The sequence below is a fragment of the Metapseudomonas otitidis genome, from assembly GCF_900111835.1.
Taxonomy (GTDB): domain Bacteria; phylum Pseudomonadota; class Gammaproteobacteria; order Pseudomonadales; family Pseudomonadaceae; genus Metapseudomonas; species Metapseudomonas otitidis.
The window spans coordinates 1-113,528 of record NZ_FOJP01000005.1 but is presented as its reverse complement, the minus strand read 5'-3'; the positions used below and the strand labels follow the sequence as shown (position 1 = coordinate 113,528).

The 113,528-nt window shown below is 66.9% G+C and carries 100 protein-coding genes and 2 tRNA genes (1 of these 102 running past the window's edge); 56 read left to right on the top strand and 46 right to left on the bottom strand.

Annotated elements, in window-relative coordinates; genetic code table 11:
- The 8 genes from BM198_RS07740 to BM198_RS07710 form a co-directional block, all read right to left on the bottom strand.
- A protein-coding gene (locus BM198_RS07740) for a methyl-accepting chemotaxis protein (protein ID WP_074969025.1) crosses the window boundary here: on the bottom strand, positions 1–980 show its 5' portion. 376 nt of this gene lie to the left of the window's left edge; 980 of the gene's 1,356 nt are visible here — the first part of the coding sequence; its start codon is at positions 978–980; its stop codon lies off the left edge, out of view.
- 25 nt (positions 981–1,005) lie between these two features.
- Entirely contained in the window at positions 1,006–1,920 is a 915-nt protein-coding gene (locus BM198_RS07735) for a LysR family transcriptional regulator (protein ID WP_074969023.1), read from the bottom strand.
- A 752-nt stretch (positions 1,921–2,672) separates the two neighbouring features.
- Complete coding sequence (locus BM198_RS07730; RefSeq protein WP_074969021.1) at positions 2,673–4,373, bottom strand: sulfate adenylyltransferase; 1,701 nt, start codon at positions 4,371–4,373, stop codon at positions 2,673–2,675.
- Positions 4,374–4,695: 322 nt separating this feature from the next.
- The gene (locus BM198_RS30435; RefSeq protein ID WP_244165680.1) at positions 4,696–4,989 is read right to left on the bottom strand and encodes a BRO-N domain-containing protein; all 294 of its coding nucleotides are present in this window, start codon (positions 4,987–4,989) and stop codon (positions 4,696–4,698) included.
- A gap of 917 nt (positions 4,990–5,906) precedes the next feature.
- Positions 5,907–6,440: an REP-associated tyrosine transposase gene (locus BM198_RS07720; RefSeq protein ID WP_074969017.1), complete on the bottom strand. Its 534-nt coding sequence runs from the start codon at positions 6,438–6,440 to the stop codon at positions 5,907–5,909.
- Between the two features lie 348 nt (positions 6,441–6,788).
- Positions 6,789–7,577 (bottom strand): hypothetical protein, encoded by a 789-nt coding sequence (locus BM198_RS29545; protein ID WP_139233582.1) that lies wholly within the window; start codon positions 7,575–7,577, stop codon positions 6,789–6,791.
- 117 nt (positions 7,578–7,694) lie between these two features.
- Entirely contained in the window at positions 7,695–8,939 is a 1,245-nt protein-coding gene (locus tag BM198_RS07715) for a ribonucleotide-diphosphate reductase subunit beta (RefSeq protein ID WP_044407281.1), read from the bottom strand.
- 315 nt (positions 8,940–9,254) lie between these two features.
- Positions 9,255–12,149, bottom strand: coding sequence for a ribonucleoside-diphosphate reductase subunit alpha (locus tag BM198_RS07710; RefSeq protein WP_074969015.1), 2,895 nt, complete (start codon positions 12,147–12,149; stop codon positions 9,255–9,257).
- Positions 12,150–12,858: 709 nt separating this feature from the next.
- Here BM198_RS07710 and BM198_RS07705 point away from each other — a divergent pair.
- Both BM198_RS07705 and BM198_RS07700 read left to right on the top strand, forming a co-directional pair.
- Positions 12,859–13,581: a response regulator gene (locus BM198_RS07705; protein WP_044407386.1), complete on the top strand. Its 723-nt coding sequence runs from the start codon at positions 12,859–12,861 to the stop codon at positions 13,579–13,581.
- Between the two features lie 37 nt (positions 13,582–13,618).
- Entirely contained in the window at positions 13,619–15,235 is a 1,617-nt protein-coding gene (locus tag BM198_RS07700) for an ATP-binding protein (RefSeq protein ID WP_074969013.1), read from the top strand.
- 1 nt (position 15,236) lies between these two features.
- On the opposite strand, the gene BM198_RS07695 is transcribed toward BM198_RS07700, so the two are convergent.
- The 6 genes from BM198_RS07695 to BM198_RS07670 all read right to left on the bottom strand — a co-directional run bounded on the left by BM198_RS07695 (position 15,237) and on the right by BM198_RS07670 (position 21,634).
- Positions 15,237–15,950: a 4'-phosphopantetheinyl transferase family protein gene (locus BM198_RS07695; RefSeq protein WP_208275367.1), complete on the bottom strand. Its 714-nt coding sequence runs from the start codon at positions 15,948–15,950 to the stop codon at positions 15,237–15,239.
- A 318-nt stretch (positions 15,951–16,268) separates the two neighbouring features.
- The gene (locus BM198_RS07690) at positions 16,269–17,297 is read right to left on the bottom strand and encodes an AbrB family transcriptional regulator (protein WP_074969009.1); all 1,029 of its coding nucleotides are present in this window, start codon (positions 17,295–17,297) and stop codon (positions 16,269–16,271) included.
- Positions 17,290–18,801 (bottom strand): tripartite tricarboxylate transporter permease, encoded by a 1,512-nt coding sequence (locus tag BM198_RS07685; RefSeq protein ID WP_044407265.1) that lies wholly within the window; start codon positions 18,799–18,801, stop codon positions 17,290–17,292. Before BM198_RS07685 ends, BM198_RS07690 begins: the two co-directional genes overlap by 8 nt.
- Positions 18,802–18,805: 4 nt before the next feature.
- Positions 18,806–19,261, bottom strand: a complete 456-nt coding sequence (locus tag BM198_RS07680; protein ID WP_074969007.1) for a tripartite tricarboxylate transporter TctB family protein — start codon at positions 19,259–19,261, stop codon at positions 18,806–18,808.
- A 99-nt stretch (positions 19,262–19,360) separates the two neighbouring features.
- Positions 19,361–20,338: a Bug family tripartite tricarboxylate transporter substrate binding protein gene (locus BM198_RS07675; protein WP_074969005.1), complete on the bottom strand. Its 978-nt coding sequence runs from the start codon at positions 20,336–20,338 to the stop codon at positions 19,361–19,363.
- Positions 20,339–20,368: 30 nt separating this feature from the next.
- Positions 20,369–21,634 carry an OprD family porin gene (locus BM198_RS07670; RefSeq protein WP_074969003.1) on the bottom strand — a complete coding sequence of 422 codons (1,266 nt, stop codon included), beginning with the start codon at positions 21,632–21,634 and terminating at the stop codon, positions 20,369–20,371.
- Between the two features lie 200 nt (positions 21,635–21,834).
- On the opposite strand from BM198_RS07670, the gene BM198_RS07665 reads away from it, so the two are divergent.
- On the top strand, positions 21,835–22,506 hold the full coding sequence (locus BM198_RS07665; RefSeq protein ID WP_044407382.1) for a response regulator: 672 nt from the start codon (positions 21,835–21,837) through the stop codon (positions 22,504–22,506).
- Positions 22,499–23,884, top strand: coding sequence for a sensor histidine kinase (locus BM198_RS07660; RefSeq protein WP_044407252.1), 1,386 nt, complete (start codon positions 22,499–22,501; stop codon positions 23,882–23,884). The genes BM198_RS07665 and BM198_RS07660 overlap by 8 nt, the downstream gene beginning before the upstream one ends.
- A gap of 11 nt (positions 23,885–23,895) precedes the next feature.
- On the opposite strand, the gene BM198_RS07655 is transcribed toward BM198_RS07660, so the two are convergent.
- From BM198_RS07655 to ygfZ, 3 genes are all read right to left on the bottom strand, one after another.
- Positions 23,896–24,651, bottom strand: coding sequence for a substrate-binding periplasmic protein (locus BM198_RS07655; protein ID WP_074969001.1), 756 nt, complete (start codon positions 24,649–24,651; stop codon positions 23,896–23,898).
- A 61-nt stretch (positions 24,652–24,712) separates the two neighbouring features.
- Positions 24,713–25,549 (bottom strand): HDOD domain-containing protein, encoded by an 837-nt coding sequence (locus BM198_RS07650; protein WP_044407245.1) that lies wholly within the window; start codon positions 25,547–25,549, stop codon positions 24,713–24,715.
- A gap of 38 nt (positions 25,550–25,587) precedes the next feature.
- Positions 25,588–26,529 carry a CAF17-like 4Fe-4S cluster assembly/insertion protein YgfZ gene (ygfZ, locus tag BM198_RS07645; protein WP_074968999.1) on the bottom strand — a complete coding sequence of 314 codons (942 nt, stop codon included), beginning with the start codon at positions 26,527–26,529 and terminating at the stop codon, positions 25,588–25,590.
- Positions 26,530–26,649: 120 nt separating this feature from the next.
- On the opposite strand from ygfZ, the gene BM198_RS07640 reads away from it, so the two are divergent.
- Both BM198_RS07640 and BM198_RS07635 read left to right on the top strand, forming a co-directional pair.
- The gene (locus tag BM198_RS07640; protein ID WP_044407239.1) at positions 26,650–26,904 is read left to right on the top strand and encodes an FAD assembly factor SdhE; all 255 of its coding nucleotides are present in this window, start codon (positions 26,650–26,652) and stop codon (positions 26,902–26,904) included.
- Positions 26,888–27,340, top strand: a complete 453-nt coding sequence (locus BM198_RS07635; RefSeq protein ID WP_074968996.1) for a protein YgfX — start codon at positions 26,888–26,890, stop codon at positions 27,338–27,340. The genes BM198_RS07640 and BM198_RS07635 overlap by 17 nt, the downstream gene beginning before the upstream one ends.
- Here the strand turns inward: BM198_RS07635 and nadB are convergent.
- Positions 27,309–28,925: an L-aspartate oxidase gene (gene nadB / locus BM198_RS07630; protein WP_074968994.1), complete on the bottom strand. Its 1,617-nt coding sequence runs from the start codon at positions 28,923–28,925 to the stop codon at positions 27,309–27,311. The genes BM198_RS07635 and nadB overlap by 32 nt on opposite strands.
- A gap of 374 nt (positions 28,926–29,299) precedes the next feature.
- Between nadB and rpoE the strand changes: the two genes are divergently transcribed.
- From rpoE to pdxJ, 11 genes are all read left to right on the top strand, one after another.
- Positions 29,300–29,881, top strand: coding sequence for an RNA polymerase sigma factor RpoE/AlgU (rpoE, locus tag BM198_RS07625; RefSeq protein ID WP_044407234.1), 582 nt, complete (start codon positions 29,300–29,302; stop codon positions 29,879–29,881).
- Positions 29,882–29,913: 32 nt separating this feature from the next.
- The gene (locus tag BM198_RS07620) at positions 29,914–30,495 is read left to right on the top strand and encodes an RseA family anti-sigma factor (RefSeq protein WP_044407232.1); all 582 of its coding nucleotides are present in this window, start codon (positions 29,914–29,916) and stop codon (positions 30,493–30,495) included.
- 9 nt (positions 30,496–30,504) lie between these two features.
- Entirely contained in the window at positions 30,505–31,461 is a 957-nt protein-coding gene (locus BM198_RS07615; protein ID WP_074968992.1) for a MucB/RseB C-terminal domain-containing protein, read from the top strand.
- 202 nt (positions 31,462–31,663) lie between these two features.
- The gene (locus BM198_RS07610) at positions 31,664–33,088 is read left to right on the top strand and encodes a DegQ family serine endoprotease (RefSeq protein WP_074968990.1); all 1,425 of its coding nucleotides are present in this window, start codon (positions 31,664–31,666) and stop codon (positions 33,086–33,088) included.
- 151 nt (positions 33,089–33,239) lie between these two features.
- The gene (gene lepA / locus BM198_RS07605; RefSeq protein ID WP_044407226.1) at positions 33,240–35,039 is read left to right on the top strand and encodes a translation elongation factor 4; all 1,800 of its coding nucleotides are present in this window, start codon (positions 33,240–33,242) and stop codon (positions 35,037–35,039) included.
- Between the two features lie 5 nt (positions 35,040–35,044).
- Positions 35,045–35,899: a signal peptidase I gene (gene lepB / locus BM198_RS07600; protein ID WP_044407223.1), complete on the top strand. Its 855-nt coding sequence runs from the start codon at positions 35,045–35,047 to the stop codon at positions 35,897–35,899.
- Positions 35,900–36,007: 108 nt separating this feature from the next.
- Complete coding sequence (locus BM198_RS07595; RefSeq protein ID WP_074968987.1) at positions 36,008–36,385, top strand: DUF4845 domain-containing protein; 378 nt, start codon at positions 36,008–36,010, stop codon at positions 36,383–36,385.
- A complete protein-coding gene (gene rnc / locus BM198_RS07590) occupies positions 36,382–37,071 on the top strand; it encodes a ribonuclease III (protein ID WP_044407219.1) in 690 nt (229 codons plus the stop codon). The genes BM198_RS07595 and rnc overlap by 4 nt, the downstream gene beginning before the upstream one ends.
- Complete coding sequence (gene era / locus BM198_RS07585; RefSeq protein WP_074968985.1) at positions 37,064–37,966, top strand: GTPase Era; 903 nt, start codon at positions 37,064–37,066, stop codon at positions 37,964–37,966. Before rnc ends, era begins: the two co-directional genes overlap by 8 nt.
- Before the next feature lie 6 nt (positions 37,967–37,972).
- Positions 37,973–38,677, top strand: coding sequence for a DNA repair protein RecO (gene recO / locus BM198_RS07580; protein ID WP_074968983.1), 705 nt, complete (start codon positions 37,973–37,975; stop codon positions 38,675–38,677).
- A complete protein-coding gene (gene pdxJ / locus BM198_RS07575; protein ID WP_074968981.1) occupies positions 38,670–39,419 on the top strand; it encodes a pyridoxine 5'-phosphate synthase in 750 nt (249 codons plus the stop codon). Before recO ends, pdxJ begins: the two co-directional genes overlap by 8 nt.
- A 114-nt stretch (positions 39,420–39,533) precedes the next feature.
- Here the strand turns inward: pdxJ and cmoB are convergent, their stop codons facing one another.
- The 5 genes from cmoB to lon all read right to left on the bottom strand — a co-directional run bounded on the left by cmoB (position 39,534) and on the right by lon (position 44,921).
- Positions 39,534–40,502 (bottom strand): tRNA 5-methoxyuridine(34)/uridine 5-oxyacetic acid(34) synthase CmoB, encoded by a 969-nt coding sequence (cmoB, locus tag BM198_RS07570; RefSeq protein ID WP_074968979.1) that lies wholly within the window; start codon positions 40,500–40,502, stop codon positions 39,534–39,536.
- On the bottom strand, positions 40,499–41,242 hold the full coding sequence (gene cmoA / locus BM198_RS07565) for a carboxy-S-adenosyl-L-methionine synthase CmoA (protein WP_074968977.1): 744 nt from the start codon (positions 41,240–41,242) through the stop codon (positions 40,499–40,501). Before cmoA ends, cmoB begins: the two co-directional genes overlap by 4 nt.
- A 65-nt stretch (positions 41,243–41,307) precedes the next feature.
- Positions 41,308–41,961, bottom strand: a complete 654-nt coding sequence (locus BM198_RS07560) for a lysoplasmalogenase (RefSeq protein ID WP_074968975.1) — start codon at positions 41,959–41,961, stop codon at positions 41,308–41,310.
- Between the two features lie 94 nt (positions 41,962–42,055).
- Entirely contained in the window at positions 42,056–42,448 is a 393-nt protein-coding gene (locus BM198_RS07555) for a protease inhibitor I42 family protein (RefSeq protein WP_394328340.1), read from the bottom strand.
- 76 nt (positions 42,449–42,524) lie between these two features.
- Positions 42,525–44,921 carry an endopeptidase La gene (lon, locus tag BM198_RS07550; RefSeq protein WP_074968971.1) on the bottom strand — a complete coding sequence of 799 codons (2,397 nt, stop codon included), beginning with the start codon at positions 44,919–44,921 and terminating at the stop codon, positions 42,525–42,527.
- A gap of 163 nt (positions 44,922–45,084) precedes the next feature.
- On the opposite strand from lon, the gene BM198_RS07545 reads away from it, so the two are divergent.
- The 3 genes from BM198_RS07545 to putP all read left to right on the top strand — a co-directional run bounded on the left by BM198_RS07545 (position 45,085) and on the right by putP (position 50,128).
- The gene (locus tag BM198_RS07545; protein ID WP_044407205.1) at positions 45,085–45,837 is read left to right on the top strand and encodes an AraC family transcriptional regulator; all 753 of its coding nucleotides are present in this window, start codon (positions 45,085–45,087) and stop codon (positions 45,835–45,837) included.
- Positions 45,838–46,018: 181 nt separating this feature from the next.
- Positions 46,019–48,058 (top strand): TonB-dependent receptor, encoded by a 2,040-nt coding sequence (locus tag BM198_RS07540; RefSeq protein ID WP_074968969.1) that lies wholly within the window; start codon positions 46,019–46,021, stop codon positions 48,056–48,058.
- Positions 48,059–48,634: 576 nt separating this feature from the next.
- Positions 48,635–50,128 carry a sodium/proline symporter PutP gene (gene putP, locus BM198_RS07535; RefSeq protein WP_044407203.1) on the top strand — a complete coding sequence of 498 codons (1,494 nt, stop codon included), beginning with the start codon at positions 48,635–48,637 and terminating at the stop codon, positions 50,126–50,128.
- 113 nt (positions 50,129–50,241) lie between these two features.
- Here putP and BM198_RS07530 read toward each other — a convergent pair whose 3' ends face one another.
- Complete coding sequence (locus BM198_RS07530) at positions 50,242–51,141, bottom strand: LysR substrate-binding domain-containing protein (protein ID WP_074968967.1); 900 nt, start codon at positions 51,139–51,141, stop codon at positions 50,242–50,244.
- Between the two features lie 137 nt (positions 51,142–51,278).
- On the opposite strand from BM198_RS07530, the gene BM198_RS07525 reads away from it, so the two are divergent.
- Both BM198_RS07525 and BM198_RS07520 read left to right on the top strand, forming a co-directional pair.
- A complete protein-coding gene (locus tag BM198_RS07525; protein WP_074968965.1) occupies positions 51,279–51,917 on the top strand; it encodes an FMN-dependent NADH-azoreductase in 639 nt (212 codons plus the stop codon).
- Positions 51,918–51,927: 10 nt separating this feature from the next.
- Positions 51,928–52,245, top strand: a complete 318-nt coding sequence (locus BM198_RS07520) for a DMT family transporter (protein ID WP_044407199.1) — start codon at positions 51,928–51,930, stop codon at positions 52,243–52,245.
- 11 nt (positions 52,246–52,256) lie between these two features.
- On the opposite strand, the gene BM198_RS07515 is transcribed toward BM198_RS07520, so the two are convergent.
- Positions 52,257–53,168: an alpha/beta fold hydrolase gene (locus BM198_RS07515; RefSeq protein ID WP_074968963.1), complete on the bottom strand. Its 912-nt coding sequence runs from the start codon at positions 53,166–53,168 to the stop codon at positions 52,257–52,259.
- 267 nt (positions 53,169–53,435) lie between these two features.
- On the opposite strand from BM198_RS07515, the gene BM198_RS07510 reads away from it, so the two are divergent.
- Positions 53,436–54,251 (top strand): MerR family transcriptional regulator, encoded by an 816-nt coding sequence (locus tag BM198_RS07510; RefSeq protein ID WP_074968961.1) that lies wholly within the window; start codon positions 53,436–53,438, stop codon positions 54,249–54,251.
- Here the strand turns inward: BM198_RS07510 and BM198_RS07505 are convergent.
- Complete coding sequence (locus tag BM198_RS07505; RefSeq protein ID WP_074968959.1) at positions 54,248–55,447, bottom strand: GGDEF domain-containing protein; 1,200 nt, start codon at positions 55,445–55,447, stop codon at positions 54,248–54,250. The two genes, BM198_RS07510 and BM198_RS07505, sit on opposite strands and share 4 nt — an antisense overlap.
- Before the next feature lie 86 nt (positions 55,448–55,533).
- A complete protein-coding gene (locus BM198_RS07500) occupies positions 55,534–59,010 on the bottom strand; it encodes a hybrid sensor histidine kinase/response regulator (RefSeq protein ID WP_074968957.1) in 3,477 nt (1,158 codons plus the stop codon).
- A gap of 237 nt (positions 59,011–59,247) precedes the next feature.
- Between BM198_RS07500 and BM198_RS07495 the strand changes: the two genes are divergently transcribed.
- The 5 genes from BM198_RS07495 to BM198_RS07475 all read left to right on the top strand — a co-directional run bounded on the left by BM198_RS07495 (position 59,248) and on the right by BM198_RS07475 (position 63,740).
- Complete coding sequence (locus tag BM198_RS07495; RefSeq protein WP_074968955.1) at positions 59,248–59,817, top strand: GNAT family N-acetyltransferase; 570 nt, start codon at positions 59,248–59,250, stop codon at positions 59,815–59,817.
- Positions 59,814–60,656, top strand: a complete 843-nt coding sequence (locus BM198_RS07490; RefSeq protein WP_074968953.1) for a helix-turn-helix transcriptional regulator — start codon at positions 59,814–59,816, stop codon at positions 60,654–60,656. Before BM198_RS07495 ends, BM198_RS07490 begins: the two co-directional genes overlap by 4 nt.
- Positions 60,657–60,693: 37 nt before the next feature.
- Positions 60,694–61,407 (top strand): AzlC family ABC transporter permease, encoded by a 714-nt coding sequence (locus tag BM198_RS07485; protein WP_074968951.1) that lies wholly within the window; start codon positions 60,694–60,696, stop codon positions 61,405–61,407.
- Complete coding sequence (locus BM198_RS07480) at positions 61,407–61,736, top strand: AzlD domain-containing protein (RefSeq protein ID WP_074968949.1); 330 nt, start codon at positions 61,407–61,409, stop codon at positions 61,734–61,736. Before BM198_RS07485 ends, BM198_RS07480 begins: the two co-directional genes overlap by 1 nt.
- 129 nt (positions 61,737–61,865) lie before the next feature.
- Complete coding sequence (locus BM198_RS07475) at positions 61,866–63,740, top strand: MFS transporter (protein WP_074968947.1); 1,875 nt, start codon at positions 61,866–61,868, stop codon at positions 63,738–63,740.
- Positions 63,741–63,794: 54 nt separating this feature from the next.
- On the opposite strand, the gene sugE is transcribed toward BM198_RS07475, so the two are convergent.
- The 3 genes from sugE to rdgC all read right to left on the bottom strand — a co-directional run bounded on the left by sugE (position 63,795) and on the right by rdgC (position 66,204).
- Positions 63,795–64,109, bottom strand: a complete 315-nt coding sequence (gene sugE / locus BM198_RS07470; protein WP_044406178.1) for a quaternary ammonium compound efflux SMR transporter SugE — start codon at positions 64,107–64,109, stop codon at positions 63,795–63,797.
- A 163-nt stretch (positions 64,110–64,272) separates the two neighbouring features.
- Entirely contained in the window at positions 64,273–65,226 is a 954-nt protein-coding gene (locus BM198_RS07465; protein WP_074968945.1) for a bile acid:sodium symporter family protein, read from the bottom strand.
- Positions 65,227–65,283: 57 nt separating this feature from the next.
- The gene (gene rdgC / locus BM198_RS07460; RefSeq protein ID WP_044406173.1) at positions 65,284–66,204 is read right to left on the bottom strand and encodes a recombination-associated protein RdgC; all 921 of its coding nucleotides are present in this window, start codon (positions 66,202–66,204) and stop codon (positions 65,284–65,286) included.
- A gap of 157 nt (positions 66,205–66,361) precedes the next feature.
- Here rdgC and BM198_RS07455 point away from each other — a divergent pair.
- The 7 genes from BM198_RS07455 to BM198_RS07425 all read left to right on the top strand — a co-directional run bounded on the left by BM198_RS07455 (position 66,362) and on the right by BM198_RS07425 (position 69,600).
- Positions 66,362–66,437 (top strand) — tRNA-Val (locus BM198_RS07455).
- Positions 66,438–66,452: 15 nt separating this feature from the next.
- Positions 66,453–66,529 (top strand) — tRNA-Asp (locus BM198_RS07450).
- 231 nt (positions 66,530–66,760) lie between these two features.
- Positions 66,761–67,486: a BamJ family beta-barrel-assembly machinery protein gene (locus BM198_RS07445; protein ID WP_044406170.1), complete on the top strand. Its 726-nt coding sequence runs from the start codon at positions 66,761–66,763 to the stop codon at positions 67,484–67,486.
- A gap of 402 nt (positions 67,487–67,888) precedes the next feature.
- Positions 67,889–68,332 (top strand): YkvA family protein, encoded by a 444-nt coding sequence (locus BM198_RS07440; RefSeq protein ID WP_074968943.1) that lies wholly within the window; start codon positions 67,889–67,891, stop codon positions 68,330–68,332.
- 127 nt (positions 68,333–68,459) lie between these two features.
- Entirely contained in the window at positions 68,460–68,768 is a 309-nt protein-coding gene (locus tag BM198_RS07435; protein WP_069560867.1) for a helix-turn-helix domain-containing protein, read from the top strand.
- Complete coding sequence (locus tag BM198_RS07430; protein ID WP_044406163.1) at positions 68,765–69,130, top strand: hypothetical protein; 366 nt, start codon at positions 68,765–68,767, stop codon at positions 69,128–69,130. Before BM198_RS07435 ends, BM198_RS07430 begins: the two co-directional genes overlap by 4 nt.
- On the top strand, positions 69,130–69,600 hold the full coding sequence (locus BM198_RS07425; RefSeq protein ID WP_074968941.1) for an SEL1-like repeat protein: 471 nt from the start codon (positions 69,130–69,132) through the stop codon (positions 69,598–69,600). Before BM198_RS07430 ends, BM198_RS07425 begins: the two co-directional genes overlap by 1 nt.
- A 166-nt stretch (positions 69,601–69,766) precedes the next feature.
- Here the strand turns inward: BM198_RS07425 and BM198_RS07415 are convergent, their stop codons facing one another.
- Positions 69,767–71,515 (bottom strand): bifunctional diguanylate cyclase/phosphodiesterase, encoded by a 1,749-nt coding sequence (locus BM198_RS07415; RefSeq protein WP_044406157.1) that lies wholly within the window; start codon positions 71,513–71,515, stop codon positions 69,767–69,769.
- Between the two features lie 90 nt (positions 71,516–71,605).
- Positions 71,606–73,687, bottom strand: coding sequence for a carboxy terminal-processing peptidase (locus tag BM198_RS07410; protein ID WP_074968939.1), 2,082 nt, complete (start codon positions 73,685–73,687; stop codon positions 71,606–71,608).
- A 127-nt stretch (positions 73,688–73,814) separates the two neighbouring features.
- Between BM198_RS07410 and BM198_RS07405 the strand changes: the two genes are divergently transcribed.
- The 4 genes from BM198_RS07405 to BM198_RS07390 all read left to right on the top strand — a co-directional run bounded on the left by BM198_RS07405 (position 73,815) and on the right by BM198_RS07390 (position 77,924).
- Positions 73,815–74,777 (top strand): NAD(P)H-quinone oxidoreductase, encoded by a 963-nt coding sequence (locus BM198_RS07405; protein ID WP_074968937.1) that lies wholly within the window; start codon positions 73,815–73,817, stop codon positions 74,775–74,777.
- Between the two features lie 224 nt (positions 74,778–75,001).
- Positions 75,002–75,565 carry an alkyl hydroperoxide reductase subunit C gene (gene ahpC / locus BM198_RS07400; protein WP_044406148.1) on the top strand — a complete coding sequence of 188 codons (564 nt, stop codon included), beginning with the start codon at positions 75,002–75,004 and terminating at the stop codon, positions 75,563–75,565.
- Between the two features lie 138 nt (positions 75,566–75,703).
- Entirely contained in the window at positions 75,704–77,257 is a 1,554-nt protein-coding gene (ahpF, locus tag BM198_RS07395; protein ID WP_074968935.1) for an alkyl hydroperoxide reductase subunit F, read from the top strand.
- 178 nt (positions 77,258–77,435) lie between these two features.
- Positions 77,436–77,924: a GNAT family N-acetyltransferase gene (locus BM198_RS07390; protein ID WP_074968933.1), complete on the top strand. Its 489-nt coding sequence runs from the start codon at positions 77,436–77,438 to the stop codon at positions 77,922–77,924.
- Positions 77,925–77,941: 17 nt separating this feature from the next.
- Here the strand turns inward: BM198_RS07390 and BM198_RS07385 are convergent, their stop codons facing one another.
- The gene (locus tag BM198_RS07385; protein WP_074968931.1) at positions 77,942–78,538 is read right to left on the bottom strand and encodes an NADPH:quinone oxidoreductase MdaB; all 597 of its coding nucleotides are present in this window, start codon (positions 78,536–78,538) and stop codon (positions 77,942–77,944) included.
- A 161-nt stretch (positions 78,539–78,699) separates the two neighbouring features.
- On the opposite strand from BM198_RS07385, the gene BM198_RS07380 reads away from it, so the two are divergent.
- Positions 78,700–79,017 (top strand): putative quinol monooxygenase, encoded by a 318-nt coding sequence (locus tag BM198_RS07380; RefSeq protein WP_074968929.1) that lies wholly within the window; start codon positions 78,700–78,702, stop codon positions 79,015–79,017.
- A 115-nt stretch (positions 79,018–79,132) separates the two neighbouring features.
- Here BM198_RS07380 and BM198_RS07375 read toward each other — a convergent pair whose 3' ends face one another.
- Positions 79,133–80,131, bottom strand: coding sequence for an AraC family transcriptional regulator (locus BM198_RS07375; protein ID WP_044406132.1), 999 nt, complete (start codon positions 80,129–80,131; stop codon positions 79,133–79,135).
- Between the two features lie 322 nt (positions 80,132–80,453).
- On the opposite strand from BM198_RS07375, the gene BM198_RS07370 reads away from it, so the two are divergent.
- From BM198_RS07370 to BM198_RS07350, 5 genes are all read left to right on the top strand, one after another.
- A complete protein-coding gene (locus tag BM198_RS07370; protein WP_074968927.1) occupies positions 80,454–81,758 on the top strand; it encodes a dicarboxylate/amino acid:cation symporter in 1,305 nt (434 codons plus the stop codon).
- A 198-nt stretch (positions 81,759–81,956) separates the two neighbouring features.
- Positions 81,957–83,096, top strand: coding sequence for an acyl-CoA dehydrogenase family protein (locus BM198_RS07365; protein WP_044406126.1), 1,140 nt, complete (start codon positions 81,957–81,959; stop codon positions 83,094–83,096).
- 50 nt (positions 83,097–83,146) lie between these two features.
- Positions 83,147–83,983, top strand: coding sequence for an amidohydrolase family protein (locus BM198_RS07360; RefSeq protein ID WP_074968925.1), 837 nt, complete (start codon positions 83,147–83,149; stop codon positions 83,981–83,983).
- A 66-nt stretch (positions 83,984–84,049) separates the two neighbouring features.
- Positions 84,050–85,687, top strand: coding sequence for an AMP-binding protein (locus BM198_RS07355; protein WP_074968924.1), 1,638 nt, complete (start codon positions 84,050–84,052; stop codon positions 85,685–85,687).
- A gap of 19 nt (positions 85,688–85,706) precedes the next feature.
- Positions 85,707–86,900: a CaiB/BaiF CoA transferase family protein gene (locus BM198_RS07350; RefSeq protein WP_074968922.1), complete on the top strand. Its 1,194-nt coding sequence runs from the start codon at positions 85,707–85,709 to the stop codon at positions 86,898–86,900.
- Positions 86,901–86,921: 21 nt separating this feature from the next.
- On the opposite strand, the gene BM198_RS07345 is transcribed toward BM198_RS07350, so the two are convergent.
- A complete protein-coding gene (locus tag BM198_RS07345; RefSeq protein ID WP_044406120.1) occupies positions 86,922–87,836 on the bottom strand; it encodes a DUF6685 family protein in 915 nt (304 codons plus the stop codon).
- Between the two features lie 153 nt (positions 87,837–87,989).
- Here BM198_RS07345 and BM198_RS29540 point away from each other — a divergent pair, with 153 nt between their 5' ends.
- Together BM198_RS29540 and BM198_RS07340 are read left to right on the top strand one after the other, a co-directional pair.
- Positions 87,990–88,214: a DUF2835 domain-containing protein gene (locus BM198_RS29540; RefSeq protein WP_044406117.1), complete on the top strand. Its 225-nt coding sequence runs from the start codon at positions 87,990–87,992 to the stop codon at positions 88,212–88,214.
- A gap of 54 nt (positions 88,215–88,268) precedes the next feature.
- Positions 88,269–89,306: a quinone-dependent dihydroorotate dehydrogenase gene (locus tag BM198_RS07340; RefSeq protein ID WP_139233581.1), complete on the top strand. Its 1,038-nt coding sequence runs from the start codon at positions 88,269–88,271 to the stop codon at positions 89,304–89,306.
- 89 nt (positions 89,307–89,395) lie between these two features.
- Here BM198_RS07340 and rmf read toward each other — a convergent pair whose 3' ends face one another.
- Positions 89,396–89,611, bottom strand: coding sequence for a ribosome modulation factor (gene rmf, locus BM198_RS07335; protein WP_074968920.1), 216 nt, complete (start codon positions 89,609–89,611; stop codon positions 89,396–89,398).
- A 430-nt stretch (positions 89,612–90,041) separates the two neighbouring features.
- Between rmf and rlmKL the strand changes: the two genes are divergently transcribed.
- Together rlmKL and BM198_RS07325 are read left to right on the top strand one after the other, a co-directional pair.
- Positions 90,042–92,228 carry a bifunctional 23S rRNA (guanine(2069)-N(7))-methyltransferase RlmK/23S rRNA (guanine(2445)-N(2))-methyltransferase RlmL gene (rlmKL, locus tag BM198_RS07330; RefSeq protein ID WP_074968918.1) on the top strand — a complete coding sequence of 729 codons (2,187 nt, stop codon included), beginning with the start codon at positions 90,042–90,044 and terminating at the stop codon, positions 92,226–92,228.
- A 126-nt stretch (positions 92,229–92,354) separates the two neighbouring features.
- Positions 92,355–95,114: a diguanylate cyclase gene (locus BM198_RS07325; RefSeq protein WP_074968916.1), complete on the top strand. Its 2,760-nt coding sequence runs from the start codon at positions 92,355–92,357 to the stop codon at positions 95,112–95,114.
- Between the two features lie 31 nt (positions 95,115–95,145).
- On the opposite strand, the gene dacB is transcribed toward BM198_RS07325, so the two are convergent.
- Positions 95,146–96,594 (bottom strand): D-alanyl-D-alanine carboxypeptidase/D-alanyl-D-alanine endopeptidase, encoded by a 1,449-nt coding sequence (gene dacB / locus BM198_RS07320; RefSeq protein WP_074969251.1) that lies wholly within the window; start codon positions 96,592–96,594, stop codon positions 95,146–95,148.
- 193 nt (positions 96,595–96,787) lie between these two features.
- On the opposite strand from dacB, the gene BM198_RS07315 reads away from it, so the two are divergent.
- Positions 96,788–97,129: a YggL 50S ribosome-binding family protein gene (locus tag BM198_RS07315; RefSeq protein WP_044406107.1), complete on the top strand. Its 342-nt coding sequence runs from the start codon at positions 96,788–96,790 to the stop codon at positions 97,127–97,129.
- 71 nt (positions 97,130–97,200) lie between these two features.
- Here the strand turns inward: BM198_RS07315 and BM198_RS07310 are convergent, their stop codons facing one another.
- On the bottom strand, positions 97,201–100,164 hold the full coding sequence (locus BM198_RS07310) for an HD domain-containing phosphohydrolase (RefSeq protein WP_074968914.1): 2,964 nt from the start codon (positions 100,162–100,164) through the stop codon (positions 97,201–97,203).
- A 396-nt stretch (positions 100,165–100,560) separates the two neighbouring features.
- On the opposite strand from BM198_RS07310, the gene BM198_RS07305 reads away from it, so the two are divergent.
- Positions 100,561–101,202 carry a response regulator transcription factor gene (locus BM198_RS07305; RefSeq protein WP_044406209.1) on the top strand — a complete coding sequence of 214 codons (642 nt, stop codon included), beginning with the start codon at positions 100,561–100,563 and terminating at the stop codon, positions 101,200–101,202.
- Positions 101,203–101,248: 46 nt separating this feature from the next.
- On the opposite strand, the gene BM198_RS07300 is transcribed toward BM198_RS07305, so the two are convergent.
- From BM198_RS07300 to BM198_RS07275, 6 genes are all read right to left on the bottom strand, one after another.
- Positions 101,249–102,373 (bottom strand): FUSC family protein, encoded by a 1,125-nt coding sequence (locus BM198_RS07300; protein ID WP_074968912.1) that lies wholly within the window; start codon positions 102,371–102,373, stop codon positions 101,249–101,251.
- A 9-nt stretch (positions 102,374–102,382) separates the two neighbouring features.
- On the bottom strand, positions 102,383–103,714 hold the full coding sequence (locus BM198_RS07295) for a deoxyguanosinetriphosphate triphosphohydrolase (protein WP_074968910.1): 1,332 nt from the start codon (positions 103,712–103,714) through the stop codon (positions 102,383–102,385).
- Between the two features lie 103 nt (positions 103,715–103,817).
- A complete protein-coding gene (locus tag BM198_RS07290; RefSeq protein WP_074968908.1) occupies positions 103,818–104,981 on the bottom strand; it encodes an EAL domain-containing protein in 1,164 nt (387 codons plus the stop codon).
- 109 nt (positions 104,982–105,090) lie between these two features.
- Positions 105,091–105,426, bottom strand: coding sequence for a hypothetical protein (locus BM198_RS30120; protein ID WP_044406092.1), 336 nt, complete (start codon positions 105,424–105,426; stop codon positions 105,091–105,093).
- Positions 105,423–105,812 (bottom strand): phage holin family protein, encoded by a 390-nt coding sequence (locus tag BM198_RS07280; RefSeq protein ID WP_044406089.1) that lies wholly within the window; start codon positions 105,810–105,812, stop codon positions 105,423–105,425. Before BM198_RS07280 ends, BM198_RS30120 begins: the two co-directional genes overlap by 4 nt.
- 1 nt (position 105,813) lies before the next feature.
- Complete coding sequence (locus BM198_RS07275; RefSeq protein ID WP_044406086.1) at positions 105,814–106,128, bottom strand: ElaB/YgaM/YqjD family protein; 315 nt, start codon at positions 106,126–106,128, stop codon at positions 105,814–105,816.
- Between the two features lie 369 nt (positions 106,129–106,497).
- Between BM198_RS07275 and BM198_RS07270 the strand changes: the two genes are divergently transcribed.
- Entirely contained in the window at positions 106,498–107,706 is a 1,209-nt protein-coding gene (locus BM198_RS07270) for an ammonium transporter (RefSeq protein WP_074968907.1), read from the top strand.
- A 498-nt stretch (positions 107,707–108,204) separates the two neighbouring features.
- On the opposite strand, the gene BM198_RS07265 is transcribed toward BM198_RS07270, so the two are convergent.
- On the bottom strand, positions 108,205–108,891 hold the full coding sequence (locus BM198_RS07265; RefSeq protein ID WP_074968905.1) for a pentapeptide repeat-containing protein: 687 nt from the start codon (positions 108,889–108,891) through the stop codon (positions 108,205–108,207).
- A gap of 53 nt (positions 108,892–108,944) precedes the next feature.
- Positions 108,945–110,810 (bottom strand): quinoprotein ethanol dehydrogenase, encoded by a 1,866-nt coding sequence (gene exaA / locus BM198_RS07260; RefSeq protein WP_044406077.1) that lies wholly within the window; start codon positions 110,808–110,810, stop codon positions 108,945–108,947.
- Between the two features lie 308 nt (positions 110,811–111,118).
- Between exaA and pedF the strand changes: the two genes are divergently transcribed.
- The 4 genes from pedF to BM198_RS30430 form a co-directional block, all read left to right on the top strand.
- Positions 111,119–111,559: a cytochrome c-550 PedF gene (pedF, locus tag BM198_RS07255; protein ID WP_044406073.1), complete on the top strand. Its 441-nt coding sequence runs from the start codon at positions 111,119–111,121 to the stop codon at positions 111,557–111,559.
- A gap of 3 nt (positions 111,560–111,562) precedes the next feature.
- Positions 111,563–112,312, top strand: a complete 750-nt coding sequence (locus BM198_RS07250) for a quinoprotein dehydrogenase-associated SoxYZ-like carrier (protein ID WP_083422351.1) — start codon at positions 111,563–111,565, stop codon at positions 112,310–112,312.
- Positions 112,313–112,392: 80 nt separating this feature from the next.
- On the top strand, positions 112,393–113,325 hold the full coding sequence (locus BM198_RS07245; RefSeq protein ID WP_074969247.1) for a quinoprotein relay system zinc metallohydrolase 1: 933 nt from the start codon (positions 112,393–112,395) through the stop codon (positions 113,323–113,325).
- A gap of 109 nt (positions 113,326–113,434) precedes the next feature.
- Positions 113,435–113,528: hypothetical protein (locus BM198_RS30430; RefSeq protein WP_244165684.1), on the top strand; the 94-nt coding region annotated here is incomplete at its 3' end.

Below are 113,528 nucleotides of genomic sequence, written 5' to 3'. Positions count from 1 at the left end.
GTGTTGACGATGGCGGTGATGCGCTCCGAGCGGGAGCCCAGTTGCTCGACGATGGTGGTGGAGACGTTCACATCCTCGGCGATGCCTCGCATCTCCCGCGCGGCGCTGTGGATGATCTCCGAGCCGTTTTCGGCCACCCGCTCGGTCTCCACCGAGATGTGGTAGGCGGTACTCGCACTGCGGGAGTCCTGCTCGTACTTCTCCACCCGCTCGGTGATGTCGGCGGCGAACTTCACCACCTTCACCAGTTCACCTTCGGCGTTGAATACGGGGTTGTAGGTGGCTTCCAGCCACACGCTCGAACCGTTCTTGCGCAGGCGCTTGTACTGCCCCGCCAGGTACTGGCCCTGGTTCAACTGTGACCACAACTGGCTGTACTCCGCGCTCTGCACATAGTCCGCCGGGCAGAACACCCGGTGGCTCTTGCCGCGGACCTCCTGCAGCGAATAGCCCATGGTGAGGAGGAACTTCTGGTTGGCATCGAGCACGTTGCCGGTCGGCGTGAACTCCACGATGGCCATCGAGCGATTCAACGCCTTCAGCCGTGAGTGGACGTCCGCGTCCTGCTCCATTCGCGCGGTGATGTCGTAGGCGAGCTTGAGGATGCGGGTCACCTTGCCCTTGCTGAAGACCGGGCTGTAGCAGGCCTCCAGCCAGACGGCGCGGCCTCGGCTGTCCTGGCGATGGAACACCCCCTTCACCACCTGCCCACTGCGCAGGGTCGTCCAGAGCTGTTCGTACTCGGGGGTACGCGTGAGGGCGGGCGGGCAGAACACCCTGTGGTGTTTGCCCATGACCTGTTCAAGGGAGTAGTGGAACAGGGTGAGGAAATTGCTGTTGACGCCGATGACCGTGCCGTCCGGCAGGAACTCGATCATGCCCGTGGCGCGATCGATGGCCGACAGGTTGTCCTCCGACCGTTCGAGTGTGGCGAGCAGCTCTGCAAGGACCTTTTTTCCAGGCGTGGTGAAACTGAACATGGCATGACTCCCTGGGCGCAGGGCCTCAGTGATTGCTGGAGGGTGCTGACTGGGTCGCTTCCCGCTGGAGTGGCAAGGCAAGGGCAAGCGTCTTGTCGAGGACGGCCCGCGCGCAGGCGGAAAGTGAACGGGAGCTGAGGTAGGAGACATAGACCGGTCGGCCCGCCATCGACAGTTCGGGCAACACCCGGATCAGCGCGCCGCTTTCCAGGTGGCGCTGCGCCAACCTCATGGGTAACAAGCCCACGCCCATGCCACTGAGCGTGGCCTGCAGCAGCATCATGCTGGAGCGGGTCAGCAGCCTTTCATGGTGTCGCACCTGCACGGGTGGGCCGTTCTGGTTATGCATGAGGCAGTCCTTCTGGCTGCTGTCATGCAGCACCTCGTGTTCAACCAGGCGATCAGCCGTGTCAGGCCGGACGGTTCGATCAAGGTAGCTGGGCGCTGCAAACAGGCCGAGTTCCGTATCGAAGAGTTTCTTGGTGACACAAGCCGTATTCTTCAATTCGCCAACATGAATCAGCAGATCAATGCCTTCGAGTATGAGATCGGGCTCCTGGTCATTAATCAGGAGTTCGAGACGAATACCGGGATAGGTATCCAGTAGATCAAGTATGGAATGACTTTCACTGCAGTCGACGAAACTGCTGGGTAATTGAATGCGGACTTTTCCAATGAGTTCCACCCTTTCCTTTTTCATGGAGGCCAGTGCGATATTCAACTGATCAACGCTGTCCTTGCAGAGGGCATAAAGGGACTCGCCCTCGCAGGTGCATCGAAGTGCCTTGGTTGATCTGAAGAACAACGTCGTGCCCAGCCGCTTCTCGAATGCCTGGAGGCGTCTACTCAGCGTACTTGGGGGCATCCCCAGTAGTTTTCCCGCTTTTGCAAGGCTGCCTGTGCGAACCAGTGTTACAAAAATATCGACTTCACTTAGCATGACTGTATACACAAGGCTGTTTGTTTTTTTATATCCCGCGACAACGGAATGTTTAGTGTCGGCTCCTGTTTTTTTATAATTCTCCAGTGTTGCGGTGAAGCGTTGTTAGGGGTCTCAGAGTCTCCTGGATGTGACCGTGGACGGTATTGCTAATTGAACTTGAAGGTGAATGTGGAGATGCGCATTGTGTGTGCGTTTATCGCCCGGTTTGCTCCGTTTGTCGGGGCGTGATTCCAATCTAGCAATAGCGGCATAGGGGTGGAACCGTAAAAAACGGCAAACACTCTTTCATTTTTGCAAGAGCGGATTCACCCGCACTTCAATACCCTTACTTGTTATCCGTTCATTGATAAATGGAGGGATGATTCGTGCGGGTTTATCAATCCCTCTTTCCTGGATGGTTACTCGGTATTCCCTCCGATCCCCGGTCGGTTTCCCTGATCCCGGAGGTGTGGAGGGTGGGATGTTATACAGTAACAATTGGCGGCGGGAGCCCTGCAAACACCATGGACGTGCCTTTCAGACGGGCTGCATCTACACCGATCGGCCCTGCCGGGTCATTGCGTGAGGGAGGGGATGGGGTGGCCTCAGCCGACCACCACCGGTAGCGCCAGGTAATTGCCCTGGTGATCCCAGGCGGAGAGTGGATCGCGCTTCATCGATCCGCTGCGTCGTCGCTGACTGGTGGAGGGAAAGGGACGCTGAACCTATGCCCACGGCAGCCCATGCAGGCGCTGCCGTGGGGTGTGGGGTCAGGCGTCGTCGGCGCCGCGGTAGCGGGGGTAGGGCAGGCTGTTCCAGGCGCGGTTGGCGAGGCGGGTGGCGTCCATCGCTGCGGGGATGTCGTCAAGCAGCGTGCGGGCGGCGCTCAGTTCCCGCTGCACTTCCGCCTGGTCCTGGTACATGAACTCGTCGGAGGCCTGTTCCGGTGCCTGCCTGAATTTCTCGTCCAGGTCATCCAGCAGGCGCCGCTGCTGCCGGTGCAGGGCGTCGCGTGCGTCGTCCACCCAGGCCGGTTGCAGGCTGCGGTTGTGGTCCAGCAGGGCGGTGTATTCGCGGTAGACGCCGTCGTAGACATCGCCGGTGTGGGTACGCGCCTCGTGGCAGGCCAGTTCCAGGTCGCGCACGGTGAGGGCCTCCGCTTCCAGGGGCTGCTGGCGCGGTGCGCCGCCCAGGCGGGTGAAGCGGGTGTAGAAGGGGAACAGGCTCTGGATCACCTTGGCCACCGGCAGGGTGCCTTCGCCGTCGTCCCCCAGGCCCTTGGGCTGGATGCCCTGCATGGCCGCCAGGGCCGACTCCGGGCGTACCACCTCCTTGGGCGGCACCAGGCCGTGACGCAGCATCTCGCGGATGCCGGTGCCGGAGATGTTCAGCCGGTAGCGCTCGTCGTGGGGGCAGGTTTCGGTCGTGGCGTGGCTGGCGCAGCGCACGCAGTAGAACACCTCGTGGAACAGGCGCACCTCGATGCCCAGCTCGTCCGGGGTGAACTGGTCGAAGATGCTGTGGCTGGCGTACTTGTCGTAGTAGCTGCCGATCCCCGCGTGGTCGCGGCCGATCAGCGCATGGGTGCAGCCGTAGTTCTTCATGATCAGGGCGTGCAACACCGTCTCCCGGGGGCCGGCGAAGATGTAGGTGACCCGCAGCGGCGAGAGCATGGCGCGGTCCTTGGGGTAGTAGGTCTCCAGCACGTTGCGGTAGGCCTGCATGCGGTACTCGTGGCGCACGTATTCACGCTTGGCCATTTCCACCAGCGGCTGCAGCAGCAGGCCGTCGATGCCTTCCAGGGCGTTGCGGTGGATGTATTCGTGGCCCCGGTGCAGCGGGTTGGCGCCGGTGATGAAGCCGGCCACGGAGCGGAAGCCGCGCTCCTCGTAGAAGCGCTTCCAGGTGTCCCGGGGTTCCAGACGCAACGACTCGAAGGGGCCCCAGTCGACCCGTTGCAGCAACTGCAGCGTGCCGCCCAGGGCCACATCGCCCATGCGCCGGTGGATGGCGTCCACCCCCGGGTGGTTGCGGTCGGTGGTGCCGAACAGCTGGCGGGCGCGCTCTTCCTTGTCGTAATCGAAGATGTCCTCGATGGCGAGGATGGCCACCGGCTCGTTGCGGTTGTCGATCAGGGCCACTTCATCGCCCACCGCCAGGGCGGCGATCACCTCGCGGTTACGCTCGCCCACCGGTGCGAAGCTCAGCGGCACCGGCCACACCACGCCGTTGGCCAGCCGGCCGCTGCCCAGCACGGACAGGTAGTCGGCCTGGTTCATGAAGCCCTTGTTGGGCGAGAGCACGCCGGTGGTGATCATCTCGATGGTGATCACCGCCTCCAGGTCGATGCGGATCGACGGCATGGCGCGTGCCCGCGCGATTTCTGCCTGGACCCGGTCGGCGGGCACCACCTGGTTAACCAGGGTTCCACCGTGGGGTTGCTGGGGGTAGCGATCGAAGGCGAGTTCCATGTTTCCTCCTGCTCGGCTCTGGCCCCGCTCGCTGGTCGCCTGAGCGGCGAACGGGTCGCACTGTGCCGTTTTGTTATGGGTAGGACATGGCCGGTCACGGCCGTCCGGCCTGCCTGTGGGCGCACCGGACTGGCTGAACGGTAGGGGCCGGGGGCCGGGGCGGACAAGGACGTTGCCCTGTGGGGAAAGTCTGGAAGTTACCGGCGGAGCGTCTGCCGGGCGGGTTGGGTGTGGAGCGGGGGTGTGCAAACGGGCGTTGGCCGTTTGCCAGGCGCACCCTGCGACGGATCGGCTGCAGGGGCTTTGCGTGGGGCGCGGCGGCTTAGCCGATCACCCGTGCCGGTCGCTGCAGCAGGCGGTGGCATTCGCTGGCATCCAGCCAGGTGCGGCCCTGCCAGTGCAGCACCTCCAGCGGGCGTTCCTGCCAGTGCACCACGTCGCGGTAGGGGCGCAGGGCGTTCGGGTGGCGCTCTTCGCGCAGGCGGGGGATCACCTCGCGGCTGATCCAGCGGCGGATGCCGCCGTTCTCCGGGTGGTAGTAGAAGATCAGCAGCGCGTAGACGCCGCAGTCGCTGACCAGCAGCTCGCGCTTATATTCGCCCCTGCTGTCGCGCACCCAGGCGGGCTGCAGTTGGTCCGGGTCCAGGTTCCGGGGCGCGCGTTCGTCGAGCGGGACGCGGTTGATCAGCCGCGCCAGGTCGTTGAGGACGAACCAGGGCTCGTCGTCCAGCAGCAGTGCGCGGAGCTGGCGGCGGTGGCGGGTGAACAGGGTGGGGATGAGGATCTCGTCGTGGAGCTAGGGTGAATCGGGCATGTCCATTACCTCTGCTAGGTCTTACAGCTTTCTCAGGGCTGTTGGCGTCGGGAGTTAAGAAACCCCACCTAGAGGGCCGGACGTATTCCCCTTTCGGGTCTTGTATTAGCCCACTCCCGACATACAGAGGTTTTGAGCGTGCGCGAGTGTGCCGCATGCACAAAAAAGCCGCTGAACTTTCGGGAGCGGTCAGGCCGCTAGGTGAGTAAGCGTTTCTTAGGCGCCGGGGACGGAGGCTATGGGCGCACCCGGAAGGTGGCAATGCAGTTACCGCGTGGGAAATGGCTGATCGGTCAGGCGGAAGCGGGAGGGCGGGATCGGGTGGATTGCGCCTCATCGATCCACCGGTGTGCCGCGCTCGACGCCGGATGGTGGATGGGAAGAACGCCATCCACCCTACGCCCGGCATGGATTACGGCGCTTGGCCGGTGGGCCGGGCTTCACCGGTCCATCATCACGCCTCGCCCTACTCCTGGCGCATGGCCCGTAGGGTGGATCGCGCTTTATCGATCCACCGTTGTGCCGCGCTCGACGGCGGTTGGTGGATGGGAAGAGCGCCATCCACCCTACGCCCCGAATGGCTTTTGGCGCTTGGCCGGTGGGCCGGGCTTCCGCGATCCCTCATCACGCCTCGCCCGACTTCTGGCGCTTGGCCCGTAGGGTGGATCGCGCTTTATCGATCCACCGCTGTGCCGCGCTCGGCTCGCCCGGCGCAGGCCTCACTCGCCCCACTGCGCTCCGTCGGTATCAACCCCGTTCCCTGCCCAATCCGCCGGGTAGATGCCATCCCGCACCGCTCGGTGAAAGCTGGAATACGGCCAATCCCGAACCTGTTGGACGTGCCCGTGTTTCATCGGGTTGATGTGGATGTAATCGAAATGCCGCTGGTAATCGAGGTCGTCGCGGATCAGATGTTCCCAATAGCGGCGTTGCCAGATGCCGCGCTCCTTTCGCGTCCGTTGCCGTTCGGTACGGGGTTCGGTGTCGGGCAGGCGTTTGGAGAAGGCGAATTTGATGGCCTTCCAGCGTTCGGCAAAGGCGTGGTCGCCGGGTGGCAGCGTCCAGAGGCAATGCATGTGTTCGGGGAGCACCACCCAGGCATCGATGTGGAAGGGCAGGCGCGCCTTCACCAAGCCCACCGTCTGGCGCAGCAGGTGAATCTCGCGCACCAGCAGGTCGCTGCTCCGGTCACGCAGGTTGACGGTAAAGAAGTAGGTGCCGCCCGGCATTCGTGCGCGGCGGTAGTTGGACATGACCCCTCCTTGAGTCAGTGGCGGTGCGGGTGAACGGGAAGATCGTTTCCACCTTCCCCGGCACCCGACGTTCAGGCCCCGGTAGGGTGGATCGCGCTTTACCGATCCACCGTTGTGCCGCATTCAACGCCGGTTGGTGGATGGAAAGAGCGCCATCCACCCTACGCCCCGAGTTGGCCGTGGTGCGGGCGGAGGGTAGGTGAACGGGAAGCTCGTTTCCACCTTCCCCGGCACCCGACGTTCAGGCTTCGGTAGGGTGGATCGCGTTTCACCGATCCACCGTTGTGCCGCATTCAACGCCGGCTGGTGGATGGGAAGAGTGTCATCCACCCTACGCACTAAATCGGATTAGTTCTTTTGAGTACCAAGTTTTTGCTGTTCAAGGCGCTTGGTCAGATTGCGCTTGATATTAACTAAATGCTGACTTTTGCAACCGGATTCCTCTGCTTGGCTTAGATGCTGAAGTGCATCTTTGGTTTCTAGGTTTTTTTCATAACGGGCAACAATGAAGTGCGCCTCCGCAGTGAACTGGGCGAGGCTTAGTTTTGGAGCGGCGAGTGCTGCCGTCATTTCTTCCAATGTGGGGTTTTCGCCGAGCGAAGGTAGATCTTCACATTCAGGTCGCTGGAAGGCCTGGATTGGGTAAAACCTGGAATAAGGGTCGGCGCTTGATAGGCCGGTGGCTATATCGTGTGTCGCTTTCTGTTGTGCCTCAATGATTTTCATAATGTTCCTTGATTCGGAACATGAAGTTCTTTTGGCTAGGCTGGAGGCGAGTAGGCCCTGGTGAGATGCGAGTTCAAGTAGTTCGCAAATTCTTTTTTCGTTTTTTGGTTTTTCAAATGTGAGGGTATAGGCAAGAAGGTGTTGCGCTGGTGCGAAGCCAAGTTTTGCAGAGGTCTCCAGGTTATCTTTATATGTTGCAGTGCTCTTGAGGATAGCTTCTCTCAGTTGTTCTTTCCTGGCTGACTCTTCTTTTTCTATTGGGTGGCTTTTTTCCTCTAGCAAAATTTCCTGTAGTTGGGACGAGGCTAAAATTGCTTTGTCATACTCTTCTTCGCCTTTCAGCAAGTCAGCATGACTGTAGTTATTGGCCAGGAAGGAAAGCAGTAACAGAAAAGTATGTGATTTGCGCATAACTGACCTTGGGAAAATAAAAACCCCGCACAAGGCGGGGTTTCGTCTTTCTTCGCTACCCCGAAAATCCATATCAGGTTGAAGCGTTTTAAGTAGTCCTAATGGTTTGACCCGGAATCAATCCCAGCTCAGCGCACCACCAGTCTGATACTCGATCACACGGGTCTCGAAGAAGTTCTTCTCTTTCTTCAGGTCCATGATCTCGCTCATCCAGGGGAACGGGTTGGTGGTGCCCGGGTATTCCTCTTTCAGGCCGATCTGGGTCAGGCGGCGGTTGGCGATGAACTTGAGGTAGTCCTCCATCATCGCGGCGTTCATGCCCAGTACGCCGCGCGGCATGGTGTCGCGTGCGTATTCGATCTCGAGCTGGGTGCCCTGGAGGATCATCTGGGTGGCTTCGTCCTTCATCTGGGCATCCCACAGGTGCGGGTTTTCGATCTTGATCTGGTTGATCACGTCGATGCCGAAGTTCAGGTGCATGGATTCGTCGCGCAGGATGTACTGGAACTGCTCGGCGGTGCCGGTCATCTTGTTGCGGCGGCCCATGGAGAGGATCTGGGTGAAGCCGCAGTAGAAGAAGATGCCTTCCAGTACGCAGTAGTAGGCGATCAGGTTGCGCAGGAACTGGCGGTCGGTTTCCGGGGTGCCGGTGTTGAACTGCGGATCGGAGATGGAGCGGGTGTACTTGAGGCCCCAGGAGGCCTTTTTCGCGACGCTCGGAATCTCGTGGTACATGTTGAAGATCTCGCCTTCATCCATGCCCAGGGACTCGATGCAGTACTGGTAGGCGTGGGTGTGGATCGCCTCTTCGAAGGCCTGGCGCAGGATGTACTGGCGGCATTCGGGGTTGGTGATCAGGCGGTACACGGCCAGTACCAGGTTGTTGGCAACCAGGGAGTCGGCGGTGGAGAAGAAGCCGAGGTTGCGCATGACGATGCGGCGCTCGTCTTCGCTGAGGCCGTCCTTGCTCTTCCACAGGGCAATGTCGGCGTTCATGTTCACTTCCTGGGGCATCCAGTGGTTGGCGCAGCCATCCAGGTACTTCTGCCAGGCCCAGTCGTACTTGAAGGGTACGAGCTGGTTGAGGTCGGCACGGGCGTTGATCATCTGCTTGTCGCCGACCTGTACGCGTGCGGAGGCGCCTTCGAGGTCGTCCAGGCCTTCCTGGATGTCGAGGGCGTCGAGGGCCTTCTTGGCGCGGGCGACGGCGTCGGAGTCGTCAGCCGATACGGCGCGGGCGTCCTGCACGGAGCCGGCGGCTTCGTCGTCGAGCTTGTCGGCGTTCTGCGCGGCCTGGGCAACGGCGGGCGCGGCCTTGGCTTCGGTGGGGTCTTCTTTGTCGAATTCGTCCCAGCTGAGCATGTTTCCTCTCCTGGTGTCTGGATGCGTGAAAGTGGGTTGCACGCTAAAGCGATCATCTGGCCGGCGGTGCTTTGCCTGGCCTGCACGCCCGGTTTGTGGACGTGCTGTTCGGATTCGGTACTGCTTGAGGTTTCCCTCTTTACCCATCCCTCTCTCCCGCTGGCGGGAGAGGGGAGGGCTGGCTGCGGCCGCGCCGCAGTTTCCGGCGTGAGTCAGCGCTAGGCGGGCACTTGGCCGGAGCCCCTGAGCGTACGTCCGTACGTGATGGGGTCCGGCCGAGTGGCCAACAACGCGATGGCCGCGCCGGGGACTGCGTTACTGGCAGGCTTCGCAGTCGGGGTTGTCGATGGAGCAAGCCTTCGGCACCGGCGCCGGCTGCGGCGCGGCGGCCGGGGCAGCCTGCAGGCCTTCGTCGATCACCGAGCTGACGGCGTTGAGCTTGCCGGTGTTGATGGTGGACTTCTCGGTGCTGGTGGCGGCCAGGGCACGGAGGTAGTAGGTGGTCTTCAGGCCACGGTACCAAGCCATGCGGTAGGTCACGTCCAGCTTCTTGCCGGAGGCGCCGGCGATGTAGAGGTTCAGGGACTGGGCCTGATCGATCCACTTCTGGCGGCGGCTGGCGGCGTCGACGATCCACTTGGTCTCGACTTCGAAGGCGGTGGCGTACAGGTCTTTCAGGTCTTGCGGGATGCGCTCGATCTGCTGCACGGAGCCGTCGTAGTACTTCAGGTCGTTGACCATGACCGGGTCCCACAGGCCGCGGGCCTTGAGGTCGCGTACCAGGTAGGGGTTGATCACGGTGAACTCGCCGGAGAGGTTCGATTTCACGTACAGGTTCTGGTAGGTCGGCTCGATGGACTGCGATACGCCGGTGATGTTGGCGATGGTCGCGGTCGGCGCGATGGCCATGATGTTCGAGTTGCGGATGCCTTTCTTGACGCGCTCGCGCACCGGGGCCCAGTCGAGGGACTCGGTCAGGTCGACGTCGATGTACTTCTGGCCACGGGCTTCGATGAGGATCTGCTGGGAGTCCAGCGGCAGGATGCCCTTGGACCACAGGGAGCCGTCGAAGGTCTCGTAGGCGCCGCGCTCGTCGGCCAGGTCACAGGAGGCCTGGATGGCGAAGTAGCTCACCGCTTCCATGGACTTGTCGGCGAACTCGATGGCCGCGTCGGAGCCGTAGGCGATGTGCTGCAGGTACAGGGCGTCCTGGAAGCCCATGATGCCGAGGCCTACCGGGCGGTGCTTGAGGTTCGAGTTGCGAGCCTGCGGGACCGAGTAGTAGTTGATGTCGATGACGTTATCGAGCATGCGCACGGCGGTCTTCACGGTCTTCTGCAGCTTGGCGGTGTCCAGCTTGCCGTCGACGATGTGGTTGACCAGGTTGATCGAGCCCAGGTTGCAGACGGCGATCTCGTCGGCATTGGTGTTCAGGGTGATCTCGGTGCACAGGTTCGAGCTGTGGACGACGCCCACGTGCTGCTGCGGGCTGCGCAGGTTGCACGGGTCCTTGAAGGTCAGCCACGGGTGGCCGGTCTCGAACAGCATGGAGAGCATCTTGCGCCACAGGTCCTTGGCCTGGACGACCTTGAACACCTTGATCTTGTTGTACTCGGTCAGGGCTTCGTAATACTCGTAGCGCTCTTCGAAGGCCTTGCCGGTCAGGTCGTGCAGGTCCGGCACTTCGGACGGGGAGAACAGCGTCCACTTGCCGTCGTCGAAGACGCGCTTCATGAACAGGTCCGGAATCCAGTTCGCGGTGTTCATGTCGTGGGTGCGGCGACGGTCGTCACCGGTGTTCTTGCGCAGTTCGAGGAATTCCTCGATGTCCAGGTGCCAGGTTTCCAGGTAGGCGCAGACGGCGCCCTTGCGCTTGCCGCCCTGGTTCACGGCCACGGCGGTGTCGTTGACCACTTTCAGGAAGGGGACGACGCCCTGGGACTTGCCGTTGGTGCCCTTGATGTAGGAGCCCAGCGCGCGCACCGGGGTCCAGTCGTTGCCCAGGCCACCGGCGAATTTCGACAGCATGGCGTTGTCGTGGATCGCGTTGTAGATGCCCGACAGGTCGTCCGGCACGGTGGTCAGGTAGCAGGAGGACAGCTGCGGACGCAGGGTGCCGGCGTTGAACAGGGTCGGGGTCGACGACATGTAGTCGAACGAGGAGAGCAGGTTGTAGAACTCGATGGCGCGGGCTTCACGGTCCTTCTCTTCGATGGCCAGGCCCATGGCCACGCGCATGAAGAAGACCTGCGGCAGTTCGAAGCGGATGCCGTCCTTGTGGATGAAGTAGCGGTCGTACAGGGTCTGCAGGCCGAGGTAGGTGAACTGCTGGTCACGCTCGTGGTTCAGCGCGGCGCCCAGCTTGGCCAGGTCGAATTCCTTGAGCTTGGGGTCGATCAGCTCGAACTCGGCACCCTTCTCCACATAGGCCGCCAGGGCCTTGGTGTAGAGGTTGGCCATTTCGTGGTGGGTGGCGCTTTCGGCCACGCCGAGGAAGCCCAGGGCTTCGGCGCGCAGGGTGTCCATCAGCAGGCGGGCGGTGACGTAGGAGTAGTTCGGCTCACGTTCCACCAGGGTGCGGGCGGTCATCACCAGGGCGGTGTTGACGTCCTTCTCGGCCACGCCGTCGTACAGGTTCTTCAGGGTTTCGCGCTCGATCAGGGCGCCGTCCACCTCGGCCAGGCCTTCGCAGGCTTCGCGGATGATGGTCTGCAGGCGGCCCATGTCCAGCGGCTGGACGCTGCCGTCGGCCTTGGTGATGCGGATGCTCGGGTGCGGCACGGCAACGTCGCTGGCGGCGGCGCCACGCTTGGCGCGCTCCTGGGCGCGGGCTTCGCGGTAGAGCACGTAGTCGCGGGCGACCTTCTGCTCGCCAGCGCGCATCAGGCTCAGTTCGACCTGGTCCTGGATTTCTTCGATGTGGATGGTGCCGCCGGAGGGCATGCGACGCTTGAAGGTCGCGGTGACCTGCTCGGTCAGGCGGGCAACGGTTTCATGGATGCGGGAAGAAGCAGCGGCAGTACCGCCTTCCACGGCGAGGAACGCCTTGGTGATGGCAACGGTGATCTTGTCATCGGTGTAGGGGACGACGGTGCCGTTGCGTTTGATCACGCGCAGCTGGCCGGGAGCGGTGGCGGCCAGGTCCTGGGCGGAGTCGGCTGCCAGCGGCGCGTTGGCCTGCGGGTTCTCGCGAGTGGTGTCGGTCTGCATGGGGGTCTCCATGTTCGTATAGGTCTGGTTGGGCGCCGGGGCACCCGTTATTCCGTTACAAAGCTCGCCGCGCCGGCCAGGGCCGGGCGGTAGGTACTACAAGGCAGAGAGGTCGGACTCAGGTGCCTCCCTGGCCCTACAAAGTCTAGGGTCGCCGTGTTAAGGCACGACGACTGAAACACAATACCTAGTGGTGCGGCCTGCTCCGGCTGCGCACCGCTTCCGGTGGCGGTCACGTCTTGCGCGTCTCGCCCCGGCACCGTCTGCCGGGGCAGCGCGGTGGGTTGGACTCTCGATGGATCACCGGGTTCGAATGCACGGAAAAGGCTCTTCGGGACTTGATTCTGGTTGTGCCTGGTGATCTAGCAAAACCCCAATATGTAGGGGTGCTGCGCGATGGGGGTACAAGATAATGCGCTGTCTGGGCTATTGCAAGGCGAGGGGTACTGAACAAGCTGTGGATAAGTTGTGGGTGCTCTGTGCGCGGCGGCCGGCGGGCGCCGGGTAGGCCTTGGGCGGCGTGGGGTACGCCGTTCGTCGTCACTTCACAGGCCTTTTCAGGGGCGATCCGAGGATGCCGACGGGTGCGCAAGCTAACACAATATGTAGTGTTTTTCCGCTGTTCTGGCATGCGCTGTGCAGAACGGCCGGCATTGCTACAATCCGCGCGTTTTTCCTGGCCCTCGCGGCGCTGGAGTGGGAGTAGGTGGTGGAACAAGAAGCCTGGCGCATCCTCATTGTCGAAGACGACCAGCGACTGGCCGAGCTGACCCGTGAATACCTGGAAGGCAACGGCCTGCGGGTGTCCATCGAGTCGGACGGCGGCCAGGCGGTGGCGCGCATCCTGGCGGAACGCCCGGACCTGGTGATCCTGGACCTGATGCTGCCGGGTGAGGATGGCCTGTCCATCTGCCGCAAGGTACGGGGGCGCTACGACGGCCCGATCCTGATGCTCACCGCGCGTACCGACGACATGGACCAGGTGCTGGGCCTGGAGATGGGCGCCGACGACTACGTGTGCAAGCCGGTGCGCCCGCGCGTGCTGCTGGCGCGCATCCGTGCCCTGCTGCGGCGCAGCGAGGGCGTGACCGACAGCGTGGAAGACACCCCGCGGCGCCTGGAATTCGGCAGCCTGGTGATCGACAACGCCATGCGCGAGGCCTGGCTCAGCGAGCGCAGCATCGAGCTGACCAGCGCCGAGTTCGACCTGCTCTGGCTGCTGGCGGTGAACGCCGGGCGCATCCTCTCCCGCGAGGAGATCTTCAATGCCCTGCGCGGCATCGAGTACGACGGCCAGGACCGCTCCATCGACGTGCGCATCTCGCGCATCCGCCCCAAGATCGGCGACGACCCGATGCACCCGCGCCTGATCAAGACGGTGCGCAGCAAGGGCTACCTGTTCGTCGGCGAGGCGGCCGACGGCCAGCCATGACTCGCGCCGCCCGCTCGGCCGTGGCCTGGGGGCGGCCATGAACTCCATCTTCCTGCGCATCTACGGCGGCCTGCTGGCCACCCTGGTGCTGGTGGCCCTGCTGGGGGTGTTCACCCTGCACCAGGTCAACGAGGTGCGCGCCGACCGCTACCGGGAAAGCCTGGCGCGCGGCACCTTCCGCCTGATGTCCGACAACCTCGAACCCATGACCCAGGTGGAACGCCGCCGCGCCCTGGTGCTGTGGGGCCGCCTGCTGGGCATCCCCCTGGCGCTGCAGGACCTGGACGAGGACCGCCTCGACAGCGGCGTGCGCTCCCGCGTGCTGCGCCGCCAGGTGATGGTGGAACAGACCGGCCCCCACGCCGCCAAGGTCTACAGCCTGGTGAGCGAAAAGGACCACCTGGTGCTCACCGGCGAGGTGCAGCAGATCAGCGAGCAGTTGGCCCGGGCCACCGTCTACCTGCTGATCGACGAGCTGGTGCGCTACCCGGTCAACGAACAGCCGCAGCGCTTGGCGACCCTGAAGGAGAGCAAGCAGTTCGGCTTCGACCTGCACCTGGTGACCCTGGAGAACGCCGACCTCGACGAAGACCAGCGGCGCCGGGTGGACGAGGGCGACACGGTGATGGCCCTGGGCAAGGGCGGCGACTCCATCCGCATCTTCGCCGGCATCGTCGACACGCCCTGGGTGCTGGAGATCGGCCCGCTGGTGCTGATGAACCCTTACCCGCCGGAGCTGCTGATCCTCATCGGCGTGCTCGGGCTGAGCCTGATCGGCCTCACCATCTACCTGCTGGTGCGCCAGCTGGAGCGGCGCCTGCTGGGGCTGGAAGCGGCGGCCACGCGCATCGCCCACGGCAAGCTGGACGCCCGCGTACCGGCCCGTGGCGCGGACTCGGTGGGGCGCCTGGCGGCCGCCTTCAACGGCATGGCCGAGCAGTTGCAACAGTTGCTCTCGGTGCAGCGCGAGCTGGTGCGGGCGGTGTCCCACGAGCTGCGCACGCCGGTGGCGCGGCTGCGCTTCGGCCTGGAGATGATCGCCGACGCCGAGACCGACACCGCGCGGCGTAAGTACATGGAAGGCATGGATGGCGACATCCAGGAACTCGACAAGCTGGTGGACGAGATGCTGACCTACGCCCGCCTGGAGCAGGGCACGCCGGCGCTGAACTTCCAGCGGGTCGACCTGGATGCGCTGATGGAGCAGGTGATCGCCGAGCTGGCGCCGCTGCGCCCGGCCATCCGCGTCGAGCGCGGCCATGCCTTCGGCCGTGTCGAGGAGGGCGCCTGGGTGGAGGCCGAGCCGCGCTACCTGCACCGGGCCCTGCAGAACCTGGTGAGCAATGCCATGCGCCACGCCGAGTCGCGGGTGCGCCTGAGCTTCCAGATCGGCGAAGCGCTGTGCCGCATCGACGTGGAGGACGACGGCCCCGGCGTGCCGGAAAGCGCCTGGGAACGCATCTTCACCCCTTTCCTGCGGCTGGACGACAGCCGCACCCGCGCCTCCGGCGGGCATGGCCTGGGCCTGTCCATCGTCCGGCGCATCATCTATTGGCACAGCGGGCGTGCGCAGATCGGCCGCAGCGAGGCCCTGGGTGGCGCGCAGTTCAGCCTGGTCTGGCCGTGCCGGCAGGGCGAACGCCTGCCTTCCTGAGTCAGCGCACCGCCACCAGGGTCAGCAGGCGGTCCGGGTAGTGGCGCACCTGCCCCTGCAGCTCGCGGCCCTGGTGCCATTCGGCGGACAGGTCGATCAACAGGCGCAGTTGCACGCGGTGGTCGTCCACCGCCAGCACTTCCGCATCATGGAAATAGAAGCGCACCCCCACCAGCGGGTAGAGCGCCTTGAACAGGCTCTCCTTGATGGAGAAGGTCAGGGTCACCCGCTCGGCCCTGGCCTCCAGCGGCAGGGCGTCGAGCCGTTGCAGCTCGGCCTCGGTGAGGATCTCCCCGGCCAGGCGCAGGGCGCGCTCGGGCTCCAGGCGCTGCTCCAGGTCCAGCCCCAGGCCGCGCCATGCTTCGGCACGGGCCACCACGCTGGCCGCCTGGCCGGTGCCATGGGTGATGGAGCCGACGACGCCGGCCGGCCACACCGGCGCCCGGTCCTCGCCGGTGGCGGGCACCTCGGCCTGCCCGGTGAGCGCCTGCAAGGCCGCACGCGCGCAGAGCCGCCCGGCCAGGTACTCCGCACGGCGCTTGGCCACCGAGCGCTGGATGCTCGGCGTGGTGGGGATGTTGCAGCGGGCGAAGTCGCCATCGTCGAGGGCCGCCGGGTCGAAGCGGCAGCTGTGGAAACCCACGCCCTCCAGCGCCTCGGCGAAGGGCCAGGCGGCATCGGGCTGGGTGCAGAAAGGGGGCAGGGTCAGGTTCATGGCGCGCATTCTGCCGCGCCGGTGGGGCGGCCGACCAGACGCTGGCTCGGTTACATATGTTTGCAATCGGGTTACCAAAGCTAAACGGATCGTCCAGTCGGCTTTTGCCAGACTAGCTGTGCGTTTCTTCTGGAACGCAGGTGAGGTTGTAGCCTGGGGCCGTTATCGGCCCCGGCGTTTTCTCTGAATCGAGAACGGGAGCCCTGTGGCTCCCGTTTTTTTTGCTTTGGATTCTGCCCTTGGAAGCAGCCTGATGGCGGGGGCGATGGGGTTCGTGGCCTCACCCCCTCCTGCGAAGCGGTCGCACGCTGGGGATTGTCAGTGCGCCAGGCGCTGCCAGCGCCGGAACACCGGCTCGGCCAGGAACAGCACCAGCAGCAGCCGGGCCACCTGCAGGGCAGTGACCAGCGGGACGGAGAGCTGCAGGGTCTCGGCGGTGAGGCTCATCTCGGCGATGCCGCCGGGCATCATCCCCAGGGTCAGGGAGCGCAGGTCCAGGGCGCTGGCCCAGGCGATGCCGAAGGCGCAGAGGCTGGCGAAGCCGATCATCAGTGCGGTGCCCAGCAGGGTGCGGGCGAGGAAGGCTGGGGCGCGGCGGAAGAAGGGGCGGTCGAAGTGGCAGCCCAGGCCGCTGCCGATCAGCAACTGGCCCACCTGGCTGGCCCCCGGGGGGAGGCCGATGTGCAGGTCCCAGGCGACGCTGGCGCAGGCGCTGACCAGCAGCGGGCCGAACAACCAGGGGTTGGGTTGGCGCAGGCGTTGCCAGAGCAGCGCCACCAGGCCGCCGGCCGGCACCAGCACGGCCAGCCAGGCCCAGTCCACCGGGGCGCTGGTGTGCAGGGCGGGGCCGTCGCCCAGCAGCAGTTTGAACAGCGCCGGTATGCACAGCACCACGGCCACCACCCGCAGGCTCTGGGCCGCGGCCACGCGGCTGGTGCTGGCGCCGTTGCGCTGGCCGAGGTTGACCATCTCCCCCGAGCCGCCGGGCATGCAGGCGAAGAAGGCGGTGGCGCGGTCCTCGCCGCTGCGGCGCAACAGCCCGATGGCGAGGACGCTGGAGAGGCTGGTGAACAGGGCACCGAAGAGCACCAGCGCCCAGTGGGCGGTGACCTGCTCCAGCACCTGGGGGGTGAAGTGCAGGCCGATGCCGATGCCGATGATCCATTGCCCGGTCTTGCGCCCGCCCGGCAGGTCGCGGATCTGCCAGGGCGTGGCGCAGCGGAACAGGATGACCGCCACCAGGGCGCCGATCATCCACGGCAGCGGCCAGTGGGCGAGGCTGGCGAGCAGGCCGCCCGCCGCGCCCACCAGGGGTGTCGCCCACCAGCTGCGCCAGCCATCACGCATCCGCCAGGGCCTCCCGGCGGGCGCGGCGGCGCCAGATGCGCACCAGCGGCAGGGCCAGCATCACCGCTACCAGCACCCAGGTGCCGATGGCGATGGGGCTGGACCAGAGGATGCCCAGCTCGCCGTTGGAGATGGACAGCGCGCGGCGCAGGTTCTGCTCCATCAGCCCGCCGAGGATGAAGCCCAGCAGCAGCGGCGAGAGGGGGAAGTCCAGCTTGCGCAGGATGTAGCCGAAGATGCCGATGGCGACCATCAGGAACAGGTCGAAGGTGGTGGCGTGCACGGCATAGACGCCGATGGAGGTGATGATGGCGATCACCGGCACCAGGGCCCAGTTGGGCACGGCGAGGATGCGGGTGAATATCCGGATCATCGGGATGTTGAGGATCACCAGCATGACGTTGGCGATGAACAGCGAGGCGATCAGGCCCCAGACGATGTCCGGCTGCTGCTGGAACAGCATCGGGCCGGGGGTGATGTTGTACAGCGTCAGTGCGCCGATCATCACCGCCGTGGTGCCGGAGCCGGGAACGCCCAGGGTCAGCATCGGCACCATGGCGCCGCAGGCGGAGGCGCCGATGGCGGTTTCCGGGGCGGCCAGTCCGCGCATGTCGCCTTTGCCGAACCTGCCGGAGTCGCCGGCGAGCTTCTTCTCGGTCATGTAGGCCACGGCGCTGGCCAGGGTGGCGCCGGCGCCCGGCAGCACGCCGAGGATGAAGCCCATCACCCCGCAACGCAGGTTGACCACGGCGACCGACGCGGCTTCCTTGAGGTTGAACAGCATGCGCCCGGTGGCTTTCACCGCAACGTGGCCGTGGTGGGTCTTCTCCAGCAGCAGGAGGATCTCGCTCACCGAGAACAGGCCCAGCACCAGCACGACGAACTGGATGCCGTCGGCGACATGGATGCTGTCGAAGGTGAAGCGGTACACGCCGCTGTTGGCGTCGATGCCGATGGTGGAGAGGAACAGGCCGAGCAGGGCGGCGATGAAGGTCTTCAGCGGCCGGTCGCCGGCCATGCCGCCGAGGGCGACGATGGCGAACACCATCAGCACGAAGTACTCCGCCGGGCCGAAGGCGATGGCCCATTTGGCCAGCAGCGGGGCGAACAGCACCATGCCGCAGGTGGCGATGAAGGCGCCGATGAAGGAGCTCCAGGCCGACAGCGACAGGGCGACGCCGGCCAGACCCTGGCGGGCCATGGGGTAGCCGTCGAGGGTGGTCATCACGGTGGAGGCTTCGCCGGGGATATTCAGCAGGATGGAGCTGATGCGCCCGCCGTATTCGCAGCCCAGGTACACGGCGGCCAGCAGGATCAGCGCCGACTCCGGCGGCAGGCCGAGGGCGAAGGCCACCGGGATCAGCAGGGCCACGCCGTTTATCGGGCCGAGGCCCGGCAGCAGGCCCACCACGGTGCCGATCAGGGTGCCCACCAGGGCGGTGACCAGGTTGTAGGGGGAGAGGGCCACGCCGAAGCCCTGGCCGAGGTAGCTCAAGGTATCCATGTCGTCACTCCAGGAAGTCGAGGAGGCCCAGCGGCAGGGGCACGTCCAGGGTCTTGTCGAACAGCAGGTAGAGGCCAACGCTGATGGCCAGCGCGGCGATGGCGCTGGGTAGCCAGCGGCCGCCGTACAGGCGGGCCATCAGCAGGCCGGCGAGGGTGCTGGAGAGGATGAAGCCCAGCGGCTCGAAGAGCCCGGCGTAGACCAGCAGCAGGGCGATGCAGGCGATCACCTTGCGCAGGGTGGGGGCGTCCAGCGGGGTGTCGTCGTGCTTGTGCAGCAGGGCACCGGGGCGCAGCACCTGCCACAGCAGTGCAGCGGCCATCAGCCCGAGGGTGAGCAGGGGGAAGGCGCGGGGGCCGACCGGCTCATAGGAGAAGGCGGCGTGGTAGTCCCAGGCGAGCGCGGCAAAAAACAGGCATGCGACCAGCCAGCCCAGACTGAACAGGCGTTGAAAAAGCATGGGGGATTCCTCGCGGAATGGGGGCGCGGAGGGCCGGCTGGCGGGGGCGCTCAGCCGGCTGTTCAGGGCCTTAGCGTCTGTTCACGCTCTTGTGAGCGCTTACTGAGTGAGGCCGAACTCCTTGGCCATGTCCTTGTACTGGGCGACGCGCTGCTTCACGTAGGCGTCCAGTTCCGGGCCGGTCATGGCGAAGGGGAACAGCTCGCGCTGGTCGCGCAGCTTGGCGAAGTCCTCGGAGGCCAGCAGCTGGTCGAAGGCGGCCTTCCACCAGGCGTAGTCCTCGTCGCTCACCTTCGGGCCGAGGTAGAAGCCACGCACCACCGGCCAGGTGATGTCGTAGCCCTGTTCCTTGGCGGTGGGGATGTTGGCCTTGTCCTCACCCGGCAAGCGCTCTTCGGAGAGCACGGCGAGGATGCGCATGTTGCCGGCGAGGATGTGCGGCATGGAGTCGGAGATGTCGGTACTGCCCACCTGGATGTGCCCGCCGAGCAGGGCGGTGGCGATCTCGCCGCCGCCTTCCAGGGCCACGTAGCGCAGGTTGCGCGGGTCGATTCCGGCGGCCTTGGCCAGCAGGGCGGTCTGCATCCAGTCCTGGCTGCCGACGGTGCCGGAGGAGCCGATCACCACCTTGCCCGGGTCGGCCTTGAGGGCTTTGACCAGGTCGTCGAGGGTCTTGTAGGGGGAGTCGTTGCGCACGGCGATGGCGCCGTAGCTGGTGCCGATGCCGGCGAGCCAGCGCACGGCGTTCTCGTCGAAGCGGCCGAACTTGCCCTGGGCCAGGTTGAGCAGCGAGCCGCTGGACCAGGCGGTGATGGTGCCGGCGTCACCGGGGCGCTGGGCGACCACGGCGTTGTAGGCCACGGCACCCACGCCACCGGGCATGTAGGTGACGCGCATGGGCTTGCTGAGCAGCTTGGCGTCCATCAGGGCGCTCTGGGCCAGCTTGCAGGTGAGGTCGAAGCCGCCGCCGGGGGCGGCCGGGGCGATGCACTCGGGGCGCTTGGGCTCGGCCATCAGCTGGGTGGAGAGCAGCAGGCCGGTGGCGAGCAGGGCAAGGCGGGAGAGGGCGGTCTTCATCGGTTGTCTCCTGTGGAGTCTTATTGTGGATCACCAGATGGCGAGGGCGTAGCTGACGATCAGGCGCAGTTCGTCGGCATCCCGGGCGAAGTTGGAGCGGAAGCCGGCGTGGCGGGCGCGGAAGGTGAGGTCCTTGAGGGCGCCGCTCTGGACGACGTACTTGAACTCCACGTCGCGTTCCCATTCGCGGCCTTCCTGGTCGCTTCCGGTGACCTGGGCGTTGTCGCTGGTGATGTAGCGGGTCATGAAGCTCAGGCCGGGGACGCCGAGGCTGGCGAAGTCCAGGTCGTAGCGGGCCTGCCAGGAGCGCTGGTCGGCGTTGGCGAAGTCGTTGATCTGCACGAAGTTGACCAGGAACGGGTCGCTGCCGTCGATGTAGGCGTAGCCGGTGTCGCCGCTCATGCGCTGGTAGCCGAGGCCGACCTTGTGGGCGCCCTGGCCGTAGCTGACCATGCCGTTGAGCGCGCGGTTGTCCACCTTGCCGGCTGCGGCGCGGCCGGTGTCGGCGCTGATGGCGTAGCGCAGGTCGGCGCTGAGGGTACCGCTGCCCAGGGGCTGGGTGGCGAGCAGGCCGAAGAAGTGCTGGCGGTAGACGTCGTCCAGCTCGGCGAAGTAGTAGCGCCCGGTGAGCTGCTTGCTGAACACGTAGTCGGCGCCGGCCAGGTCGTAGTGGTCGCCGCTGGCGCCACTGGCGAATCGCCGGTTCTTGTTGTTCAGGGCCAGGTCTTCGGAGTGGGTGGAGGCGCGGTCCTTCACTTCGCGCAGGCGGCCGCCGGTGAAGGTGAGGCCTTCGATCTCCTTGGAGGTGAGCAGGCCGCCTTCGAACACCTGGGGCAGGATGCGGCTGTCGCTGGCCTTGACCACCGGCAGCTCGGGAATGTGGCTGCCGATGCGCAGTTCACTCCTGGAGAAGCGCACCTTGCCGGTCAGGCCCAGCTTGCCGTAGGTGTCCGGGGTGCCGCCGTCGTCCTGCACCGGCAGCAGGTCGGTGCCGCTGCGGCCTTTGCCGGAGTCGAGCTTGACGCCGACCATGCCGAGGGCGTCCACGCCGAAGCCGACGGTGCCTTCGGTGAAGCCGGATTCGATGTTGAGGATGAAACCCTGGGCCCATTCGTCGCGCTTGGACTGGCCGGTGCCTTCGCGGAAGTCGCGGTTCAGGTAGATGTTGCGGGCTTCGAGGGTGGCCGAGCTGTCCTTGATGAAGTCAGCCTGGGCGAACGGGGCGAGGGTGCAGCCGGCGATGGCCAGGCTGACGATGCGTGCAGGCGGCAACGCCTGCCGGGAGGCAGTGTGCATCGGTGGTCTCCGTTGTTGTTCTTGTAAAGCCGGCTCAACCAGGGCCGGCTATTGATGGGTGGTTTTGTCCACCCTGTGGCGATCCTAGGGGGCGAAGCTTTCGCCAGGCTTTCAGCGTGAAAGAATTCGGCAGGCCGGTTTTTTGCCGGTGGTTGGCCGTTACACTGCGGGCCGTTTCCTACAGCCTGGAGGACTCCACCGTGCGAATCCTGCTCGTCGAAGACCATCTGCAATTGGCCGATAGCGTGGCCCAGGCGCTGCGCGCGGCGGGCTGGACGGTGGACGTGCTGCACGATGGCGTGGCGGCGGACCTGGCGCTGTCCAGCGAGGAGTACGCCCTGGCGGTGCTGGATGTGGGGCTGCCGCGCCTGGATGGCTTCGAGGTGCTGTCGCGCCTGCGTGGGCGGGGCAAGACGCTGCCGGTGCTGATGCTCACCGCGCGGGGCGAGGTGAAGGACCGGGTGCTGGGCCTGAACCTGGGGGCCGACGATTACCTGGCCAAGCCCTTCGAGCTGTCGGAGCTGGAAGCACGGGTGAAGGCGCTGTTGCGGCGCACGGTGCTGGGCGGCGAGCAGCAGCAGCGCTGTGGGCCGCTGCTCTATGACCTGGGCACCCGGCGCTTCAGCCTGGACGGCCAGCCGCTGACCCTGACCTCGCGGGAGCAGGCGGTGCTGGAGGTGCTGATCGCGCGCCCCGGCCGGGTGATGAGCAAGGACCAGTTGGCCGCCCAGGTGTTCGGCCTGGACGAGGAGGCCAGTCCGGACGCCATCGAGATCTACATCCACCGCCTGCGCAAGAAGCTGGAGGGCAGCACGGCGCGCATCGTCACCTTCCGCGGCCTGGGCTACCTGCTGGAGCACCAGGATGCGTGAGTCGGGAAGCCTGCGCGGGCGGCTGCTGCGGCGGCTGGCGCTGCTGCTGGCGGTGCTGCTGGTGCTCGGCAGCCTGAGTGCCTACTTCAATGCCCGCCAGGCGGCGGACACCGCCTATGACCGCACCCTGCTGGCGTCGGCCCGGGCCATTTCCGCCGGGCTCTACGAGGCCGACGGCCGGCTCAAGGCCGATGTGCCCTATGTGGCGCTGGACACCTTCGCCTACGACAGCGCGGGGCGGATCTTCTACCAGGTGACCGACATCGAGGGGAAGCTGGTCTCCGGCTACGAGAACCTGCCCGGCCCGCCGCCGGGCACACCGCGCACCGATGACTACCCGGCCCTGGCGCGCTTCTACGACGCCAACTACGGCGGGGTGGACGTGCGGGTGGTGAGCCTGCTGCGCCCGGTGAGCGAGGCGAGCATCAACGGCATGGCGGAAATCCGCGTGGCGGAGACCGAGGAGGCCCGCGAGCGCCTGGCCCGGGGGCTGCTGGTGGATACGCTGTGGCGCCTGGCGCTGATGTCCCTGGCGGCGTTGGGGCTGGTGTGGCTGGCGGTGAGTGCGGCGATGCGCCCGCTCAACCAGCTGCGTTCGGCGGTGGAGGAGCGCCAGCCGGACGACATGCGCCCGTTGCCGGTGGTGGTGGTGCAGAGCGAGCTCAAGCCGCTGGTGGATGCGCTCAACCGGTTCACCGAGCGCCTGCGCGGGCTGTTCCAGCGCCAGGCGGACTTCATCGCTGACGCCTCCCACGAGTTGCGCACGCCCCTGGCGGCCCTGAAGGCGCGGATCGAGCTGGGCCTGCGCGAGCAGGACCCGGCCGCCTGGCGCCGGACCCTGGAGGAAAGCGCGGCGAACACCGACCGGCTGACCCACCTGGCCAACCAGTTGCTCTCCCTGGCCCGCATCGAGAGCGGGGCGCGGGCGATTGCCGAGGGCGGTGCCGAGCGCATCGAGCTGGGTGCCCTGGCCCGTGAGCTGGGGATGGCCCTGGCGCCCCTGGCTCACGCGCGGGGCATCGCCCTGGCGCTGGAGGCCGAGGACAGCGCCTGGGTGATGGGCGAGCCGACGCTGCTCAACGAGCTGCTCAGCAACCTGGTGGACAACGCCCTGGCCCATACGCCCAAGGGCGCCAGCGTGACCCTGCGGGTGATGGCGCCGGCGGTGCTGGAGGTGGAGGACGAGGGCAGCGGCATTCCGCCGGAAGAGCGCGAGCGGGTGTTCGAGCGTTTCTACCGGCGTACGGCCCAGGCCAGCGGGGCCGGGCTGGGCCTGGCCATCGTCGGCGAGATCTGCCGGGCGCACATGGCCGAGATCAGCCTGCACGACGGCGGCGCGGGTGGGTTGCGGGTGCGGGTGAGCTTTCCGCCGGCCTGAACGGCCTGCCATCAGTGCAGGGCGCTCAGCGGCTGTTCGGCTTCGAGCAGGTAGCGGGCGACCTTGCCGCTTTCGCGCAGTTGCGCCAGGCCCTGGTTGAAGCGCGCCATGAGCTGTTCGTTGCCGGGCACCGAGCGGGACAGCAGCAGGTGCATGGTGTCGCTGCGCAGGGGCCGGGGGTGGAAGGTGAGGCGGCTGCGTTCCTCGCGGCTGAAGCCTTGCTGCAGGTTGGCGATGCCGACCACCTTGTCCATGGGGAACACGTCGATGCGGCCGGCCAGGAGCATGCGCAGGCCCTGTTCCTCGGCGGCCAGGCGCTGCACGCGCAGGCGGCCGTCCTGCTCGGCACGCTGGAAGGCCTCGCCGTAGTCGTAGCCGATGGTGGCGCCCAGGCGGTGCTGCCGGAGGTCCTCCACGCTCTGCCAGTCGAGGGCGGTGTCCTTGCGGTGGAACAGCACGTAGCCGCTCTCGATCACCGGATCACTGACGTAGAAATCCCGCTCGCGGTCGGCCGTGCGCAGCCAGATGGCGGTGCCGTGGCGCTCGCCTTTCTCGGCCAGGCGCAGGGCGCGGGCCCAGGGGTAGAACTCCCAGTGGACGGTGACGCCCTCCAGGGCGAAGGCTTCGGCGACGATGCGCGAGGCCACGCCCTGGTGCGGCAGCGTGGCGCCGAGGTAGGGCGCCCATTCACCGTTGGTGAGGCGCACGTCTTCAGCGGCGGCGAGGCTGCCGAAGGCGAGGGCGAAGAGAAGGAAGAGGGCGCGCATCCGTCGGGTCCGGTACTCCATGTATGCAGGGAGTCTAGACAGGGATGGCGCGCCCGTTAGATCACTGCAGCATGCTCATGGCCGCTTCCATGGCGGCGGAGAGGTCCTCGTCGGCCTGCATGTCGACCTGCGGGTCGAGGCCGAGCTTGGCGAAGGCGGGGACCTGGCTCCAGTCGAGCTGGGTGTAGGGGTGCTCGCTGCCCAGGTAGCTCTGCAGGGTGGCGACCTGGACGATGTCCACGTAGTCGACCTTGGGGGAGTTGCGGGTGAAATCCAGGTACTGGCTGGGGATCTGCGCGATCGGGGCGGGGAATTCCCAGGCCTTGAGGATGCGGTCGCCGATGATCGGGTGGATGCGCTCGATCACGTGGTTGAGGCTGATGGAGTCGGCCAGCAGTTCGTAGTGTTCTTCGGCGTAGGTGAGGATCGGCAGCACGCCGATCTGGTGCACCAGGCCGGCGAGGGTGGCCTGGTCCGGCGCGAGGCGGGTGTAGTGGCGGCAGAGGACGTGGCAGATGCCGGCGATCTCGGTGCTCTTGTTCCAGACTTCGCGCATCTTGCGGTCGACCACGTCGGAGGTGGCCTGGAACATCTGTTCCATGGCCAGGCCCGTGGCGAGGTTGCAGGTGTAGTTGATGCCGAGGCGGCTGATGGCCATCTGCAGGTCGGTGATTTCCTTGTTGGTGCGCAGCAGCGGGCTGTTCACCACCTTGATGATGCGGGCGGTGAGGGCGGCGTCGTTGCCGATCACCTTGGACAGGGCGGGAATGCTCACGTCGGGGTCTTCCGCGGCTTCGCGCACCTTCAGCGCCACTTCGGGCAGGGTGGGCAGCACCAGCTCATCGTTGTCGATGGCGCGGATCAGGTCTTCCTGGACTTTCTCGGCAAGCTTGCTCATGGGGGCTCTCTAGGCGTTGTAGGCGGTTGGACCGGCCCTCAGCGCTGGATCTCGCGGTCGGCGTCCAGCGTGTAGGGGAGGTCGAGCAGGTTCAGCACGGGGCCGTCGATGGCGCCCAGGTGGATCCGTCCGTCGTTGACCGCGTCTTCCTGGAGCACGGCGAGGAGTTCGTAGCCCTGTTCCGCCGGGGCGGCCAGCACCACTTCGCCGACGCTGCTCTGGTGAACGGGGGAACAGAGTTCGAGGCCGGGGGCCGGGCGTTCGCCTTCGGGCAGGGCCAGGCGCTGCAGGCGGCGCTTGAGTTTGCCCAGGTACTGCATGCGGGCGACGATCTCCTGCCCGGTATAGCACCCTTTCTTGAAGCTGACGCCGCCGACTGCCTGGAGGTTGATCATCTGCGGGATGAACAGCTCGCGGGTGGCGGCGAAGACCTGGCCGACCCCGGCGCGCACCTGGGCCAGCAGCCAGGCATCGAGCGGGGCCTCTGGCAGGTGGGCGGCGAGGTGGGCGCGCAGGCTGTCGGCTTCGCCAGCCGCTGCCCAGAGTTCGGCGCGGCCGTCGGAGAGGCGCAGGGCGATGCGGCCCTCGGCGCGTACGACGGTGCCGGCTTCGGCTGGCAGGTCAAGGCCCAGTGCGGCCAGCACGGCGTCGCCTTGGGCCAGGCCGAAGCGCACCCAGGTGGCGCTCTCGTCGGCCAGGGTGGCCTTGGAGAACACGGCGTATTTCTTCAGGTCGGCGAGTTGCACGTCCAGCAGCTGGGCGTCGAGGGCGAGCAGGTAGCCGTCGCCTTCGGGCAGGATGCGGAAGCTGGAGACCATGCGCCCCTTGGGGGTGCAGCGGGCGCCGAGGCTGGTGGTGGTGTCGTTGAGGTAGGCGAGGTTGCAGGTGACCTGGCCCTGGAGGAACTTGGCGGCGTCCACGCCACGGACGGCGATGATGCCTTCGTGGGTGAGCGGGCAGAAGAATGCGGTTTCAGCCATGGGATATCGCTGGAAAGGGTGTCCGGGGCGTCATCATAGAGCCCGGTCGGCGGCTTGTCAGCGGGTGCCGGCCGGCGTCCGTGCCGTTATACTGCGCGCCTGTTTACTGGAGGCACCCCGATGGCCGACGCAACTGAACTGAACCGACTCTTCTGGCACAGCCGCCGCGGCATGCTGGAGCTGGATGTGCTGCTGGTCCCCTTCGTGCAGGAGGCGTACCCGCACCTCGACGAGGCCGACCAGGCCCGTTACCGCAAGCTGCTGGAATGTGAGGACCAGGACATGTTCGGTTGGTTCATGCAGCGCGGCGAGCCGGAAGATGCGGACCTGCGGCGCATCGTGAAAATGATCCTGGACCGTGTCCAGCCCAAGTAGTCCCTTCGAATGTCACTGGCGCCCGTCGCGGCGCCTGCTGGCGATCTACCTCTTCCTTCTAGTGCTGTGCCTGGTGGCGCTGGCGACGGCCGAGTGTCCGGCCTGGGTGCGCCTGCTCGGTGTGCTGCTGTGCGCTGGCCATGCGGCCTGGTTGCTGCCCCGGCGCATTCTGCTGACGGCGCCTTCGGCGATCCTCGGGTTGCGCCTGTCTGCGGATGGGCTGGCGTTGCTGCGCCGGGATGGCGAATGGCTGCCTGTGCAACTGTCGCCGGACAGCCTGGCGCTACCCCTGGCGGTGCTGCTGGTCTATCGCCAGCCGGGTCGCCCCTGGGCCCAGGGGCTCTGCGTGCCGGCCGATGCGATGGACGCCGATTGGCATCGGCGCCTGCGGGTGCAGCTGCGTTTCAGTCGCCAAAGGTGGGCGGCGCCAGAATAGTGTCGTGGGCTTCGGGCAGGGTGTCGGGGTAGTCCAGGGTGTAGTGCAGGCCCCGGGATTCCTTGCGCTGCATGGCCGAGCGGATGATCAGGTCCGCTACCTGGGCCAGGTTGCGCAGCTCGATGAGGTCACGGCTGACCTTGTAGTTGGAGTAGAACTCGTCGATCTCGCTGAGCAGCAGGCGCACCCGGTGCTGGGCGCGCTGCAGGCGCTTGTTGGTGCGCACGATGCCGACGTAGTCCCACATGAATCGCCGCAGTTCGTCCCAGTTGTGCGCGATGATCACGTCCTCGTCCGAGTCGGTGACCTGGCTGGCGTCCCAGGTGGGCAGGCTTTCGGGAACGGGTATCTGCTCCATCTGGCCGAGCATGTCCTCGGCGGCGGAGCGGGCGTAGACGAAGCACTCCAGCAGGGAGTTGCTGGCCATGCGGTTGGCGCCGTGCAGGCCGGTGAAGCTGGTCTCGCCGATGGCGTAGAGGCCGGGGACATCGGTGTGGCCGTGGCGGTCCACCACCACGCCGCCGCAGGTGTAATGGGCGGCGGGTACCACGGGGATGGGCTGGCGGGTGATGTCGATGCCGAAGCCCAGGCAGCGCTCGTAGACCGTGGGGAAGTGGCTCTTCACGAACTCGGCGGGCTTGTGGCTGATGTCCAGGTAGACGCAGTCGATGCCCAGGCGCTTCATCTCGTGGTCGATGGCGCGGGCGACGATGTCGCGCGGGGCCAGTTCGGCACGCTGGTCGAAGCGCTGCATGAAGCGCTCGCCGCTGGGCAGGCGCAGCAGGCCGCCTTCGCCGCGCACCGCTTCGGTGATCAGGAAGCTCTTGGCCTGCGGGTGGTAGAGGCAGGTGGGGTGGAACTGGTTGAACTCCAGGTTGCCCACCCGGCAGCCGGCCCGCCAGGCCATGGCGATGCCATCACCGCAGGCACCGTCGGGGTTGCTGGTGTAGAGGTAGACCTTGGCTGCGCCGCCGGAGGCGAGCACGGTGAAGCGCGCGCCGTAGGTGTCGACCTCGCCGCTGCTGCGGTTCAGCACGTAGGCACCGAGGCAGCGCTGGCCGGGCAGGCCGAGCTTGCGTTCGGTGATCAGGTCGACGGCGACATGCTGCTCCAGCAGTTCGATGTTGGGGCATTGCCGGGCGCGCGCCAGCAGGGTGTTGAAGATGGCGGCACCGGTGGCGTCGGCGGCATGGATGATGCGCCGGTGGCTGTGCCCGCCCTCGCGGGTGAGGTGGAACTGGAAGCCGCCGTCTTCGCGGGCGCTCTCGTCCTCGCGGGTGAAGGGCACGCCCTGGTCGATCAGCCACTGGATGGCCTGGCGACTGTGCTCGACGGTGAAGCGGACGGCATCCTCGCGGCAGAGCCCGGCCCCGGCGATGAGGGTGTCCTCGACATGGGAATCGACGGTGTCGGTGTCGTCCAGGACGGCAGCGACGCCCCCCTGGGCCCAGAAGGTCGAGCCCTGGGACAGGTCGCCCTTGCTGAGGACGGCGATGCGCAGGTGGGAGGGCAGTGTCAGCGCAAGGGTGAGGCCGGCGGCGCCGCTGCCGATCACCAGTACATCGTGCTGGAAGTGTTGGCTCATGTCGGGGATCCCGCGGGAAGGCGGCCCCTAGTATATAGAGGGGGTGGTCGGCACAATAGCGCGTTCATGGTCGCCGAATAAATCGTGGGAACTTTCCATTGCCCCCCGCTTTCTTAGGTGTGTCGCACATGAAGTGACGTGCTTGGCGAGTTGTGCCGCGAGGGGCTTCCTGCTCCTCTGGCTGCGGCAAATCAGGCGAATAAATTATCCGCGCAGCAGCGGTTGAACCCTGCTGCGTGATTCCGTGCAAGAAGGAAACGGTCTTGCAGGAAGCTTGCTTGGAGGGGAGAACTTTTGCGTAACGCCCGAGTCTATCTTGGCAAGCCGGTCCACTGGGCGGCGCGGTACCCCTCGAGCTCCAACGAGGAGTATCCATGCTAACCCAGGAACAGGATCAGCAACTGGTCGAGCGGGTGCAGCGAGGCGATAAGAGGGCTTTCGATCTCTTGGTGCTGAAGTATCAGCACAAGATCCTCGGGTTGATCGTGCGGTTCGTGCACGACACCCAGGAAGCCCAGGATGTCGCTCAGGAAGCCTTCATCAAGGCGTATCGTGCGCTCGGTAATTTCCGCGGTGACAGTGCTTTCTATACCTGGCTGTACCGCATCGCCATCAACACGGCGAAGAACCATCTGGTGGCGCGTGGTCGGCGTCCTCCGGATAGTGATGTGAGTGCGGAGGATGCGGAGTTCTACGATGGCGATCATGCCCTCAAGGACAACGAATCGCCCGAGCGCTCGCTGCTGCGGGACGAGATCGAGGGTACGGTCCATCGAACCATCCAGCAGTTGCCCGAGGATTTGCGTACGGCGCTGACGTTGCGTGAATTCGATGGTCTGAGTTACGAGGACATCGCCAGCGTCATGCAGTGTCCGGTTGGTACGGTTCGCTCGCGTATTTTCAGGGCGCGAGAAGCGATCGATAAAGCCCTGCAGCCCTTGCTGCAGGAATCCTGAGACAGCGGCGACAGCAATAGAGAGGAATCGCCATGAGTCGTGAAGCCCTGCATGAATCGCTGTCCGCGGTGATGGATAACGAAGCGGATGAACTGGAGTTGCGCCGAGTGCTCGCCTCCAGCGGTGATGAGGAGATCCGTGCCACGTGGTCGCGCTACCAGATAGCCCGTGCCGTGATGCACAAGGAGCTGCTCGAGCCCCGTCTCGACATTGCGGCGGCGGTATCCGCAGCGCTGGCGGAAGAGGCTGCGCCGGCTGCCGCTACCAAGGGTCCCTGGCGGACCCTGGGTCGCCTGGCAGTCGCTGCATCGGTGACTGTCGCTGTGCTGGCCGGTGTGCGCCTGTACAACCAGGACGAGGTGGGCGCCCGCCAACTGGCCCAGCAAGGTGGCGTGCAGCCCCTGATCACTGCGCCCCAGGCCAACAAGGATGCGGTACTGGCGGGTTACAGCGTCGAGTCCCCGCGTGTACTGCCGCAAGGTTCGGCTGCGCCGTCGGGCTGGCATGACCAGCGCCTGCCGGCCTACCTGCGCCAGCACGCCCAACAGGCCGCCATGAGCGGCTCCGAGAGCGCGCTGCCCTATGCACGCGCTGCCAGTCTGGAGAGCCGCTGAGCAGTATCCATGCGCGCACTACCACTCTTCTTGCTGCTCGGCGGCGGATGGCTGGCTCAGGCCGCCCACGCCGCCGAACCCCAGGATTGGCTGAAGCGTATTGCCCAGGCCGAGCAGCAGCAGAATTTCCAGGGAACATTCGTCTACGAACGCAGCGGCAGTTTTTCCACTCACCAGGTCTGGCATCGGGTTGATGCCGGCCAGGTACGTGAGCGCCTGCAGCAGCTCGATGGCCCGGCCCAGGAGGTCGTGCGGGTGGACGGCAGGACGCAGTGTGTCAGTGGCGCCCTTGCCGACCAGATGGGTGGCCAGCTGTGGCCCGCGCGCGACCTGGATGCGGCGCAGATCGCCAAGTCCTACGAGATCAGCGTGGTGGGTGAATCCCGTGTTGCCGGGCGTCCTGCCGTGGTCTTGAGTCTGGTGCCGCGTGACCAGCACCGCTATGGCTTCGAGCTTCATCTGGATCGCGAGACCGGCCTGCCGCTCAAGTCGCTGATGCTCAATGACAAGGGGGGGCTGCTGGAGCGCTTCCAGTTCACCCAGCTCGAAACGGTCCGTCCGGACGATGCCGAACTTCAGCCGGGGGCCGATTGCCAGTCGGTGAGCTTCTCCGAGGCACCGGCGGAGCAGGCCAGTGGCTGGCGCTCCGATTGGTTGCCGCCAGGCTTCAGTCTCTCCAGTTCGACCCAGCGCCGCAGCCCGGCGTCATCCGATACCGTGGCCTGCCTGCTCTATGGCGATGGCCTGGCGCGCTTCTCGGTCTTCCTCGAGCCGCTGCACGGCGCGCGGGTGGAGGACATCGTGCCCTACGAGCTCGGGCCTACTGTGGCGGTATCCCGTCGACTGAGCACGGCAGATGGGGATGTGATGGTCACCGTCGTAGGTGAAATTCCTGTGGGAACTGCAGAGCGCGTCGCGTTGTCTATGCGTTCGGCGGGTACCGCTGGCAGTCCGGCGCCCCAGTAATTGAGGGGCGCACGGGCGACAGCGCTGGGCCTCCTGCTCGAACGGAGGTCAGCAATCGGTGGCAATCTGCCATCGATTCGTGTCCCAAGTTGTGCAATGTTCTATCGGGCTGGAGGCCTCGCTTCCGGCCCGATTTGCGTTTGCCTGCCCCGCCCCTGGGCGCTCGGTGGGTTCAAATTCCTCGTGTAATGACGGGAGCTGTATGTCGATGCTAAGCATGAAATCCTGCATGTCCGCCGTGGCGGCGCTGCTGCTGCTCGGACAAACCCTCGTGGCGCGTGCCGAACTGCCTGACTTCACCCCGCTGGTGGAGCAGGCGTCCCCCGCCGTGGTCAACATCAGTACGCGACAGAAGCTGCCCGAGCGCGCTGTCGCCAACCAGATGCCTGACCTGGAGGGCCTGCCGCCGATGCTGCGGGAGTTCTTCGAGCGCAGCATGCCCCAGGCGCCCCGTGGCCAGGGCGGTCGCCAGCGCGAAGCGCAGTCCCTGGGTTCCGGTTTCATCATCTCCAAGGACGGCTACATCCTGACCAACAACCATGTGGTGGCGGACGCCGACGAGATCATCGTGCGCCTGTCCGACCGCAGCGAACTGGAAGCCAAGCTCATTGGCGCCGATGCCCGCACTGACGTGGCCCTGCTGAAGGTGGAAGGCAAGGACCTGCCCATCGTCAAGCTCGGCAAGTCCGACGCGCTGAAGGTGGGTAGCTGGGTGCTGGCCATCGGTTCGCCGTTCGGCTTCGATCACTCGGTGACCGCCGGTATCGTCAGCGCCAAGGGCCGCAGCCTGCCCAACGAGAGCTACGTACCGTTCATCCAGACCGACGTGGCGATCAACCCGGGTAACTCCGGTGGCCCGCTGTTCAACCTGGACGGTGAAGTGGTCGGCATCAACTCGCAGATCTTCACTCGCTCCGGCGGCTTCATGGGCCTTTCCTTTGCCATCCCGATCGACGTGGCGATGAGCGTGGCCGATCAGCTCAAGGCCAACGGCAAGGTCAACCGCGGCTGGCTGGGCGTGGTGATCCAGGAGGTCAACAAGGACCTCGCCGAATCCTTCGGTCTCGACAAGCCGGCCGGTGCGCTGGTGGCCCAGGTGCTGGAGAACGGCCCCGCTGCCAAGGGCGGCCTGCAAGTGGGTGACGTCATCCTCAGCATGAACGGCCAGCCCATCGTCATGTCCGCCGACCTGCCGCACCTGGTGGGCGGGCTGAAGCCGGGTACCAAGATCGACCTGGGCATCGTTCGCGATGGCAATCGCAAGAACCTGTCCCTGAGCATCGGTGCGCTGCCGGAGGACGGTGAGGAGCTGGCCGGTGCCGGCGAGTCCTCGGGTGCAGAGCGCAGCAGCAACCGTCTGGGCGTGCTGGTGGCCGGCCTCTCCGAGGAGCAGCAGAAGGCGCTGGACATCAAGGGTGGCGTGGTCATCCGCGAGATCCAGGATGGACCGGCTGCGCTGATGGGCTTGCGCCCGGGCGACGTGATCACCCACCTGAACAACCAAGCCATCGATTCGGTGCAGACCTTCGCCAAGATCGCCAAGGAACTGCCGAAGAACCGTTCGGTATCCATGCGCGTGCTGCGCCAGGGGCGCGCGAGCTTCATCACCTTCAAATTGTCGGAGTGATCCGATGCACTGAAAAAGGGCGGCCCAGGTCGCCCTTTTTCATGGGCGGGGCCCGTCGGTCGTGCGTGACGCCCATGATGGCGATCAGGTAAACTCCCCGGCTATTTTTCGGCAAGCAACCGGCTTGCGGCTTTTTTCGAGTGTCGATCCCGTGAGTGACCTGAGTCATATCCGCAACTTTTCCATCATCGCCCACATCGACCATGGCAAGTCGACCCTGGCGGATCGCTTCATCCAGCTCTGTGGTGGCCTTTCCGATCGCGAAATGGAGGCCCAGGTGCTCGACTCCATGGACCTGGAGCGTGAGCGCGGCATCACCATCAAGGCCCACAGCGTCACCCTGCACTACAAGGCGCAGGACGGCCGGACCTACCAGCTGAACTTCATCGATACCCCCGGTCACGTGGACTTCACCTACGAGGTGAGCCGCTCCCTGGCTGCCTGCGAAGGCGCGCTGCTGGTGGTGGACGCGGGGCAGGGCGTCGAGGCCCAGTCCGTGGCCAACTGCTACACCGCCATCGAGCAGGGCCTGGAAGTGATGCCCGTGCTGAACAAGATGGACCTGCCCCAGGCCGAGCCGGAGCGGGTCAAGGACGAGATCGAGCACATCATCGGCATCGACGCCACGGACGCCGTGCCCTGCAGCGCCAAGAGCGGCATGGGCGTGATCGAGGTGCTGGAGCAGCTGGTCAAGGTGATCCCGCCGCCCGAAGGCGAGATCGAGGCGCCGCTGCAGGCGCTGATCATCGACTCCTGGTTCGACAACTACCTGGGCGTGGTCTCGCTGGTGCGGGTCAAGCACGGCCGGGTGAAGAAGGGCGACAAGATCCTGGTGAAGTCCACCGGCAAGGTCCACCAGGTGGACAGTGTCGGCGTCTTCACCCCCAAGCACACCGAGACCGCAGACCTCAAGGCCGGCGAAGTGGGCTTCATCATCGCCGGCATCAAGGACATCCACGGCGCGCCGGTGGGTGACACCCTGACCCTGTCCAATACCCCGGACGTGGACGTGCTGCCCGGCTTCCAGCGCATCAAGCCGCAGGTCTATGCCGGCCTGTTCCCGGTCAGCTCCGATGACTTCGAGGACTTCCGCGAGGCTCTGCAGAAGCTCACCCTGAACGACGCCGCGCTGCAGTACGAGCCGGAAAGCTCCGAGGCCCTGGGCTTCGGCTTCCGCATCGGCTTCCTCGGCATGCTGCACATGGAGATCATCCAGGAGCGCCTGGAGCGCGAATACGACCTGGACCTGATCACCACCGCCCCGACCGTGGTCTTCGAGATCGTCCTGAAGAGCGGCGAGACCGTCTACGTCGATAACCCGTCCAAGCTGCCGGACCTGGCGTCCATTCAGGAGATGCGTGAGCCCATCGTGCGCGCCAACATCCTGGTGCCCCAGGAGCACCTCGGCAACGTCATCACCCTGTGCATCGAGAAGCGTGGCGTACAGCGCGACATGCAGTTCCTCAGCTCCCAGGTTCAGGTCTGCTACGACCTGCCGATGAACGAGGTGGTGCTGGACTTCTTCGACCGCCTGAAGTCGGTGAGCCGTGGCTACGCCTCGCTGGACTACAGCTTCGACCGCTTCGAGCCCGCCAACCTCGTCCGCCTGGACGTGCTGATCAACGGCGAGAAGGTCGATGCGCTGGCACTGATCGTTCACCGCGAGCAGGCCCACTACAAGGGCCGTGCGTTGACCGAGAAGATGAAGGACCTGATTCCTCGGCAGATGTTCGACGTCGCCATCCAGGCCGCCATCGGCGGCCAGATCGTGGCGCGGACCACCGTCAAGGCACTCAGGAAGAACGTTCTGGCCAAGTGCTACGGCGGTGACGTCAGCCGTAAGAAGAAGCTGCTGGAGAAGCAGAAGGCCGGTAAGAAACGGATGAAGCAGGTAGGCAGCGTGGAAATCCCGCAGGAAGCCTTCCTCGCTGTTCTCAAAGTGGATAGCTAGGGTCTATGTCGATCAATTTCCCGCTCTTGTTGGTTATCGCCGTGGCGGTCTGCGGCGTGCTCGCGCTCCTCGATCTGGTCCTGCTGGCGCCTCGCCGGCGCACTGCGATCGCCACCTACCAGGGGCAGGTCGGCGAGCCCGATCCGGCAGTGCTGGAAAAGCTCGGCAAGGAGCCCCTGCTGGTCGAGTACGGCAAGTCCTTCTTCCCGGTGCTGGCCATCGTGCTGGTGCTGCGTTCGTTCCTGGTGGAGCCGTTCCAGATCCCGTCCGGCTCGATGAAGCCGACGCTGGAAGTGGGCGATTTCATCCTGGTGAACAAGTTCGCCTACGGCATCCGCCTGCCGGTGCTGGACACCAAGGTGATCGAAGTGGGTGACCCGCAACGCGGCGATGTGATGGTGTTCCGCTACCCCAGCGACCCGAACGTCAACTACATCAAGCGCGTCATCGGCCTGCCGGGTGATCGCATCGCCTACAGCAATGACAAGCGCCTCACCGTCAACGGTCAGCTGGTGGCCGAGACGCTGGTGGGTGACGAGCCCGGCACCCTGGGTAGCGCGCGTCTGTACCAGGAGAAGCTGGGCGAGGTCGAGCACATGATCCGCAAGGAAATGCGCCGCAACCTCATGGAGCCCGGCAAGGAGTGGGTGGTCCCGGAGGGGCACTACTTCATGATGGGCGACAACCGCGACAACTCGAACGACAGCCGCTACTGGAACGACCCGAACATCCCCCGCGACCTGCTGGGCATGGTTCCGGACCGCAACATCGTCGGCAAGGCCTTTGCCGTGTGGATGAGCTGGCCGGACCCGAAGCTGCGCAGCCTGCCGAACTTCTCCCGCGTCGGCCTGATCCACTGACCGACCCGGGATTTCGCTTTTGCGGCGCTGTTCACGACGGCGCCGCCCGCTATATATAGTCTTGCGACGGGCCGGCCGGCCCGAACAACAACCGACACTGAGGTCAACATGACGTTCGCACGCTCGCAGCGCGGCCTTTCGCTCCTGGGTTGGATGGTGGTCCTGGCCATCGTCGCCTTCCTCGCCAGCACCGCCTTCAAGATCATTCCCCACTACATGGACTACTACGCGCTGGAAAAGCTGATCACGTCCGTGGAGAACGAAAAGGGGCAGGGCATCAGCACTCCGGCTGACTTCAGGGACTATGTGCGCAAGGGTATGCAGGTCAACAGCATCCGCGACATCGACCTGGACAAGGCGCTGGACGTGAAGGTTGAAAACAACGACTTCTACGCCACCCTGAAGTACGAGAAGCGCGAGCCGCTGATCGAGAACCTCGACCTGGTGGTCCATTTCGACAAAGAATTCCGTGTAAGAGTCCCGTGAGCGCATCCCTCAGCCGTCTCGAGCGCCAGCTCGGCCATACCTTCAACGACCAGGGTCTGATGACCCTGGCCCTCACCCACCGCAGCTACGCAGGGCGCAACAATGAGCGCCTGGAGTTCCTGGGGGACGCCGTGCTCAACTTCGTCGCGGGCGAGGCCCTCTACGAGCGCTTTCCCCAAGCCCGTGAGGGTCAGCTCTCACGGCTGCGCGCGCGGCTGGTGAAGGGCGAGACCCTGGCCCTGCTGGCACGGGGTTTCGAACTGGGCGAATACCTGCGCCTGGGTTCCGGGGAACTGAAGAGTGGTGGCTTCCGCCGCGAATCGATCCTGGCGGATGCCCTGGAGGCGCTGATTGGTGCCATCTACCTCGACGCGGGCATGGACAGGGCCCGTGAACGGGTCCTGGCCTGGCTGGAGAACGAGCTGGAAAGCCTGACCCTGGTGGACACCAACAAGGACCCCAAGACCCGCCTGCAGGAATTCCTGCAGTCCCGGGCCTGCGAACTGCCCCGCTACGAAGTGGTGGATATCCAGGGTGAACCGCACTGCCGCACCTTTTTCGTCGAGTGCGACATCACCCTGCTGAACGACAAGACCCGTGGCCAAGGGGCCAGCCGGCGCATCGCCGAGCAGGTGGCTGCGGCCGCCGCCCTGGTTGCCCTGGGCGTGGAGAATGGCCATGACTGATCTCGAAACCTCCCGCTGCGGCTACGTGGCCATCGTCGGACGCCCCAACGTGGGCAAGTCCACTCTGCTCAACCACATCCTCGGGCAGAAGCTGGCGATCACCTCCCGCAAGCCCCAGACCACCCGCCACACCATGCTCGGCATCAAGACCGAAGGCGCGGTGCAGGCGGTCTACGTCGACACCCCCGGCCTGCACAAGAACAACGAGAAAGCGCTCAACCGCTACATGAACAAATCCGCCGCCGCTGCCCTCAAGGACGTCGACGTGGTGGTGTTCGTGGTGGACCGCACCCGCTGGACCGACGAGGACCAGATGGTGCTCGAGCGCGTCCAGTACGTGCAGGGCCCGGTGATCATCGCCGTGAACAAGACCGACCGCCTGGAAGAGAAGTCCGAGCTGCTGCCGCACCTGAACTGGCTGCAGGAGCAACTGCCCAAGGCCGAGATCGTGCCGATCTCCGCCCAGCACGGTCACAACCTCGATGCGCTGGAGCGCCTGGTGGCTGACAACCTCCCGGAAAACGAGCACTTCTTCCCGGAAGACCAGATCACCGACCGCAGCAGCCGCTTCCTCGCCGCCGAACTGGTGCGGGAGAAGATCATGCGCCAGCTGGGTGCCGAGCTGCCCTACCAGATCACCGTCGAGATCGAGGAGTTCAAGCACGATGGGCGCACGTTGCACATCCATGCGCTGATCCTCGTCGAGCGCGACGGGCAGAAGAAAATCATCATTGGCGACGGTGGCGAGCGCATCAAGCGCATTGGCCAGGACGCGCGCAAGGACATGGAGGTCATGTTCGACTCCAAGGTCATGCTCAACCTCTGGGTCAAGGTGAAGGGCGGCTGGTCCGACGACGAGCGGGCCCTGCGCTCCCTGGGCTACAACGACCTCTGACCCGCCATGCAGACACCCGCGCAGGCGGTACCGGCCTTTGTCCTGCACAGCCGGGCCTACCGCGAAAGCAGTGCGCTGGTGGACCTGTTCACCCCCGATGGGCGCCTGCGCGCAGTGTTGCGCGGTGCCCGTGGCAAGGCCGGCACCCTGGCCCGGCCTTTCGTCCCCCTCGAAGTGGAACTGCGCGGCCGCAGCGATCTGAAGAACATCGGCCGGCTCGAAGGCGCGGGTATCGCGCATTTCCTCACCGGCGAAGCCCTGTTCAGCGGGCTCTACCTCAATGAACTGCTGGTGCGCCTGCTGCCGGCGGAAGCGCCTCACCCCGACCTGTTCCAGCATTACGCCGTGACCCTCCAGGCCCTTGCCGCCAACCGCCCGCTGGAGCCGCTGCTGCGCGCCTTCGAGTGGCGGCTGCTGGACGAGCTGGGCTACGGTTTCGCCCTGGACATCGACCTGCACGGCGCGCCCATCGCCGTCGACGGCATCTACCGCCTGTTGCCGGACGCCGGCCTGGAGCCGGTCGGCCACCTGCAGCCCGGCCTCTTCCAGGGCGCCGAGCTGCTGGCCCTGGCCGAGGCCGACTGGTCGGCACCGGGAGCCCTGGCCGCGGCCAAGCGGCTGATGCGCCAGGCCCTGGCCCCTCACCTCGGTGGCCGGCCACTGGCCAGCCGCGAACTCTTCATGACGATCAAGGAACCTGCCCGTGACTGAAGCCAACCGTGTACTGCTCGGCGTGAACATCGACCACGTTGCCACCCTGCGCCAGGCCCGAGGGACCCGTTATCCCGACCCGGTCAAGGCCGCCCTGGACGCCGAGGAGGCTGGCGCCGACGGCATCACCGTGCACCTGCGCGAAGACCGCCGGCACATCCAGGAGCGCGACGTGCGCGTGCTCAAGGAGGTCCTGCAGACCCGCATGAACTTCGAGATGGGCGTCACCGAGCCGATGATGGCCTTCGCCGAGGAAATCCGCCCCGAGCACATCTGCCTGGTACCGGAAACCCGCCAGGAGCTGACCACCGAAGGCGGCCTCGACGTGGCCGGCCAGGAGGCGCGCATCCAGGCCGCCGTCGAGCGCCTGGCCAAGCTCGGCAGTGAGGTTTCGCTGTTCATCGACGCCGACCCGCAGCAGATCCAGGCCGCCCACCGCGTCGGTGCGCCGGCCATCGAGCTGCACACCGGCCGTTACGCCGATGCCCACACCCCGGAGGAAGCCGAGCAGGAGCTGCAGCGCATCCGCGAGGGCGTCGCCCTGGGCCTCAAGCTCGGCCTGGTGGTCAATGCCGGTCATGGTCTGCACTACCACAACGTCGAGCCGGTGGCGGCGATTCCCGGCATCAACGAGCTGAACATCGGCCACGCCCTGGTGGCCCACGCGCTGTTCGTCGGCTTCAAGCAGGCGGTGGTGGAGATGAAGCAGCTGATCCAGGGGGCGCAGGCGTCGCGCGTCTGACGCAGGCCAGGGTCACCACCCGCTGACCCCTGATGAAACGCCGGCCTACCCGTGGTGCACGGGTAGGCCGGTTCGTTTGTGGCGGGCGTTCCCGGGCTGAAGCCGGGTTGCGGTTCAGGGCTTGCGGGCGACGAGCACCGCGCGAGCGGGGGCGGGTAGGCCTTCGACGGTGCGGCTGTGGTCGGCCGGGTCGAGGAACTCGGGCAGCGACTGGAAGCGCATCCACTCCGTGCTGCGCTGTTCCTCCACGCTGGTGACGCTCACGTCCACGCAACGCACGTCCACGTAGCCGGCGCGGCGCAGCCACAGCTCCAGCGCCGGCACCGACGGCAGGAACCACACGTTGCGCATCTGCGCGTAGCGGTCCTCGGGCACCAGCACCTGCTGGGCATCGCCTTCCACCACCAGGGTTTCCAGCACCAGTTCGCCGCCGCGCACCAGGCAGTCCTTCAGGTCGTACAGGTGATCGATGGGCGAGCGCCGGTGGTACAGCACGCCCATGGAGAACACCGTATCGAAGCCTTCCAGCTTCGCCGGCAGCTCCTCCAGGGCCAGGGGCAGGTGCCAGGCGGGGAGGTCGGGCAGGAAGCGCTTCATGGCGAGGAACTGGCAGAAGAACAGCCAGTTCGGGTCCACGCCCACCACGCAGTCGGCGCCGGCGCCGAGCATGCGCCACTGGTAGTAGCCGTTGCCGCAGCCCACATCCAGCACCCGCTTGCCGACGAGGTCCAGGTGGGGCGAGACGCGCGCCCATTTCCAGTCCGAGCGCCACTCGGTGTCGACGTGCACGCCGAACAGCTCGAACGGCCCCTTGCGCCAGGGAATCAGCCCTTGCAAGGCCGCTTTCAGTTGGGCCCGGGTGGCCTCGTCGCAGGGGCCGTCCAGCAGGAAGCGCTGGGCCAGTTCCACCTGCTGCGGTTGCAGCGCGGGGAGGGCGTTGACGGCCGCCCCCCAGCGCTCCAGGTCGCCGTGGCCGACGGCCAGCTTGGCGTCCAGTTGCGCCGGCAGGTCGGCGGCCCAGTCCTGCAAGCGGGTGCCGGCCAGTTGCTGTTGCAGGCTGTCGAGGTCGAGGGTGCGGATCATGGCAGGGCGATCAACGAGGCGAAGTTGAGGCACTGGAACCAGGGCACCACCTTGGAGAAGCCGGCGGCGAGCAGACGCTCGCGGTGCTCCTCCAGGCTGTCCGGGTGCATGACGTTCTCCAGGGCGCTGCGCTTCTGGGCGATTTCCAGCTCGCTGTAGCCATTGGCGCGCTTGAAGGCGACGTGCAGGTCGGTGAGCAGCGCGTGGGCCTCGGCGTCCTCGAAGCGCAGCTTCTCCGAGAGGATCAGCGCCCCACCCGGCAACAGGGCCTGGCGGATGCGCCCCAGCAGTTCCTCGCGGCGCTCGCGGGGGACGAATTGCAGGGTGAAGTTCAGCGCCACCAGGCCGGTGGGCTGGAACTCCAGGGCGAGGATGTCCGCTTCCAGCACCTCCACCGGCAGCAGCTCCTGGAACATCGCGTCCTGGGCGTGCAGGTACTCCCGGCAGCGCGCCACCATGGCGCTGGAGTTGTCCACCGCGATCACCCGGCAGCCTTCGGTCTTCACGTGGCGGCGCAGGGCCTGGGTCACGGCGCCGAGGGAGCTGCCCAGGTCGTAGAGCGGGGTGTTGGGCTGGGCGAAATGCGCGGCCAGCACGCCGATGTTCTCGACGATGGTGGGGTAGCCCGGCACCGAGCGCTTGATCATGTCCGGGAAGACCCGGACCACGTCCTCGTTGAAGGCGAAGTCGGCCACCTGGGCCTGGGGCGTGGCGTAGATGCGGTCGGGTTGTTGCTTCACGGGCCGGTACCAGCAGTTGGAAAGGGCGGCATTCTAGCCAAGACTGCCCGCCGCCCCAAATGCCGCTACGTCGGGTTGCAGGCCGTGCCCGCCTTCAACCGCGCCGAGGCGATGATGCCCCACTGGCCGAGCCAGTAGCTGAGGATGATGGCGTAGCCGTCACCGGGGAAACTGCCGACGAAGCGCGCGATGCCCAGCAGGCTGTCCGAGACCACGAAGCACAATGCCCCGGCCACGGCTGCCAGCACCGACCCGCGTGCTATCCCGGTCTCGCCGATGCGGGCCAGGGCGCGCCAGAGCATGGTGCTGATGGTCAGGGCGTAGAGCGCCACGGGCAGCGCCAGGGGCCCCAGGCCGCCGCTGCCGAGCAGGGCGAACATGGCGCCGCCATAGACCAGGCAGGCCGTGAGGGCGAGTGGCGCCAGGCGGCGGCTGTCGCTCAGGTAGGCGGCGATGTAGCACAGGTGGCCCAGCAGGAACGCCGCCAGGCCGGGGACGAACAGGTCGCCGGGCCATTGCAGCAGCACATCCCCCAGCAGGCACAGCGCCAGGCCGAGGGCGACGCGGTTGCGGTAGGCGCCGGCCGGTGCACCCCGCAGCCAGAGCATCAGGGCGATGACCGGCAGCGGCTTGCTGGCGAAGCACAGCCAGGGCAGGTCGAGTGCACGGCCGATGAGGAAGGCGCAGGCGCCGGTCAGGCCGATCAGCAGGGCAGGCATGGGGCCGCTCCATCGAGGGGGAGGGCGCACTTTGCTTCAGCATCCGGTCGGGCCGCCAGGCGTTGTGCGCCAGGGCGGCTCGCCGATTGCGCCGTCACTCCACGTGGACGGGGCAGTCGAAGGTCTGCTCCGGGGCGACGTCGGTTTCCCAGGGGCGATGGTAGACCAGCAGCAGGCGGCCGTCGCCCGGCTGGGCGGCGCTGAAGCGCCAGGTGGATTCCCCGGCGCCGCCGACCAGGCCGGCGTCCTCGGGGGCGTTGTAGACCTCCGGGCCGAGGCTGCGCAGCACGCCGGGCGCGGCGTCCTTCACCACCCAGCGGAAGCCGGTGGTGGGGTTGCTCGGCAGGGTCAGCACCAGGGTCTGGCCCTTGTCCAGCTCCAGGGGGCAGCGGTCCTGTTCCTGCACCAGCAGGGTGGTCGACTCGTGGGCGCAGCCGGCCAGCAGGGCGAGGGCACCGGGCAGCAGCAGGCGGGGGAGGGGATTCAGGCGCATGGACGGCTCCATCGTTCAAGGGCCGGTGCAGCATATCCGCTGCTCCGGCCCCTGGGTAGGCACCGCGGGTTCAGCCGAAGAGCACCTTGGCGACATCCGAGAAGCGCTTGGCGAAGTGCACCGTCATGCCCTCGCGCAGGTAGTCCGGCAGTTCCTCGTAGGCACCCCGGTTGGCCTCAGGGAGGATCAGCTCGTGGAGCTTCTGCCGGCGCGCGGCGATGACCTTCTCGCGCACCCCGCCGATCGGCAGCACCTGGCCGGTGAGCGTCAGCTCCCCGGTCATGGCCACGCCCTTCTTCGGCGCCTGGTCGCGGGCCAGGGACAGCAGGGCGCTGGCCATGGTGATGCCGGCGCTGGGGCCATCCTTGGGCGTGGCGCCTTCCGGTACGTGAAGGTGCACGAAGGCCTGGTCGAAGAAGGTCGGGTCGCCGCCGAACTGCTTGAGGTGCGAGCTCACATAGCTGTAGGCGATCTCGGCCGACTCCTTCATCACGTCACCCAACTGACCGGTGAGCTTGAAGCCCCGGTTGAGGGTGTGGATGCGGGTGGCTTCGATGGGCAGGGTGGCGCCACCCATGCTGGTCCAGGCCAGCCCGGTGATCACGCCCTTGCCCGCCAGAACCTGTTCCTTGCGGAAGGGCGGCGTGCCCAGCAGCGGCTCCAGGTCCTTGTTGCCGACGCGGATCTTCGCCTCGGGCTCCTCCAGCAGGCGCACCACCGATTTGCGGATGATCTTGCCCAGCTGCTTCTCCAGCTGGCGGACGCCGGATTCCCGCGCGTACCCCTCGATCACCGCAGTGAGCGCAGCGTCGGTGATGGCCAGGCGCTGCTTCGGCACCCCGGTGCGCTCCAGCAGGCGCGGCCACAGGTGGCGCTTGGCGATGGCGTGTTTTTCCTCGGTGATGTAGCCGGACAGGCGGATCACCTCCATGCGGTCCAGCAGCGGGCCCGGGATCGAATCCAGGGTGTTGGCGGTGCACACGAACAGCACCTTGGACAGGTCCAGGCGCAGGTCCAGGTAATGGTCGAGGAACTCGACGTTCTGCTCCGGGTCGAGGGTCTCCAGCAGGGCCGAAGCGGGGTCGCCCTGGTAGCTGGCACCGAGCTTGTCGATCTCGTCGAGCATGATCACCGGGTTCATCACCTCCACTTCCTTCAGCGCCTGCACCAGCTTGCCGGGCAGGGCGCCGATGTAGGTGCGGCGGTGGCCCTTGATCTCGGCTTCGTCACGCATGCCGCCGACGCTGAAGCGGTAGAAGGGGCGGCCCAGGGACTCGGCGATGGACTTGCCGATGCTGGTCTTGCCGACGCCGGGCGGGCCCACCAGCAGCACGATGGAGCCGGCGATCTCGCCCTTGAAGGCGCCGACGGCGAGGAATTCGAGGATGCGGTTCTTGATGTCGTCGAGGCCCGCATGGTGGCGGTCCAGCACCTGGCGTGCGTGCTTGAGGTCCAGCCGGTCCTTGCCGTAAACGCCCCAGGGCAGGGCCGTGGCCCAGTCCAGGTAGTTGCGGGTCACCGCGTACTCGGGGGAGCCGGTCTCCAGGATCGACAGCTTGTTCAGCTCCTCGTCGATGCGCTTCTTCGCCTGCTCCGGCAGGGTCTTGCCCTCCAGGCGCTGGCGGAACTGCTCGGCGTCGGCGCTGCGGTCATCCTTGGTGATGCCCAGCTCCTGCTGGATCAGCTTCAGCTGCTCCTTGAGGAAGAACTCCCGCTGGTGCTTGCCGATCTTGCGGTTCACCTCCGCCGACAGCTCGCTCTGCAGGCGGGCCACCTCGACTTCCTTGCGCAGCATCGGCAGCACCTTCTCCATGCGCTTGAGCACGGGGATGGTGTCCAGCACCTCCTGCAGGTCGGTGGCCGGTGCGGTGGTGAGGGCGGCGGCGAAGTCGGTGAGCGGCGACGGGTCGTTGGGGCTGAAGCGGTTCAGGTAGTTCTTCAGCTCCTCGCTGTACAGCGGGTTGAGTGGCAGCAGCTCCTTGATGGCGTTGATCAGCGCCATGCCGTAGGCCTTCACCTCGTCGCGCGGGTCGGATTGCGGGCGCGGGTAGTCCACCTCCACCAGGTAGGGCGGACGGTGGCGCTTGAGCCAGCCACGGATGCGCACCCGCGACAGGCCCTGGGCCACGAACTGCAGCTTGCCGCCCTCGCGGGTGGCGTGGTGCACCCGCACCAGGGTGCCGTGCTCGGGCAGGGTGCTGGGGTCGAAATGGCGCGGGTCACCCGGCGGGCTGTCGACGAAGAACAGCGCCAGGCTGTGGTGGTTGGTCTTGGCCACCAGCTCCAGGGTTTCTGCCCAGGGCTCCTCCTCGACGATCACCGGCAGCACCTGCGCCGGGAAGAACGGGCGGTTGTGGATGGGGATGACGTATACGGTGTCCGGCAGCGTCTGGCCGGGCAGCGCCAGGCCCGTACTGGTGGCACTGGTGTCATCGACGAGAGTGGCGTGGATCTCCTGATCGCTCATTGGGCACCTGATGGAAACGAATGGGCTTGGGGTGGGGCATGCAGGCTAGATGGGGCGGCTCCGGGGGCTTTTCAACCGACACGTCGAAGCGGGGCCTGCCCGGTGGTGCTGGGCAGGCGAGCGCCGCTTGTTTAAAATGCGCAAATTTTGAGCAACCCCTGCCATGCTCGTCGCCCGCCTGCAACGCCTGGATGAACAGGCCCACGCCCACGCCCATGACCACCATCAACTGGTGATGTCCCTGGCTGGCCGCGCCGCTTTTGAAGTGGGTGGCCGCGGTGGCGAAGTGTGCCGCATGCGCGCCTGCGTGGTGCCGGGCACCACCGAGCACGTCTTCGCCGGCTGCGGCGACAACCGCATGCTGATCCTCGACCTCAACGCGCCGGAGGCCGCCAGCGAGGACCGCGAGCTGCTCCAGCGCCTGTTCGACATCCCCCGCTTCCCCGACCTCGACGCCGACTTCCAGCACCTGCTGAGCTACGCCGGCGCCGAGCTGCAGCGCTACGGCGACGACCCGCTGCTGGCCCGTGCCCTGGGTGGTGTCCTGCTGCGTGCGCTGTACCTGCGGCTGTTCGGCGAGCGTGGGCGGCGCAGCAACCAGGGCCTCGACCTGGAACCGCTGGATGCCTACATCGCCGACAACCTGGCCCGGCGCATCAGCGTGGCCGAGCTGGCCCAGGTGGCCTGCCTTAGCCCCAGCCATTTCCACGCCCTGTTCAAGGACAGCGTCGGCCTGACGCCCCACCAGTACCTGCTGCGCGCTCGCCTCGACCGCGCCTCCCGCCTGCTGCGCGAAAGCGACCTCGCCCTGGTGCGCATCGCCGAGGAATGCGGCTTCTCCAGCCAGAGCGCCCTGACCACCGCCATGCGCCGCCACCTGGGTCTGACGCCGAAGCGACTGCGCGACCACGCCTGACGGGGCCGTAAGGCCCGTTCCAAAGCCTTTGTCAGTGAATTGCCGGCCAATGCGATTCGCTCTTATTTGTTACGTTATAACGCTTTATAGTGTCGGCCCGACGCAGCCTGCCTGCGTCGCACGTCCATCCGCCTGACAGGCGCGCAAGGTGGCGCGCCGACGACTATTCGAGGATCCCATGATGAAACCGATCCGCTCTCCACTCGCCCTGGCCATCGCCCTGTTCTCCGGGCCGGCGGCCCTGGCAGCCGAAGCCGAATCGCCCGTGGAGCTGGAGCCCAGCGTGGTGCGCGCCAGCGCCCTGTCCACCGCAACCCGCGACATGACGACCCCCGCCGAGGTGCTGGAAGGCGACGCCCTGCGCCTGCGCCGCGAGGCGACCCTCGGCGAGACGCTCGACGGCCTGCCCGGGGTGCATGCCAGCAGCTTCGGCCCCGGCGCCAGCCGCCCGGTGATCCGTGGGCTGGACGGTGCGCGGGTGCGGGTCCTGAGCGACGGCGTGGACACGCTGGATGCGTCCACCGTCAGCCCGGACCACGCCGTGGCGATCGAGCCGTTGCTGGTGGAACGCGTCGAAGTGCTGAAGGGGCCCGCCACCCTGTTGTATGGCGGCGGCGCCATCGGCGGGGTGGTGAACGTGATCGACAAGAAGATTCCCGTTGCGCTCCCCGAGAAGGGCTACGAAGGCGAGCTGGAGTTGCGCGGCAACACCATGGCCGACGAGGGCCTCGGGGCCGGTGGCCTGACGATCGGCACCGGCCCGTTCGCCTGGCGCATCGAGGGGCTCAAGCGCCAGGCCAACGCCTACGACATTCCCGGTGCGGCCGGCGACCCGCGCTCCTCGAAACAGACCGGGGCCTACAACGACACCGACAGCGCCACCCTGGGGGGCAGCTGGATCGGTGATCGCGGCTACCTGGGCCTGGCCTACACCGAGCAGAACAATCGCTACGGCCTGCTCGCCCACGAACATGCCCACTGCCACACCCATGGCCCGCGCGACTGGCATTGCGGCGCCCACGGGCACGGCCATGCCCACGATGACCACGAGGAGGGCGGGCTGCCCTACATCGACATGAAGCAGAAGCGCTGGGACGTACGCGGTGAGTACAGCGACCCGCTGCCGGGCTTCGAGCTGGCCCGTGTACGAGGGGGCTACAGCGACTACCAGCACGAGGAGATGGAAGGCGGGGAGGCCGCGACCACCTTCAAGAACAAGGCCTACGACTCCCGCCTGGAGCTGACCCACGCACCGCTGTTCGGCTGGCGTGGCGTGCTGGGCGGGCAGAGCTCGCGCCGGGACTTCCAGGCCCTGGGCGAAGAGGCCTATGTGCCGCCGAGCCTGACCCGCAACCACGGCCTGTTCCTGCTGGAGGAGTACACCTGGGATGACTGGCGCTACGAACTGGGCCTGCGCCACGAGTGGCAGGACATCTCCGCGCGCGGGGAGCGCAGCCGCCAGCACCGCGGCACCTCCGTGTCCGCCGGGGCGGTCTGGACCTTCGCGCCGGAATACTCCCTTGGCTTCTCCCTGTCCCGCTCCCAGCGCCTGCCCACCGCCGAAGAGCTGTACGCCAACGGCCCCCACGCCGCGACCCGTACCGTCGAACTGGGGGACCCGAACCTGAGCGAGGAAACCTCGCGGAACGTCGAGCTGACCCTGCGCAAGTTCGCCGGCCGCACCCACTTCAGCCTCAGCGTCTACCGCAACCAGATCGATGACTTCATCTACGCGGCGGACACCGGGCGCGACATCGGCGGCGAAATGCGCGAGATCCAGTACCGCCAGCAGGATGCCGTGCTGACCGGCGCCGAGGGCGAGGTGGGCTATCGCTTCAGCGATGACACCGACGTCACGCTCTTCGGCGACCGCGTGCGTGGCCGCCTGCGCAGCGGCGGCGGGGACCTGCCGCGCATCCCGGCCGATCGCCTGGGCATCCGCCTCGATCAGCGCCTGGCACCGGCCCTCGCCGGGCAGCTGGAGTTCTACCGCGTGCAGCGCCAGGACCAGCTCGCCGACTACGAGACCCGTACCGGCGGCTACAACATGCTCGGTGCCGCGCTGACCTACACCGGCAAGCTGGAGATGGCCGACTACGAGCTCTACCTCAAGGGGAGCAACCTGCTGGATGCCGAAGGGCGCAACCACAGTTCCTTCATCAAGGACGAGGTGCTACTCCCGGGGCGCAACCTGACCATGGGCGTGCGCCTGGCTTTCTGAGTCAAAGTGCCGGCTGCTCTGACGAGTAGCCGGTTGCACCTTTTGGCAGAAAGTTCCCTTTATCGGACTATCCGGAAATGAAATCAGAGGATTGTGTAAGAAAGTCGAGGTGCCACCTCTCTACATTCCACGCTTCCTGATTTTCAGCCCGCCTTCATCGACGGTTTGGGCTGTACTGAATCCAACGCGATGGTCATGAAGACCAACGGGTAGCGCACCCGGGAATCACGCCTTTCCACGTGCAGGCGCGGTACCCGAACGGGCCCCATGTCCGATGAGGTGGCCGCCCGTCACCCCGCAGCGGTTAATCCACGCACCGTCCTGGGCGGACGGTGCGTCAGCCAAGAGGCCAGGTATTTCTGTACATGTTCGCGAGGGCCGCTCCCCATGAGCAGGGCCTTCGATGACGGGTGGGGCCGGATCGCCTCGCTTGAAGTTCGATCGGACGTGAATCGGCTATTGGCCGACAGGGTCGAGAAGCCAAGCGGTCATCGCCACGCGCGGTCGCCAAACAATCACCACGGGAGCAGACCACCCTCAGCTCCCGAATAACAACAAACGAGCAGGGGAGACCCCATGACACTCAGCAACCCGATGCTGATCACGTTCGTGATCTATATCGCCGCCATGGTACTGATCGGCCTGGCCGCCTACCGTTCCACCAACAACCTGTCCGACTACATCCTCGGGGGCCGCAGCCTCGGCAGCTTCGTCACCGCGCTGTCCGCTGGCGCTTCCGACATGAGCGGCTGGCTGCTGATGGGCCTGCCCGGCGCCATCTACCTCTCCGGCCTGTCCGAGGCCTGGATCGCCATCGGCCTGATCGTCGGCGCCTACCTCAACTGGCTGCTGGTGGCCGGCCGCCTGCGGGTGCAGACCGAGCACAACGGCAACGCCCTGACCCTGCCGGACTTCTTCACCAACCGCTTCGAAGACCACAGCCGCATCCTGCGCATCTTCTCCGCCGTGGTGATCCTGGTGTTCTTCACCATCTACTGCGCTTCCGGCATCGTCGCCGGTGCCCGCCTGTTCGAAAGCACCTTCGGCCTGTCCTACGGGACCGCGCTGTGGGCCGGCGCCGCTGCCACCATCGCCTACACCTTCATCGGTGGCTTCCTGGCGGTGAGCTGGACCGACACCGTGCAGGCGACCCTGATGATCTTCGCCCTGATCCTCACTCCGGTCGTGGTGATGATGATCAACGGCGGCATCGATCCGACCTTCGCCGCCATCGAACTGCAGGACGCCGCCCACTTCGACATGCTCAAGGGCGCCACCTTCATCGGTGTGATCTCGCTGATGGCCTGGGGCCTGGGCTACTTCGGCCAGCCACACATCCTGGCGCGCTTCATGGCCGCTGACTCGGTCAAGTCCATCCCCAACGCCCGCCGCATCTCCATGACCTGGATGATCGCCTGCCTGGGCGGCGCGGTTGCCGTCGGTTTCTTCGGCATCGCCTACTTCTCCGCTCACCCGGACGTGGCCGGCCCGGTCACCGCCAACCCCGAGCGCGTGTTCATCGAGCTGGCCAAGCTGCTGTTCAACCCCTGGGTGGCCGGCGTGCTGCTGTCCGCCATCCTGGCGGCCGTGATGTCCACCCTGAGCTGCCAGCTGCTGGTGTGCTCCAGCGCTCTGACCGAAGACTTCTACAAGGCCTTCTTCCGCAAGAACGCCAGCCAGAACGAACTGGTCTGGGTCGGCCGCGCCATGGTGCTGTTGGTGGCCGTGATCGCCATCGCCATCGCCTCCAACCCCGAGAGCAAGGTGCTGGGCCTGGTGTCCTACGCCTGGGCGGGCTTCGGCGCCGCCTTCGGCCCGGTGGTGATCCTCTCCCTGGTGTGGAAGGGCATGACCCGCAACGGTGCCCTGGCGGGCATGGTGCTGGGCGCCGTCACCGTGATCCTGTGGAAGAACTTCTTCGGCTGGACCGGCCTGTACGAAATCATCCCGGGCTTCATCCTCGCCACCCTCGGCATCCTGATCTTCAGCCGCATCGGCGCCGCGCCGTCGGATTCGATGATCAAGCGCTTCGACGCCGCCGAGAAGGAATACCAGGACGCCAGCGCCTGACCGGCGTCCTCCAGCGGGGCACAGACCCCGCCTGACGATTGCGATAGCGCCTCAACGGCCCACGTCCTCCCCGACCTGGGCCGTTTTTTTATGCCGCGCCACGGGCACCGGCTTCAGGCCGGAGGCGGTACGGCCCCCGCTTCCCGGCCCAACCAGTCGGAAAACGCCTTGACCGGAGGGTGACGCTCGCGGCCCGGCACGCACAGGGTGGAGTAACCGGCGCCCTCGACGCTGACCTCGGGGCGGTAGGGCATCAGCAGCCCGCTGGCGATGCTTTCGGACACCAGGATCGAACTCGCCAGCACCAACCCCTGGCCGGCGATGGCGGCTTGCAGGGCGTAGTGCTCCTCGTCGTACTCGCGCTGTGGCGCGCTTTCCAGCAGATGCTGCGCGCCGGCGGCCTGGCACCAGGCCTTCCAGCCCAGCTCGTAGAGCTGCGGGCTGCGCCAGCGGATGGTGATCAGCGTGGGCACCTGGCTGCCCAGGTTGTCCACCAGCGCGGGCGCGCCGTAGACGCCGAAGCGTTCATCCAGCAGGCACTGGCTGTGCAGGCTGGGGTAGTGCGTGGTGCCGTAGCGGATCACCAGGTCGATGCTAGCGTCCTGATGCAGGTCCACCAGGGTGTTGCTGGTGTCCAGGCGCAGGCGGATCGCCGGGTACTCGGCGTAGAAACGCCCCAGGCGCGGGATCAGCCACAGCGCGGCAAAGGCCGGGGTGGTGGAGATCGTCAGCTGGCCGCTGCTGGGCTGGGGCCGCAGGTGATCGAGGGTCTGGCTCACATCCAGCAGGGCGCCGTGGAGGCTGCCGAACAGCTGCTGGCCGCAAGCGGTCAGCCGCACGCTGCGGGGCCGGCGCTCGAACAGCGGCACGCCGAGCCAGCCCTCCAGGCTGCGGATCTGGTGGGAGACCGCCGTCGGCGTCACCGCCAGCTCCTCGGCGGCCGCCTTGAAGCTCAGCTGGCGCGCGGCGGATTCGAAGGTGCGCAGTGCGGTGAGGGGCAGGTTGGCGAACATGCAATCTCCACGGGTGAAATGGATTCATCTCGATGAACTAACGCTCATTTGTCCGCGAATGCGGCGAAACCTAGCTTAGTGCCTGTTCCAGGGCCGGTCACCGGCCTCGATGAGCCCACTGCACCCAGGAGTCAGAGATGAGCCGAATTCTTTCCATCCAAGGCAGCCCCCGTGGCGAGCGCTCCCACTCGCGCCGCCTGCAGGAGACCTTCCTTGCCGCCTGGCAGGCACAGCGCAGCGAGCGCCAGGTGGTGCGACGGGAGGTGGGACGAGCCCCCATCGCCCCGCTGACCGAAGGCTGGATCGCCGCCGCCTTCCACCCCGAGCCGGAGAGTCGCAGCGAGGTGATGAAAGCCGACCTGGCCTTGAGCGACCAGTTGGTGGATGAGTTGCTGGCCGCTGATCGCCTGGTGATCTCCGCCCCGATGTACAACTTCGGCGTGCCCAGCGGGGTCAAGGCCTGGATCGACCAGGTCGTGCGCATCCACCGCACCTTCGACTTCGATCCGGGGCGGCCGGGCAACCCGTATACGCCGCTGGTGCTGGGGCGCAAGGCGCTGGTCATCACCACCCGGGGTGACCATGGCTACGGGCCGGGCGGTGCCAACGCCCACATGAACCATGCCGACACCTACCTGCGCACGGTATTGGGCTACATCGGCATCAGCGACGTGACGGTGGTGGCGGTGGAGAACGACGAGTTCGGCGGCGCGGCCTTCGAGCAATCCTACCAGCGCGCCGAGCGTGCCCTGGTCGAACTGGCCGAGGTGTTCTGAGGTGCCCGCCATGGCCTGGACATACCTGCTGGTCGCCGCCGTCTTCGAGGTGCTCTTCGCCATGGGCATGAAGTACGCGGAGGGCTTCACCCGGCCGCTGCCCAGCGCCTTGGTGATCGTGGCCGCTGTCGCCGGCATCTACTTCCTGACCCTGTCAATGCGCGTGCTACCGGTGAGCGTCGCCTACCCGGTGTGGACGGCCATCGGCAGCCTCGGCACCGTCATCCTCGGCGTGGTGCTGCTGGGGGAGTCCTTCACGCCGGTGAAGGGGCTGTCGGTGGTGCTGATCGTGGCGGGCGTGGCCGGCCTGAAGGGCGGCGCGGCTTGAGAGCCGGGCGCTCAGCGCCCGGCGTCGTGCTCCTTCGCCTCGACGAAGGCCCGCAACCAGGCTGCCAGGCGACCCGGGCGGGCCAGCAGTTGCCAGTGGCCGGCGTCCACCTCGCGTCGCAGCAGGTCCGGGGCCCAGCGTTCCAGGCCCTCGAACAGCTGGGGTCGCACGTAGCGGTCACGGGTCTGCACCACCAGTTGCACCGGCACCCGGGTGGGGCGTTGGCGAGCGGCGAACAGGCGCGGCATGAAGTTGGCGCGGTAGAGCTTCACCCCGTGCTGGCCGTCGGCCAACTGGTGCGGGTTGCGCTCCGGCTCGCGGATGCGCTCCATCTGCCGCATCACGGCCGGCCAGGCGCGCGCCAGACCCAGCCGCCAGCACAGTTCCGGCAGCCAGGGCGTCTGGAAGAAGGCGATGTACCAGGAGCTGACCAGTTGCCCGAGCGCCTGCAGCCAGCCGCGTGGGGCGAGGCGCCCGAAGCGGGCGCGCATCCAGTGGCCGACGTGGTCCAGGCAGGGCCCGGAGAGGCTGGTGTAGGAGGCCAGCAGCGGCTCGAAGCGCGGATCGGTCACCGCCTCCCAGCTCTGGATCGAGCCCCAGTCATGGGCCACCAGGTGCACCGGGCGGTCCGGGCTGTGGGCGCGGATCACCGCTTCGAGGTCGTTGGCCAGGTGCACCAGGCGGTAGTCCCGCACCCGCCGGGGCGCTTCGGAGTCACCGGCGCCGCGCACGTCGTAGGCGATGATCCGGTAGTCGGCGGCCAGTTCGCGCACCAGCGGCAGCCAGACCCGGTGGTTATCGGGGTAGCCGTGCACCAGCAGCAGCACCGGGCCCTGGGCGTTGCCCCATTGGTAGGTGGCCAGGCGCACGCCATCGCCCTGGACGAGGGTGCGCTGGGGTTCGAGGTTGAGCGGTGCGTTCATGGGCGTGCTCCCGGGCGTGAGGTGGGCCTGGGGCACGAATCGTGACATCAGGCGATGTCACGGATTGTCAGTGAGACGCGGGCGCCTGGCCAGTTGCCGTGCCCGCAGCGTTACCCCGTTACCGCCCGCCTGAACGCCTTGCCGTACCTGGCTTTGCGCGCTTCTGCGGGGTGCCGGGCGGGAAGGGGCGGCAGCAAGTCCAGCCATAGGATGGGGCGGGGTGGGCGTGTTGTTGGCGGTCCGGGGGCGGGGCTATGATCCGCCCCCATGAAGACACCCCAGCCCTTCCTGTCTCGCCTGCTGGCCCGTACGCCGGCCGAGGGGGATGCCCCGCCCGAGACAGCGGAATACACCGTCGACGAACTGGCCCGCGAGGCCGGCACCACCGTGCGCAACCTGCGGGCCTACCAGGACCGCGGCCTGCTGCCGCCGCCGGAGCGGCGCGGGCGGGTGGGCATCTACAACGGCGGGCACCTGTCGCGGCTGCTGCTGATCGGCCAGTTGCTGGAGCGCGGCTACAGCATCGCCAGCATCCGCGAGCTGCTGGAGGCCTGGGAGCAGGGGCGCGACCTGGCCCATGTGCTGGGCCTGGACGCTGCCATCGCCGGGGCCTGGGGCCAGCCGGAGCCGACCCGCCTGGGCTTCGACGAGCTGATTGCGCTGTTCGGCGAGGCGCTGACCGACGACACCCTGGACCGCGCCCGCGAGCTGGGGCTGGTGGAGTTCGCCGGGGATCACTTGCGGGTACTGAACCCACGCATCTTCAACGCCGGGGTGCAACTGCACCGCTCCGGCATCCCGCTGGCGGTGCTGCTGGAGCAGTTCGCGCTGATCCGCCAGCAGGTGGCGCCGGTGGCCGATGGCATCGTCGGCATGATCGTCGCCCACCTGGTCAACCCGCTGCTCAGCAGCAGCCTGCCCCACGTTTCCGAGTTGGAGGCGCTGAACCTTCAACTGCTGGCCCTGCGGCCGCTGGTGGAGGAGGTGGTGGACAGCGAGCTGGCGCGGGGGCTTCAGGCGTCCGCCAACCAGGAGCTGGGTGGCCGTGTCGGTGAACTGCTGAAGGGCTTCCTGAAGAGCTAGGGAGTGCCGGTTGCCGGGGCATCCTCGGCGGTGAAGGCTTCGACCCGGTTACGGCCCAGGTGCTTGGCCTTGTAGAGCGCCACATCCGCATTCCCTACCAGGGCCTCTTCACGGGCCACCGGCTGTTCGGTGGAGGCCACGCCGATGCTCACCGTGAGGTAGCCGCGCTGCGCACCGGCATGGGGGACCTGCAGAGACTCGATGGACGCGCGGATGCGTTCGGCGATGGCCCGGGCCGTGGCCAGGTCGGTGCCGGGCATGACCACGGTGAACTCCTCCCCGCCAAAGCGTGCGACGAAATCGCAGTGCTCGCGGATGCTGCCGCGCATGGCCTCGGCCACCTGGCGGATGCAGGTGTCGCCGGCCAGGTGGCCATAGCGGTCGTTGTAGAGCTTGAAGTGGTCGATATCCAGCATCAGCACGCTCAGCGGCGCGTGGGTGCGGGCGCAGCGGTGCCACTCGCGCTTGAGGGTTTCGTCCAGGTGGCGCTTGTTGGCGATGCGGGTCAGGTCGTCGGTGCGGCTCAGCACCGCCAGCTCCTGGTTGGCCAGGGCGTACTTGTGCGCCAGCACCTGGTGCTCCCAGGCCAGCTTGAGGGCCTCGTTGAAGCGGATCTGCAGGCGCCGGCCCATCTCGGCGATGAAGGGGCACACCACCCAGGCGGAGATGGCGAGGAAGCGTGCCTGGGGCTCCGGGTCGAGGGCGTAGGCGATGCCCAGCAGGGTGAACATCGGCACGTGGAAGGCCAGGTGGGCCGGCCAGTAGGAGACGTTGCTCATCGCCACCATCACCGAGGCCAGGGCGATGCAGCCGTAGATCACGTCCTCGTAGGCGGTGCCGTAGCCCATCAGCCAGATGGCGCCGAAGCCCCAGGCGAGGCCGACCGCGCCGCACTGGCACATGGTCAGGCGGGCCCAGGCGAGCGGGGTGAAGCGCTGCGGGTTGCGGCGCCAGGCCGCCACCAGCCAGAGCCGCACACCCATCAGCAGCACCAGCACCAGCAGCCATACGCAGCGGCCGAACAACGGGGCGCTGGCGTGGTAGACGCCGAACACCATGGTACCGGAGAAGACGTTGCCCACCGCCGTGGCCGGGCTGGTGGAGAAGAGGGTGGCGACCCGTTCGGCGAGGTAGTCCTCGGCGGGGCGTTCGGGCAGGGGCGGCATGACTGCGGCCTGCCCGGTCTGGAGTGGCATCGACGGCATTCCTGGATTTCGTGGCGCTTCTTATACCGCGATGCCTGGAAAGCGGGAACTGCGTCACATCGGTTGGCGTTTGCCCGTCAGCGCAGCGTCACGTGGCGGCTGATCAGCGCCCGCAGCGCGGCGGGCTTCACCGGCTTGGCGAGGTAGTCGAGCCCCGCCGCGTGGACTTCCGCCACCAGCTCGGCGCGGGCGTCGGCGCTGATCACCACGCCGGGCACCGGGCCGCCCATGCGGGTGCGCAGCCAGCCCATCAGCTCGGTGCCGGTCTCGCCTTCGTCGAGGTGGTAGTCCACCAGCACCAGTTCCGGGCGCACGGCTTCCTCCAGCAACTGCTCGCACTCCAGGCGGTTGCGCGCGGTCCAGACGCGGCAGCCCCAGCGTGACAGCAGGCTGTCCATGCCGGTGAGGATGCTGTCCTCGTTGTCGATGCACAGCACCTGGGTGCCGTTGAGGGCCTGGCCCGCGCCTTCCTGCGGCTGGCGGGCCGGGGCCGGGCGGGCCTGGCGCGCTATGGGCACGGTGACGCTGAAGACGCTGCCCTTGCCGGGCCAGGAGCGCACCTCCAGCCGGTGGCCGAGCACCCGGCAGAGGCCGTCGGCAATCGCCAGGCCCAGGCCCAGACCCTTCTCGGCGCGGGTCTGGTGGCTGTCGAGGCGCTTGAACTCCTCGAAGATGACCTTGCGCTTGTCCTCGGGGATGCCGGGGCCGCGGTCCCAGACTTCCAGGCGCAGGGCGTCGCCTTCGCGGCGCACGCCCAGCAGCACGTGGCCCTTGGCGTAGCGGAAGGCGTTGGTGAGGAAGTTCTGCAGCACCCGGCGCAGCAGCTTGGCGTCGCTCTCGATGTTCAGCCGGCTGCCGCACAGGCGGAACTGCACGCCCTGTTCCTGGGCCAGGGCCTTGAACTCGGCCCCCAGGGTGTCGAACAGGCTGGCCAGGGGGAAGGTGGTGCGGTCGGGGGTGATGCGGCCGCTTTCCAGGCGCGAGATGTCCAGCAGGTCGGTGATCAGGTCCTCGGCCGAGCGCAGCGAGCTGTCGAGGTGCCCCACCAGTTCACGGGCCTCGGGGGGCAGCGCTTCCAGCTGGTGGGCGAGGGCGGCGGAGAACAGCCGCGCGGCGTTCAGCGGCTGCATCAGGTCGTGGCTGACGGCAGCGAGGAAGCGGGTCTTCGACTGGTTGGCGGCCTCGGCCGTGCCCTTGGCCTCGATCAGCGCCTGGTTCAGCTGGGACAGCTCCTGGGTGCGCTCGACGACGCGCTGCTCCAGGCTTTCGTTGGATTCCTTGAGGGCGTGCTCGGCCTCGCGGAAGGCGGTGATGTCGGTGAAGCTCATGACGAAGCCGCCGCCGGGCATGGGGTTGCCGATCAGCTCGATGACCCGGCCATTGGGGAACATCCGTTCCGAGGTGTGGGCGTTGCCCTGGCGCATCCAGTACAGCCGGCGGGAGACATGGGCTTCGGCATCACCGGGGCCGCAGAGGCCGCGCTCGGCGTTGTAGCGGATGATGTCGGCGATGGGCCGGCCGACGCTGATCAGGCCTTCCGGGTAGTCGAACAGCTCCAGGTAGCGGCGGTTCCAGGCCACCAGGCGCAGGGACTGGTCCACCACGCTGATGCCCTGGGTGATGTTCTCGATGGCGCCCTGCAGCAGGGCGCGGTTGAACTGCAGCACCTCGGAGGCTTCGTCGACGATGCGCACGACATCCTCCACCTGCATCTCGCGGCCTTCGATGGCGGCCTTCACCACCGCGCGGGCGGAGGAGGCGCCGAGCACGCCGGCCAGCAGCCGTTCGGTGTGGGTGATCCAGTCCTGGTTGGCGTTCTGCGTGGGGGTGAAGCTGGTGCCCTGGCGGTAGGCGAAGCGGGCGAAGCTCTGCCGTGCGCGTTCCTCGCCGACGAAGCGGGCGGCAAGCATCAGCAGGTCCTCCACCTGCACCGCCAGCAGCGAGCGGCCGCTGGGGCGTGCCGAGACCACCTGGCCGATGAAGCGGCTGGCCTGCCAGTGTTCGGAGACGCGGGTGCGGGAGAGCACCGAGACCCAGGCGAACAGCAGCCAGTTGCCGGCCAGGGAAATGACCACGCCCTGGGTCTGCGGGTCGATGGGCAGGTGCAGCGGGTTGGCCATCAGCCAGGCCAGGCCGGGGAAGGCCTCCAGCGGCCAGCCGAGGCCGCGCGCCACCAGCGGCAGCACCAGGGTGTAGGCCCAGAGCGCGGAGCCGGTGGCCAGCCCGGCGAACACGCCCCGGCGGTTGGCCTGCTTCCAGTACAGGGCGCCGGCCATGGCCGGGCCGAGCTGGGCGATGGCGGCGAAGGCGATCTGGCCGATGGTGGCCAGGCTCGCGGTGGAACCCAGCAGGCGGTAGCTGACGTAGCCCAGCAGGATGATCACCACGATGCTGATGCGGCGCACCGAGAGCATCCAGTGGCGGAACACCTCGAACGGCCGCTCGGCGTTCTGCCGGCGCAGCAGCCAGGGCAGCAGCATGTCGTTGGAGACCATGGTCGAGAGGGCCACGGCTTCGACGATCACCATGCCGGTGGCCGCCGAGGCGCCACCGATGAAGGCCATCAGGGCCAGCGCCGGGTGGGCCTCGGCCAGGGGCAGGCTGATGACGAAGGAGTCCGGCATCACGCCGGCGGGCAGCAGCATCATGCCGGCCAGGGCGATGGGCACGACGAACAGCGCGGCCAGGGCCAGGTACACCGGGAACACCCAGCGGGCGGTGCGCAGGTCGCGGGCGTCGATGTTCTCCACCACCGCCACGTGGAACTGCCGGGGCAGGCAGACGAAGGCGGTCATGGCCACGGCGGTCTGCACGATGAGCGTCGGCCATTCCACCGGGTGGTTCCAGAAGTTCTCCAGCTGCGGAGCGAGCAGGGCGCGGCGGGTCAGGTCGTCGAAGCCGTCGAAGAGCACGAAGCTGACGTAGGTACCCACCGCGAGGAACGCCAGCAGCTTGATCAGCGATTCGAAGGAAATCGCCATCACCATGCCCCGGTGGTGCTCGGTGGCGTCCAGATTGCGGGTGCCGAAGAGGATGGTGAACAGGGCCAGCACCAGGGACACGATCAATGCCGTGTCCTGGGCGCGGGTGCCGGTGGAGTCCGCGCCGGAGCCCACCAGCAGGTTGACGCCGAGGACGATGCCCTTGAGCTGCAGGGCGATGTAGGGCAGCACGCTGACCAGGCAGATCAGCGCCACCACCACCGCCAGCGCCTGGGACTTGCCGTAGCGGGCGGCGATGAAGTCGGCGATGGAGGTGATGTTCTCCTGCTTGCTGATCAGCACCATCTTCTGCAGCACCCAGGGGGCGAACACCATCAGCAGGATGGGCCCCAGGTAGATGGGCAGGAAGGCCCAGAGCTGCCCGGCGGCCTGGCCGACGGCGCCGAAGAAGGTCCAGCTGGTGCAGTACACCGCCAGCGACAGGCTGAACATCAGGGCACGCGCCCGGGGCGGCATCGGGGCGCTGCGGCGATCGCCGTAGAAGGCGATGCTGAACAGCACCGCCATGTAGAGGAGGGCGACCGCGGCTATCAGCCCGCTGGACAACGACATGCAGACTCCGGAGGAAAAAGGGCGGGCAGGGCCCGGGCACAGGCTGCAGTTTCGCACCAAAGGTCATTTCCGTCAGGCGGCTGCTACCAAGGTCGCAGGCGGACTTGAGCGCCTCTTGCCGGGCTGTTAGCTTGGCTTGCCGCGCCGGGCCTGGAGCCCGCGCCGCAGCCCTGCCAGGCAACCGCGTCCGGTTGTCGCGTAGAACGGGCAGGGGTTATTCGCCTGAGGAGGGTGCAGATGTTCAATCCGCAACCGGTCACCCTGCAGCGTGGCGCATTGCGCCTGGAGCCACTGGGGGAGGCCGATGTCAGCGAGCTGGCGGCCCTGGCCGAAGCCAATCGCAACGAACTGGTCTACATGAGCGGCCCGCTGCGGCCGGACTGGTACCGCCAGGGCATTGCCCAGCAGCGCGAAGGCCAGGCCGTGGTGTTCGCCATCCGCCTGGGTGACCGCCTGGTGGGCACCAGCCGATTCGCCGAATTCATGCCGGCCCTGCCCGCCGTGGAGATCGGCTGGACCTGGCTGGCCGGCAGCGAGCACGGCACCGGCCTCAACGCCTCGGTCAAGTACCTGATGCTGCGCCACGCCTTCGAGGAGTGGCAGGTGGTGCGGGTGCAGCTGAAGACCGCCGGCAGCAACCTGCGCTCGCAACGGGCCATCGAGAAGCTCGGCGCGGTGCGCGAGGGTGTGCTGCGCAACCACCGTCGCCTGGCCGACGGGCGCCTGGACGACAGTGTGATGTTCAGCATCACCGACCACGAGTGGCCGGCGGTGAAGCAGGCCCTGGAAGCTGCATTCGTCCAATGAGCACCGGCGGTGAGCGCACGCGCTTCTGGCAGGCCAGTGCGCTGAGCGGGGTCGAGCTCCTGCATGCGCGCTACATCCAGCATCGCTTCTCGCCCCACGTGCACGAAGGCTACGTCTTCACCATCCTCGAGTCCGGCGCCCAGCGCTTCCGCCATCGCGGCAGCGACCACCTGGCCGCCGTCGGCAGCATGGTGCTGATCAACCCGGACGAGCTGCACACCGGCTCCAAGGCCCACGAGGAAGGCTGGCGCTACCGGGGGTTCTACCCCGACCTGCACCGGGTGACCGATGTGCTGGACGAGCTGGAGATCGCCACCGGCGGCCTGCCCACCTTCGCCGACAGCGTGCTACATGACCCCGAGGTGACCCGCCGCTTCCTCGACCTGCACTGCCTGCTGGAGCGCAATGCCTCCGCCCTGGAGCAGCAGGTGGCCTGGCGCGAGGCGATCCTGCTGCTGTTCAGCCGCCACGCGCGCATCGGTGCGCCACGGCCGGCGGGGCAGGAGCCCCAGGCCGTGGCGCTGGCCCGCGAGGTGCTGGCGGCGCGCCTGGCCTCGCCGCCATCCCTGGAGGAACTGGCGGCCCTGGTGGGGCTTTCGCCGTTCCACTTCGCCCGGGTCTTCCAGCGCGCCACCGGGATGCCGCCCCACGCGTGGCTCAAGCAGCGTCGCCTGGAGCAGGCGCGGGCCATGCTGCGCAGCGGTTGCGCGCCGTTGTCGGTGGCGATGCAGCTGGGCTTTGCCGACCAGAGCCACCTGACCCGTCAGTTCAAGCAGACCTATGGTGTAGGTCCCGGCGAATACCGGACCGCCAGCGCAAGATCGTTCAAGACCGACTGAGCGCCGGCTGGCAGAGTACGGGGACAAGGAGAATCCCATGTCCCGCTCTACAGAATTCCTCCGTGGCGTTCGCGACATCGTGCCGATGCTCATTGGCGCCATGCCCTTCGGCATCATCTACGGCACCCTGGCCGCCGGGGCTGGCCTCGATGCCTGGCAGACCCTCGGCATGTCCCTGCTGGTGTTCGCCGGCTCGGCCCAGTTCATCGCCATCACCCTGCTGGGCGGTGGTGCCGGGGTGGCGGTGGTGCTGCTCACCACCCTGGTGGTGAACCTGCGCCACGCCCTCTACAGCGCCACCCTGCAACCCTTCGTGCGGCACCTGCCGCGGCGCTGGCGCCTGCTGCTGGCCTTCTGGCTCACCGACGAGGCGTTCGCCGTGGTGCAGCACCGTTATGCGGAGGAGGACGACTCGCCGCTCAAGCACTGGTACTTCCTCGGCGCTGCGCTGGCGATGTACCTGAGCTGGGTGTCCTACACCCTGGTGGGTGTGGTGTTCGGCCAGGCGGTGCCCAATCTCGCGGCCTGGGGGCTGGACTTCGCCATGCTGGCGACCTTCATCGGCATCGTCGTACCCATGCTGCGCAACCGTCCGCAGGTGGCGGCGGCGCTGGTGGCCGGTGCGGTGGCGGTGGCGTGCCAGGGCCTGCCCTACAAACTCGGGCTGATGGCGGCGGCGCTGGCCGGCATCGTGGTGGGCGTGGTGCTGGAGCGCCGTGATCGCCTGGATCTGCTGGGGGAGGCCCTGTGATGGAAACCTGGTTGCTGATCCTCGGCATGGCCGCGATCACCTTCGCCATTCGCTACAGCCTGTTCGCCTGGCCGGACCTGCGCTTCCCGCCGGTGGTGCGCCAGGGGTTGCACTACGTGCCCACGGCAGTGCTCACCGCCATCGTGGTGCCGGGCATGCTGATGCCTGACGGCGAGCACCTGGCCCTGGCGCTGGACAACGCCTACCTGCTGGGCGGATTGGGCTGCATCCTCATCGCCGCGCTGACCCGGCACCTGCTGGCGACCATCCTCGGTGGGCTGCTGCTGTTCTTCGCACTGCGGGCGTACCTGGGGCAGTTGCCGATCTAGGCTATAAATCCGCGCCGTTTCAAACATCCTCGCGGCAGATGTGGCTTTCCGACCGGGTCCTGATGTCCAATCAGCGACGTGCGATTCCCTGCGGGGCGCATTCTCGCCAACCATCAGGTACCAAGGACGATGAGCCAACATTCGCAATTCGCTCTGCTGGGCACGCGGCGCTTCCTGCCGTTCTTCGTGACCCAGCTGCTCGGGGCCTTCAACGACAACATCTTCAAGCAATCGCTGATCCTGGCGATCCTCTACAAGCTGGCGATCTCCGGCGACAAGGGGATCTACGTCAACCTCTGCGCGCTGTTGTTCATCCTGCCGTTCTTCCTGTTTTCCGCCCTGGGTGGCCAGTTCGGCGAGAAGTACGCCAAGGACGCCCTGATCCGCGCCATCAAGCTGGCGGAGATCGCCATCATGGCGGTCGGTGCGCTGGGCTTCTTCTTCGACAACCTCTGGCTCCTGCTGGCGGCGCTGTTCGCCATGGGCACCCACTCGGCGCTGTTCGGCCCGGTCAAGTACTCGATCCTGCCCCAGGCCCTGCGCGAGCAGGAGCTGGTGGGGGGCAACGCGCTGGTGGAGATGGGCACCTTCCTGGCGATCCTCGCCGGCACCATCGGCGCGGGCGTCATGATGTCCGCGTCGCACTACGAGCCGATCGTGGCCGGTGCCATCCTGCTCACCGCCTGCCTGGGCTACCTGGCCAGCCGGGGCATTCCCCGTGCGGCGGCGGCCATGCCGGAGCTGAAGCTGGAGTGGAACATCTTCGTGCAGTCCTGGCGCATCCTGCGGCTGGGCCTGGAGCAGCGGCCGTCGGTGTCGCGCTCGCTGGTGGGCAACTCCTGGTTCTGGTTCCTCGGCGCCATCTACCTGACGCAGATCCCGGCCTACTCGAAGGACCTGCTGTACGGCGACGAGAGCGTGGTGACGCTGATCCTCACGGTGTTCTCGGTGGGCATCGCCATGGGGTCGATGCTTTGCGAGCGCCTTTCCGGCGGCAAGGTGGAAATCGGCCTGGTGCCCTTCGGCTCCATCGGCCTGACGGTGTTCGGCATCCTGCTGTGGTGGCACTCCGGCGGCTTCCCCCAGGGATCCCAGCCCCATGACTGGCTGGCCGTGCTGAGCGAGCCGCAGGCGTGGATGATCCTGGCGGACATCTTCGGCATCGGCCTATTCGGCGGCTTCTACATCGTGCCGCTGTATGCGCTGATCCAGTCGCGCACCGCGGAGAACGAGCGGGCGCGGGTGATTGCGGCCAACAACATCCTCAACGCCTTGTTCATGGTGGTTTCGGCCATCGCCTCGATCCTGTTCCTGAGCGTGGCCAAGCTGTCGATCCCGCAGCTGTTCCTGGTGGTGTCGCTGATGAACATCGCGGTGAACAGCTACATCTTCAAGATCGTCCCCGAGTTCAGCATGCGCTTTCTGGTGTGGCTGCTCGGCCACTCCATGTACCGCGTGCACCATCGCGGCCTGGAGGCGATCCCGGAGGAGGGCGCGGCGCTGCTGGTATGCAACCACGTGTCCTTCGTCGATGCGCTGCTGATCGGTGGCGCGGTGCGCCGGCCGGTGCGCTTCGTCATGTACTACAAGATCTACAACCTGCCGGTGCTCAACTTCATCTTCCGCACGGCCGGCACCGTGCCGATCGCCGGCCGCAGCGAGGACCTGCTGGTCTACGACCGCGCCTTCAAGAAGATCGACGAGTACCTGAAGGCGGGCGAGGTGGTGTGCATCTTCCCCGAGGGCAAGCTGACCGGCGATGGCGAGATGAACGAGTTCAAGAGCGGCGTGGAGCGCATCCTCGAACAGAACCCGGTGCCGGTGATCCCGATGGCGCTGCAGGGCCTGTGGGGCAGCTTCTTCAGCCGCGACCCGAACAAAGGCCTGTTCAAGCGCTTCTGGTCCCACATCAACCTGGTGGCTGGCCCGGCACTGGCGCCGGAGACGGTGGACCGCCTCAGCCTGCAGGCATCGGTGGCGGCGCTGCGTGGTGAGGTGCGCTGAGCGATCCGGAACGAAAAAAGCCCGCCGGAAGGCGGGCTTTTTCATGGGCGCGATTCAGGTGCTCATCTTGAGCCCGATCAGCCCGCAGATGATCAGCGCGACGCTGCCCAGGCGCATCAGCGCGACCGACTCGCCGAACAGGATGACGCCGGCGATGACGGTGCCGACGGCGCCGATGCCGGTCCAGATCGCGTAGGCGGTACCCAGGGGCAATTGCTTCATGGCCAGGCCCAGGAGGCCGAGGCTGATGGCCATGGCCAGCACGGTGAGGGCGGTGGGCAGCGGGCGGGTGAAGCCTTCGGTGTATTTCAGGCCGACGGCCCAACCCACTTCGAACAGGCCGGCGAAGAACAGGATGATCCAGGACATGGTGACCTCCAGAGGGGGACGGAATGTGGGGGCCGTCCCCGGGTGGTCACTGCAGCGCCGCACTGAAGGCGTGGCTGGAAGTGGCAGGGCCGTCCCTGCGTTTGCGCAGTATTTTGCACATCCTGCCCGTGCGGACAAGTCCGTACGGGCAGGCGGTTGTCAGTCAATGGTGTGCGGGACGGTCAGAATCGGGTTCGCTCATGCGTCGGAAGATCGCGGCTAGCAGTGAGCCGGACAGGTTGTGCCAAACGCTGAACAGCGCGCTCGGCACGGCGGCCAGGGGGGAGAAATGGGCGTTGGCCAGGGCTGCTCCGAGCCCGGAGTTCTGCATGCCGACCTCGATGGAGAGAGTCTTGCGCTGGGCCAGCGGCAGGCCGAAGACGCGGCCGGCGAGGTAGCCCAACGCCAGGCCGAAGCCGTTGTGCAGCACCACCACCGCCATGATCAGCAGGCCGGACTCGGCGATCTTGGCCTGGCTGGCGGCAACGACGCCGGCCACGATGGCGACGATGCACAGCACCGACACCAGTGGCAGCACCTGCTCGGCCACCTGCACCCGCGCACCCAGCAGGCGTTGCACGATGAAGCCGAGGGCGATGGGCACCAGCACCACCTGCAGGATGGACATGAACAGGGCGCTGAACTGCACCGGTAGCCAGGCCGAAGCCAGCAGCCAGATCAGCGCGGGCGTGACCAGCGGCGCCAGCAGGGTGGTGACGGCGGTGATGGCGACGGACAGGGCCACGTCCCCGCGGGAGAACCAGGCCATCACGTTCGAGGCGGTGCCGCCGGGGCAGCAGCCGACCAGGATGACGCCGACGGCGATTTCCGGCGGCAACTGCAGTAACCGACAGAGCAGCCAGGCCAGGCCCGGCATGATGATGAACTGGGCAAGCACGCCGATCAGCACCCACAGCGGCCGCCGCGCGACTTCGCGGAAGTCCGCTGCCTTCAGTGTCAGGCCCATGCCGAACATCACCAGCCCCAGCAACGGCACGATCCATTGGGTGATCGGCAGGAAGGGGGCCGGGACGCAGAACGCCAGCACAGCGAACAGCAGGATCCAGAGGGCGAAGGTGTTGCCGACGAAGCGGCTCAAGGCAGCGAGGGCGCGCATGGTCATTCCTTGTCGTTATCGTGAAAACGCCGGCTCTGGGCCGGCGCTTCGGGAGGGTCAGATGCCCTGGGGTATCTCTTCGCCGCCGAGGGCGTCGAGCAACTGGGGCAGGAACTCCACCAGCGTCAGCATCATCAGGGTGAAGCTGGCGTCCAACTGGGCGAGGGCGTCTTCGCCGCCGTCCTGCTCGGCTTTCTCCTGCAGCAGGTCTTCGAAGCGCAAGCGCTTGATCACCAGCTTGTCGTCGAGGATGAAGGAGAGCTTGTCCTGCCAGGCCAGGGACAGCTGGGTGACCAGCTTGCCGGAGGAGAGGTGCAGCTGGATCTCGTCACTGGTCAGGTCCTGGCGCTTGCAGCGCACCACGCCGCCGTCTTCGTCGGTGTCACGCAGCTCGCATTCGTCGAGGACGTAGAAGTCCTTGGCGGCTTCCTGGGTCTTGACCCACTCGGTGAGGGTGGCGGTGGGGGCGATCTTCACCGAGGCCGGGCGCACCGGCAGCGAGCCGATGGCTTCGCGCAGGGTGGAGAGCAGGTCCTCGGCACGCTTCGGGCTGGAGGCGTCCACCAGGATCAGGCCCTGGGCCGGGGCGATGGCGGCGAAGGTGGCCGACTTGCGGATGAAGGCGCGCGGCAGCAGGGTCTGGACGATCTCGTCCTTGAGCTGGTCGCGCTCCTTCTTGTAGACCTTGCGCATCTGCTGGGTCTCGATCTCGTCGACCTTCTCCTTCAGCGCATCACGTACCACGCTGCCGGGCAGGATGCGTTCCTCCTTGCGAGCGGCCACCAGCATGAAGCCCTCGCTCACGTGGACCAGCGGCGCGTCCGCACCTTTGCCGAAGGGCGCCACGAAGCCGTAGGTGGTCAGTTCCTGGCTGGCGCAGGGGCGCGCGGGCTTGGTGGCCAGGGCGGCCTCCAGGGCGTCGGCGTCGAAGGGCACATCCTGGGTGAGGCGGTAGACGAGCAGGTTGCGGAACCACATAAGAGGAACTCTCCGGAAACAAAGGCCGCATTATTCTCGTCCCGGGCCTGCAGGCCAACCCTGCGCTAAGCCTTTGGAACGGCTGAAAAAATTTTTTGAAAAAGGGCTTGCCAGAGTTCGAATGCATCCCTAGAATGCGCACCACTTCGAGAGTGAAGGGTGATTAGCTCAGCCGGGAGAGCATCTGCCTTACAAGCAGAGGGTCGGCGGTTCGATCCCGTCATCACCCACCAATCTCGGGGTAACGCGCAGCGGTAGTTCAGTCGGTTAGAATACCGGCCTGTCACGCCGGGGGTCGCGGGTTCGAGTCCCGTCCGCTGCGCCATATACAAAGCCCTCAGGTAGCGATACCTGAGGGCTTTTTCGTTCGTCCCGGTTTTTTCGGTGCGGTTCCGGCCCAGGTGATTGGTGGCGAAAAGCCGCAAAATCCTCGCCCTGGCGCTGAACTTATTCCCCTGTTTTCGATCCTAAGTGCCCATAGCCACTGATCGCAGCGGCCTGCTAAGCTCGCCGCTTCTTCGAACATGCCCTCACGGCGTACAGATAAGGAATCAGCATGAAACAAACTCGGTTGGCGGCAGCGGTGGCCCTGGTGGGCCTGGTGCTCGCAGGCTGCGACTCCCAGACCAGCAGCGTCGAGCTGAAGACCCCGGCCCAGAAGGCGTCCTATGGCATCGGCCTGAACATGGGCAAGAGCCTCGCCCAGGAAGGCATGGACGACCTGGATTCCAAAGCCGTCGCCCTGGGTATCGAAGACGCCATCGGCAAGAAGGACCAGCGCCTGAAGGATGAAGAGCTGGTCGAAGCCTTCGCCTTCCTGCAGAAGCGTGCCGAAGAGCGCATGACCAAGCTGAACGAAGAGTCCGCCAAGGCGGGCAAGAAGTTCCTGGAAGAGAACGGCAAGCGCAAGGAAGTCACCACCACCGCTTCCGGCCTGCAGTACGAAGTGATCAAGAAGGCCGACGGCGCCCAGCCCAAGCCCACCGACGTGGTCACTGTCCACTACGAAGGCAAGCTGACCGACGGCACCGTGTTCGACAGCTCCATCCAGCGTGGCAGCCCGATCGACCTGCCGGTGAGCGGCGTGATCCCCGGTTGGGTGGAAGGCCTGCAACTGATGCACGTCGGCGAGAAGTACAAGCTGTACATCCCGTCCGAGCTGGCTTACGGCGCGCAGAGCCCGAGCCCGGCGATCCCGGCCAACTCGGTCCTGGTCTTCGACCTGGAACTGATCGGCATCAAGGATCAGGCCGCTGACCAGGGTGCTGCTCCGCAGCAGTAATGCCCGGTCGACCAAGACGCCCCGCCTAGCGGGGCGTTTTCGTTTGTGCCTTTCTTTCGATAGGCGCTCCTGACCGTAACGAGACTGCGGGTTACCAAACGAACCCCGGCTCGACCGGCAGGTCTGAAAGGGGGTGGAGGCACGCCACCCTGTTACGGTTATGCACATGGTCGTGCAGTCACGGATTTGTCACTGCGACGGGCTGCCGCAGCGACTGGACAAAAAATCAACTGGTTGATTTAGCTGGCTTTTTCGGCGTGGCGAAAAAATCGCCGATCTGAGCGGAGGCCTCGTGGCGCGGGGCTTTCATGGCGTAATCAATACACTGTCAACAAGGTTATCCACAGGATCTGTGAGTAACCGCGGAAGAGCCCGTCCCATGCGGTTCGGAGAGTCGAGACGATGAAGGCACCCTGGAATTTCGAACGTTACCTGCCCCTGGCCGGCCGATTCCTGGCCCGCGGACGTCTACCGGCCTTGCTGTTGGCCGTCACCCGAAAGAGTGCCCGCCAAGGTGGTCGTCTGGGTGGGGCACGGGAGGACCTGAAGCTGCTGATGGCGCTCTGCGTGGCACGGGTTCGCGGGCAGTATCGGGATCTGAGCCCCAAGGCGCTGCTGTCGGTGGTGGCCGGGCTGGTCTACTTCCTGACGCCGGTGGATGCGATCCCCGATTGGGTGCTGGGGGCGGGCCTGATCGACGACCTTGCGGTGCTGGCCTGGGTCATGCGCACCTGGGGCCAGGAGCTGGAGGCATTCCGCCGCTGGCGCTATGCCCAGGCACCGGAGGTGGTGGCGCGTCTGGAGCAACTCCCCGCACCGCAGGAACTGTCGGAGGAATTCAGCTGATCCCGTGGGTCTGCCTACCCGGTCATGCTCCGTTCATGTAGGACCCCGTAGGCCGATTCGCCCTGTTAAGATGGCCGCCTGCAAGGAAGGTGCTGAGACGTCGGCACTGCTGTCCACGGGAGTTGCAATGAACGTGCAAGTGATCATGCGTGACGGCGAAGCGGAATACGCCGTATTGCCTTGGGCCGATTACCAGGCGCTGCTGCAGGCCGCCGGACAGGCCGCACCCGCTTCGGCCCCCGCCGATACCCATCCCCTGCGCGAGCTGCGGGCACTGCGCGAGGCGCGTGGTCAGAGCATCGAGCAATTGGCGCGTGCGGTGGGCATCAGCCCGGTCTACCTGGGGTTGATCGAGGAGGGTGAGCGCGAGCCCGATGCCGCCATCCAGCGGTCCCTGGCCGTGACCCTGGGGATCGCCGGCTGGGAGGTGCAATGAGCGTACGCATCAGTCGCCAGCACTGGCAGTCGCTGTTGAATGAGCTGGATGATGCGCGGCGCCAGCGGCATCTCCTGACCTACCGGGCCTTGGTGGAGCGCCTGCAACTGCCGAGCCCGGCGATGCAGACCCTCACCGCTGCCCTGGAACACCTGGCGGCGCTGGATGCCCGGGCCGAGCGGCCATTGCGCAGCTCCCTGGTGATCAGCCAGGGCGCCAGTCGCCTGCCGCGTACCGGCTTCTTCGAATTCGTGGTGCGACTGGGGCGTTTCTCCGGTCCTCCGGACGGTGTGGCTGCTGCCTCCTGGCATGCCGCCGAGGTGGTTCGCGTCTTCGAATTCGACTACCCCGAGGAACCCTGATGGCCATCTGGAAGCTGCGGGCCTGGCTGGGTTATGCGGTGGCCCGCTGGCTGCTGCGTTTCCCGTCGCTGGTGCGCAACCCGCGTGCCTGGAACTGGATGCAGGGGCAGTACGCCCGGCAGGCCAACCTCGGGAATGTCGCGGCCCAGCGCTTCTATGGCCACCTGCTGTTGCACCGCGGCCAGGGCTTCGGTGCGCGGGAGGAGGGCATTCGCTTGTTGCGCCTGGCGGGCCAGGCCGGGGACGGCAAGTCGGCTTACCAACTGGGCGTGCTGGCATTGGCCGGTGATGCCCGGCAGGCACCGGATGCGGCCCAGGCCGCCCACTGGTGGAGCCTGGCGGAGCAGGCCGGCCACCCGCTCGCGGCGCGCAAGCTGGCGGACCTGTACCGCGAGGGCGGGCCGGGGCTGGTGGCGGATGTCGAGGCCGCCGAACGCATGGATCGTCGTGCCGCCCAGCTCGGGCTCTGAGTCGAACCTAGGCGCTGTACGAAAAGTCGTCGAGCGAAGGTCAGGCAAGGCGAAAACGCCCGAAGAAGCGCAGTTTACGTGTTGTAAATGAGCATTCTGATCGGACTCGCGCACGAGGGCGTTTTCAACGCAGCATCACCGAGCGCAGGCACTTTTCGTTCAACGCCTAGACTGCGTCGAGGATATGCAGGCTGTATCCGGGCACAGCCTTGGCGTGGCGCTTGGCCTCCGAGGCGAGGCCGGCCAGTTGCCCGGCATCCAGCTGGCTGCAGGCCTCAGGCGTCAGGTTCACCACGCCGATGGAGAGTGACAGCAGGGGGAACTCCTCGCGCTGGCCGCTGCGGTTGTGGGCGATGAAGCAGCCCGCCTGCAGGTGGTCGGCCCGGTAGAAGCGCCGGCACTGCCCCTGGAAGTCCTCCAGCAGGAAGTTGAGCTTGCTGCGCCAGTCATCCGAGCCCAGCACCAGCATGAAGTCATCCCCGCCGATGTGCCCGACGAAATCCCGCGCCGGGTCGACGCGCTCGTTCAGGCATTGCGCCAGGCACAGCAGCACTTCGTCGCCCTTGGCGTAGCCGTAGAGGTCGTTGAAGGGCTTGAAGCTGTCGATGTCCACGTAGCAGACCCGTGCGGCACGCCCCTGCTGAAGCAGGCGACTCAGGCACTGCTGGATGGGCACGTTGCCCGGTAGCAGGGTCAGCGGGTTGGCGTGGCGGGCCTGCTGGATCTTCATCTCGGTGATCAGCTTGAGCACGTCGATCACCCGCCCCAGGCCAAGGTAGCGCCCCTCGGAAATGATCACGAAGTCTTCCTCGATCCGCTGCCGCGCCCGGCTGGTGAGCAGGCGGCTGACCTGCTGCAGGGACTGGCCGATCTCCACGGCGAGGAAGTCATCGCTCATCAGCCGGCTGATGGGCTTGCGGGCGAACAGGTCGGTGGCGAAGGGCTTGAGCAGCGCATCGGAGAGCAGGTGGCGGTGGACGATGCCGATGGGCTGCTGCTGATCGTCCAGCACGGCCACCGAGTTCAGGTTGGCTTGCACGCGGAAGGCCTCCAGCACTTCGCTGATGGGCGTGTTGCGGTGCATCGCCGGTTGCTCGTTGAGCAGGGGCTTGAGGTCGGCGCTGTCCTCGCCCAGTTGGCTCTGGGCGCGGTCCAGCAGCGGCAGGTAGGCGCGGGCCTCTCGCGGCGGGTTCTCCTGGGGCCGGCAGAGCAGGTAACCCTGCACCAGGTCCAGGCCCATCTCGGCCAGCACGGCCAGTTCCTCGCTGAGTTCAATGCCCTCGGCGATGACCTGGGCGCGGGAGGCCTTGGCCATCTTCAGGATGGAGCCGACGAACTCGCGCTTCACCGCGTCCTGGTGGATGCCGTCGATGAAGTGGCGGTCGATCTTCACGTAATCGGGGCGCAGCTCCGACCACAGGCGCAGGCTGGAATAGCCCGCACCCAGGTCGTCCAGGGCGATGGAGAAGCCCATGGCGCGGTAGTGGTGCAGGGCGGTGTCGAGCAGGGCGAAGTCATCGGTGGGGGCATGCTCGGTGAGTTCGATGACCACCTCGCTCGGCGGGATGCCGAAAGCCTGCAGCATCTGCAGGGTGCGGCCCGGTTGGTGGGCCGGGTCCAGCAGGGATTCGGGGGAGACGTTGAGGAACAGCTTGCCGTCGAGCTTCAGCTCATGGAAGCGGGTGCAGGCGCGCTTGCGGCAGGCCATCTCCAGTTCGCTCAACCGTCCGGCGTGACGGGCCATGGCGAACAGGGTGACGGGGGAGTGCAGCGGGCTGTTGGAGGGGCCGCGGGTCAGGGCCTCGTAGCCGAGGATGCGCCGCTCGGAAAGGGAGAAGATCGGTTGGAACAGGCTGTTCAGGTCGCCGTGAGCGAGGATCTGGCCCAAGGCGCTCAACTGCTCGGTGACTGTCATGAGGGGCTCTCGTACAGGAGGCGCTAAAAGCAAGGGGCCGCATAAGCGGCCCCTGCATTTCACGACAGTTTCGTGACGATCTGATGACGCTCAGTGCTTGGCTACCGTGGTGTTCAGGCCCAGGTAATCCAGCAGGATCTGTCCGGTCTCGGTCAGGTAGGCGTCGTCTTCCGGCTTGGTCTTGTCGTCCTCCGGCAGGGCGTCCTCGTCTTCCCTTTTCAGCTCCTTGAGCAGGTCTTCGCCCTTGGCCTTGCGGCGGGCGTTTTCCATGGCCAACTGCTTGTTCTCGATATCGGTCTGCTGGGCGCGGCGCTTGGCTTCGTTGAGGCTGACGACGGTTTCCTTCATCAGCTTCTGGGCCAGTGCCAGGCGTTCGCGACTGTAGACGAAGTCCGGGTTGTGGGCGGTACGCGCGTCGTGGCGGGCCTTCAGCTCAGCCAGGAAGGGGCGGAAGGGGTCGACCTCCGGCTTGATCGCCGGGCGGATGCTGTCCCAGGGCATGGCCTCGGGCAGGGCGCTCTCGCCGATTTCCTTGGTATCCACCACCGAGGGATACTCGATGTCGGGAATCACGCCCTGGTGCTGGGTGCTCTGGCCGGAGACGCGGTAGAACTTGGCCAGGGTCAGCTTCAGTTCGCCATGGTTCAGCGGCTGGATGGTCTGCACGGTGCCCTTGCCGAAGGTCTGGCCGCCGATGATGAGCGCACGGTGGTAGTCCTGCATGGCGCCGGCGAAGATCTCCGAGGCCGAGGCGGACAGTCGGTTCACCAGCACGGCCATCGGGCCCTTGTAGAACACGCCGCTGTTCTCGTCGGCCAGCACGTCGACGCGGCCGTCGCTGTTGCGTACCAGCACGGTGGGGCCCTGGTCGATGAACAGGCCGGTCAGTTCGGTGGCTTCCTGCAGGGAACCGCCGCCGTTGTTGCGCAGGTCGATGACCACGCCGTCGACGTTTTCCTTCTGCAGCTCACCCAGCAGCTTCTTCACGTCGCGGGTGGTGCTCTTGTACTCGGGGTCGCCGGCGCGGAAGGCCTTGAAGTCCAGGTAGAAGGCTGGAACCTCGATCACGCCGAGCTTGAACGGATGGCCGTCGTGCTCGAGCTTGAGCACCGATTTCTTCGCGGCCTGCTCCTCCAGCTTCACTGCCTCACGGGTGATGGAGACGATCTTGCTGGTCTGGTCGTTCGGGGCGTTGCTGGCAGGCACCACTTCCAGGCGGACCACAGAACCTTTCGGTCCGCGGATCAGCTTGACCACTTCGTCCAGGCGCCAGCCGATCACGTCGACCATCTCGCCGTTGCCCTGGGCAACGCCGACGATCTTGTCGGCCGGGGCGATCTGCTTGCTCTTCTCGGCGGGGCCGGCCGGAACCAGGCGTACCACCTTCACATGCTCGCTGTCGCTCTGCAGGACGGCACCGATGCCTTCCAGCGACAGGCTCATGTTGATGTCGAAGTTCTCGGCGTTGTCCGGGGAGAGGTACTGGGTGTGGGGGTCGTAGGTCTGGGCGAAGGCGTTGATGTAGGCCTGGAAGATGTCTTCGCCACGGGTCTGCTCAAGGCGCGAAAGCTGGTTCTTGTAGCGCTTGATCAGCAGCTCCTGGATGGCCTTGGGCTCCTTGTTGGCGAGCTTCAGGCGCAGGACCTCGTCCTTCACGCGCTTGCGCCACAGGTCGTCCAGTGCGGCGCTGTCCTTGGCCCAGGTGGCTTTCTCGCGGTCGGTTTCGAGGGTCTCGTCGACGGTGAAGTCGATCTTGTCGACGCCCTTCTCGAGCATCGCCAGGGCGAAGTCCAGACGCTCCTTCAGGCGGTCGAGGTGGCGCTTGTAGATGCTGAAGCCGGGCTGCAGGTCACCCTTCTTCAGGAAGTCGTCGAACTGCGTCTTCCAGGCGTTGAATTCGGCGATGTCACCCGCGGTGAAGTACATCTTCGCCGGGTCGAGCATCTTGAGGTAGCCCTCGTAGATCTTCACCGAGCGTTCGTCGTTGAGCGGGGGCTTGTTGTAGTGGTGGCGCTTGAGCAGCTCGACCACGTTGAGGCTGGCGATCACCTGCTCGCGGTCCGGCTGGAGGGAGTCCCAGCTGTCGCTTGCCGAGGTGGTGGAGGCATGCAGCGGGAGCGCGCTGATGCTGAAAACGAACGCAAGGGCGGAGCAGATCAGAGAACGCTTCATGCTGATTCGACGTCGGGGCAGGTGATAACGCATATTAGGCCGTATTTGAGGGCGCCGGGTTCCTTCGGCGCAAAGCAAAAGCCCGGCGGTCAGCGCCGGGCGGGTCCGGGGTCACTATGGAGGCAGCGTGAAAGCATTGCAAGGCATTGAAGGCCGCGTGGAGTGGGCAGAGCGCACGGTTCCGAGCTGTGATGTGGGCCAGGTCCGAATCCGTGTCGCCGCGGCAGGTTTGAACCGTGCCGACCTGCTCCAGGCAGCGGGTCATTACCCCCCACCGCCGGGGGCCAGTGACGTGATCGGGCTGGAGTGTTCCGGGGTGATCACCGAGGTCGGTCCCGGGTGCGCCTGGGAGGTTGGCGATCGGGTCTGTGCACTGCTCGCGGGCGGTGGCATGGCCGAGGAGGTGGTGGTGGATGCCCGCCACGCGCTGCCGGTGCCGGAGGGGCTGTCCCTGGCCGAGGCGGCCGCTGTGCCCGAGGTGTATGCCACCGCCTGGCTCAACCTGTTCCAGCTCGCCGCGCTCGGCCCGGGTGAGAAGGTGCTGCTGCACGCGGGCGCCAGCGGCGTCGGCTCGGCGGCCATCCAGTTGTGCAAGGCGTTCGGCAACCCGGTCTGGGTCAGCGTGGGTTCAGCTGAACGGCTGGCTTATTGTGTGGGCCTGGGTGCCCAGGGCGGCGCGTTGCGCGGCGATGACCTGCAGGGCCTCAAGGATTTCGGTCCGTTCGACGTGATCCTCGATCCGGTCGGCGGCAACTATGCCGCGCTGAACCTCGACTTGCTGGCCCGCGACGGCCGCTGGGTCAACATCGGCCTCATGGGCGGCCGCAAGGCCGAGCTGGACATGGCCCAGGTGCTGGGTAAGCGCATCCAGCTCATCGGCTCCACCCTGCGCAACCGCGACGACGCCTTCAAGGCCGACCTGCTGCGCGATTTGCACCAGCAGGTCTGGCCGCTGTTCACCGAGGGGCGTGTGAAGCCGCAGCTGGAAAAGGCCTTCGCGGCGGCCGACGTCCAGCTCGCATTCGACATGCTCGCCGGCAACCAGGTGGCCGGCAAGCTGGTGGTCATACTGGACGAGAGCCTGTCGTGATGGTCTGATCGTCGGCCGTTCATCGGCGAATTCTCGGCGCAGACGGCCTCGCCAACGCCTGCTGAATCGCTGCAGGCCCCGTAGTCACTGGCCTGCAGCATTGATTTAGTAAACCAATGATGGCGATGCTCTCAATCAATAAGCTCTTTACCGAGTAACCGCCTAGTATTCGTCGGGTAGATTTTTCAACCCACCCTTCACCCATGGAAAAGAGGTCTAACTGGATGTCTCTGATCAATACCTCCGTACAACCCTTCAAGGTCAACGCTTTCCACAATGGCAAGTTCATTGAGGTCACCGAAGAGTCCCTCAAGGGCAAGTGGTCGGTCCTAATCTTCATGCCGGCAGCCTTCACCTTCAACTGCCCGACCGAGATCGAAGACGCCGCCAACAACTACGCCGAGTTCCAGAAGGCTGGTGCCGAGGTCTACATCGTGACCACCGACACCCACTTCTCCCACAAGGTGTGGCACGAAACCTCCCCGGCGGTCGGCAAGGCTCAGTTCCCGCTGATCGGCGACCCGACCCACCAGCTGACCAACGCCTTCGGCGTGCACATTCCGGAAGAAGGCCTGGCCCTGCGCGGCACCTTCGTGATCAACCCGGAAGGCGTCATCAAGACCGTCGAGATCCACTCCAACGAGATCGCCCGTGACGTGTCCGAGACCCTGCGCAAGCTGAAAGCTGCCCAGTACACCGCTGCCCACCCGGGCGAAGTGTGCCCGGCCAAGTGGAAGGAAGGCGCCGCTACCCTGGCCCCGTCCCTGGACCTGGTCGGCAAGATCTAAGTCACGCAATACCCTTCCCCCGGTGGCCGGCCGACCAGCTGGCCACCCTGCACAAAGCCCGAATCCGAGCGAGCAGGGCGGACGCGTCAGCGTCCGTCGCGGGGACCCCTTACGCCCGAAATACCCAAGGAGTCAGTCATGTTGGACGCCAATCTTAAAACCCAGTTGAAGGCCTACCTGGAAAAGGTCACCCAGCCGTTCGAGATCGTCGCGTCCCTCGATGACAGCGACAAATCCCGCGAGCTGCGTGAACTCCTGCAGGAAATCGTCGGCCTGACCGACAAGATCACCCTGCGCGAAGACGGCAACGACGCCCGCAAGCCCTCCTTCGCCCTGGAGCGCCCGGGTGCCGACATCAGCCTGCGCTTCGCCGGCATCCCCATGGGCCACGAGTTCACCTCCCTGGTCCTGGCCCTGCTCCAGGTCGGCGGCCACCCGTCCAAGCTGGACGTCGCCGTGATCGAGCAGATCAAGAACCTCGAAGGCGAATTCAACTTCGAAACCTACTTCTCGCTGTCCTGCCAGAACTGCCCCGACGTGGTGCAGGCGCTGAACCTGATGGCCGTGCTCAACCCCAACATCCGCAACGTGTCCATCGACGGCGCGCTGTTCCAGGACGAGGTCGAGCAGCGCCAGGTCATGTCCGTGCCCAGCATCTACCTGAACGGTGAGCTGTTCGCCCAGGGCCGCATGGGCGCGGAAGAGATCCTCGCCAAGATCGACACCGGCGCCGCCGCCCGCGACGCCGAGAAGCTCAGCGCCAAGGAGGCCTTCGACGTGCTGGTGGTGGGCGGTGGCCCGGCCGGTGCCTCGGCCGCCATCTATGCCGCCCGCAAGGGCATCCGCACCGGCGTTGCCGCCGAGCGCTTCGGCGGCCAGGTGCTGGACACCATGGCCATCGAGAACTTCATCTCCGTCCCAGAGACCGAAGGCCCGAAACTGGCCCGCGCGCTGGAAGAGCACGTCAAGCACTACGACGTCGACATCATGAACCTGCAGCGTGCCAGCGCCCTGATCCCGGCCAAGGCCGAAGGTGGCCTGCACGAAGTCAAGTTCGAGAGCGGTGCCAGCCTCAAGGCCAAGACCGTGATCCTCGCCACCGGCGCCCGCTGGCGTGAAATGAACGTCCCCGGTGAGCAGGAATACCGCGGCCGTGGCGTCGCCTACTGCCCGCACTGCGATGGCCCGCTGTTCAAGGGCAAGCGCGTTGCGGTGATCGGCGGGGGCAACTCCGGTGTCGAGGCGGCCATCGACCTGGCCGGTATCGTCGCCCACGTCACCCTGATCGAGTTCGACAGCAAGCTGCGCGCCGACGCCGTGCTGCAGAAGAAGCTGCACAGCCTGCCCAACGTCGAGGTGATCACCAGTGCGCTGACCAGCGAAGTGAAGGGCGACGGCCAGAAGGTCACCGGCCTGACCTACAAGGACCGCACCAACGACGAGTTCAAGACCCTGGAGCTGGAAGGCATCTTCGTGCAGATCGGCCTGCTGCCCAACAGCGACTGGCTGAAAGGCACCGTCGAGCTCAGCCCCCGTGGCGAGATCATCGTCGACGCCCGTGGCGAGACCTCGCTGCCCGGCATCTTCGCCGCTGGCGACGTCACCACCGTGCCGTACAAGCAGATCGTCATCGCGGTTGGCGAGGGTGCCAAGGCTTCCCTCAGCGCCTTCGATCACCTGATCCGCAACTGATCGGTCGACGCTCCACCCCAAAAGGCAGCCCTCGGGCTGCCTTTTTTGGTTAGTGCGAGTCGTCCATGCCGACGCCGGACATGCTCCTTGGGCGATCCATGGGCAGCGATTATGCTCGGCGCTCTTTTGCCGACAGCACCGCACCCACCGTATCCAGGCCAATCGACAGGGAGTCCCCGTGAGCCTTCACATCCGCCCGGCCGTGCGCAGCGACGCCAGCCAGATCCTCACCTTCATCCTCGAACTGGCCCGCTATGAAAAGGCCGAGCACCAGGTGGTCGCCACCGTCCCGGATATCGAGCAGAGCCTGTTCGCCAGCGACTCGCCGGCCCAGGCGTTGATCTGCGAGGTGGAGGGGCAGCCCATCGGCTTCGCCGTCTACTACTTCGCCTATTCCACCTGGCTGGGCCGCAAGAGCCTGTACCTGGAAGACCTCTACGTCTCCCCCGAGCGCCGTGGCCTGGGCGCCGGCAAGGCGTTGCTCGCGTACCTGGCTCGGGTGGCCTGCGAGAGCGGCTGCCGCCGCATGGAATGGATGGTGATGGAGTGGAACGAGCCCGCGCTGGCCTTCTATCGCCGCCTGGGCGCGAGCCCTCTGGAGGACCTGGTGCGCTATCGCCTCGCCGACGACGCACTCCAGGCCCTGGCTGAAACCCGCCCGGCCTGAAGCGGCTGTTCGGCGCCTCAGGCCGGGGTGCCGACGCCGAAGACCCGGGCCAGGTGCGCCTGGTAGCGGGCCACGTCGCCCTCGATGTCGGGGCGCTTCATCACATCCACCGCGAGGAAGGTCGGCAGCGGCTGCATGCCGAGGAACTGGTTGGCCTTGTGGAAGGGGAAGTACACCGCGTCCACATCCTTGGCTTCGAAGAAGTCGGTGGGGTCGTCGAAGGCCTGCCGGGGCGCATTCCAGGTGGCGGAGATCATGTAGCGCTTGCCCTGCAGCAGGCCGCCGCTGCCGTACTTCTGCGAGGCGTCCGAGCGGGTACGGCCATCGTTGGCGTAGAGGCTGCCATGGCCGGCGGTGAACACCTCGTCGATGTAGCGCTTCACCGTCCAGGGCGCGCCCATCCACCAACCCGGCATCTGCCAGACGATCACGTCGGCCCAGAGGAATTTCTGCACTTCCTCGGCGATGTCGTAGCCGCCGTCGATGAAGGTGGCCTGCACCTCGAGTCCGGCGCGGTCGAGGAAGGCGAGGGCCGCCTCGTGCAGGGTCTGGTTGTAGCGGCCGTCGGAGTGGGCGAACTGCTTGCCGCCGTTGAGCAGGAGGATCTTTTTCATGGCCAGGGCCTCATGGGAGCGAAGAATGGCCGGCAGCGTAGCGGGCGATAGGTGCGGGAAACACCGTCTCCCGTTCAAATCGCCTTTGCGTGAAAGTCATGAATCGGTCGCTGACCCGTGCGCTAGGCTGGCGCTCCCTTTCGACCCCCGACGGAGTGTCCATGATCGCGCCCTATGCCTTCATCCTTCATGCCCAGTTGCGCCCGGAGAAAGCCGATGACTTCGAGGCGCTGTTCCGCGCCTACGTCGAACCCAGCCGCGCCGAGGCCGGCTGCCTGGAGTACCACATGCTGCGGGATGCCCAGGACCCGACGCTGTTCATCTTCTTCGAGGTCTGGCGCTCGCGGGCGGATCTGGAGTTCCACGCCGCCTTGCCCCACATGCAGGCGTTCCATGCCAGGCGCATGGAGTACCTGGTGCGGGATTTCGAGATCCGCGAGGTGGCGGTGCTCGGCGAGGGGGGGAGGAGGGCGCGTTGAGGGGCGTGCGGGGCTTCAGGTGTTCTGAAAACCCTCCGGGATCTGGACGCCGCTGATCTTCCCGGACTGAAGTCCGGGCTACGTCCGGGCTACGGCCAGGAACAAGGCGGGGCGGTCAGGCTTCCTGGGCGCGGTAGGCGCCGGGGGTGAGCCCCGTCCATTTCTTGAAGGCACGGTGGAAGGCCGAGGGCTCGGAGAAGCCGAGCTGCTCGGCCAGGTCCTGGATGGACAGCTCGTCCCGCCCCAGGTGGTAGATCGCCAGGTCCCGGCGCAGGTGGTCCTTCAGTTCCTGAAAGCTGGAGCCTTCTTCCCGCAGGTGGCGGCGCAGGGTCTGCGGGCTCATGTGCAGCTGCTGGGCGACCCGCTCCAGGTCCGGCCAGGTGCGGCAGTCGCGCCCCAGCAGGCGGCGGATCTGGCTGGTCAGGCTGTCGCCGCCATCCGGGCGGGCCAGCAGGTCGGCGGGGGAGTGTTCGAGGAAGTGCTTCAGCGTGCGCTCGTCCTGCAGCAGCGGCATGGCCAGGTAGCGCGCGTTGAACAGCAGGCTGGTGCCCATCGCGCCGAAGCGGCGAGCGGTGGGGAAGAGCAGCTCGTACTCGGCCACGTGCTCCGGCTCGGCATAGGCGAAGGTGGCTTCCTCCAGGCGGATGCGCTGGCCGATCAGCCAACTGCCCAGGCGGTGCCAGATCACCAGCAGGCTCTCCACCAGGAAGTGGTCCGGGTCCCAGAGCATGCTGTCGTCCACGCTCAGGCGCACGCACTCGCCCTCGCGCTCCAGGCGGATCATCGGGGCTTCCGGGAACAACCCGTAGAACAGCGCACCGCGCACCAGGGCCTTTTCCAGGGACCGGCAATGGATGATGGCGTGGCACATCATGGCGAAGGTGCCGCGCTTGCTGCGCTGCCGGCCGAAGCCCATGTACTCGTCGTCCAGCGCTTCCCACAGCAACTGCATCAGCCGGCTGAACTGCTCGGGAGCGACCCGTGCGCGGGGCTCCTCCAGAAGGGCCGGGTGGATCCCGGCCTGCCTGAGGAGGGCACTGCAGTCCAGGCCATGACGCGCCGGACCACGCAGGGCGGCACGGACGAAATGGCTGGCAATGGTGCGCTCGCGCATGGGGCGGATTCCCGGTCTGGAGGTGGTCGATGGTAGGGCGCTGCCGGAACGCGCCACAAGGGGCGCGGTGGCGGAAATCCCCCCGGCAGGACGGCGGAAACCCGCCTGAAACAACCGGATCTTGAGTCGCGTGGTTGGGCGTGGGCTTAGTGCCACAAGGCTTGTGGGACTTTCTTGAAGTTGGCACAAGGGCTGCAAAAGGCAGCTGCCGTCCAATGGTTTGGGCCGCAGAACAAGAAAGCCTCCCGGCAAGGGAGGAGCCAGATACCCGGTGCTGCGGGTCCGTTACGGACCTGGTCCCCAGCGCCCGAGAGGAACTGCCATGACCCGTCAACCCCTCTACAAAAGCCTCTATGTCCAGGTGCTGGTGGCCATCGCCATCGGTATCCTCATCGGGCACTTCTACCCGCAGACCGGCGTAGCCCTGAAACCCTTGGGCGACAGCTTCGTCAAGCTGATCAAGATGGCCATCGCCCCGATCATCTTCTGCACCGTGGTGACCGGCATCGCCGGCATGCAGAGCATGAAGGCCGTGGGCAAGACCGGTGGCTACGCGCTGCTGTACTTCGAGGTCGTGTCCACCCTGGCCCTGATCATCGGCCTGGTGGTGGTCAACGTCGCCCAGCCCGGCGCCGGCATGCATGTCGACCCGACCACCCTGGACACCAAGGGCATCGCGGCCTACGCGGCGGCGGGCGAGAAGCAGTCCACCATCGACTTCCTGATGAACGTGATTCCGGGAACCGTGGTCGGCGCCTTCGCCAATGGCGACATCCTCCAGGTGCTGTTCTTCTCCGTGCTGTTCGGCTACGCCCTGCACCGCCTGGGTGACTACGGTCGCCCTGTGTTCGAGTTCATCGAGCGCATCTCCCAGGTGATGTTCAACATCATCAACGTGATCATGAAGGTCGCGCCCATCGGTGCCTTCGGTGCCATGGCCTTCACCATCGGCGCCTACGGTGTGGGCTCGCTGGTGCAGCTCGGCCAACTGATGGCCTGCTTCTACATCACCTGCCTGCTGTTCGTGCTCATCGTCCTGGGCAGCATCGCCCGTGCCCACGGCTTCAGCATCCTCAAGTTCATCAAGTACATCCGCGAAGAACTGCTGATCGTGCTGGGCACCTCCTCCTCCGAGTCCGCCCTGCCGCGCATGATCGACAAGCTGCAGAAACTGGGCGCCGACAAGTCCGTCGTTGGCCTGGTGATCCCCACCGGCTACTCCTTCAACCTCGACGGCACCTCCATCTACCTGACCATGGCCGCCGTGTTCATCGCCCAGGCCACCGACACCCCGATGGACATCACCCACCAGATCACCCTGCTGCTGGTGCTGCTGATCGCTTCCAAGGGCGCTGCCGGCGTCACCGGCAGTGGCTTCATCGTCCTCGCCGCCACCCTCTCCGCCGTCGGCCACCTGCCGGTCGCCGGCCTGGCGCTGATCCTCGGCATCGACCGCTTCATGTCCGAAGCCCGCGCCCTGACCAACCTGGTCGGCAACGGCGTCGCCACCCTGGTGGTCGCCAAGTGGTGCAAGCAGCTGGACACCGACACCCTGAACCGCGAGCTGGCCGGCAACGGTTCGACGGCTGTGGACGTTGCCAGTGCGGGTGACGCCCAGCGCGCCTGATAGCGTTTCAACGGTTTCTCCTCCCTCCCCACGGGGAGGAGCCTTTCCAAGCCCGTCTCAGGACGGGCTTTTTTATGCCCGGAAGCCCACACCGCCCCCAAGAGCGCATCGGTCAATCCACCCTGAGCGCTTGCGTCATTGAGCGGCCATTCGGCCGACGCCTACCCTGCGGGACGATTCCAACAGGGGGGACCCCGCATGCAACGCCAGCACTTCGAGACCGAGCACAACCTGTTCCGCGACGCCTTCAGTGCCTTCCTGCAGAAGGAAGTGGTGCCGCACCAGGACGAATGGGAAGCCGCCGGGGTGGTGGACCGCAGCGTGTGGAAGAAGGCAGGGGAAATGGGGTTCCTGCTGCCGTGGGCGGACGAGACGTACGGCGGGGCGGGGCTCAAGGACTTCCGCTACGAACAGATCATGTGTGAGGAACTGGCGGCCATCAACGAGCCCGGTTTCATGATCCCGCTGCACTCCGCCCTGTGTGGCCCATACATCGCCGAGTACGGCAGTGAGGAGCAGAAGGCCCGCCTGCTGCCGGGGATCATTCGCGGCGAGATCATCCTCGCCGTGGCGATGACCGAGCCGTCCGCCGGCTCCGACCTGGCCGGCATGCGCACCACCGCCGTGGACAAGGGCGACCACTACGAGCTGAACGGCTCCAAGGTGTTCATCTCCAACGGCCTGCTGGCCGACGTGGTGATAGTCGCCGCCAAGACCGATCCGGCGAACAAGCACGCCATGGGCCTGTTCCTGGTGGAGCGGGGCATGGAGGGCTTCGAGCGCGGGCGCAACCTGAAGAAGCTGGGCATGAAGAGCCAGGACACCGCCGAGCTGTTCTTCAACAACGTCAAGGTGCCCAAGGCCAACCTGCTGGGCGATGCCAAGGGCGGCTTCTTCTACCTGATGAACATGCTCGCCCAGGAGCGCCTGACCAACGCCTGCGGCGCGGTGGCCGGTGCCGAAGCGGCGCTGCAGACCACCCTCGACTACGTGAAGGAGCGCAAGGCCTTCGATCGGCCCGTCTCCCACTTCCAGAACACCCGCTTCAAACTGGCCGAGATGCGCACCCAGATCGACGTCGCCCAGGTGTTCACCGACCGCTGCGTGATGGACCACAACCAGAAGAAGCTCACACCCGAAGTGGCCGCCGAGGCCAAGCTGTTCACCACCGAACTGCTGTGCAAGGTGGTGGATGAAGGCGTGCAGCTGCACGGCGGCTGGGGCTACATGTGGGAGTACCCGATCTGCAAGATGTACGCGAATGCGCGCATCCAGCGCATCTTCGCTGGCACCTCGGAAATCATGAAGGAGATCATCAGCCGCGGGATGAAGCTCTGAGCCCTGTCCCGGCTGCCACCGCCATGCCTGACGGCCAGGAGGCCACTGCCATGAATGCCACTGCTTCCCCGGGCGCCATCGACGCCTGGGCCCAACCCGCCAACGGCCGCGCCCGGCAACTGCTGCCGGAGGTGGTGCGGTTGTTCGAGAAGTCCGGCTCCGCGCACCTGCTGGACCAGCCCCTGACCCCGGCGCAGACCGTGGCGGCCATGGACGAGGCCGGGGTGGAGAAGCTGATGCTGGCAGCCTGGTGCCGGCCGGAAGGGTGGGTCTTCGACAACGACCTGGTGGCCGAGTACACCCGTGCCTTCCCCGACCGCTTCGTCGGGGTCGCCACCGTGGACCTGGCGCGCCCCATGGCGGCCCTGCGCGAGCTGGAGCGGGCGGTGCAGGAGCTGGGCTGCAAGGCGCTGCGCATCGTGCCCTGGCTGTGGAAGCTGCCGCCCAATCACCGGCTCTACTACCCGCTGTACGCCAAGTGCATCGAGCTGGACATTCCCTTCTGCACCCAGGTCGGCCACACCGGGCCGCTGATGCCTTCGGAGACCGGACGGCCGGTGCCCTACCTGGACGAGGTGGCGCTGGACTTCCCCGAGCTGCGCATCGTCGCCGGGCACATCGGCCATCCCTGGACGGAGGAGATGATCGGGCTGGCCTGGAAGCACGACAACATATTCATCGACACCTCCGCCTACCTGCCGCGCTACTACCCCCAGGCGCTGCTGCACTACATGGCCAGCTACGGGCGGGACAAGGTGCTGTTCGGCAGCAACTTCCCGCAGCTGTCGTTGCAGCAGTGCATGGAGCAGGTCCGCGCCCTGGGGCTCAGGCCGGAGGTGGAGGCCGCCTTCCTGCAGGGCAATGCCCGGCGGGTGTTCCGCCTCTGAATCGCGCGGCCGGGAGGGCCGCCTGGCACCAGCCTCCACCACAACGACAAGCACAAGGGGGACGGGATGACTGACGCACTGCCATTGCAACAACTGGCCCACTGGGTCACCACCACGCCTGACCGGGTCTGGCTGCGCCAGCCGGTGGCGCGCCACTGGCGCACGCTCACCTGGCGCCAGGCCGACGACCAGGCCCGGCGTATGGCCAGCGCCTTGCGCGCCCTGGGCTGCGAACCGGGGGACCGCGTCGCGATCCTGGCGAAGAATTGCGCCGAGTGGGTGCTGAGCGACCTGGCGATCATGCTAGCCGGGCTGGTCAGCGTTCCGCTCTACCCGCTGCAATCGGCCGAAAGCATCGACTACGTGCTGCGCCATGCCGGCTGCAAGGTGATCATCCTCGGCAAGCTGGACGACCCCGAGCGTCTGGCGCCGGGCCTGCCCGAGACGCTGGCGCGCATCGCCATGCCCTATCCGACCCTGCCGGCCGAGCACGCCTGGGACGACCTGCTGCGTCGCCATCCGCCCCTGGAGGATGCCCACTGGCAGCAGCCCGACGACCTGCTGAGCATCCTCTACACCTCCGGCACCACCGGCCAGCCCAAGGGGGTGATGCACAGGGCCCGGGCCTTTGCCTTCGCTTCCAGCCGCTCGGTGCGGGAAATGGGCCTGGGGCCCGAGGAGCAGTTCGTTTCCTACCTGCCCCTGTCCCACGCGGCCGAACGCTTCCTGGTGGAGAGCAACAGCCTGTACAGCGGGGGCAGCATCGCCTTCGTCGAATCCCTGGAGACCTTCGCCGAGGACCTGCGGATCATCCGCCCCACGGTGTTCTTCTCGGTGCCGCGCCTGTGGACGCGCTTCCAGCAGGGCGTGCTGGAGAAGCTGCCCCAGGCGAAGCTGGAGCGCCTGCTGCGCCTCCCTCTGCTGGGCGGCCTGGTGGCCCGGCGCATCCGCCGAGCCCTCGGGCTGGACCGTGCGCGGGTGCTGGTGAGTGGCGCCGCACCGATCCCGGTGGCGCTGCTGAGCTGGTACCAGCGCCTGGGCATGACCATTTGCGAGGGCTACGGCATGACCGAGAACTTCGCCTACGGCAACTTCAACCGGCCCGGGCAGGTGCGCTTCGGCACGGTCGGCCGGGTCATGCCCGACAACGAGCTGCGCATCGCCGAGGACGGCGAGGTGCTCTATCGCAGCCCCAGCCTGATGACCGGCTATTACCGGGAACCGGAGAAAACTGCCGAGACCCTGCGTGATGGCTGGCTGCACACCGGCGACAAGGGCCAGGTGGACGAGGAGGGCTACCTGCGCATCACCGGGCGGGTGAAGGACATCTTCAAGACCAGCAAGGGCAAGTACGTGGCCCCGGCGCCCATCGAGGGCGAACTCGCCAAGAGCCACTGGGTGGAGCAGGTGTGCCTGATGGGCAGCGGCCTGGACCAGCCACTGGCGCTGCTGGAGCTGAGCCCGGCAGCCCGTGCCGAGGCCCGCGAGCAGCTGGAGCGCGACCTGCTCTCGGTGCTGGAGCGGGTGAACGCTACGCTGTTGCCCCATGAGCGCATCCGCCATCTGGTGCTGGTGCGCGAACCCTGGACGGTGGACAACGGCTGCATGACACCCACCATGAAGATCCGCCGCAACGTACTGGAAGACCGCTTCGCCGCGCTGGCCGCCGGGCTCGACCCGCAGCGGCCGTTGCATTGGGAATGAACCGAACCTGGGAGTCGCCATGAAAGGCCCGCTCGCGTCACTGAAGATCCTCGATTTCTCCACCCTGCTGCCGGGGCCCTTCGCCTCGCTGCTGCTGGCCGACATGGGCGCCGAGGTGCTGCGCGTCGAGTCCCCCACCCGCATGGACCTGGTGCGGGTGCTGCCACCCCATGATGGCGGGCAGTCCACCAGCCACGCCTACCTGAACCGCAACAAGCGCAGCATCGCGCTGGACCTGAAGCGGCCCGAGGCGCTGGCGGTGATCCATCGCCTGGTGGCCGAGTACGACATCCTGCTGGAGCAGTTCCGCCCCGGTGTGATGGAGCGGCTGGGCCTCGGCTACGAGGCGCTGAAGGCGATCAACCCGAGGCTGATCTACGTCTCCATCACCGGCTACGGGCAGACCGGCCCCTACCGTGACCGTGCCGGGCACGACATCAACTACCTGGCCCTGGCCGGGGTGGCCAGCTACACCGGCCGTCGCGACAGCGGCCCGTTGCCGCTGGGGGTGCAACTGGCGGATATCGGGGGTGGCTCGCTGCATGGCGCCCTGGGGTTGCTGGCGGCGGTGATCCACCGGCAGGCGACGGGGGAGGGGCAGCACGTGGACGTGAGCATGACCGACTGCGCCTTCAGCCTGAACGGCATGGCCGGCGCGGGCTACCTGGGGGCTGGGGTCGAGCCGGACATGGAGAACCAGGCGCTCAACGGCGGCAGCTTCTACGACTACTACCGCACCCGCGACGGCCGCTGGTTCTCCGTTGGCAGCCTGGAGCCGCAGTTCATGGAGGCGTTCTGCGCGGCCATCGGCCGGCCGGAGCTGGCGGCCCGTGGCCTGTCACCCCGCCCCGAGGACCAGCAGGCGCTCAAGCGTGCCATCGAGATCGAGTTCGAGAAGCGCGACTTCAGCGAGTGGCAACAGGTGTTCGCCAGCCTGGATGCCTGCGTGGAGCCCATGCTGCCCCTCTCCGAGGCGGTGGAGCACCCGCAGATCCGCGCCCGTGAGCTGGTGGTGGAGGTTCCGCGCGAGGGGCAGCCGGCCCAGCGCCAGATGGCCTGTCCCATCCGTTTCTCGGCGGGGCTGCCGGCACCGCGCCACACGGGCGTGGCGTTGGGCGCGCACACCCGGGAGGTGCTGGCGGGCCTGGGGTACACCGAGGAGCAGATCGAGGCGCTGAATGCAGCCGGCGTCACCGGGCCGGCGAAGCGCTGAGGCGCTGGCCGGCGAGGGGCGTCACTTCGCGCCGGGGAGGGCGGGGGGCTTGTCCAGGAGGGTGCGCAGGTACTGCACCACGTCGGCTGCACCGGCCAGGCGCAGCCCTTCGCCCAGGGCGGTGGCCTCGGGGTTGTCCTTGGGCAGCAGCAGGAACTCGGGGGCCTTGCCCTTGCGATTCTTCAGCAGGCTGAGGCGGGCGTAGGGAATGCCCTCGCTCATCAGCAGGGCCATGAACTCGGCGTGGCTCCAGGCCTCCACAGGCATCGACAACACGTGGTAGCGGCTGTCCAGCAGGTCCAGCCCGGCGGGGAGCAGGCGGTAGGTCACCAGGTCGGCCGGCAGCGTCACTTCCATCTGCCGGCGCCGAGCGTATACGACAGCCGCAGCGAAGGCCTCGGGGTGATGGCTGCCGTGCCAGAAGACCCGGTCGCCGTACCAGCTGGCCTGGTACAGGGCCAGCCGTTCACCGGCGAGGAAGCGCGGCAGCGGCTGGCTGATGGCCTTGACGAAATCCTTGTAGCTGATGATCCGCACGTTCTTGCAGGCGGGCGTGGCGGCGTACAGCTCGAAGCTGGGGCAGGGCGGTTCCGGTTCGTCTTGCCCGTGGATCCCTTCCACCAGGCGTAGGTCGAAGTCGGACAGGTCGCGCCGTTCTTCCTCCACCAGATGCACCAGCACGGCGTGGGCCTGGGCCTTGTCTTCCTGCACCGGGCCGGAGAGTGCGTTGCGCGGCAGGTCCACCAGGCGTTGCAGCGGCGGACCGTTCTGCCACCAGATGTCCGGCTGCAGGGGGGAGAGCGGGGCGAAAGGCAGTTGCAGGCGGCTGGCCTGTTCCAGTACCTGGCGGGAGGCACGGCCCACCAGGCCCAGGCGTTGAGCCAGGGCTGCCAGGCGGGACGACAGGGTGTTCGTTGGGGACTGCGGCGAACTCATGGCCAGACAAGGACTCCCGGATCACGAAGGGGAGTTTGGCAGAGGTCGCGGATGGCTGCACGGCTTTGACGGTAACGGCAGTGATACGCTGGCGCGGTACGCCGCACAGTGCCGGCAGGTTGGATCATTTCGACGAACAACGAGGAGGCCTCCATGCCCAGCCTGGTGCTGGATATCTCACTGACCGCGGACCAGTTCCTCGCGGTCTATCAGGGCCACGCCAATCGGGTGATGGTGCGTAGCCGGGACGGGCGCAAGGTTAGCTTACCTGCGCATCATCTGCGGCCTTTTCTGACCCACGAAGGCATCCGCGGTTCCTTCGAGCTGGTGTTCGACCCGGCCAGCGGCACCCTGGAGTCGTTGCGTCGCCTCGCCTGAGTCGGGTCCGACGGCTATAATCGCCGGCCCATCCCGCCGATCGAAAACCCGCCCATGTACACCCTGGCCCGCGAGCTGCTGTTCAAACTGTCCCCGGAAACCTCCCACGAGCTGTCCATCGACCTGATCGGGGCCGGCGGACGCCTGGGCCTGAGCCGCCTGCTGACCAAGGCACCGGCCAGCCTGCCGGTGAAGGTGATGGGGCTGGAGTTCCCCAACCCCGTGGGCCTGGCTGCCGGTCTGGACAAGAACGGCGACGCCATCGACGGCTTCGCCCAGCTGGGCTTCGGTTTCGTCGAGATCGGCACCGTCACCCCCCGGCCGCAGCCGGGCAACCCCAAGCCGCGCCTGTTCCGCCTGCCCCAGGCCGAGGCGGTGATCAACCGCATGGGCTTCAACAACCACGGCGTCGACCACCTGCTGGCACGCGTGCGTGCGGCCAGGTTCGACGGCGTGCTGGGCATCAACATCGGCAAGAACTTCGACACCCCGGTCGAGCGCGCCGTCGACGACTACCTGATCTGCCTGGACAAGGTCTACGCCCACGCCAGCTATGTGACGGTCAACGTCAGCTCGCCCAACACCCCCGGCCTGCGCAGCCTGCAGTTCGGTGACTCGCTCAAGCAGTTGCTCGAAGCCCTGCGCCAGCGCCAGGAAGACCTCGCCGTACAGCACGGCCGCCGCGTGCCGCTGGCGATCAAGATCGCCCCGGACATGAGCGACGAGGAAACCGCCCTGGTGGCCAGCGCGCTGGTGGAGTCGGGCATGGATGCGGTGATCGCCACCAACACCACCCTCGGTCGCGAAGGCGTCGAGGGCCTGGAGCATGGCGACGAAGCCGGCGGCCTGTCGGGCGCGCCAGTGCGGGAGAAGAGCACCCACACCGTGAAGGTGCTGGCGGCGGAACTGGGCGGGCGCCTGCCGATCATCGCCGTGGGCGGGATCACCGAAGGCCGTCACGCCGCCGAGAAGATCGCTGCCGGCGCAAGCCTGGTGCAGATCTACTCGGGCTTCATCTACAAGGGGCCGGCGCTCATCCGTGAATCGGTGGACGCCATCGCCGCGCTGCCGGGATTCGGCAAGGGGCGCTGAAATGAAAAGGGCTCCCGCTTGGGAGCCCCTGGGCTTGCGCCCGCCGCCCGGATGGGGCGTGCTTGGTGAAATCGGTCAGGTCCGAGGTATCAGCCTACGGCGTGGAGTTGATTGAGTCGGTGAATGCCGGCCGTGCCGGTAAAGCCATCCCAGTGGTCGCCGCGGCCCTCCCGCCAGCCGTTGATCCAGGCTTGGCGAGTGGTGGGATGGGTGAAAGGACAAAGGTCGCGGGATTTGCCATGAATGCCGTGCTGATAACCGCGCAGGAATGCTCGTTCCATCGGATCACGCTTAAGTCTTCTCATAGGGTGTAGCCCTCATTTGTTGACTGTTATGTCCCATGGCCCGGGTGCCGGGCCTGGCAGGTCTGGCCTGCCTTCGGGGAGGCGCTGCCGGCGTGGCGCTCCCCTCGTCCGCTGCCGTTGCGGTAGCGGATTAAGCTGTGTTCTAACCCTTGCTCCGGGGCATTGGAATGATCGTTTTGTCATAAGGACGTAACGAACATGGGCTCCGGACCATAAGCCGGAGGGGCTGTTTTTCGCCCGTCGGCGCCCTGTGCCCCCTGTGGCGCGGCCTTGCGCGAAGTTGATGTCGAGGTGCCATGAAGGCCTCGCGCTTGAGAATGAGAATTCTCCAATCCGACGAAGGGACGTTCTGCGACCTTCAGTCACATAATTCTTTGAGGTGTGGAGACATTTCCGCGCCGTTGATCAGCCGAAAGGCATTGGAACTAGCATGTCGGACCGTTACGAACTCTTCCTCACCTGCCCGAAAAGCCTGGAAGGGCTGTTGCTGGAGGAAGCCAGCCAGCTCGGCCTGGAGGAGCCCCGCGAGCAGGTCGCTGCCATTCGTGGCCACGGCAGCCTGGAAACGGCCTATCGGCTGTGCCTCTGGTCACGCCTGGCCAACCGCGTGCTGCTGGTGCTGGCGCGCTTCCCGGTGAGCAATGCTGACGACCTCTACGAGGGCGTCAAGGCCGTGGACTGGCATGACCACCTGGCCGCCGACGGCAGCCTGGCGGTAGAGTTCAGCGGCCACGGCGCCGGCATCGACAACACTCACTTCGGCGCCCTCAAGGTGAAGGACGCCGTGGTCGACCGCCTGCGCACCAGCACCGGTCAGCGCCCCTCGGTGGACAAGCAGAACCCCGACGTGCGCCTGCACCTGCGCCTGGAGAAGGGCGAGGCGATCCTCTCCCTCGACCTCGCCGGCCACAGCCTGCACCAGCGCGGCTACCGCCTGCAGCAGGGCGCGGCGCCGCTGAAGGAGAACCTCGCCTCGGCGATCCTGATCCGCGCCGGCTGGCCGCGCATCGCTGCCGAGGGCGGCGCCCTGGCCGACCCCATGTGCGGTGTCGGCACCTTCCTGGTGGAAGCGGCGATGATGGCTGCCGACGTCGCCCCCAACCTCAAGCGCGAGCGCTGGGGCTTCTCCAACTGGCTCGGTCACGTACCGGCGATCTGGCGCAAGCTGCACGACGAGGCCCAGGCCCGTGCCGACGCCGGCCTGGCCCGCCCGCCGCTGTGGATCCGTGGCTACGAGGCCGACCCCCGGCTGATCCAGCCGGCCCGCAACAACATCGAGCGTGCCGGGCTGGGCGCCTGGGTGAAGATTTACCAGGGCGAGCTGGCCACCTTCGAACCGCGCCCGGACCAGAACCAGAAGGGCCTGGTCATCAGCAACCCGCCCTACGGCGAACGCCTCGGTGACGAAGCCAGCCTGCTCTACCTCTACCAGAACCTCGGCGAGCGCCTGCGCCAGGCCTGCATGGGCTGGGAAGCCGCGGTATTCACCGGCGCGCCCGAGCTGGGCAAGCGCATGGGCATCCGCAGCCACAAGCAGTACGCCTTCTGGAACGGCGCGCTACCCTGCAAGCTGCTGCTGATCAAGGTGCTGCCCGAGCAGTTCGTCACCGGCTCGCGCCGCCAGGATTCCACCGCCGAGGCAGAGCCGGGCGTGGCCCCGGCCGCAGAGCCGGCACGCCTGTCCGAGGGCGGGCAGATGTTCGCCAACCGCCTGCAGAAGAACCTCAAGCAGCTGGGCAAGTGGGCGCGCAAGGAAGGCATCCAGTGCTACCGCCTGTATGACGCCGACATGCCCGAGTACGCCCTGGCCGTCGACCTCTATGGTGACTGGGTGCACGTGCAGGAATACGCCCCGCCGCGCTCCATTGACCCGGAGAAGGCCCAGGCCCGCCTGCTGGACGCCCTTGCGGCGATTCCCCAGGCCCTGCAGATCGACCCGTCCCGCGTGGTGGTCAAGCGCCGCGAGCGGCAGACCGGCACCCGCCAGTACGAGCGCCAGGGCGCCGAAGGGCGCTTCATGGAGGTGAACGAAGGTGGCGTGAAGCTGCTGGTCAACCTCACCGACTACCTGGACACCGGCCTGTTCCTCGACCACCGTCCCATGCGCCTGCGCATCCAGCGCGAGGCGGCGGGCAAGCGCTTCCTCAACCTGTTCTGCTACACCGCCACCGCCACCGTGCATGCCGCCAAGGGCGGTGCCCGCAGCACCACCAGCGTCGACCTCTCCAAGACCTACCTGGACTGGGCGCGGCGCAACCTCTCGCTGAACGGCTTCTCCGACAAGCAACGGCTGCAGCAGGGCGACGTGATGGCCTGGCTGGAGGAGGATCGCGGCGAGTACGACCTGATCTTCATCGACCCGCCGACCTTCTCCAACTCCAAGCGCATGGAAGGGGTGTTCGACGTCCAGCGCGACCATGTGCACCTGCTCGATCTGGCCATGGCCCGCCTGGCGCCTGGCGGGGTGCTCTACTTCTCCAACAACTTCCGCAAGTTCCAGCTGGATGAAGCCCTGGGCGCCCGTTACCAGGTCAGCGAGATCAGCGCCGAAACCATCGACCCGGACTTCGCCCGCAACGGCAAGATCCACCGAGCCTGGCGCCTGACCGCCCGTTGAGCACCGTCCGTCCCCGCCCGTAAGGGCGGGGCGGAACTTTTCCCGACGGCGCTAGGCAAAATGCCAGCATCCCGCTAGGTTTGTGATCACAGGGACGTCTTTTCCATCACGAACCGAGGCTCGAGCATGGCTACGCCTGCCCAGTCAATCACGTCCCCTTCCTTCCCCGCAGGCAACCGCGGTCTGCTCCTGCTCATCTGTGTACTGGTGATCGGTATCGGCCTGGGGTTCACCGTCCTGCTTGGTCGAGCCGTGCACGACTCCGAGGAGCACCAGCTGCGGGAGCGCTTCGCCCAGGTCGCCAACGAGCGCATCAGCAGGGTCGAGGAGCGCCTCAACGGGCAACTGAAGGAGCTGGATGCGCTGCAGCGTTTCGTCGCCAACTCGCCCCGCCTCGACCTGCAGCGCTACCGGCGCTTCGTCGAGCCGATGCTGCTGGACACGCTGGCGTACTACTGGGTACCGCGGGTGGACGCCGGCCAGCGCGACCGCTACGAGAGCACGGCGCGCCACGAGGGATTGGCGGACTTCCGCATCCATGACCTGGAAGGGGCCAGCCCCGCCCGCGACTACTACCTGCCGCTCTTCTATGGAGCGGCCCGCCGCAACAGCGAGCTGCCCATCGGCCTGGACATGCGCGCCTTGCCCGAGCGCCAGGCCCTGCTGAACAAGGCCGAGGTGGAGCGGCAGGTGACGGTGTCCGGCCTGGTCCGGGTCTATGGCATGCCGGACAACATCCACGAAGGCGTCCTGATCGTCGCCCCGGTGCTTGGGCGGGCGGAGGAGCCACTGCCCGGTTTCGTCGTCGCCATCGTGAGCCTGCGCCAGGAGCTGGAAGACGGCCTGCCGAGCGAAATGCTCGCCAATATGCCCACGCGGCTCGACGACATCACCGACCCGGTTCGTCCGCAACGCCTCTACCAGAGCCATTCCGTCGCCGACGACAGCGAGCTGGTGCTGGAACGTACCCTGGCCTTCGGTGACCGGACCTACCGCCTTGAGGTACGGCCCAGCCCGAAGTTTCTCGCCGACAACCGCACCACCTCCTGGCACCTGGTGCTGGGCACCGGCATCGCCCTCAGCCTGATGCTGGGCGGCTACGTCCTGCTGCTCATCAGCCAGCGCCAGCGGGCCCTGCGCCTGGTGGCCGAGCGCACCGCCGAGCTGCGCCAGCGCGAACTGCAGCTCAAGCTCAGCGAGGAGCGCTGGAGCTTCGCCCTGGACGGCGCCGGCCACGGCGTCTGGGACTGGGAGCCGGACAGCGGGCGGATGTTCTTCTCTCCGGCCTGGAAGACCATGCTCGGCTACCTGCCCGGCGAGCTGGAGGACAGCCTCGACACCGCGCTCGGGCTGCGTCACCCCGATGACCTGCAGGGCTCGCGGGAGGCGCTGCGGCGCTACCTGAACGGCGAGGTCGACGTCTACCGCAGCGAGCACCGCATGCGTCGCAAGGACGGCAGCTGGGCCTGGGTGCTGGAGCGCGGCCAGGTGGTGGAGATCAATGACGATGGCTCGCCGCTGCGGCTGATCGGCACCCAGACCGACATCAGCGAGAGCAAGGCGGTGGAGCTGCAACTGGCCCTGGCCAACGGCAACCTGCGCAGCCTGCTGGACGCGGCGACCGAGGTGTCGATCATCGCCACCGACCTGGAGGGCTACATCCTCCAGTACAACGCCGGTGCCGAGCGCATGTTCGGCTACAGCGCCGAGGAGATGCTCGGCACCCGTCCCCGCACCCTGCACCTGGAAAGCGAGGTGCGCGAACGCTGCGCGGCCCTGGCCCAGCGCCTCGGCCGCCCGGTGCCCGACTTCCACCGCTATGTGGTGGAGGTGACCGCCGGGCGCTGCTACGACGAACACGAGTGGACCTACGTGCGCAAGGACGGCAGCCAGTTGATCGGCAACCTGATCCTCACCGAGGTGCGCAACGAGGCGGGCGAGTTGATCGGCTTCCTCGGCATTTCCACCGACATCACCGAGCGCAAGCGTGTGCAGCAGGCCCTGGAAGAGCGCGACCGCCTGCTGGAGAAGCTCAGCGCGCGGGTACCGGGTGCGATCTACCAGTACCAGCTGATGCCCGACGGCTCCAGCCGTTTCCCCTACGTCAGCGCCGGCATCCACGACCTGGTGGAGATGAACGCGCCCGAGGTCCGGCAGGATGGCGAACGGGTGTTCCAGCGTGTGCACCCGGAAGACCTCGAACGGGTGCAGGGCAGCATCCTCGCCTCCGCCCAGACCCTGGAGACCTGGCGCGAGGACTTCCGCGTGCTCCTGCCGCAGAAGGGTGTGCGCTGGCTGCGCGGCGAATCGGTGCCCGAGCGCATGCCCGACGGCAGCGTGCTCTGGCATGGCTACATCTCCGACATCACCGGCCACAAGCTGGTGGAGCAGGAGCTGCGCACCCTGTCCATCACCGACGCACTCACCGGCGTCTACAACCGCCGGCACTTCCAGGAGCGCCTGGAGGTGGAGATCGCCCGCGCCCAGCGCAGCGAAGGGCCGCTGTCGGTGCTGATGTTCGACATCGACCACTTCAAGCAGGTCAACGACCGCTTCGGCCACGAAGCCGGCGACCGGGTGCTCAAGGCCATCTGCCAGCGGGTCGGCGAGCGGCTGCGGCGCATCGACGTGTTCTGCCGCCTGGGGGGCGAGGAATTCATCGTCATCTGCCCCAACACCGGCGAGTCCCAGGTCCAGGTCCTGGCCGATGCGCTGTGGAACACGCTGTCGAAGGAGGCGTTGCCGGAGGTGGGTGTGGTCACTGCCAGCTTCGGGCTGGCCTGCTGGCGGGAGGGGGAGCTGGCCGACGACCTGCTGCGGCGGGTCGACGAGGCGGTCTACGCCGCCAAGCAGGCCGGACGCAACCGCGTCTGCGTCGCGGCCTGAATGCGGCCCCGGGTGGGGCCGCCATTCAACTTCAGCGGGCGCCGCCCTTGGACTGGTGCAGGTCCAGCAGCACCTGATCGAGGATCGACGAGGCGCCCCAGGGGCGCGGGTCGTTGAGGATCGCCACCACGGCCCAGGTGTTGCCCGCGCCGTCGCGGCTGAAGCCGGCAATGGCCCGTACCGTGTTCAGCGTCCCGGTCTTGATGTGGGCTTCGCCGGCCATGGGGGTGCGGCGCAGGCGCTTGCGCATGGTGCCGTCCATCGCCACCAGCGGCAGCGAGGCGATGTACTCGGCGGCGTAGGGGCTCTGCCAGGCCGCGTGGAGGATGGTGGCCATCTCCCGCGCGCTGACCCGCTCGTTGCGCGACAGGCCCGAGCCGTTCTCCATCACCAGGTGCGGGGCGGTGATGCCCTTCTGCGCCAGCCACTTGCGGATGACCCGTTGCGCCGCCTTGGCATCGTCACCATCGGCGTCGGTGCGGAACTGCGCGCCGATGCTGAGGAACAGCTGCTGGGCCATGGTGTTGTTGCTGTACTTGTTGATGTCCCGAATGATCTCCACCAGGTCCGGGGAGAAGGCGCGGGCCAGCAGCTTGGCGTCCTTGGGCACGTCGGCCTGGCGGTCCTTGCCGAGGATCGAGCCGCCCAGCTCCTTCCAGATGGCGCGCACGGCACCGGCGGCGTAGGCCGGGTGGTCGAGGATCGACAGGTAGGTCTGGGCGCTGCAGCCTTCCGGCAGCTGGCCGGTGGCGATCACCGTGGTGCCGTCGAACTGGGTCACCGGGTTGTAGCGCACGTCGGGGAAGGCTGGGCAGGGCGCGGCCTTGGTCACCTTGATCTGGTTGTCCAGGCGGATGCTCTCGATGGGCGGCTCGGCCGCCAGGGTCACGCGGCCCCCATCGGCGCGGGCGACGAAGCGCAGGGCCTTGAGGTTGACCAGCAGCGAATCCGGGCCCACCAGGAAGGGCTTGTTGTCGTCGCCGCCGTCGTCGTTGAACGCCGGCAACTGCGGGTGGACGAAGCGGCTGCGGTCCAGCACCAGGTCACCGGTGACCTTCAGCACGCCGTTGGCGCGCAGGTCGCGCATCATCAGCCACAGCTTCTCCATGTTCAGCTTCGGGTCGCCACCGCCCTTGAGGTAGAGGTTGCCGTTGAGCACCCCGTCCTTGAGCGTGCCGTCGGTGTAGAACTCGGTCTTCCACTGGTAGGTGGGGCCCAGCAGCTCCAGGGCGGCGTAGGTGGTGATCAGCTTCATGGTGGAGGCCGGGTTCACCGACACGTCCGCATTGAAGATGGTCTGGGCGCCCGGGCCGGTCAGCGGCAGGGTCACCAGCGACAGGGAGGAGGGGGCGATCTTGTTCTTCTTCAGGGCCTGCTGGACCTTCGGCGTGAGGGTCGCATTGACCTGGACGGCCTGGGCCGGCAGGGCGAGGGGTAGGAGCAGGCCGGCGAAGGCGAGTGGGCGAAGGGTCTTGAACAGGGACATCAACGACGATCCTCCAGGCGGAGGCGGACAACGGGGTCATGCATGGCTGGGGGTTCCCGCGGTGGTTTGGGGAAAATGCGCGCATTATGCCGCAAGCAACCGCCGGGCGCAGGGCCCCATGCGGCACGGGCCAAGCGGCGCCGAACCTGCTAGAGTGCGCGCCTTGAAAACCTCTGAGGACTGCCTGATGGCCAAGAACCGCTCCCGTCGCCTGCGTAAGAAGCTCTGTGTGGATGAATTCCAGGAGCTGGGCTGCGAACTCAGCCTGACCTACAAGGAAGGCCTGGACCTCAACGCGCTGCAGGACTTCCTGGATGCCTTCATCGTCGAAGCCATCGATGGCAACGGCCTGGGCTACGTCGGTGGCGAAGACTACGGCTTCGTCTGCCTGGCCAAGCGTGGCTCGGTCAACGAAGAGCAGCGCACCGCCCTGGAAGCCTGGCTCAAGGGCCGCAGCGAACTGGCCGAGTTCAACCTCAGCCCGCTGGTCGACGTGTGGTACCCCGAGAACGCGATCAACGCCCAGTAAGCAGTTGACGTGACTCGGAAAAAAGGCGCCCCAGGGCGCCTTTTTTCATGCTCGCAGGAAGGCCGCAGTGGCTATGACGGGTTCTCCGTCACCCCCGCCCGCTGCAGCAGCTGTGCCTCGTCCACCGCATCCACCTGCTCGGGCCGCAGGAAGCGTTCGGCGTAGTCCCGGTACACGCCGCTGCGGATGAACAGCCCGAACAGCTCGGTGTCGATGTGCGCGCCCTTGCACATGCCGGCCATGATCCCCAGCGCCTCGGAGAGGGTCTTGCCCTTCTTGTAGGGGCGGTCCACGGCGGTCAGCGCCTCGAAGATGTCGGCGATGGCCATCATCCGCGCCGGCAGGCTCATCTGCTCGCGGGCCAGGCGCTTGGGATAGCCGGTGCCGTCCATCTTCTCGTGGTGCCCGCCAGCGATCTCCGCCACGTTCTTCAGGTGCGGCGGGAAGGGCAGGCGGCTGAGCATCAGGATGGTCTGCACGATGTGGTGGTTGATGATGTAGCGCTCCTCCGCCGTCAGCGTGCCGCGTGCGATGGCGAGGTTGTGCAGTTCGCCTCGGTTGAACTTGTGTTCCGGCACGTCGAGACGGAATCCCCACGGATTGTCCGCCGCCATGCGTTCGCCCTCGGGGCGCTCCAGCAGGTGCTCGGGACGGTCCGCCAGCAGCGGCTCCTCCGCCGGCAGGGGGCGTGGCGACGTGCGGGCCTGGCGCTGGGCCTCTTCCCAGGACACCCCCAGGCGGTCGTCCAGGGTGCGCAGCCAGGTGCGCCCGGCAATGGCGTGCAGCCGCTGCTGGTCCGCCTCGGCCATGAACTCCCCGCCCAGGTTGCAGCGGGCGATGAAGGCGAATTCGTCATCCAGGGTGGCCAGCAGCGCGTCCCGCTGCGCCGCCAGCACAGCCTCATCGGCTCCTTCTGCACGGGCCCGCCAGTAGGTGATCCAGGCATCGCGCTTGAGCACCTCGAAGCGCATCCGCACTTCATGGATACGGTCGTAGAGGGTTTCCAGCTTGGTGGCCTTGTCCACCACGTACTCGGGGGTGGTGACCTTGCCGCAGTCGTGCAGCCAGGCGGCGATGTGCAGGGCCTCCCAGTCCTCGTCGCTGGGGTTGTAGTCGCGGAAGGGGCCGTCGTCGCTCTCGGCAGCGGCACGGGCCAGGGCCAGGGTGATCTCCGGGACGCGCTGGCAGTGGCCACCGGTGTAGGGGCTCTTGGCGTCGATGGCGCCGGCGATCAGCTGGATGAACGCATCCAGCAGCTGCTTCTGCCGTTCCAGCAGGCGCTGGCTTTCGATGCACAGCGCCGCCACGCCGGACAGGGCCTCGACGAAGGCGATGCGTTCCGGCCGCAGCATCGCGGGGTTGGCCTCGCCGCCGGTGTCGCGCTGCAGCAGCACCAGCAAGCCGATGGTGTCACCCTGGCGGTTGTGCAGGCCGGTGCCCATCAGGTGGGCGCGCGGCGTGCCCAGGGCGTTCAGCAGCGGCCCCAGTTCGCCAGCCTGGTCGTAGCCGAGCGACTGGGCGAGGGTCGCGCCGCCGTTGGCGGGCTGGCGGATCCAGGCGGGGAGGGCGGGGTCGTTCATGTCCCGTGCGGCCAGGCCGAGCTCCGAGGGCTGCCGCTGCTGGCCGTCGAGGAACAGGGCCTGGGGTTCGAGCCGCCCCTGTTCGGCGTCCAGCAGGTAGAGGATGCCGCCGGCGGATTCGCTGATCTCCACGGTCTCGTCGAGGACCCGGCTCAGCAACGCATCGAAGCGCTTCTCCGCCGAGAGGCTGGCGGTGATGTCGAGGAAGCTGCCCAGGGTGACCTTCATCTTCTCCATCGCCACGGCCAACTGGTCCACCTCCAGCACCGGCGAGCGGCCGAGCGCGGGCATATCGAAGTCGAAGCGACGGATGGCCTCGGCTTCCACCACCAGCGCCCGCAAGGGCTTCACCAGGATGCGCGACAGCAGCCAGCCGACCGGGATGCACAGGATGAGGATGACCAGGGTGAGCACGCCGCCCTGCCAGCGGATGCGGTAGGCATCGGCCAGCAGCTCGTCCTCGGGGGCCAGCAGGGCCAGGTAGAGCCCCTTGGGGCCGCCGGCCTGCAGGTGCTGGCGGGAAACCACCCATTGCCGTCCCGCCAGTTTCAGGGTGGTGCGCAGGTCGTCTTGCTCGCTGCGGTCGAGCAGCGCGGCGATGGCTGGGTCCAGGTCGCGGGCCATGGTCAGGCGCGGCTTGTCGTCGATGCGGGTGATCAGGCGCGTGCTGTCGGGGTAGGCCACCGCCTCGCCGCCGGGTGCGAACAGCACCACCTGGGTGCCGGGGGTGACCCGGTGCGCCGCCAGGGTGGCGGAGAGGTCGGCCAGGGTCAGGTCGGCGCCGATCACCGAATCCTCGCCCGCCGGCAGGGCCAGGGTGGTGCCCACCGCGCCGCTGGAGAAGAACACATAGGGCGCGGTGGCGATATGGCCACCCTGCTCCAGGGCGGTGTTGAACCAGGGGCGGCTGCGTGGATCGTAGCGCTCGTTGAGGTCCTGCCGACGGCTGATCACCGCCAGGTTGTCGTCGAGGAAGGTCGACTCGGACTGCGCGCGGGACAGGTTGTTGCGCTCGATGCTCCAGACCTGGAAGGCCGCGCCAGGCGGGGCATCGAAGCGCTTCTTCAGAGCTTCGGTGCGCAGCGGGCGGACCATGAGGAAGTCACCGTCGTCGTACCCCTGGTAGAGGGCGGCCAGCTTGGGGTGGTCGCGCAGGGCCTGGACGAAGGGCCTGAGCAGGCGTTCCTGGCGCTGCCAGGCGGGGTCCTGTGCGCTGCCTGGCGTCAGGGCCATCAGGTTGAGCAGGGTGTCGATGGGACGGTAGGTGCCCTCCAGGTCCGCCTCCACCTGCTGGCTGATTTTCCCGAACAGCGCGTCGCTGCTGGACAGGATGATCTGCGTGGCCTGCCGGTAGTTGAAGACCCCGAGGATCACCCCGGAGATCAGCAGGAGCAGCGTGAACAGCAGGCTGATGTGGACATGCAACGGAAATCGACGTTCGAGCGACCTTGGCATTGCCGAAGCTCCTGATCCCTGTTTGGGGCGCGCTTGCAGCATAGATGAGGCCTGGGGAAGGCGCCGGGGCCGTCGCGGAATAGACCGCTTTGCCTGGGCAGTGACGGCTGCCGGGGGATATGGCCGAACGGAGAAGCACAGGCGGAGTGATCGCGCATCTGCTTCCAGTGGTAGCGAGAGCTGGGAATAAGAGGGGAAAAGACGGGTTTGGGCCCTGATGCTGCGGTTAGAAGGTAGGACTAATCCTAAGGTTCTGACAGCTGCGTCCTTAATCCATGCGATCCACCCCATCGACGCTCGACAGGCCTCCCCTCATCTCTATCTTGGCGAAACCCGTACACCCTCAAGGGAGATAAAAAGGTGAGCAAATTGGTAGACCTGGATGAGTTCCTGCGCATGGGCAGCGAAGCACCGAGCAAGGTGCTGATCGTCGACGACCACCCCGTGATCCGACTGGCCGTGCGCCTGCTGCTCAACCGCGAGGGGTATGAAGTGATCGCCGAGACCGACAACGGCGTCGATGCCATCGCCCTGGCCCGCGAACACGTGCCGGACCTCATCATCCTCGACATCGGCATCCCCAAGCTCGGCGGCCTCGACGTCATCGCCCGCCTCAGTTCGCTGGAGCTGCCGCTGCGCATCCTCGTGCTGACCGGGCAAAACCCCAGCCACTACGCCGCCCGCTGCATGCAGGCCGGCGCTGCCGGTTTCGTCTGCAAGGAAGGCGACCTGGGCGAACTGGCTTCGTCCGTGCGCGCGGTGCTCTCGGGCTACAGCTACTTCCCCAGCGACGTGATCCGTTCTGGCAAGCGCCAGGTCGGTGTACCCGACGAGCAGGAGCTGATCAGCCGCCTCTCCGACCGCGAGCTGGTGGTGCTCAAGTACCTGGCCAATGGCTACAGCAACAAACGCATCGCCGACGAGATGTTCATCAGCAACAAGACCGTCAGTACCTACAAGTCCCGCCTGCTGCTCAAGCTCAACGCCCGCTCGCTGATCGAGTTGGTGGAGTTCGCCAATCGCAACGCGCTGGTCTGAGCGCATCACAACCCCGTAGGCGTCGGGATCGGCGACGCTGCGGGGGTCAGTCGCGCAGGGGCTCGGTGACGGGCTCCGCCTGCGGGGCCGGTTCAGCCGCCCCAAGCGCTTCCTCTACTTCCACGTCTGCCTCCGCCGGTGCTTGGGGCGTCCAGCGCAGCCGTGCGCGGTGCGCGCCGTAGGCCACCAGCAGTGCCAGGGCGGCGCCCAGCAGGCTGTTGTAGAGGCGCACCTCCGGCAGGTGCCAGTCGTGGGCCAGGCTCTCGGCCAGCAGCACGAAGCACAGCGTGGTCTGCGCCACGAACAGGCCGTAGTGCTGGGCGATGAAGGCACGGCTGAGCACGATCAGCGGCAGCATCGCCGTCACCAGCCAACCCGGGCTTTCCAGCCAGTGACCGAACAGGATCAGCGCCAGCGCCGCCGCCAGGCTGCCGAGGCTGCGCTGGATGGCCCGCACCAGGCTGCCGTCCAGCTCCATCTGCAACGTCGTCACCACCGTCAGCGTCAGCCAGTAGCCTCGCGGCAGGCCGCTGAGGTTGGCCGCCAGGCCCGCCAGGGCCACCGCCAGGGTGCAGGCCAGGGCGTGGATCCACCACAGCCGTTGTGGCAAGCGCCCGGCGTGCCGGCCGAACACCTTGATGAACCCGCCCAGGCGCGGCAGCACCGGCCACAGGCGCAGGCCGTGGGCGCCCCGCAGGAAGAACGCCAGCAGCATCACCCACAGCCCGCCGATGGCGAACAGCGCCCCCACCGCCAGGCCGTTGTGCAGGTTGCCGCTGCCGGCCTGGCCCTGGCCGAGGCACAGGCACACCGCCAGCCCGACCCCCAGCTTGCCCAGCTCCGTGCCGTAGCGCTGCAGCACCGCCAGCAGGAAGCCCCACAGGGCGAAGGTGCCGAGGCTGGCCAGGGGATGGCTGGCGGCCCAGAAGCCGATGCCTGCGCTGAGGGCGCCGAGCAGCGTGAGCAGCAGCATGCGCAGCATGCCGAAGCGATGCATCGGGTTGGCCAGCGCCGCCTGGAAGGCCCCGGTGGCGGCCCAGAGGAAGCCCGTGTGCGCGGTGAACAGGCCGAGCAGCAGCGGCAGGCCGCAGCCCAGGCCGGCGATGGCCGCCGGGCCCCAGGCCGGAGGGCCGGCGTGCCAGTGGAAGCTCTGCCTGATCGCCTGACGCACGGAGGCTCCCTAGACCGGGCTCGAACGGCCGGTCATCTCCCGGGCCATTTCGGTGGCGTAGCTGTCGGTCATGCCGGCGATGAAATCCAGCACCCGCAGGAAGGAGCGGTACAGCGGCCAGCCCGGGTTGGGGGCGTTGTTGCCCAACAGGTCTAGGATGCGCCGGTTCTTGAAGGACGGTGTACGCCCGCCATGCTGCTCCAGCGCTGCGCCGCAGAAGGCGTTGAGGAGGATTTCCAGGGTGGTGTAGGCGCCGATCTCGTGCAGCGTCTTGCGCTTGTCCTGGAAGATGCGTTCGCGGGCGATGGCCTTGGCGCGCAGCACGCAACGCTTGGCCGGACCGTCCATGTGCTCCACCAGGTCGCCGTGCAGGGTGCCGGCGAGCAGGGCGTCCTGCTGTTCGACGAAGGCCCGCGCGGCGGCGTTGGTCAGGTGCTCGATGGCCTTGCCACGCAGGATCGCCAGCTTGCGCCGGCGCGAGTCGTGGGGGCCGAGCTGGCGGTAGGTTTCCGGCAGGTCGTCGCCCACCAGGCCCAGCAGCACGGCCTCCACCTCGGCGTAGTCCAGCAGCTCCATCTCCAGGCCGTCTTCCAGGTCGATGAGGGCGTAGCAGATGTCGTCGGCCGCCTCCATCAGGTAGACCAGCGGGTGGCGCGCCCAACGCTGCGGTTCCAGCTGCGGCATGCCGAGCTTCTGGGTGATCTGCTCCATCAGCGGCAGTTCGCTCTGGTAGCAGCCGAACTTGTGCTTCTTGTAGCCCAGCGCCTCGGCGTGCTGCGAGGTCCAGGGGTACTTGAGGTACGCGCCGAGGGTGGCGTAGGTCAGGCGCGTGCCGCCGTCGAACTGGTGGTACTCCAGCTGGGTGAGCACGCGGAAGCCCTGGGCATTGCCCTCGAAGCTGAGGAAGTCGGCGCGCTCGACGTCGCTCATCGCATCCAGCCAGCCGCGCCCGGCCGCCTGCTGGAACCAGTGGCGGATGGCGTCCTCGCCGGAGTGGCCGAACGGCGGGTTGCCGATGTCGTGGGCCAGGCAGGCGGACTGCACGATCACCCCCAGGTCCGAGGGTTCGCACCAGTCCGGCAGCGCCTCGCGCAGCACCTCGCCCACGCGCATGCCCAGGGAGCGGCCGACGCAGCCCACCTCCAGGGAGTGGGTCAGGCGGGTGTGGATGTGGTCGTTGCTGGAGACCGGGTGCACCTGGGTCTTGCGGCCCAGGCGGCGGAAGGCGCCGGAGAAGATGATGCGGTCGTGATCCTTGTGGAACGGGCTGCGGCCCAGCTCCTCGGTGCTGTGCACCGGCTTGCCGAGCCGTTCCCGGGTAAGCAGTGTCTGCCAGTCCAATGCCTGTCCTCGCCTTCAGTGGCTCAATGGGAGGCTAGCTTCCCGGTTAAGCCCGGGCGAGGCAAGTGGACCTTGGGACGGCTGCGGGAGTTCCGCGCCTGGCTCAGAGCCCGGCGGCGTCGATGTCCACCAGCAGCAGGCGGCGGCCGTTGTCGATGAACTGGCCGGCGGTCAGGCAGTACTGGTTGGTGGTGGCGTCGCGGTAGGTGGTGGAGAGCGTCAGGCGACGCTCCTCCCAGCCCTCGGCCAGCAACTGGTAGAAGTACGGCCGCCAGGACCAGTTATGGCCCTGGTAACGGGCGTCCTCCCGCCACACGCCCTGGTGCCATTCCAGGTTGGGGGTCAGCTGGGTGCCGGTGCGATCGCACTGGTAGATGCGCAGTAGCCAGGGGAACTCGGCGGGGTTCGGCAGCGCCTGGTGGCTGCCGTCGGCCTCGGCCCAGGTCTTCAGCTGGTTCATCAAGCGGTTCAGTTGCTGGCGCATGTCCATCAGTTGCGAGCGCTCGGCCAGCTTGCGTTTCACGTAGCGATCGCGCAGCTCGGCGAAGCGCGCGACGAAGGCATCCGCCGGGAAGAACGCCAGGTGCGGCGCGGCGAACAGATAGCCCTGCACGTAGCGGGCGCCGCACTCCAGGGCGAAGTCCAGCTCGGCCTCGGTCTCCACGCCCTCGGCGATGATCCAGCAGCCGGTCTTCTCCGCCATCTGCGCCAGCGCCTTCACCACCTCGCCGCTCGGCCCACCCCGGGCGGCGGCCTGGAACAGCTGCATGTCCAGCTTGAGGATGTCCGGCTGCAACGCCAGCACCCGGTCGAGCTGCGAATAGCCCGCGCCGAAATCATCGATGGCGATACGTGCACCGGCCTCGCGGTAGCGCGCCACCACGTCCGGCAGGCGCTGGCTGGCGCCGCCCAGTTCGGTGATCTCGAAGACGATGCGTTCTGGGCTCACGCCGTTGCGCTGCAGCTGCTTGAGGCTGGGCAGGGCCTGGCCGGGGCGCAGTCGGCTGATCCAGCGGGGCGAGATGTTGAGGCTGAGGAACCAGTCGGCCGGCGCTTCGTGCAGGCGGCGCAGGGCGTCCTCGCGGATCTCCCGGTCCAGCCGGCGCAGGGCGGCGGGCGGGATGCGCGGGTCGACGAACAGCGGGCCCACCGAACGCAGGGTGGCGTCCTCCAGGCGCAGCCGCCCCAGGGCCTCGATCCCTGCGATCCGGCCAGTGGCGGTATCGATGAAGGGCTGGAAAGAGGCGAGTGGTTGCCCCTCGATCACGGGCGGCTCCTTGTTGTAATGACCCCAGGGTCCGCGCAAGCCAGCGCGGGAACGACGGGCGATGCCCGGACCGTTCCATTAGCAAGAACGTGGCCAGTTTGTCCGACGATCAGGGGCGGGGCGGGCGGTCCACGGCCTGGCTGTGTTGCTTCCACAGGGCGCCCAGCAGCGGTAGCAGGGTGCCACCCAGCCGGACCCAGCGCGCCAGCGAGCCGCCGCGGGCCGCGAAGAAACCCAGCGCGGCGATGCCGGCAATGCCCCAGAGTGGTGCGTGCCCCTGGCCCAGGGGATGCTGCAGGCCTTGCGCCAGGCCCTTCACCCGGCGCAGGGGCCGGGTGATCACCTGGGCTTCGTGGCGGATCTCCTGGCGGTGCATCTCCAGGCGCAGGCGGACCAGCGCCTTGCGCAGTTCACGGCGGGAGGAGGGCAGGGGCGGCTGGGTCATGGCAGCAGGCGCTCGCGGTCAAGGGCCAGCTCTTCGAGGGTGCCGGCGAAGGGGGAGGCTTCGTCGTCCACGGCCTGCTTCAGGCGCCAGGCGCAGTAGACGGTGAGCAGCCCGTAGAACAGGCAGAGCCCACCGATGGCCTGCAGGCGCCAGGCGTCCCAGCACAGCACCAGGACCAGCGCCGACAGGCTCATCAGCAGCAGCAGGGCGAAGACCAGCGCCAGCCCGGCGAACAGCAGCAGGCGCAGGCTGTTGGCCTTCTGCTCCTGCAGCTCGATGCCGAACAGCTCCACATGGCTGTGCAGCAGCCCCAGCACGGCCGCGCCGAGGCGGCGCGGCGACGGGCCGGGCTCGCCGGCCTCGGGGTTGGGCGCGTCCGCCTGCATGTCAGCGACGGTTGGCCAGCAGGCCGAGCAGGAAGCCGACCCCGGCGGCAAGGCCGATGGTCTGCCACGGGTGCTCCTGCACGTAGCCCTCGGTGGCGGCGACGGCGGCCTTGCCCTTGTCCACCAGGCGTTCTTCCGCGAGGTTCAGGGTTTCCCGGGCGCGCTTGAGGGAATCGTGGATCTGCAGGCGGAGGTCCTCGGCCTGCTCGCCGGCCAGGCTCGCGGTGTGCTGCAGCAGTTTCTCGGTGTCGCCGACGAGGGCCTGGAATTCGGCGATCAGGTCATCCTGGGCGCGGGAGGCGTTGTTGCGGGGCATGGCGGTTCTCCTTGAAAGGCTCAGGAGTTCTGAGTCCTGCCTGGCGCAAAGGGTTCAGGGGAAATTTGCCCGGCCGTCCGCCAACACCCGTCGTGCCTTGGTATGCGGCTTGCTTTGCCCTGGTGCGCCCGGCTGGAAAACGCCCCGTTATCGAGCGGCAAGGCGGCCTGCCGAGGTGCACGCTTGATTGGTCAAGCGACTGATAAATAAAGAAAAAGTCATGAGTCAGCTGATGCTTCACACTGCCTTTCGCCCCGTTGCGGGGCATCGCCAGGGAGCGGTCCCCGGTGGGGTGGCATCAGTCTGGTGCGCTGTGATGGTGCTGTGACCTTTCTTGGTGCCCTTTCAATGCCGGAGAGCCCCCTCTCGATGGAAAACCTCAACAGCGCCGTGCAAACCCTGATCCACGGCTCCAATACCCTGTTCATCCTGATGGGTGCGGTCATGGTCCTGGCCATGCACGCCGGCTTTGCCTTCCTCGAAGTCGGCACCGTGCGGCAGAAGAACCAGGTCAACGCCCTGTCGAAGATCCTCTCGGACTTCGCCGTCTCCACCCTGGCCTACTTCTTCATCGGCTACTGGGTGGCCTACGGGGTCAACTTCCTGCAGCCGGCCGCCGTCCTGGCGGAGGACCACGGCTACGCGCTGGTGAAGTTCTTCTTCCTGCTGACCTTCGCCGCCGCCATCCCCGCGATCATCTCCGGCGGCATCGCCGAGCGCGCCAAGTTCGGTCCGCAGCTGTGCGCCACCGCGCTGATCGTCGCCTTCGTCTACCCCTTCTTCGAAGGGCTGATCTGGAACGGCAACTTCGGCCTGCAGGACTGGCTGAAAGCCAGCTTCGGCGCCAGCTTCCATGACTTCGCCGGCTCGGTGGTGGTGCATGCCGTGGGCGGCTGGCTGGCCTTCGGCGCGGTGCTGCTGCTGGGCCGCCGCGATGGCCGCTACCGCGACGGCCGGCTGATCGCCTTCGCCCCGTCGAACATCCCGTTCCTGGCCCTCGGCTCGTGGATCCTCATCGTCGGCTGGTTCGGCTTCAACGTCATGAGCGCCCAGACCTTGCAGGGCGTCAGCGGCTTGGTGGCGGTCAACTCGCTGATGGCCATGGTGGGCGGCACGGCGGCCTCGCTGCTGGTGGGCCGCAACGACCCCGGCTTCCTGCACAACGGGCCGCTGGCCGGCCTGGTGGCGGTGTGCGCCGGCTCCGACCTGATGCACCCGGTGGGCGCCCTGGCCACCGGCGCCATCGCCGGTGGGCTGTTCGTCTGGGCCTTCACCGCCACCCAGGTGAAATGGAAGATCGACGACGTCCTCGGCGTCTGGCCCCTGCACGGCCTGTGCGGCGCCTGGGGCGGTATCGCCTGCGGCGTCTTCGGCCAGCAGGCCCTGGGCGGCCTCGGCGGCGTCAGCCTCGCCAGCCAGTTCATCGGCACCGCGCTGGGCCTGGTGGTGGCGCTGGTGGGGGGCTTCGCCGTGTATGGCCTGCTGAAGAAGACCCTGGGCATCCGCCTCAGCCAGGAGCAGGAGTATTACGGCGCTGACCTGTCGATCCACCGCATCGGCGCCACCAGCCAGGATTGACCCCGGCAGCGGGCACGGAGAGGCGCACCTGTGCGCCTCTTTTCGTTTGCGGGGCGCTCCGCCCGTAGCCTGGGCTTCAGCCCAGGAAGCCGGTGCAGCCATTCCCGGACTGAAGTCCGGGCTACGGGGGCGCTCAGGTGGCGCAGGGGGATCGCACTCCACCGATCCACTCCCGCCGCCGCACCGGGCGCCTCGGATTGATGCGGTTCGCCGAGCTCACCGCATCCTACGGCTGCTCCATTCGTAGGATGGGCTGAGCTGTGCGAAGCCCATCGCGCTCCACCGGTCCACCACCGCCGCCGTGCCGGGCGCCTCGGATTGATGCGGTTCGCACAGCTCACCGCATCCTGCGGCGGCTCGGTTCGTAGGATGGGCTGAGCTGTGCGAAGCCCATCGTTGCGGGCTGTGTGCTTAATCGATCCACCGAATGGCTGGTGTACCCGGACATAAAAAAGGGGCCATCCCTGGCCCCTTGCAGAAACGCGTGTGGAGTGACGGTTACTTCTCCCAATCCTGGGGGCAGGCGGTGCAACCTTCCATGTTCACGCCCTGGAACGAGGCGTAGTGCTGGCGGGTGCCGCTAAGGTCGGCGTTCTCCAGGTTGGCGTCGGCGAGCTTGGCCTCCTGCAGGTTGGCGTCGTTGAGGCGGGCGCCCTTGAGGTCGGCGCGGCTGAGGAAGGTCATCTCCAGGTCGGCCGCCTGCAGGTTCACGTCGTGCAGCTTGGCGCCGGAGAGGCGAGCGAATTCCAGGTAGGCACCGGTCAGGTCGGCCCCCTTGAACTGTGCGCCCTGGCCGAACAGGCCCCAGCCCTGGATGGCCATCAGGTGCGCGTCGCTGAGGTCGGCCAGGCGCAGGTTGGTCTGCTGCAGGCTGGCGCGGGTGAGGTTGGCGCCCACCAGCCGGGCTTTCTCCAGGTTGGCCAGGTCGAGGTTGGCATGGCGCAGGTTGGCACCGGCCAGGTTGGCCCCGGACAGGTCGATGCGGCGCAGGTCCAGGTTGCTCAGGTCGGCGTTGGACAGGTTGGCCCCCGGGCAGTGGGCGCCGGGTTCCAGGCGGCAACCGTCGATCACGCGCACGGCGTCGGCATCGCTGTCGTCGGCGGCGGGCTGGGTGGGTTCGGGCTGGGCCCAGGCGAGGCCGAAGACCAGCATGAGCAGGGGAAGGAACATGGGCAGGTAGTTCATGGCAGCTCCCGGAACGAGAACCGGCGCACCCGAGGGCGCGCCGGTGAGGATGGTCAGCGGCTGGCGGTCTTGTTGTCCCAACTGGGCAGCTTGAACACCCAGAAGGAACCGCCCTGGGCGACCGGCTTGGTCAGCTCGGCCATGTCGCCGCCCCACAGGGGCACGGCACCGCCGTAGCCGACGGTCACGCCGATGTACTGCTCGCCATCCTGTTCCCAGGTGATGGGCGGGGAGACGATCCCGCTGCCGGTCTGGAATTTCCACAGCTCCTTGCCGGTCTTCGCATCGAAGGCCTTGAGGAAGCCGTCGCCGGTGCCGGTGAACACCAGGTTGCCCTTGGTGGCCAGCACGCCGGCCCACAGCGGCAGGTGCTCGTTGTGCTCCCACACCACCTTGCCGGTGGTCGGGTCCATGGCTCGCAGGCTGCCGACGTGGTCGTCGTACATGCGCTTGATGCGGAAGCCCATGCCCAGGTAGGCGGAACCCTTCTTGTAGTTCACCTCCTCGGTCCAGTAGTCCTCCTTCCAGTTGTTGGCCGGCACGTAGAACAGGCCGGTGTCCTGGCTGTAGGCCATCGGGTTCCAGTTCTTGCCGCCGAGGAAGGGCGGGGAGACCTCCACCGGCTTGCCGTGCTTCTGGCCCGGCTCGGGCAGCGGCGGACGCTGGCCTTCGTTCTCCACCGGGCGACCGGTCTTCAGGTCGATATGGCTGGCCCAGGTGATGTTGTCGACGAAGGGGAAGGCGTTCTGCAGCTTGCCGTTGGTGCGGTCCACCACATAGAAGAAGCCGTTGCGGTCGGCGTGGGCGGTGGCCTTCACGGTCTTGCCGTCCTTGCCCTTGTAGTCGAACAGCACCAGCTCGTTGTTGCCGGAGAAGTCCCAGGCGTCGTTCGGGGTGTGCTGGTAGAACCACTTCACCTCGCCGGTGCTCGGGTCCACGCCCACCTGGCCGGAGGTGTAGAGGCTGTCGTAGTCGTGGGGGTTGCCGCCCTTGGCGGTGCGCGCCCAGGTGTTCCAGGGGCCTGGGTTGCCGGCGCCGACGATGATGGTGTTGGTCTCGGCGTCGAAGCTGGCGCTCTGCCAGGGGGCGCCGCCGCCGTGGCTCCAGGCTTCCACCTTGCCGGTGGGGGAGTCCTTGTCGTCCGGCCAGGAGGGGGCCTTCACATCGCCGGTGGGGGTGCTGTCCTTGCCGTTCAGGCGGCCCATGTGGCCCTCGACGAAGGGGCGCATCCAGACTTCCTCGCCGGTGTCCGGGTCGCGGGCGAACAGCTGGCCGACCACGCCGAATTCGTCACCGGAGCTGCCGTGGATCAGCAGCACCTTGCCGGTCTTCTGGTCCTTGATGAGGGTCGGCGCGCCGGTCATGGTGTAGCCCGCCGTGTGGTCGCCGAATTTCTTGTTCCACACCACCTTGCCGGTGTCCTTGTTCAGCGCCACCAGGCGGCCGTCCAGGGTGCCGAAGAAGATCTTGTCGCCGAAGATCGCGGCGCCCCGGTTGACCACGTCGCAGCACGGACGGATGTCGGCCGGCAGGCGGTGGTTGTAGACCCACAGGCGCTTGCCGGTCTTGGCGTCCAGCGCGAACACGCGGGAATAGGAAGCGGTGACGTAGATCACCCCGTCACTGACGATGGCCTGGGACTCCTGGCCGCGCTGCTTCTCGTCACCGAAGGAGAAGGACCAGGCCGGCACCAGCTTGAACACGTTCTTGTCGTTCACCTGGGCCAGGGGGCTCCAGCGCTGGGCATTGGTGCCCATGCCGTACTGCAGCACGTCCTTGACCGAGACATGGTCGTTGGCGATGTCTTCCCAGGTGACGTTCTTGGCGAAGGCAGCGCTGGTGGCAGCCAGGCCGCCGGCGAGGAGCAGACCCTTGACGGCGAGGGCCAGCGGGGAGTGGGGGAGCGATCTTGTTGTCATCTTTGTGGTTCCCGTGGTCGTTGAGGACCAGTGCGCCACCTGGCGTCCTGGCGTATCGCATAGTGGAAGCGACCCCCTTGCCGGGATACGGAAAAACTCCCGCGATGGCCGGGAAAAATTCCCAGTCCGGACATGACTTGGACTTGCTGCCAAAGCCTCCCCCGGCACCTCCCCGGGGCCTGCTACCAAGGGAGTAGGGCGCGCCCACCAAAGCAGCATTCGGGGCCCCTGGGGGCCTCCTTACCATCCTCGGCACCACGCTCCAGGCGAGCGTTGCCTTGCCCAGCATCTCGATGAGGATGGAAGTCATGCACAACAACAAGAACACCCTGCGCGGTCTGCTGCTGCTCGCCGGCATGGGCCTGTCCGGCCTGGCCCTGGCCCACGGCGACGTGGTGCCCCAGGCGGTGAACACCGAAGGCCTCGAGCCCCTGGGCAAGGAATGGCGCGAAACCAACCCCTACCGCGCCCCCTACGAGAAGAACGCCCTGGCGGTGGAGATCGGCGCCTCGGCCTACAACCAGAACTGCGCTCGCTGCCATGGCCTGGAAGCCAAGTCCGGCGGCATCGCCCCCGACCTGCGCTACCTGGAGACCGACGCCAGCGGTGACGAGTGGTTCAAGGAGCGGGTGATCAACGGCGCCGTTCGCGATGGGGCCGTGTACATGCCGAAGATGGCCGACTTCCTCAGCCAGGAAGCGCTCTGGGCCATCCGCTCCTACCTGGAAAGCGTCCACGTGGACGAGTGAGCCATGCGCCGCTGGCTGCCACTGGCCCTGGGGGTGTGCCTGAACGTCCAGGCCGCTCCCGATCCGGGCCCGGACCCGGTGCCCTCGGTGATGTGGGCCTACCACCACCAGCGCATCCTCGAAGGTGCCCCCTTCGTCTTCGACTCGCGCGTGGTGCTGCAGGCCCCGCCCTTCGCCGAGGACGCCCGGCAGGTGCCGATCCAGGTCGACGCCCGGGGGCTGCCCGGACCGGTACGGCGGCTGGTGGCCTGGGCCGAGCTCAATCCCATCCCGCGGATCTTCGATTTTCGCCCCGGCGAGCGGGTGCTGCCGGTGGTGGCCGTGCGCATCCGTGTCGAGCAAGCCACCGCCGTGCGGGTTGCCGCGCTCACCGATGACGGTGTCTGGCATGTCGGCTCCGCCTGGGTCGACGCCGCCGGCGGTGGCTGCACCGCGCCCAGCGTGGTGCGCGCCCAGCCGGGCTGGGAGCAGCGCCTCGGGCACATCCAGGGCGCCCGTTTCGCCCACGACGGGGCCAGCCGCCTGCGCCTGCGCATCGACCACCCCATGGACAACGGCCTGGTCGGCGGCGTGCCCGAGTTCTTCCTCAACCAGGCCGAACTGCGCAGCCCCACGGGCGAGGTTCTCGCCAGCCTGGAGCTGTTCCCCGCCGTGGCCGAGAACCCCACCCTCAGCCTGGAGACCCGCACCCCGGAGCCGACCCACCTGTGGCTGCGGGACAACAACGGCAACGAGTTCGAGGCCGACTTCTGAACCGTGCGCTCAAGGAGATAGACGTGCGCCATCACGAGCCCCATCCCCGCGAACCACGGCCCGTGGCCACCCGCCCGGCGATGGGCCTGCTGGTGCTGGTGTTCCTGATCCTGCTGCCGCTGCTGTCCCGTGCCGAGCCGGAATACCCCCTGGAACCCCGGCGCATCGCCGATGACACCTGGCTGCTGGAAGGCAGCACCGAGAACTTCAGCAGCGCCAACGGCGGCAACGTGGTCAACAGCGCCTTCATCGTCACCGATGCCGGTGTGGTGGTGATCGACACCGGCCCCTCGCGGCGCTACGGCGAAAGCCTGCGCCGCGCCATCGCCCGGGTCACCGAGCGCCCGGTGGTGCTGGTGTTCAACACCCACCACCACCCCGACCACGTGCTCGGCAACCAGGCCTTCGCCGACGTGCCCATCGCCGCGCTGCCCGGCACCACCGAACTGCTGCGCCAGCAGGGCGACGCCATGGCCGAGAACATGTACCGCCTGGTGGGCGACTGGATGCGTGGCACCGAAGTGCGCCTGCCGGACCAGGCCGTGCAGGCGGGCACCCGCACCGTTGGCGGCCACCCGCTGCGCCTGCTGGCCCTGCGCGGCCACACCGGGGCGGACCTGGCCATCCTCGACGAGCGCACCGGCGTGCTGTTCGCCGGCGACCTGGTGTTCTACCAGCGTGCCCTCACCACCCCCAACAGCCCGGGGCTGGAAGTCTGGCTCGACGACCTGCGCCAGCTCCAGGCGCTGCCCTGGAAGCACCTGGTGCCCGGCCACGGGCCGGTCACCGAGGACGCCGCCGCCTTCGAGCAGATGCGCGACTACCTGGGCTGGCTCGACGGCCTGCTGCGCGAGGGTGCCGCCCAGGGCGCGGACATGAACGAGCTGATCCGCGCGCCGATTCCCGAGCGCTTCGCCGCCGTCAGCCTCAGCCGCTTCGAGCTGGTGCGCAGCGTCAGCCACCTCTACCCCCGCTACGAACAGGCCGTGCTGCAAGGCGCTACTACCAAATGAGGAGGCCACCGCACCCATGGGCGCATACCGATGGGGGCGGCGTGGCCACTAGCATCCACACACCCCCTGGCCCGTATCGGCGCCAGGCCCCGTCAGGAGAGCCCATCGCATGCGTTACGCACAACCCGGCACCCCCGGCGCCGTCGTTTCCTTCAAGGACCGCTACGGCAACTACATCGGCGGCGAATTCGTGCCCCCGGTCA

Bases quoted from the DNA above. Each gene is read 5' to 3' on its own strand.
- BM198_RS07660 (WP_044407252.1), top strand. From the start codon at position 22,499: ATGCGTGAGTCGGGAAGCCTGCGCGGGCGGCTGCTGCGGCGGCTGGCG.
- BM198_RS07445 (WP_044406170.1), top strand. From the start codon at position 66,761: ATGAAACAAACTCGGTTGGCGGCAGCGGTGGCCCTGGTGGGCCTGGTG.
- BM198_RS07375 (WP_044406132.1), bottom strand. From the start codon at position 80,131: ATGCGCGAGCGCACCATTGCCAGCCATTTCGTCCGTGCCGCCCTGCGT.
- BM198_RS07365 (WP_044406126.1), top strand. From the start codon at position 81,957: ATGCAACGCCAGCACTTCGAGACCGAGCACAACCTGTTCCGCGACGCC.
- BM198_RS07280 (WP_044406089.1), bottom strand. From the start codon at position 105,812: ATGCAGGCGGACGCGCCCAACCCCGAGGCCGGCGAGCCCGGCCCGTCG.
- BM198_RS07325 (WP_074968916.1), top strand. From the start codon at position 92,355: ATGGCTACGCCTGCCCAGTCAATCACGTCCCCTTCCTTCCCCGCAGGC.
- putP (WP_044407203.1), top strand. From the start codon at position 48,635: ATGACACTCAGCAACCCGATGCTGATCACGTTCGTGATCTATATCGCC.
- BM198_RS07545 (WP_044407205.1), top strand. From the start codon at position 45,085: ATGCTCGTCGCCCGCCTGCAACGCCTGGATGAACAGGCCCACGCCCAC.
- lepB (WP_044407223.1), top strand. From the start codon at position 35,045: ATGTCGATCAATTTCCCGCTCTTGTTGGTTATCGCCGTGGCGGTCTGC.
- BM198_RS07360 (WP_074968925.1), top strand. From the start codon at position 83,147: ATGAATGCCACTGCTTCCCCGGGCGCCATCGACGCCTGGGCCCAACCC.
- BM198_RS07515 (WP_074968963.1), bottom strand. From the start codon at position 53,168: ATGAACGCACCGCTCAACCTCGAACCCCAGCGCACCCTCGTCCAGGGC.
- BM198_RS07465 (WP_074968945.1), bottom strand. From the start codon at position 65,226: ATGCGCGCCCTCGCTGCCTTGAGCCGCTTCGTCGGCAACACCTTCGCC.
- BM198_RS07435 (WP_069560867.1), top strand. From the start codon at position 68,460: ATGAACGTGCAAGTGATCATGCGTGACGGCGAAGCGGAATACGCCGTA.
- BM198_RS07640 (WP_044407239.1), top strand. From the start codon at position 26,650: ATGGCCGACGCAACTGAACTGAACCGACTCTTCTGGCACAGCCGCCGC.
- BM198_RS07540 (WP_074968969.1), top strand. From the start codon at position 46,019: ATGAAACCGATCCGCTCTCCACTCGCCCTGGCCATCGCCCTGTTCTCC.
- BM198_RS07620 (WP_044407232.1), top strand. From the start codon at position 29,914: ATGAGTCGTGAAGCCCTGCATGAATCGCTGTCCGCGGTGATGGATAAC.
- exaA (WP_044406077.1), bottom strand. From the start codon at position 110,810: ATGACAACAAGATCGCTCCCCCACTCCCCGCTGGCCCTCGCCGTCAAG.
- BM198_RS07270 (WP_074968907.1), top strand. From the start codon at position 106,498: ATGGAAAACCTCAACAGCGCCGTGCAAACCCTGATCCACGGCTCCAAT.
- BM198_RS07350 (WP_074968922.1), top strand. From the start codon at position 85,707: ATGAAAGGCCCGCTCGCGTCACTGAAGATCCTCGATTTCTCCACCCTG.
- BM198_RS07495 (WP_074968955.1), top strand. From the start codon at position 59,248: ATGTTCAATCCGCAACCGGTCACCCTGCAGCGTGGCGCATTGCGCCTG.
- BM198_RS07690 (WP_074969009.1), bottom strand. From the start codon at position 17,297: ATGCGTGATGGCTGGCGCAGCTGGTGGGCGACACCCCTGGTGGGCGCG.
- BM198_RS07380 (WP_074968929.1), top strand. From the start codon at position 78,700: ATGATCGCGCCCTATGCCTTCATCCTTCATGCCCAGTTGCGCCCGGAG.
- BM198_RS07610 (WP_074968990.1), top strand. From the start codon at position 31,664: ATGTCGATGCTAAGCATGAAATCCTGCATGTCCGCCGTGGCGGCGCTG.
- BM198_RS07430 (WP_044406163.1), top strand. From the start codon at position 68,765: ATGAGCGTACGCATCAGTCGCCAGCACTGGCAGTCGCTGTTGAATGAG.
- BM198_RS07310 (WP_074968914.1), bottom strand. From the start codon at position 100,164: ATGCCAAGGTCGCTCGAACGTCGATTTCCGTTGCATGTCCACATCAGC.
- ygfZ (WP_074968999.1), bottom strand. From the start codon at position 26,529: ATGGCTGAAACCGCATTCTTCTGCCCGCTCACCCACGAAGGCATCATC.
- BM198_RS29545 (WP_139233582.1), bottom strand. From the start codon at position 7,577: ATGCGCAAATCACATACTTTTCTGTTACTGCTTTCCTTCCTGGCCAAT.
- pedF (WP_044406073.1), top strand. From the start codon at position 111,119: ATGCACAACAACAAGAACACCCTGCGCGGTCTGCTGCTGCTCGCCGGC.
- BM198_RS07245 (WP_074969247.1), top strand. From the start codon at position 112,393: ATGGGCCTGCTGGTGCTGGTGTTCCTGATCCTGCTGCCGCTGCTGTCC.
- BM198_RS07485 (WP_074968951.1), top strand. From the start codon at position 60,694: ATGTCCCGCTCTACAGAATTCCTCCGTGGCGTTCGCGACATCGTGCCG.
- BM198_RS07305 (WP_044406209.1), top strand. From the start codon at position 100,561: ATGGGCAGCGAAGCACCGAGCAAGGTGCTGATCGTCGACGACCACCCC.
- BM198_RS07355 (WP_074968924.1), top strand. From the start codon at position 84,050: ATGACTGACGCACTGCCATTGCAACAACTGGCCCACTGGGTCACCACC.
- BM198_RS07595 (WP_074968987.1), top strand. From the start codon at position 36,008: ATGACGTTCGCACGCTCGCAGCGCGGCCTTTCGCTCCTGGGTTGGATG.
- BM198_RS07415 (WP_044406157.1), bottom strand. From the start codon at position 71,515: ATGACAGTCACCGAGCAGTTGAGCGCCTTGGGCCAGATCCTCGCTCAC.
- BM198_RS07525 (WP_074968965.1), top strand. From the start codon at position 51,279: ATGAGCCGAATTCTTTCCATCCAAGGCAGCCCCCGTGGCGAGCGCTCC.
- BM198_RS07265 (WP_074968905.1), bottom strand. From the start codon at position 108,891: ATGAACTACCTGCCCATGTTCCTTCCCCTGCTCATGCTGGTCTTCGGC.
- BM198_RS07680 (WP_074969007.1), bottom strand. From the start codon at position 19,261: ATGCTTTTTCAACGCCTGTTCAGTCTGGGCTGGCTGGTCGCATGCCTG.
- BM198_RS07500 (WP_074968957.1), bottom strand. From the start codon at position 59,010: ATGTCGTTGTCCAGCGGGCTGATAGCCGCGGTCGCCCTCCTCTACATG.
- BM198_RS07440 (WP_074968943.1), top strand. From the start codon at position 67,889: ATGAAGGCACCCTGGAATTTCGAACGTTACCTGCCCCTGGCCGGCCGA.
- rlmKL (WP_074968918.1), top strand. From the start codon at position 90,042: ATGTCGGACCGTTACGAACTCTTCCTCACCTGCCCGAAAAGCCTGGAA.
- BM198_RS07250 (WP_083422351.1), top strand. From the start codon at position 111,563: ATGCGCCGCTGGCTGCCACTGGCCCTGGGGGTGTGCCTGAACGTCCAG.
- sugE (WP_044406178.1), bottom strand. From the start codon at position 64,109: ATGTCCTGGATCATCCTGTTCTTCGCCGGCCTGTTCGAAGTGGGTTGG.
- BM198_RS07670 (WP_074969003.1), bottom strand. From the start codon at position 21,634: ATGCACACTGCCTCCCGGCAGGCGTTGCCGCCTGCACGCATCGTCAGC.
- recO (WP_074968983.1), top strand. From the start codon at position 37,973: ATGCAGACACCCGCGCAGGCGGTACCGGCCTTTGTCCTGCACAGCCGG.
- BM198_RS07685 (WP_044407265.1), bottom strand. From the start codon at position 18,801: ATGGATACCTTGAGCTACCTCGGCCAGGGCTTCGGCGTGGCCCTCTCC.
- BM198_RS07410 (WP_074968939.1), bottom strand. From the start codon at position 73,687: ATGAAGCGTTCTCTGATCTGCTCCGCCCTTGCGTTCGTTTTCAGCATC.
- ahpC (WP_044406148.1), top strand. From the start codon at position 75,002: ATGTCTCTGATCAATACCTCCGTACAACCCTTCAAGGTCAACGCTTTC.
- BM198_RS07480 (WP_074968949.1), top strand. From the start codon at position 61,407: ATGGAAACCTGGTTGCTGATCCTCGGCATGGCCGCGATCACCTTCGCC.
- BM198_RS07675 (WP_074969005.1), bottom strand. From the start codon at position 20,338: ATGAAGACCGCCCTCTCCCGCCTTGCCCTGCTCGCCACCGGCCTGCTG.
- BM198_RS07275 (WP_044406086.1), bottom strand. From the start codon at position 106,128: ATGCCCCGCAACAACGCCTCCCGCGCCCAGGATGACCTGATCGCCGAA.
- BM198_RS07730 (WP_074969021.1), bottom strand. From the start codon at position 4,373: ATGGAACTCGCCTTCGATCGCTACCCCCAGCAACCCCACGGTGGAACC.
- BM198_RS07530 (WP_074968967.1), bottom strand. From the start codon at position 51,141: ATGTTCGCCAACCTGCCCCTCACCGCACTGCGCACCTTCGAATCCGCC.
- BM198_RS07720 (WP_074969017.1), bottom strand. From the start codon at position 6,440: ATGTCCAACTACCGCCGCGCACGAATGCCGGGCGGCACCTACTTCTTT.
- BM198_RS07505 (WP_074968959.1), bottom strand. From the start codon at position 55,447: ATGCCACTCCAGACCGGGCAGGCCGCAGTCATGCCGCCCCTGCCCGAA.
- BM198_RS29540 (WP_044406117.1), top strand. From the start codon at position 87,990: ATGCCCAGCCTGGTGCTGGATATCTCACTGACCGCGGACCAGTTCCTC.
- era (WP_074968985.1), top strand. From the start codon at position 37,064: ATGACTGATCTCGAAACCTCCCGCTGCGGCTACGTGGCCATCGTCGGA.
- BM198_RS07370 (WP_074968927.1), top strand. From the start codon at position 80,454: ATGACCCGTCAACCCCTCTACAAAAGCCTCTATGTCCAGGTGCTGGTG.
- BM198_RS07650 (WP_044407245.1), bottom strand. From the start codon at position 25,549: ATGAGCAAGCTTGCCGAGAAAGTCCAGGAAGACCTGATCCGCGCCATC.
- BM198_RS07510 (WP_074968961.1), top strand. From the start codon at position 53,436: ATGAAGACACCCCAGCCCTTCCTGTCTCGCCTGCTGGCCCGTACGCCG.
- BM198_RS07345 (WP_044406120.1), bottom strand. From the start codon at position 87,836: ATGAGTTCGCCGCAGTCCCCAACGAACACCCTGTCGTCCCGCCTGGCA.
- rmf (WP_074968920.1), bottom strand. From the start codon at position 89,611: ATGAGAAGACTTAAGCGTGATCCGATGGAACGAGCATTCCTGCGCGGT.
- BM198_RS07520 (WP_044407199.1), top strand. From the start codon at position 51,928: ATGGCCTGGACATACCTGCTGGTCGCCGCCGTCTTCGAGGTGCTCTTC.
- BM198_RS30120 (WP_044406092.1), bottom strand. From the start codon at position 105,426: ATGACCCAGCCGCCCCTGCCCTCCTCCCGCCGTGAACTGCGCAAGGCG.
- lon (WP_074968971.1), bottom strand. From the start codon at position 44,921: ATGAGCGATCAGGAGATCCACGCCACTCTCGTCGATGACACCAGTGCC.
- BM198_RS07560 (WP_074968975.1), bottom strand. From the start codon at position 41,961: ATGCCTGCCCTGCTGATCGGCCTGACCGGCGCCTGCGCCTTCCTCATC.
- BM198_RS07340 (WP_139233581.1), top strand. From the start codon at position 88,269: ATGTACACCCTGGCCCGCGAGCTGCTGTTCAAACTGTCCCCGGAAACC.
- BM198_RS07735 (WP_074969023.1), bottom strand. From the start codon at position 1,920: ATGCTAAGTGAAGTCGATATTTTTGTAACACTGGTTCGCACAGGCAGC.
- BM198_RS07490 (WP_074968953.1), top strand. From the start codon at position 59,814: ATGAGCACCGGCGGTGAGCGCACGCGCTTCTGGCAGGCCAGTGCGCTG.
- nadB (WP_074968994.1), bottom strand. From the start codon at position 28,925: ATGAGCCAACACTTCCAGCACGATGTACTGGTGATCGGCAGCGGCGCC.
- BM198_RS07710 (WP_074969015.1), bottom strand. From the start codon at position 12,149: ATGCAGACCGACACCACTCGCGAGAACCCGCAGGCCAACGCGCCGCTG.
- BM198_RS07700 (WP_074969013.1), top strand. From the start codon at position 13,619: ATGAACTCCATCTTCCTGCGCATCTACGGCGGCCTGCTGGCCACCCTG.
- BM198_RS07655 (WP_074969001.1), bottom strand. From the start codon at position 24,651: ATGCGCGCCCTCTTCCTTCTCTTCGCCCTCGCCTTCGGCAGCCTCGCC.
- BM198_RS07615 (WP_074968992.1), top strand. From the start codon at position 30,505: ATGCGCGCACTACCACTCTTCTTGCTGCTCGGCGGCGGATGGCTGGCT.
- cmoB (WP_074968979.1), bottom strand. From the start codon at position 40,502: ATGATCCGCACCCTCGACCTCGACAGCCTGCAACAGCAACTGGCCGGC.
- ahpF (WP_074968935.1), top strand. From the start codon at position 75,704: ATGTTGGACGCCAATCTTAAAACCCAGTTGAAGGCCTACCTGGAAAAG.
- BM198_RS07385 (WP_074968931.1), bottom strand. From the start codon at position 78,538: ATGAAAAAGATCCTCCTGCTCAACGGCGGCAAGCAGTTCGCCCACTCC.
- BM198_RS07715 (WP_044407281.1), bottom strand. From the start codon at position 8,939: ATGCTCAGCTGGGACGAATTCGACAAAGAAGACCCCACCGAAGCCAAG.
- rpoE (WP_044407234.1), top strand. From the start codon at position 29,300: ATGCTAACCCAGGAACAGGATCAGCAACTGGTCGAGCGGGTGCAGCGA.
- BM198_RS07425 (WP_074968941.1), top strand. From the start codon at position 69,130: ATGGCCATCTGGAAGCTGCGGGCCTGGCTGGGTTATGCGGTGGCCCGC.
- BM198_RS07475 (WP_074968947.1), top strand. From the start codon at position 61,866: ATGAGCCAACATTCGCAATTCGCTCTGCTGGGCACGCGGCGCTTCCTG.
- BM198_RS07315 (WP_044406107.1), top strand. From the start codon at position 96,788: ATGGCCAAGAACCGCTCCCGTCGCCTGCGTAAGAAGCTCTGTGTGGAT.
- rdgC (WP_044406173.1), bottom strand. From the start codon at position 66,204: ATGTGGTTCCGCAACCTGCTCGTCTACCGCCTCACCCAGGATGTGCCC.
- BM198_RS07695 (WP_208275367.1), bottom strand. From the start codon at position 15,950: ATGAACCTGACCCTGCCCCCTTTCTGCACCCAGCCCGATGCCGCCTGG.